General features: G+C 46.9%; 106 protein-coding genes, 2 pseudogenes and 1 riboswitch (2 of these 109 cut by a window edge). Of the genes and pseudogenes, 81 read left to right on the plus strand and 27 right to left on the minus strand.

Annotation, left to right across the window (positions count from 1 at the left end; translation table 11 throughout):
• From ACFQ3J_RS22105 to ACFQ3J_RS22115, 3 genes are all read left to right on the plus strand, one after another.
• Positions 1–375, plus strand: the 3' end of a protein-coding gene (locus ACFQ3J_RS22105; RefSeq protein ID WP_091161180.1) for a metal ABC transporter permease. 516 nt of this gene lie to the left of the window's left edge; 375 of the gene's 891 nt are visible here — the last part of the coding sequence; its start codon lies off the left edge, out of view; the stop codon is at positions 373–375.
• Between the two features lie 230 nt (positions 376–605).
• Positions 606–1,376: a Cof-type HAD-IIB family hydrolase gene (locus tag ACFQ3J_RS22110; protein WP_280142888.1), complete on the plus strand. Its 771-nt coding sequence runs from the start codon at positions 606–608 to the stop codon at positions 1,374–1,376.
• Between the two features lie 36 nt (positions 1,377–1,412).
• Complete coding sequence (locus ACFQ3J_RS22115) at positions 1,413–3,044, plus strand: putative polysaccharide biosynthesis protein (RefSeq protein WP_091161179.1); 1,632 nt, start codon at positions 1,413–1,415, stop codon at positions 3,042–3,044.
• An 83-nt stretch (positions 3,045–3,127) separates the two neighbouring features.
• On the opposite strand, the gene ACFQ3J_RS22120 is transcribed toward ACFQ3J_RS22115, so the two are convergent.
• On the minus strand, positions 3,128–4,414 hold the full coding sequence (locus tag ACFQ3J_RS22120) for a DUF2515 family protein (protein ID WP_251584124.1): 1,287 nt from the start codon (positions 4,412–4,414) through the stop codon (positions 3,128–3,130).
• Between the two features lie 124 nt (positions 4,415–4,538).
• Here ACFQ3J_RS22120 and ACFQ3J_RS22125 point away from each other — a divergent pair, with 124 nt between their 5' ends.
• From ACFQ3J_RS22125 to ACFQ3J_RS22155, 7 genes are all read left to right on the plus strand, one after another.
• The gene (locus ACFQ3J_RS22125; RefSeq protein WP_091161175.1) at positions 4,539–4,883 is read left to right on the plus strand and encodes a thioredoxin family protein; all 345 of its coding nucleotides are present in this window, start codon (positions 4,539–4,541) and stop codon (positions 4,881–4,883) included.
• Positions 4,884–5,169: 286 nt separating this feature from the next.
• On the plus strand, positions 5,170–6,063 hold the full coding sequence (locus ACFQ3J_RS22130; RefSeq protein WP_379294091.1) for a COX15/CtaA family protein: 894 nt from the start codon (positions 5,170–5,172) through the stop codon (positions 6,061–6,063).
• Between the two features lie 204 nt (positions 6,064–6,267).
• Positions 6,268–6,999, plus strand: coding sequence for a Cthe_2314 family HEPN domain-containing protein (locus ACFQ3J_RS22135; protein WP_091161172.1), 732 nt, complete (start codon positions 6,268–6,270; stop codon positions 6,997–6,999).
• Positions 7,000–7,130: 131 nt separating this feature from the next.
• Positions 7,131–7,276, plus strand: a riboswitch (SAM riboswitch).
• 187 nt (positions 7,277–7,463) lie between these two features.
• A complete protein-coding gene (locus tag ACFQ3J_RS22140; RefSeq protein ID WP_091161170.1) occupies positions 7,464–8,480 on the plus strand; it encodes a methionine ABC transporter ATP-binding protein in 1,017 nt (338 codons plus the stop codon).
• The gene (locus ACFQ3J_RS22145) at positions 8,477–9,145 is read left to right on the plus strand and encodes a methionine ABC transporter permease (protein WP_091161168.1); all 669 of its coding nucleotides are present in this window, start codon (positions 8,477–8,479) and stop codon (positions 9,143–9,145) included. The genes ACFQ3J_RS22140 and ACFQ3J_RS22145 overlap by 4 nt, the downstream gene beginning before the upstream one ends.
• A 118-nt stretch (positions 9,146–9,263) precedes the next feature.
• Entirely contained in the window at positions 9,264–10,100 is an 837-nt protein-coding gene (locus ACFQ3J_RS22150; RefSeq protein WP_091161167.1) for a MetQ/NlpA family ABC transporter substrate-binding protein, read from the plus strand.
• Between the two features lie 152 nt (positions 10,101–10,252).
• A complete protein-coding gene (locus ACFQ3J_RS22155) occupies positions 10,253–11,023 on the plus strand; it encodes an SDR family oxidoreductase (RefSeq protein WP_091161165.1) in 771 nt (256 codons plus the stop codon).
• A gap of 99 nt (positions 11,024–11,122) precedes the next feature.
• On the opposite strand, the pseudogene ACFQ3J_RS22160 reads toward ACFQ3J_RS22155, so the two are convergent.
• A pseudogene (locus tag ACFQ3J_RS22160) lies at positions 11,123–11,332 on the minus strand (NifU family protein); the annotation flags it as partial.
• Between the two features lie 120 nt (positions 11,333–11,452).
• On the opposite strand from ACFQ3J_RS22160, the gene ACFQ3J_RS22165 reads away from it, so the two are divergent.
• On the plus strand, positions 11,453–11,704 hold the full coding sequence (locus ACFQ3J_RS22165; protein WP_091161163.1) for a YuzB family protein: 252 nt from the start codon (positions 11,453–11,455) through the stop codon (positions 11,702–11,704).
• A 20-nt stretch (positions 11,705–11,724) separates the two neighbouring features.
• Here ACFQ3J_RS22165 and ACFQ3J_RS22170 read toward each other — a convergent pair whose 3' ends face one another.
• Positions 11,725–12,786: an NAD(P)/FAD-dependent oxidoreductase gene (locus ACFQ3J_RS22170; RefSeq protein ID WP_091161161.1), complete on the minus strand. Its 1,062-nt coding sequence runs from the start codon at positions 12,784–12,786 to the stop codon at positions 11,725–11,727.
• Between the two features lie 211 nt (positions 12,787–12,997).
• On the minus strand, positions 12,998–14,104 hold the full coding sequence (mqnE, locus tag ACFQ3J_RS22175; RefSeq protein ID WP_091161160.1) for an aminofutalosine synthase MqnE: 1,107 nt from the start codon (positions 14,102–14,104) through the stop codon (positions 12,998–13,000).
• 346 nt (positions 14,105–14,450) lie between these two features.
• Between mqnE and ACFQ3J_RS22180 the strand changes: the two genes are divergently transcribed.
• The 3 genes from ACFQ3J_RS22180 to ACFQ3J_RS22190 all read left to right on the plus strand — a co-directional run bounded on the left by ACFQ3J_RS22180 (position 14,451) and on the right by ACFQ3J_RS22190 (position 16,369).
• Positions 14,451–14,810, plus strand: a complete 360-nt coding sequence (locus ACFQ3J_RS22180; RefSeq protein ID WP_091161158.1) for a HesB/IscA family protein — start codon at positions 14,451–14,453, stop codon at positions 14,808–14,810.
• Between the two features lie 278 nt (positions 14,811–15,088).
• Entirely contained in the window at positions 15,089–15,877 is a 789-nt protein-coding gene (locus ACFQ3J_RS22185) for a hypothetical protein (protein ID WP_139237046.1), read from the plus strand.
• Between the two features lie 105 nt (positions 15,878–15,982).
• The gene (locus ACFQ3J_RS22190) at positions 15,983–16,369 is read left to right on the plus strand and encodes a VOC family protein (protein ID WP_091161154.1); all 387 of its coding nucleotides are present in this window, start codon (positions 15,983–15,985) and stop codon (positions 16,367–16,369) included.
• 180 nt (positions 16,370–16,549) lie between these two features.
• Here ACFQ3J_RS22190 and ACFQ3J_RS22195 read toward each other — a convergent pair whose 3' ends face one another.
• Positions 16,550–16,777: a hypothetical protein gene (locus ACFQ3J_RS22195; RefSeq protein WP_047913565.1), complete on the minus strand. Its 228-nt coding sequence runs from the start codon at positions 16,775–16,777 to the stop codon at positions 16,550–16,552.
• A 256-nt stretch (positions 16,778–17,033) separates the two neighbouring features.
• Between ACFQ3J_RS22195 and ppk1 the strand changes: the two genes are divergently transcribed.
• Positions 17,034–19,175: a polyphosphate kinase 1 gene (gene ppk1 / locus ACFQ3J_RS22200; RefSeq protein WP_091161153.1), complete on the plus strand. Its 2,142-nt coding sequence runs from the start codon at positions 17,034–17,036 to the stop codon at positions 19,173–19,175.
• Here ppk1 and ACFQ3J_RS22205 read toward each other — a convergent pair.
• Together ACFQ3J_RS22205 and ACFQ3J_RS22210 are read right to left on the minus strand one after the other, a co-directional pair.
• A complete protein-coding gene (locus ACFQ3J_RS22205; RefSeq protein WP_251584125.1) occupies positions 19,105–20,628 on the minus strand; it encodes a Ppx/GppA phosphatase family protein in 1,524 nt (507 codons plus the stop codon). The two genes, ppk1 and ACFQ3J_RS22205, sit on opposite strands and share 71 nt — an antisense overlap.
• 239 nt (positions 20,629–20,867) lie before the next feature.
• Entirely contained in the window at positions 20,868–21,071 is a 204-nt protein-coding gene (locus tag ACFQ3J_RS22210) for a hypothetical protein (RefSeq protein WP_091161149.1), read from the minus strand.
• A 181-nt stretch (positions 21,072–21,252) separates the two neighbouring features.
• Here ACFQ3J_RS22210 and ACFQ3J_RS22215 point away from each other — a divergent pair, with 181 nt between their 5' ends.
• Complete coding sequence (locus tag ACFQ3J_RS22215) at positions 21,253–21,912, plus strand: YheC/YheD family protein (RefSeq protein WP_091161148.1); 660 nt, start codon at positions 21,253–21,255, stop codon at positions 21,910–21,912.
• A 236-nt stretch (positions 21,913–22,148) separates the two neighbouring features.
• Entirely contained in the window at positions 22,149–22,292 is a 144-nt protein-coding gene (gene sda / locus ACFQ3J_RS22220) for a sporulation histidine kinase inhibitor Sda (protein WP_251584126.1), read from the plus strand.
• Positions 22,293–22,641: 349 nt separating this feature from the next.
• On the opposite strand, the gene ACFQ3J_RS22225 is transcribed toward sda, so the two are convergent.
• Positions 22,642–23,643: an NAD(P)/FAD-dependent oxidoreductase gene (locus tag ACFQ3J_RS22225; protein WP_091161145.1), complete on the minus strand. Its 1,002-nt coding sequence runs from the start codon at positions 23,641–23,643 to the stop codon at positions 22,642–22,644.
• Positions 23,644–24,339: 696 nt separating this feature from the next.
• Between ACFQ3J_RS22225 and ACFQ3J_RS22230 the strand changes: the two genes are divergently transcribed.
• Together ACFQ3J_RS22230 and ACFQ3J_RS22235 are read left to right on the plus strand one after the other, a co-directional pair.
• Positions 24,340–25,530, plus strand: a complete 1,191-nt coding sequence (locus tag ACFQ3J_RS22230) for an NAD(P)/FAD-dependent oxidoreductase (RefSeq protein ID WP_091161142.1) — start codon at positions 24,340–24,342, stop codon at positions 25,528–25,530.
• Positions 25,531–25,534: 4 nt separating this feature from the next.
• A complete protein-coding gene (locus ACFQ3J_RS22235) occupies positions 25,535–25,789 on the plus strand; it encodes a hypothetical protein (RefSeq protein ID WP_091161141.1) in 255 nt (84 codons plus the stop codon).
• Positions 25,790–25,857: 68 nt separating this feature from the next.
• On the opposite strand, the gene hemQ is transcribed toward ACFQ3J_RS22235, so the two are convergent.
• A complete protein-coding gene (hemQ, locus tag ACFQ3J_RS22240) occupies positions 25,858–26,601 on the minus strand; it encodes a hydrogen peroxide-dependent heme synthase (protein ID WP_091161139.1) in 744 nt (247 codons plus the stop codon).
• A 196-nt stretch (positions 26,602–26,797) separates the two neighbouring features.
• Between hemQ and ACFQ3J_RS22245 the strand changes: the two genes are divergently transcribed.
• From ACFQ3J_RS22245 to dnaI, 3 genes are all read left to right on the plus strand, one after another.
• Entirely contained in the window at positions 26,798–27,127 is a 330-nt protein-coding gene (locus tag ACFQ3J_RS22245; protein WP_379294034.1) for a YuiB family protein, read from the plus strand.
• A gap of 257 nt (positions 27,128–27,384) precedes the next feature.
• Positions 27,385–28,914: a DnaD domain protein gene (locus ACFQ3J_RS22250; protein WP_091161136.1), complete on the plus strand. Its 1,530-nt coding sequence runs from the start codon at positions 27,385–27,387 to the stop codon at positions 28,912–28,914.
• Positions 28,915–28,973: 59 nt separating this feature from the next.
• Positions 28,974–29,927, plus strand: a complete 954-nt coding sequence (dnaI, locus tag ACFQ3J_RS22255) for a primosomal protein DnaI (protein WP_091161134.1) — start codon at positions 28,974–28,976, stop codon at positions 29,925–29,927.
• 114 nt (positions 29,928–30,041) lie between these two features.
• Here dnaI and ACFQ3J_RS22260 read toward each other — a convergent pair whose 3' ends face one another.
• Positions 30,042–30,200, minus strand: coding sequence for a YqzM family protein (locus ACFQ3J_RS22260; protein WP_091161132.1), 159 nt, complete (start codon positions 30,198–30,200; stop codon positions 30,042–30,044).
• Positions 30,201–30,428: 228 nt separating this feature from the next.
• Between ACFQ3J_RS22260 and trxA the strand changes: the two genes are divergently transcribed.
• Positions 30,429–30,743 carry a thioredoxin gene (gene trxA / locus ACFQ3J_RS22265; RefSeq protein WP_047913576.1) on the plus strand — a complete coding sequence of 105 codons (315 nt, stop codon included), beginning with the start codon at positions 30,429–30,431 and terminating at the stop codon, positions 30,741–30,743.
• Positions 30,744–30,991: 248 nt separating this feature from the next.
• Positions 30,992–32,896, plus strand: coding sequence for an excinuclease ABC subunit UvrC (gene uvrC, locus ACFQ3J_RS22270; RefSeq protein ID WP_251584127.1), 1,905 nt, complete (start codon positions 30,992–30,994; stop codon positions 32,894–32,896).
• Here the strand turns inward: uvrC and ACFQ3J_RS22275 are convergent.
• A complete protein-coding gene (locus tag ACFQ3J_RS22275; RefSeq protein WP_251584128.1) occupies positions 32,865–34,565 on the minus strand; it encodes a CPBP family intramembrane glutamic endopeptidase in 1,701 nt (566 codons plus the stop codon). The genes uvrC and ACFQ3J_RS22275 overlap by 32 nt on opposite strands.
• A gap of 370 nt (positions 34,566–34,935) precedes the next feature.
• On the opposite strand from ACFQ3J_RS22275, the gene ACFQ3J_RS22280 reads away from it, so the two are divergent.
• A complete protein-coding gene (locus ACFQ3J_RS22280; protein WP_251584129.1) occupies positions 34,936–36,282 on the plus strand; it encodes a TrkH family potassium uptake protein in 1,347 nt (448 codons plus the stop codon).
• A gap of 23 nt (positions 36,283–36,305) precedes the next feature.
• Complete coding sequence (locus tag ACFQ3J_RS22285; protein WP_091161128.1) at positions 36,306–36,971, plus strand: potassium channel family protein; 666 nt, start codon at positions 36,306–36,308, stop codon at positions 36,969–36,971.
• Positions 36,972–36,984: 13 nt separating this feature from the next.
• On the opposite strand, the gene ACFQ3J_RS22290 is transcribed toward ACFQ3J_RS22285, so the two are convergent.
• Positions 36,985–37,881, minus strand: coding sequence for a LysR family transcriptional regulator (locus ACFQ3J_RS22290; RefSeq protein ID WP_251584133.1), 897 nt, complete (start codon positions 37,879–37,881; stop codon positions 36,985–36,987).
• Positions 37,882–38,225: 344 nt separating this feature from the next.
• Between ACFQ3J_RS22290 and ACFQ3J_RS22295 the strand changes: the two genes are divergently transcribed.
• The 7 genes from ACFQ3J_RS22295 to ACFQ3J_RS22325 all read left to right on the plus strand — a co-directional run bounded on the left by ACFQ3J_RS22295 (position 38,226) and on the right by ACFQ3J_RS22325 (position 45,306).
• Positions 38,226–38,888, plus strand: coding sequence for a succinate dehydrogenase cytochrome b558 subunit (locus tag ACFQ3J_RS22295; protein ID WP_091161125.1), 663 nt, complete (start codon positions 38,226–38,228; stop codon positions 38,886–38,888).
• A gap of 25 nt (positions 38,889–38,913) precedes the next feature.
• A complete protein-coding gene (sdhA, locus tag ACFQ3J_RS22300) occupies positions 38,914–40,659 on the plus strand; it encodes a succinate dehydrogenase flavoprotein subunit (protein WP_251584134.1) in 1,746 nt (581 codons plus the stop codon).
• Positions 40,660–40,700: 41 nt separating this feature from the next.
• Complete coding sequence (gene sdhB, locus ACFQ3J_RS22305) at positions 40,701–41,474, plus strand: succinate dehydrogenase iron-sulfur subunit (protein ID WP_091161121.1); 774 nt, start codon at positions 40,701–40,703, stop codon at positions 41,472–41,474.
• A 151-nt stretch (positions 41,475–41,625) separates the two neighbouring features.
• The gene (locus tag ACFQ3J_RS22310) at positions 41,626–42,438 is read left to right on the plus strand and encodes an aminoglycoside N(3)-acetyltransferase (protein WP_251584135.1); all 813 of its coding nucleotides are present in this window, start codon (positions 41,626–41,628) and stop codon (positions 42,436–42,438) included.
• A 28-nt stretch (positions 42,439–42,466) separates the two neighbouring features.
• Complete coding sequence (locus tag ACFQ3J_RS22315; RefSeq protein WP_251584136.1) at positions 42,467–43,417, plus strand: metallophosphoesterase; 951 nt, start codon at positions 42,467–42,469, stop codon at positions 43,415–43,417.
• A 262-nt stretch (positions 43,418–43,679) separates the two neighbouring features.
• Positions 43,680–44,237 (plus strand): GNAT family N-acetyltransferase, encoded by a 558-nt coding sequence (locus tag ACFQ3J_RS22320; RefSeq protein WP_251584137.1) that lies wholly within the window; start codon positions 43,680–43,682, stop codon positions 44,235–44,237.
• Positions 44,238–44,334: 97 nt separating this feature from the next.
• A complete protein-coding gene (locus ACFQ3J_RS22325) occupies positions 44,335–45,306 on the plus strand; it encodes a DMT family transporter (RefSeq protein WP_251584139.1) in 972 nt (323 codons plus the stop codon).
• Between the two features lie 208 nt (positions 45,307–45,514).
• On the opposite strand, the gene ACFQ3J_RS22330 is transcribed toward ACFQ3J_RS22325, so the two are convergent.
• Positions 45,515–46,324, minus strand: coding sequence for a histidinol-phosphatase (locus ACFQ3J_RS22330; RefSeq protein ID WP_091161114.1), 810 nt, complete (start codon positions 46,322–46,324; stop codon positions 45,515–45,517).
• 19 nt (positions 46,325–46,343) lie between these two features.
• A complete protein-coding gene (locus tag ACFQ3J_RS22335) occupies positions 46,344–47,246 on the minus strand; it encodes a LysR family transcriptional regulator (RefSeq protein WP_091161113.1) in 903 nt (300 codons plus the stop codon).
• Positions 47,247–47,495: 249 nt separating this feature from the next.
• Here ACFQ3J_RS22335 and ACFQ3J_RS22340 point away from each other — a divergent pair, with 249 nt between their 5' ends.
• From ACFQ3J_RS22340 to ACFQ3J_RS22365, 6 genes are all read left to right on the plus strand, one after another.
• Positions 47,496–48,821, plus strand: a complete 1,326-nt coding sequence (locus tag ACFQ3J_RS22340; RefSeq protein WP_091161111.1) for an MFS transporter — start codon at positions 47,496–47,498, stop codon at positions 48,819–48,821.
• A gap of 206 nt (positions 48,822–49,027) precedes the next feature.
• A complete protein-coding gene (locus ACFQ3J_RS22345) occupies positions 49,028–49,486 on the plus strand; it encodes a chemotaxis protein CheX (RefSeq protein WP_091161109.1) in 459 nt (152 codons plus the stop codon).
• A gap of 115 nt (positions 49,487–49,601) precedes the next feature.
• Positions 49,602–50,378 (plus strand): SDR family NAD(P)-dependent oxidoreductase, encoded by a 777-nt coding sequence (locus ACFQ3J_RS22350; protein WP_091161107.1) that lies wholly within the window; start codon positions 49,602–49,604, stop codon positions 50,376–50,378.
• A 197-nt stretch (positions 50,379–50,575) separates the two neighbouring features.
• Positions 50,576–51,940: a DEAD/DEAH box helicase gene (locus ACFQ3J_RS22355; RefSeq protein WP_091161106.1), complete on the plus strand. Its 1,365-nt coding sequence runs from the start codon at positions 50,576–50,578 to the stop codon at positions 51,938–51,940.
• A gap of 17 nt (positions 51,941–51,957) precedes the next feature.
• Positions 51,958–52,704, plus strand: a complete 747-nt coding sequence (locus tag ACFQ3J_RS22360; protein WP_091161104.1) for an ABC transporter ATP-binding protein — start codon at positions 51,958–51,960, stop codon at positions 52,702–52,704.
• Between the two features lie 3 nt (positions 52,705–52,707).
• Positions 52,708–53,925, plus strand: coding sequence for an ABC transporter permease (locus ACFQ3J_RS22365; RefSeq protein WP_091161102.1), 1,218 nt, complete (start codon positions 52,708–52,710; stop codon positions 53,923–53,925).
• A 131-nt stretch (positions 53,926–54,056) separates the two neighbouring features.
• On the opposite strand, the gene ACFQ3J_RS22370 is transcribed toward ACFQ3J_RS22365, so the two are convergent.
• The 3 genes from ACFQ3J_RS22370 to ACFQ3J_RS22380 all read right to left on the minus strand — a co-directional run bounded on the left by ACFQ3J_RS22370 (position 54,057) and on the right by ACFQ3J_RS22380 (position 56,512).
• Entirely contained in the window at positions 54,057–54,179 is a 123-nt protein-coding gene (locus ACFQ3J_RS22370) for a sporulation protein YjcZ (protein ID WP_091161100.1), read from the minus strand.
• Between the two features lie 201 nt (positions 54,180–54,380).
• Entirely contained in the window at positions 54,381–55,679 is a 1,299-nt protein-coding gene (locus ACFQ3J_RS22375; RefSeq protein ID WP_091161099.1) for an aminotransferase class I/II-fold pyridoxal phosphate-dependent enzyme, read from the minus strand.
• A 218-nt stretch (positions 55,680–55,897) separates the two neighbouring features.
• Complete coding sequence (locus ACFQ3J_RS22380; protein WP_091161097.1) at positions 55,898–56,512, minus strand: pyridoxamine 5'-phosphate oxidase family protein; 615 nt, start codon at positions 56,510–56,512, stop codon at positions 55,898–55,900.
• Between the two features lie 144 nt (positions 56,513–56,656).
• Between ACFQ3J_RS22380 and pdxR the strand changes: the two genes are divergently transcribed.
• From pdxR to ACFQ3J_RS22395, 3 genes are all read left to right on the plus strand, one after another.
• Complete coding sequence (gene pdxR / locus ACFQ3J_RS22385; RefSeq protein WP_244533632.1) at positions 56,657–58,186, plus strand: MocR-like pyridoxine biosynthesis transcription factor PdxR; 1,530 nt, start codon at positions 56,657–56,659, stop codon at positions 58,184–58,186.
• Positions 58,187–58,272: 86 nt separating this feature from the next.
• Positions 58,273–59,052, plus strand: a complete 780-nt coding sequence (locus ACFQ3J_RS22390) for a TIGR00266 family protein (protein ID WP_091161096.1) — start codon at positions 58,273–58,275, stop codon at positions 59,050–59,052.
• A gap of 96 nt (positions 59,053–59,148) precedes the next feature.
• Positions 59,149–59,937 (plus strand): helix-turn-helix domain-containing protein, encoded by a 789-nt coding sequence (locus ACFQ3J_RS22395; RefSeq protein ID WP_091161095.1) that lies wholly within the window; start codon positions 59,149–59,151, stop codon positions 59,935–59,937.
• A gap of 368 nt (positions 59,938–60,305) precedes the next feature.
• Here the strand turns inward: ACFQ3J_RS22395 and asd are convergent, their stop codons facing one another.
• Entirely contained in the window at positions 60,306–61,118 is an 813-nt protein-coding gene (asd, locus tag ACFQ3J_RS22400) for an archaetidylserine decarboxylase (RefSeq protein WP_091161093.1), read from the minus strand.
• Between the two features lie 89 nt (positions 61,119–61,207).
• Positions 61,208–62,335 (minus strand): YheC/YheD family endospore coat-associated protein, encoded by a 1,128-nt coding sequence (locus ACFQ3J_RS22405; RefSeq protein ID WP_091161092.1) that lies wholly within the window; start codon positions 62,333–62,335, stop codon positions 61,208–61,210.
• Between the two features lie 224 nt (positions 62,336–62,559).
• On the opposite strand from ACFQ3J_RS22405, the gene ACFQ3J_RS22410 reads away from it, so the two are divergent.
• From ACFQ3J_RS22410 to ACFQ3J_RS22520, 23 genes and pseudogenes are all read left to right on the plus strand, one after another.
• Complete coding sequence (locus ACFQ3J_RS22410; protein WP_091161090.1) at positions 62,560–65,979, plus strand: WIAG-tail domain; 3,420 nt, start codon at positions 62,560–62,562, stop codon at positions 65,977–65,979.
• Positions 65,980–66,179: 200 nt separating this feature from the next.
• Positions 66,180–67,175, plus strand: coding sequence for a glycosyltransferase family 2 protein (locus ACFQ3J_RS22415; protein WP_244533630.1), 996 nt, complete (start codon positions 66,180–66,182; stop codon positions 67,173–67,175).
• 42 nt (positions 67,176–67,217) lie between these two features.
• Positions 67,218–68,078, plus strand: a complete 861-nt coding sequence (locus ACFQ3J_RS22420; protein ID WP_170862579.1) for a glycosyltransferase family 2 protein — start codon at positions 67,218–67,220, stop codon at positions 68,076–68,078.
• On the plus strand, positions 68,075–68,821 hold the full coding sequence (locus ACFQ3J_RS22425) for a glycosyltransferase family 2 protein (RefSeq protein ID WP_091161087.1): 747 nt from the start codon (positions 68,075–68,077) through the stop codon (positions 68,819–68,821). The genes ACFQ3J_RS22420 and ACFQ3J_RS22425 overlap by 4 nt, the downstream gene beginning before the upstream one ends.
• 14 nt (positions 68,822–68,835) lie before the next feature.
• A complete protein-coding gene (locus ACFQ3J_RS22430; RefSeq protein ID WP_091161085.1) occupies positions 68,836–69,567 on the plus strand; it encodes a sugar phosphate nucleotidyltransferase in 732 nt (243 codons plus the stop codon).
• Between the two features lie 13 nt (positions 69,568–69,580).
• Positions 69,581–70,618 carry a GT-D fold domain-containing protein gene (locus ACFQ3J_RS22435; RefSeq protein ID WP_091161084.1) on the plus strand — a complete coding sequence of 346 codons (1,038 nt, stop codon included), beginning with the start codon at positions 69,581–69,583 and terminating at the stop codon, positions 70,616–70,618.
• 31 nt (positions 70,619–70,649) lie between these two features.
• Positions 70,650–72,026 carry a glycosyltransferase family 2 protein gene (locus tag ACFQ3J_RS22440; RefSeq protein WP_091161082.1) on the plus strand — a complete coding sequence of 459 codons (1,377 nt, stop codon included), beginning with the start codon at positions 70,650–70,652 and terminating at the stop codon, positions 72,024–72,026.
• Positions 72,027–72,249: 223 nt separating this feature from the next.
• Positions 72,250–72,876: a DedA family protein gene (locus tag ACFQ3J_RS22445; RefSeq protein WP_091161081.1), complete on the plus strand. Its 627-nt coding sequence runs from the start codon at positions 72,250–72,252 to the stop codon at positions 72,874–72,876.
• 253 nt (positions 72,877–73,129) lie between these two features.
• Positions 73,130–73,282, plus strand: a complete 153-nt coding sequence (locus ACFQ3J_RS22450; RefSeq protein WP_379294050.1) for a hypothetical protein — start codon at positions 73,130–73,132, stop codon at positions 73,280–73,282.
• A gap of 171 nt (positions 73,283–73,453) precedes the next feature.
• On the plus strand, positions 73,454–73,774 hold the full coding sequence (locus tag ACFQ3J_RS22455; protein WP_091161078.1) for a restriction endonuclease subunit S: 321 nt from the start codon (positions 73,454–73,456) through the stop codon (positions 73,772–73,774).
• A complete protein-coding gene (locus ACFQ3J_RS22460) occupies positions 73,774–74,040 on the plus strand; it encodes a hypothetical protein (protein ID WP_091161076.1) in 267 nt (88 codons plus the stop codon). The genes ACFQ3J_RS22455 and ACFQ3J_RS22460 overlap by 1 nt, the downstream gene beginning before the upstream one ends.
• A 20-nt stretch (positions 74,041–74,060) precedes the next feature.
• Entirely contained in the window at positions 74,061–74,369 is a 309-nt protein-coding gene (locus ACFQ3J_RS22465) for a hypothetical protein (protein ID WP_091161075.1), read from the plus strand.
• Between the two features lie 265 nt (positions 74,370–74,634).
• The gene (locus ACFQ3J_RS22470) at positions 74,635–75,705 is read left to right on the plus strand and encodes a CgeB family protein (RefSeq protein ID WP_091161073.1); all 1,071 of its coding nucleotides are present in this window, start codon (positions 74,635–74,637) and stop codon (positions 75,703–75,705) included.
• 68 nt (positions 75,706–75,773) lie between these two features.
• Entirely contained in the window at positions 75,774–76,910 is a 1,137-nt protein-coding gene (locus tag ACFQ3J_RS22475; protein WP_244533628.1) for a CgeB family protein, read from the plus strand.
• A gap of 163 nt (positions 76,911–77,073) precedes the next feature.
• A complete protein-coding gene (locus ACFQ3J_RS22480; RefSeq protein WP_091161069.1) occupies positions 77,074–78,504 on the plus strand; it encodes a glycosyltransferase family 4 protein in 1,431 nt (476 codons plus the stop codon).
• A gap of 12 nt (positions 78,505–78,516) precedes the next feature.
• Positions 78,517–79,608, plus strand: a complete 1,092-nt coding sequence (gene wecB / locus ACFQ3J_RS22485) for a non-hydrolyzing UDP-N-acetylglucosamine 2-epimerase (protein ID WP_091161068.1) — start codon at positions 78,517–78,519, stop codon at positions 79,606–79,608.
• Positions 79,601–80,567: pseudogene (locus ACFQ3J_RS22490) on the plus strand (polysaccharide biosynthesis protein). The gene wecB and the pseudogene ACFQ3J_RS22490 overlap by 8 nt, the downstream one beginning before the upstream one ends.
• The gene (locus ACFQ3J_RS22495; RefSeq protein WP_091161065.1) at positions 80,564–81,394 is read left to right on the plus strand and encodes an SDR family oxidoreductase; all 831 of its coding nucleotides are present in this window, start codon (positions 80,564–80,566) and stop codon (positions 81,392–81,394) included. Before ACFQ3J_RS22490 ends, ACFQ3J_RS22495 begins: the two are co-directional and overlap by 4 nt.
• Positions 81,376–82,317 carry an NAD-dependent epimerase/dehydratase family protein gene (locus tag ACFQ3J_RS22500; RefSeq protein WP_091161063.1) on the plus strand — a complete coding sequence of 314 codons (942 nt, stop codon included), beginning with the start codon at positions 81,376–81,378 and terminating at the stop codon, positions 82,315–82,317. The genes ACFQ3J_RS22495 and ACFQ3J_RS22500 overlap by 19 nt, the downstream gene beginning before the upstream one ends.
• Positions 82,318–83,025 carry a glycosyltransferase gene (locus tag ACFQ3J_RS22505; protein ID WP_091161061.1) on the plus strand — a complete coding sequence of 236 codons (708 nt, stop codon included), beginning with the start codon at positions 82,318–82,320 and terminating at the stop codon, positions 83,023–83,025.
• 54 nt (positions 83,026–83,079) lie between these two features.
• A complete protein-coding gene (locus tag ACFQ3J_RS22510) occupies positions 83,080–83,661 on the plus strand; it encodes a class I SAM-dependent methyltransferase (protein WP_091161059.1) in 582 nt (193 codons plus the stop codon).
• Between the two features lie 69 nt (positions 83,662–83,730).
• A complete protein-coding gene (locus tag ACFQ3J_RS22515; RefSeq protein WP_091161057.1) occupies positions 83,731–84,378 on the plus strand; it encodes a glycosyltransferase family 2 protein in 648 nt (215 codons plus the stop codon).
• 18 nt (positions 84,379–84,396) lie between these two features.
• Positions 84,397–85,443: a glycosyltransferase family 4 protein gene (locus ACFQ3J_RS22520; protein WP_091161055.1), complete on the plus strand. Its 1,047-nt coding sequence runs from the start codon at positions 84,397–84,399 to the stop codon at positions 85,441–85,443.
• A 25-nt stretch (positions 85,444–85,468) separates the two neighbouring features.
• On the opposite strand, the gene ACFQ3J_RS22525 is transcribed toward ACFQ3J_RS22520, so the two are convergent.
• The 4 genes from ACFQ3J_RS22525 to ACFQ3J_RS22540 all read right to left on the minus strand — a co-directional run bounded on the left by ACFQ3J_RS22525 (position 85,469) and on the right by ACFQ3J_RS22540 (position 89,642).
• A complete protein-coding gene (locus ACFQ3J_RS22525; protein WP_091161053.1) occupies positions 85,469–86,404 on the minus strand; it encodes a D-alanyl-D-alanine carboxypeptidase family protein in 936 nt (311 codons plus the stop codon).
• 146 nt (positions 86,405–86,550) lie between these two features.
• Positions 86,551–87,678: a vancomycin resistance histidine kinase VanS gene (gene vanS, locus ACFQ3J_RS22530; RefSeq protein ID WP_091161051.1), complete on the minus strand. Its 1,128-nt coding sequence runs from the start codon at positions 87,676–87,678 to the stop codon at positions 86,551–86,553.
• Entirely contained in the window at positions 87,668–88,366 is a 699-nt protein-coding gene (gene vanR, locus ACFQ3J_RS22535) for a VanR-ABDEGLN family response regulator transcription factor (protein WP_091161049.1), read from the minus strand. Before vanR ends, vanS begins: the two co-directional genes overlap by 11 nt.
• Before the next feature lie 205 nt (positions 88,367–88,571).
• Entirely contained in the window at positions 88,572–89,642 is a 1,071-nt protein-coding gene (locus ACFQ3J_RS22540) for a glycosyltransferase family 4 protein (protein WP_091161048.1), read from the minus strand.
• A 280-nt stretch (positions 89,643–89,922) separates the two neighbouring features.
• Here ACFQ3J_RS22540 and ACFQ3J_RS22545 point away from each other — a divergent pair, with 280 nt between their 5' ends.
• The 5 genes from ACFQ3J_RS22545 (at position 89,923) to ACFQ3J_RS22565 (ending at position 95,089) form a co-directional block, all read left to right on the plus strand.
• On the plus strand, positions 89,923–90,957 hold the full coding sequence (locus tag ACFQ3J_RS22545) for an ABC transporter ATP-binding protein (RefSeq protein ID WP_244533627.1): 1,035 nt from the start codon (positions 89,923–89,925) through the stop codon (positions 90,955–90,957).
• The gene (locus tag ACFQ3J_RS22550; RefSeq protein WP_091161044.1) at positions 90,954–91,664 is read left to right on the plus strand and encodes an ABC transporter permease; all 711 of its coding nucleotides are present in this window, start codon (positions 90,954–90,956) and stop codon (positions 91,662–91,664) included. The genes ACFQ3J_RS22545 and ACFQ3J_RS22550 overlap by 4 nt, the downstream gene beginning before the upstream one ends.
• 5 nt (positions 91,665–91,669) lie before the next feature.
• Positions 91,670–93,055 (plus strand): GldG family protein, encoded by a 1,386-nt coding sequence (locus ACFQ3J_RS22555; RefSeq protein ID WP_091161042.1) that lies wholly within the window; start codon positions 91,670–91,672, stop codon positions 93,053–93,055.
• Positions 93,055–93,999 (plus strand): DUF4340 domain-containing protein, encoded by a 945-nt coding sequence (locus ACFQ3J_RS22560; RefSeq protein ID WP_170862578.1) that lies wholly within the window; start codon positions 93,055–93,057, stop codon positions 93,997–93,999. The genes ACFQ3J_RS22555 and ACFQ3J_RS22560 overlap by 1 nt, the downstream gene beginning before the upstream one ends.
• Before the next feature lie 277 nt (positions 94,000–94,276).
• Positions 94,277–95,089 carry a YhcN/YlaJ family sporulation lipoprotein gene (locus ACFQ3J_RS22565; protein ID WP_170862577.1) on the plus strand — a complete coding sequence of 271 codons (813 nt, stop codon included), beginning with the start codon at positions 94,277–94,279 and terminating at the stop codon, positions 95,087–95,089.
• A gap of 108 nt (positions 95,090–95,197) precedes the next feature.
• Here the strand turns inward: ACFQ3J_RS22565 and nagA are convergent, their stop codons facing one another.
• From nagA to ACFQ3J_RS22580, 3 genes are read right to left on the minus strand one after another with little or no spacing between them, the layout of a single operon-like run.
• Entirely contained in the window at positions 95,198–96,376 is a 1,179-nt protein-coding gene (gene nagA / locus ACFQ3J_RS22570) for an N-acetylglucosamine-6-phosphate deacetylase (protein ID WP_091161037.1), read from the minus strand.
• Complete coding sequence (gene nagB / locus ACFQ3J_RS22575; RefSeq protein WP_091161036.1) at positions 96,377–97,102, minus strand: glucosamine-6-phosphate deaminase; 726 nt, start codon at positions 97,100–97,102, stop codon at positions 96,377–96,379.
• Between the two features lie 6 nt (positions 97,103–97,108).
• Positions 97,109–97,966 carry a MurR/RpiR family transcriptional regulator gene (locus ACFQ3J_RS22580; protein ID WP_091161034.1) on the minus strand — a complete coding sequence of 286 codons (858 nt, stop codon included), beginning with the start codon at positions 97,964–97,966 and terminating at the stop codon, positions 97,109–97,111.
• A 270-nt stretch (positions 97,967–98,236) separates the two neighbouring features.
• Here ACFQ3J_RS22580 and ACFQ3J_RS22585 point away from each other — a divergent pair, with 270 nt between their 5' ends.
• From ACFQ3J_RS22585 to ACFQ3J_RS22600, 4 genes are all read left to right on the plus strand, one after another.
• Positions 98,237–98,458 carry a helix-turn-helix domain-containing protein gene (locus ACFQ3J_RS22585; protein WP_047913631.1) on the plus strand — a complete coding sequence of 74 codons (222 nt, stop codon included), beginning with the start codon at positions 98,237–98,239 and terminating at the stop codon, positions 98,456–98,458.
• Between the two features lie 942 nt (positions 98,459–99,400).
• A complete protein-coding gene (locus ACFQ3J_RS22590; protein WP_379294061.1) occupies positions 99,401–99,628 on the plus strand; it encodes a hypothetical protein in 228 nt (75 codons plus the stop codon).
• Between the two features lie 323 nt (positions 99,629–99,951).
• Positions 99,952–100,557 (plus strand): hypothetical protein, encoded by a 606-nt coding sequence (locus ACFQ3J_RS22595; protein WP_091161032.1) that lies wholly within the window; start codon positions 99,952–99,954, stop codon positions 100,555–100,557.
• Between the two features lie 95 nt (positions 100,558–100,652).
• Positions 100,653–101,594 carry a hypothetical protein gene (locus ACFQ3J_RS22600; RefSeq protein ID WP_091161031.1) on the plus strand — a complete coding sequence of 314 codons (942 nt, stop codon included), beginning with the start codon at positions 100,653–100,655 and terminating at the stop codon, positions 101,592–101,594.
• A gap of 254 nt (positions 101,595–101,848) precedes the next feature.
• On the opposite strand, the gene ACFQ3J_RS22605 is transcribed toward ACFQ3J_RS22600, so the two are convergent.
• On the minus strand, positions 101,849–103,210 hold the full coding sequence (locus tag ACFQ3J_RS22605; protein ID WP_091161029.1) for a dipeptidase: 1,362 nt from the start codon (positions 103,208–103,210) through the stop codon (positions 101,849–101,851).
• Positions 103,211–103,541: 331 nt separating this feature from the next.
• Here ACFQ3J_RS22605 and ACFQ3J_RS22610 point away from each other — a divergent pair, with 331 nt between their 5' ends.
• The 7 genes from ACFQ3J_RS22610 to ACFQ3J_RS22640 form a co-directional block, all read left to right on the plus strand.
• On the plus strand, positions 103,542–105,950 hold the full coding sequence (locus ACFQ3J_RS22610; protein ID WP_091161026.1) for an AraC family transcriptional regulator: 2,409 nt from the start codon (positions 103,542–103,544) through the stop codon (positions 105,948–105,950).
• Positions 105,951–106,288: 338 nt separating this feature from the next.
• Positions 106,289–107,275, plus strand: a complete 987-nt coding sequence (locus ACFQ3J_RS22615) for an ABC transporter permease (RefSeq protein ID WP_091161024.1) — start codon at positions 106,289–106,291, stop codon at positions 107,273–107,275.
• Positions 107,276–107,322: 47 nt separating this feature from the next.
• Complete coding sequence (locus ACFQ3J_RS22620) at positions 107,323–108,207, plus strand: carbohydrate ABC transporter permease (RefSeq protein ID WP_047914474.1); 885 nt, start codon at positions 107,323–107,325, stop codon at positions 108,205–108,207.
• A gap of 32 nt (positions 108,208–108,239) precedes the next feature.
• Positions 108,240–109,778, plus strand: coding sequence for an extracellular solute-binding protein (locus tag ACFQ3J_RS22625; RefSeq protein ID WP_091161023.1), 1,539 nt, complete (start codon positions 108,240–108,242; stop codon positions 109,776–109,778).
• A gap of 113 nt (positions 109,779–109,891) precedes the next feature.
• A complete protein-coding gene (locus ACFQ3J_RS22630; RefSeq protein ID WP_091161021.1) occupies positions 109,892–113,161 on the plus strand; it encodes a glycosyl hydrolase in 3,270 nt (1,089 codons plus the stop codon).
• A 1-nt stretch (position 113,162) separates the two neighbouring features.
• A complete protein-coding gene (locus tag ACFQ3J_RS22635; RefSeq protein ID WP_091161019.1) occupies positions 113,163–114,455 on the plus strand; it encodes a Gfo/Idh/MocA family protein in 1,293 nt (430 codons plus the stop codon).
• Between the two features lie 54 nt (positions 114,456–114,509).
• Positions 114,510–115,343, plus strand: the beginning of a protein-coding gene (locus ACFQ3J_RS22640; protein WP_091161017.1) for a glycoside hydrolase family 88/105 protein. 1,389 nt of this gene lie beyond the right edge of the window; only the first 834 of its 2,223 coding nucleotides appear in the window; its start codon is at positions 114,510–114,512; its stop codon lies off the right edge, out of view.

A 115,343-nucleotide genomic window follows, 5' to 3' on the forward strand; every position in this document is an offset into this window, starting at 1 on the left:
GCGGCTACAGGAATTCCGGTAATGCTGTTCCACTATCTGCAAATGGGAATGGTGTCGATGACTTCGGTAGCTTCGTTTGACAGTGTCGGCGCCATTCTCGTTGTCGGCATGCTGATTGTACCGGCAGCAACGGCATATCTGCTCACAGATCGGCTATCACATATGCTGCTCATCAGTGTTCTTATTGGTGTAATCAGCTCATTTGCGGGGTATTATTCCGCCTTGATCATGGATTCGTCGATTGCCGGTTGCATGGTAGCTTCCGCAGGTGTTTTGTTTGTGCTTGCCTTCCTGTTCTCTCCACTCCATGGGGTTGTGGTTCGAAAATGGAAACAGAAACGAGGCAGCGTGACAAAAGATGCGCTGAAAGCATAAATATAATGGGCGTATGCGAGAGAAAACAGAATGATTATGATGATATGGCAGGCCGAGATAGAACTCGCCTGTCATTTTGTATTGTAATTTTTGTTGAACAATCCTGTTTTATGTTAAAATGTCGCTATGCCGAATCAATTTCATAACGGTATTATGAAATTGATGCTACCTTATAGAGAAAAAGGGAATTGGATAAGAGAGATGTATCATACAAAGGAGGTCAAACCTGCTTGAGTAATCATTATCAATATAAACTGCTTGCTTTGGATATGGATGGTACACTGCTGACTGACAATCATGAGATATCCCATGAGACATCCACCTGGATTCATAAAGCGATGGAGGCCGGTATTCATGTCTGCCTGTCCACCGGACGTGCCGCGCATCACGCGCTGCCTTACGGCCAAGAGCTGGGCCTTGAGACACCGATGGTTACGGTGAACGGAAGCGAAGTATGGAAATCGCCAAATGAGCTGCATATCCGTACACTGCTTGACCCCGAATTAATCAAGAAGATGCATGACATTGCTGTGAAGCATGACTGCTGGTTCTGGGCCTATTCTGTAGATCAGCTGTTTAATCGTGAACGCTGGGTGGATTCCATTATGGATCAGGAGTGGCTTAAATTTGGCTACACCACAGAGGATGATCAGGTGCGTCACGAGATTCTCATGGAGCTTCAGGATCTCGGCGGGCTTCAGATCACCAATTCCTCTCCGACCAACCTGGAAGTGAATCCGGCAGGAATATCGAAGGCGAGTGGTATTGGTGAAGTGTGCAAATTGCTAGGCATTACAATGGAAGAGGTTGTGGCTGTTGGTGACAGCTTGAACGATCTAGCGGTCATTCAGGCGGTCGGTCTTGGTGTGGCTATGGGCAATGCACAGGAGACCGTGAAGGAAGCAGCGGATCTTATCGTCGCTTCCAATAATGAAGATGGCATTGTGGAGGTCATTCGTGACCATATGTTAAAGGTAGATACGATTAAAATACAGCCTTAACGCTTCGCACGGGGAAGGAAGAAGGGAAAGAACGTTTTGTCTAAGAAAGAATCATTTATTAAGGGGACGCTGATTCTGGCTGCTGCGGCACTAGTCGCGCGCTTGCTGGGCCTTGTTCAGCGAGTTCCGCTTGAGCATCTGCTCGGACCTGTGGGGGACGCTTCATTCGGTGTCGCTAACAGCGTCTACCTTATGCTTCTTACAGTAGCCACAGCAGGAATTCCGAGCACGCTCAGTAAAATGGTATCTGAACGCTATGCGCTAGATAAGCCGCAGGATGCCAAAAGAGTATATCAAGCTGCGCTCATCTTCGCTGCTTTTGCCGGAATCGTCATGACCATTCTCTTATGGTCGCTCGCTCCATTCTACGCAACCTATATTGCTCAGGTCCCGGAGGCATCGACAGCAATTCGAGCGCTGGCTCCTGCATTGCTGCTGTTTCCGACCATTGCCATGATGCGAGGATACTTCCAGGGCCGTAACAATATGACGGCTGGGGGTATCTCGCAAATTGTGGAGCAATTCGCCCGAGTGGGAACGGCGATTCTGCTTGCATTCATTCTCTTGCGGCTTGGATATGCAGATGAAGAGGTAGCGGCAGGTGCTTCCTTTGGAGGAGTGCTTGGCAGTATCGGGGCTTTTGCAGTGATGATGTACTTTGCATTTAAGCAGTCCCGCAAGGACCAGTCGATGGGACTTGCACTGCATGCCAATACGCAGGTTCCATTATCACGCATCTACCGTGATATCTTTACGCTATCGATTCCTATCGTATTGTCATCCCTTGCGGTGCCTGTAGTGAATTTCATTGATTCCTCCATCATTAAACCGCTCATCAGCGGTGATGTCGGATCAGATGCGGCTACGAATCTGCTAGGGATCTTAACGAATCGGGCCCAGCCGGTGGCGGGGATTCCTCCGATTCTGGCCATTGCGCTTAGTCAGTCACTAATCCCTATTATTGCGGCTGCGTATGCCAGAAAAGATGAAAGTCATCTGCGCGGACAGGTTACCCTGGCGATGCGAATTGCTATCATGACAGGCATGCCGATGGTCATTGCACTTACCGTTGCTGCCTATTCCATTAATGGACTGCTGTTCAGTACTTTGGAAGGTGCCGGTGTGGTTGCTATGCTGACGTTCGGAACGATATTCCAGATTACGATGATGACATCGAATTCCATCCTGCTTGGAATCGGCAAACCCAAACTGACGATGGTTACCGTCTTTATCGGGATTGTGGTGAAGCTTGCCGCAAGCTTTGCGCTTGCGCCGTTCTTCGGCATCTATGGTATCATCGCCTCTACAGGTCTCGCATTCCTCATCATAACGGTACTAAATGTTCGTGTTCTGAAGAAAACAGTCAGCTTCTCCATCCTTGGCAAGAGGTGGGCAGGATTTGCTGCGACGGTCGTGCTCTCGGCAGGAATAGGATACGGGCTCCATCAATTAGGGCTGCCAATGGCTGAGCTGATGCCGTCTAGACTTGCTTACTTGATTAACTGCGGAATCGTTGGGCTGGCTGTTCTTATCAGCTACTTTGCTCTGCTCATACTTCTCGGCGTATTGCGAGAGGACGAGCTGAAGAGTTATCCGCGTATCGTTCAGAAGGTGCTCCGCCCGCTTATGAGATTGAAGCGTTCTGGTAATCAGGGAGCAAGAGGGTAACAGGGCGAGGATTTGAACATTTACTATATAGAAAAAAAGGCATCGTTTCCTCACCACGTGAGTGAAACGATGCTTTTTGCTATCTATATCAATCGATCCAGGTCGTGGATCATTGCCAGCTTGGATAGACTGCTCCTATGCTCATGGCTGATCTCGAACAGCTTGGGCCGTCTTGGAAGTGTGAGATGACCAAGACTATCGGTTTGAGTCAGCCAGTCTTCTCGTGATATTTTCTCATAAGGCAGATCATGCCAAACGTTCAATAACGTAGGGCTGTACAGCTTGTTCCCTGAAGGCAGTTCTTCATTTCGACTTAGCATAGGAGATACGAGAGTCTCATGTGTAGAGAGTCCTTTTTGATTTGTAAAGAATTTAGGCCAATATTCGCTTCTTGAGCCTTCATGAGGGACGGCAGAGGCATAAGCCGCAGCCCGGTCCAGCACTTGTTCGTGTCCGAATAGCAGAGCATACAGATTCTTGCCAAAATGAATCCGCTCATGCAACTTTCTGAAATTTGACAAGGTCAATCCAACGAGCTCCTGATTGAGGCCGAGCGGAATGACCATATGGTTGAGCCCGGCAATTTCATGAGAGCGGAAGGACAGAGTAGAAGTGACATGGTGCTGGTAGAACGGATTGCGAATGACACGGTACTCGATATAATTCTGTTCATTAATGATGAGTCCGACCGTCAGCAGTGCACTGTCCCTATTTAGCCAGAATTGCTCCCAGAAGGGTACCATAAAGGATGAAACGTGAAATTCCGATAGCAAATGAAAGTAGCTCCGGCCCTTTTCCTTACTTTTCATATATAGCAGCAGCTGAGGGTAGGCATCCTGAAAAATAAGGGCATTGCACCGTTCAAGCAGCAGGTATACCCTTTCTTTTTCTTGGTCATTCAGTATTGTTTTCAGCAATCCGCTGCGTAGATCTGTCATATTGTATCCACCGTTCCGGGATACGAAGTGGGCGAGCAGTGCCCAGTGCAGCTCCGGATAAGACTTATAGCAGGCGAGGTAGGCTGCTGTTCTGGAGACATTGCTTTGGTTGTGATATCTTGTCAGCTCTTTAATCTCTTGTACGAGCTCAAGCTCCTCTACACTGTATGGGTCAAGCTGGCTGCTCCGAAGGGAGGCCGTCTGAACGCCAGACGTTCTCATACTTGCCATCATATGCTCAAGCTGATGCTGAACCTGCACGGCAGAAGACGTCTGCCACGTCAGGGAGAGAAATGGATGACGCAGCTTCTTGGATGCTTCCCAGGCTGATTTTTTCCCAGTGATCATTTCTTTGACTGTGACCGGAATCGTTGTCATCAACTGCCAAATGGAAGGCTTCGGCTGCGCTTTATAATCTTGTTTGTCCATCATCAATATCTCCCTTTCGTCGAATCAACTCACTATGCTATAGTATGCACACAAAATTTGACTTCCACTCCATTGTTTGCTTCACTAAGGGTAATATAAAGATCCATAGCAGAAAGGAAGATAAACGATGAAACTAATGAATTCCAAAGCTGAGTTTGATGTGTCTATCCAATCCTCTAACCTGACTGTTGCTGTATTTAAGGCGGATTGGTGCGGTGACTGCACCTATATCAATCCATTCATGCCTGAGGTCGAGGAGAAATATGCCGATTCCTTATCGCTCATTCAAGTCGATGTCGATAAAGTGGAGGAGGTCAGCCAGGAGCAGAATATTCTGGGCATTCCCAGCTTTGTTGCTTACACCGATGGCCGGGAACTGATTCGTTTTGTTAATAAGAATCGCAAATCACGCGAAGAGATTGAGACCTTCCTGGAACGTGCGGTCGAAGTGTACAAGTCCATTCATAAATAAGAGGCTCGAAAAATTACACCGTTCTCCTTCTAACTAAGAGAACGGTGTTTTGCTGTGTCCTGATGGATATACTGAGATATACTCTGCCTTAAGAAACTTAGGGTGGTATGAAATGAATGTTAGGACGTTAACATTTTGTCACAATCGGTTTATGCCGGAGATTCTTTTATCCGTTATAATTGAACAAGAGCTGATGGATAGCTTCGCCATATTTCAAAACAGCAGGTGAATGAAGTTGAAACATATCAAATTGTTAAAATGGGTCAGTCTCGTGACGACCGTATTCATGTTCTTTGCCACGTTCGGCGGCGGTGTCGTTACCCGGACAGAATCCGGGCTTGGCTGCGGCAATGAGTGGCCGCTATGTCATGGTAAATTTGTACCGGCACACACGATTGCTTCGCTCATTGAGTACTCCCATCGAATTGTGAGTTCAACAGCTGGGCTGCTTGCGGTTGCGACCTTTGTACTATTCTGGTTGTACAGCAAGAAACGCCGCGATTTACAGATTTTTGCGCTATTGACGTTAATATTTGTCATTATTCAAGGAGCCATGGGCGCACTCGCCGTTGTCTTCTCCCAATCTCCACCCGTGATGGCTCTGCATCTTGGGTTTGCTTTTATCTCGCTAGCAGGTGCACTCATGACAACGCTTGGAGCCAGACAGGAAGAGAAATTCGGTGGTCTTGAGCGGTTTGACAGACTGCCCCGTGTCAGCAAGGGGTTCCGCAATCTCGTATGGATTACAGCTATCTATGCCTACGTTGTTGTGTATACGGGCGCTTTTGTAAGTCACACGAGCTCTGCAGGCGGATGCTCCGGCTTCCCACTATGTAATGGAGAAGTTGTGCCTGAGTTGTCTGGCGGAGTCGGCATAGCCTTTATGCACCGGGCTGCTGCGTTTCTGCTTGTTGCTGTCGTTGCCGTGCTCAGTCATTATGCTTATCGTCACCATAAGAATAATCGGGAAATGCAGGTGCTTGGCCTATCTGCGATCGGTCTAATTGTTCTTCAGGTACTCTCTGGTGTTGGATTAATGCTTACCATGAATCGTCCTGAAATCTACATGTTCGTCGTACTGGCACATATGACCATTATTGCCGTCTTGTTCGGCATGCTGTGTTATATGAGCTATGTCGTTTGGAGACTGGCGAAGCCAGCGGGCAGTAATAAGCTGTAACAGAACTAAGCCGGAAGAGAAGTTCATCGTTTCATATCATTTCGGGCAGTCATCTGCTGCCCGGCATACATAACTTTGGCGTTTGTACATATATTGCATGAACTCACTTCTATCCATCGTTTCATCCGTCAGGATAAAGTTATGGTTGTGAGATGCAGAGTTCGGGAAACATAAGCTTTACAGGATGCACAGGAGGACACGCATATGCTTCGAACCTTATTAGGGGAGCCCGCCCGAGTTAACACCGGAGAACTAAAAGAAGCCATGGATACCATGGCGAAGACACTGCAGCTGCTTGGAGCTGCCATAGATAGAGGCAACGACCCTTCGCACGATTATCGCAAGCTCGATATTTGGACCAGAGGTCTGATGACCTCGCTTGATGAACTGGAGCAGAGCACTTTTGCCGCCTCTTTCTTTGCCGGTAAAGTTCATTCCTCCTCTACAGAAGATATGGCACCTGATGAGAAGGCGGATTACGCACGTTATGTTTATTTTTACAAAGATGGCTTTATCCGCATGTTTGCCATCCTGGACAAGCTTGGGAACTTGCTGGATGACTGGTATGATCTTCATACTTCCAAAGTGAAAGTGCATTTCTCCTACTTTACAGTTCTTCGTCAATTTGAATATTTGAAGCAGCATATGCCGCTCGTTCAGGAGCTAAACGATCTTAAAGATCAATATTCAGACTCAATGAATCGTCTCAAAAAACGAAGAAATACAGAAATTCATCATATGAATGTTGAGATGGTGGATGATCTGTGGCAGAAGCATCAAACCCTCCACGGTAAAATTGAGCTGGAGGATCTGAGGTCATTTACACAGGACCTGGAGCTTGGACTTGAGCTTGTATCCAAGAGCGTGATTGCTGCATTTGATTATATTAATAACAACTGGCAGAGGAGCACATCCAAGATACCAACCTCATCATAAGAAATCCGATAAAAATAATGTAATATTTTCCTTTGACAAGTGGTGTGAATTATTCTATACTTTCACTTAGTTTCTGAAAAACGCTGAAATGAATAAGTGAGTTAAAAGTTAAACACACAATTGCATATATGTTCTTATCGAGAGTGGCGGAGGGACAGGCCCTATGAAGCCCGGCAACCGATTCTTTATTGCAGTCAATAAGACTGCTGTACAAGAATGACATGGTGCTAAATCCTTCAAGACCGTAAGGTTACTTACTGGTCTTGGCAGATGAGAAGGAATCGCTTAATTATAAAAAGCTCCTTTTTGTCTAGCAAAAAGGGGCTTTTTCTTTTTTATCTTTTCGGATATTCTTCCGGATGGGTTCGGGTAGAAAGCAAGGCATACGGGTAAAACAAGTGTAAAGAAATAGAAGCTCTGACATAGAGAAGAACGGATTGCAGCAAGTAAGGAGGTACCTAGTTTTGATTGAACTTAAAAATATTAAAAAGGACTACGGCAAAGGAAAACAGGTGACTACGGCCTTGTCCGGGCTTAATCTGTCCATCCAAAAAGGTGAAATCTTCGGCGTCATCGGTCATTCCGGTGCTGGAAAGAGTACGCTGATTCGCTTGATTAATCTGCTTGAGCGACCTACAGCCGGTGAGGTATGGGTCGGTGGTATGAACATGACGAGGCTTGGCAAACAGCAGCTGCAGGCGAAGCGCCGCAAGATCGGAATGATCTTTCAGCACTTCAATCTACTTAGTTCAGCTACTGTATTTGATAACATCGCGTTTCCTCTACGGCTGGCGAAGACAAGTCAGGCGGAAGTCGATCGTAAAGTGAAGGAGCTGCTAGAGCTGGTCGGCCTTACCGAGCATAGTAAAAAGTATCCTTCCCAGCTGTCGGGCGGTCAGAAGCAGCGCGTTGGCATCGCACGTGCGCTGGCTAGCGACCCGGAAGTGCTGCTATGTGATGAGGCAACCTCAGCACTGGACCCGCAGACAACGAATTCCATACTTAAGCTTCTGCTGGATATCAATAAACGCTTTAATCTGACGATTGTACTGATTACGCATGAAATGCATGTTATTCAATCGATCTGTGATCGTGTCGCCGTCATTCATCAGGGCGGTATCGTGGAAGAGGGCCCGGTAACGGAAGTATTCCTCAAGCCACAGCATCCTGTAACCCAGGACTTTATTTTACGCGAAACGGATTCGGGCGACCTGCTCGGAGAAGCCATTATGGCGACGCATTTGGAGTATTCCCAAACGGTCAAAATTACGTTCCTCGGGAGCAAGACTTATGACTCGATTCTGTCGCAGACGGCTAGAAGGCTTGGTATCGATTTTGCGATCCTTCAAGGTACAATCTCAACCATTAAGCAAGTGCCTTATGGACAGCTTACGGTGAGACTTGAAGGGCCACCTGAGCTGATTCGCAGTACAATAGATGAGCTTGTGTCACAGGGTCTTGAAGTGGAGGTGATGGCATGATGGGGCTTGATTTTTCCGTCATCAACTGGGATGAATTCCAGAAGGCCACGATGGATACACTCAAAATGCTGGGCGCCTCCGGAATATTCACTTTCATTATTGGTCTTCCGCTGGGCATTATTTTGTTCATGACTTCCCGTTCCACATCTGGATTCAGCCGAGCTGTTTACAGTGTGCTGTCTGTGATCGTGAACATTCTGCGCTCCGTTCCGTTCATCATTCTGATCGTGGCCATGATTCCGATTACGAAAGAAATCGTAGGAACAGCGATAGGTGTGCTCGGTACCATTCCCCCACTCGTCGTGGGTGCAGCGCCGTTCTTTGCCAGACTTGTTGAAACTTCACTTCGTGAAGTAGATCGAGGTGTCATTGAAGCTTCACAGGCGATGGGGGCATCCACCGGACAGATTATCTGGAAGGTGCTCATGCCGGAATCCCTGCCAGGCTTGCTTGCAGGGATGACAATCACCATCGTAACGCTTGTATCCTATACAGCCATGTCGGGTATGGTCGGTGGTGGAGGACTGGGCGCTCTTGCCGTCAACTATGGATATTTCCGCTATGAGAATGAAGTTATGATCGTTGCCGTTATTATCATGATCGTGCTCGTACAAGCGCTGCAGATGATTGGGGATCGCTTGGTGAAGCACTTTACTCGAAAATAATAGGGAAATAGCAAGTTATTTATTTGAAATAAGAGTTCTATTGGATTTAGGGCATGGACGTTGTATGGTTCATCCTTTATCACATATATCGAGATTATATATAGGAGGGTCATCTGTAATGAAAAAATGGTTCTTATCTGCATTAACTCTAACTCTGGTTCTGGTACTGGCAGCTTGCGGCAATGATTCCGCTCCCGATACAACAGGCAGTGAAGGCGCGGGAAGCACAGAAGAAACAGTAACCTTGAAAGTCGGTGCAACACCGGTTCCACATGCTGAAATTCTGGAGCAAGTTAAACCGATCCTTGAAGAGCAGGGCGTTAACTTGGAAATTGTCACTTTCAACGATTATGTACAGCCAAACGTACAGCTTGATGAAGGTCAGCTTGACGCGAACTTCTTCCAGCACAAGCCTTACCTGGATAACGAAATTGAGACTCGTGGTCTTAAGCTGACTGCTCTGAATCCGGTACATGTTGAGCCGCTTGGTGCATACTCGAATACGATTACTTCTGCAGATGAGCTGCAGGACGGTGCGAAGATTGCCATTCCGAACGATGCAACAAACGGCGGTCGTGCCCTTATTCTTCTGGACAAGAACGGCATCATCAAATTAACAGACAACACGAACATTGAATCCAAGATCAGCGATATTGCAGAGAATCCAAAAAACCTGGAAATTATCGAAATGGATGCAGCGATGCTTCCTCGTCAGCTGGGTGAAGTAGAGCTTGCCGTTATCAACGTCAACTATGCACTTGAAGCAGACTTGAACCCACTGGAAGATGCACTCTTCCTGGAAGATGCAAATTCACCATATGCGAACCTGCTCGTATCTCGTGAGGATAACAAAGACAATGAAGCGATTCAAAAACTGAACGATGCTCTTCAATCGGATGAGATTAAACAATTCATTGAAGATAATTATGCTGGAGCCATTGTACCTGCATTTTAATTAAATAATTGAAAATGATAAACAGTCCCGTCCGGTCCTTTGATAATAAAAAGTGCCGGACGGGACTGTTTCATATGGCCGTTCCTTTCCTTCTGTCCTTCCCTATATTATACTGAAATAGGTAACCGCTCTTGTTAGAAGGAGGAAGGGATTTGGACAATAAAGTCGCCCTTATTACGGGAAGTGCGAAGGGCCTTGGCAAGATGACAGCTCTTCGGCTGGCTGCTGAAGGCTTCGATATAGCATTAAACTATGTGCACAGTAAAAAGGAAGCGGAAGCTCTTCAAGCAGAGATCTTGCAGCTTGGTGTGCGTTGTATTGCAGTACAAGCGGATGTCTGTATAGCGGATGATACAGAGCGACTCGTCACCACGGTTGAACAGGAACTTGGAGATGTAGACATTTTGATTAACAATGCAGGACCGTTCATTCGTGAGCGGAGGCTGTTTGCTGAATATAAGCAAGAAGAGATCATGATGCTGATGCAGGGTAATTTAGTAGGTACGATGCTTCTTGATCATCGGGTGCTGCCTTCTATGCGGCGCAAGAAGTGGGGCCGGATCATTCACTTTGGATTCAGCCATGCAGGAGAGGCCAGATCCTGGCCGCAGCGAGCGGTGTATGCAGCTGCCAAGGTAGGGCTTGTTTCCTTCACGAAGACATTGGCCGTTGAGGAAGCACCATATGGGATTACAGTAAATATGATCTGTCCGGGGGATATTAGAGGAGATCATAAGGAAATGACGATTGAAGCGGTCAGCGGGCTCGTTGATGAAGAGACTCCCCGAGGCAGACCTGGCAGCGGAGAAGATGTTGCACGTGTCATTCATTTCTTATGTCTGGAGCAATCGGACTTTATCACAGGGAATATTATGGATATTTCCGGAGGGCTGGATCCGATAAGACCAACGATCAAGGATTGAAGACAGAGGCCAGAAGTCAGAAGTACCTCAAAAAAAAAGAGTCCCGGCTTCTGCACATGACAGAAGCTTCGGGACTCTCTTATATGACAGTATGGGATATTAGAATACTTGAACGACTTCTTCTACGCCTTCGACTTCTTCGACTAGCGCGCGCTCGATCCCTGCTTTTAGTGTGATGGTGGAGCTTGGGCAACTACCGCAAGCACCCATTAATTTCAGTTTCACAATGCCGTCTTCGACATCGACCAATTCCACGTCACCGCCATCGCGCTGAAGGAACGGACGAAGTTTATCGAGCACGTCAGAGACTTCATCATACATGGTGCTGCTTTGTACGTTTTCGCTCATGTTATCAACTCCTTTCCTTCCCTTTATTATAGTATAAAATACGCCAAAATAAAATGGTAAAAGCAAAAGCAGGTGAATAAAATGAGACCGATTATTGAATTTTGTACCAACAACATGCACTTTGGTACGGATGAGCTCTTTGAAGAGCTTGAAGAGAACATGGACTACGACGTCATCGAGTACGGCTGCCTCAGCAATTGCGGACAATGCAGTATTACCCCTTTTGCACTGGTAAATGGTGAGGTCATCACTGCAGCCAGCCCTAAAGAACTGCATGAAGCCATTTTGTCCAAAATCGCTGAAGCTGACGCATGGGATGACTTGGATATATGAGTGAGTCGGCTTGTCGACAACTAGCCAAGATGACGTTTGGACATCCAGAGGACACCACTCTTCAGAATACGCGGCACACGCCCCATCATGGAGGTCTTGCCCATGAGCCCAAATCCGGCTTTTTTGCCCAAAGCACCCAGTGTGCCTCTCAGGCGAAGAACCTCGACTTTGGGCTCTTCGTTTCTTAGAAGAGCAGAAATGACATGTGCAATTTGCTCGCCTTGCACCTCAGCCGCTTGGGCACTTGGGGCAAAGGGCAGGCTCGCACAGTCTCCGACGACATAGACTTCTCTGTATTCAGGGATTTGATAATATTCATTCAATTTCACACGTCCGCTTGGGTCTTTCTCAACAGGAAGATCCTGCACCAGCTGTACGGGCTGAATTCCTGCCGTCCACACAATGGCATCTGTCCTAATTTCCTCATCCCGGTTATAAATGGAGCCAGGTTCAACGCGGGACACAGAAATTTGATTCTTGATCTCTACCTGATGTTCACTGAACCATTCACCCACGTAAGCGGATAAACGTTGTGGAAACGCAGAGAGAACTCGTTCACCGCGATCGAGTATCGTCACGTTCAGATCAGCACGGCTTTCCCTTATTTCTGCTGCCACCTCAACTCCGCTTAAGCCACCGCCCACAATATGAACATTGGCGTAAGGCTTGAGCTCGCTTAGACGCATATAAGTATCGCGGGTACTCTTAAAGCTTTGAATAGTATTGCTATACTCCTCGGCACCTGGAGTGCCATGGAATCGATCTGTGCAGCCAAGGCCAATCACGAGCTGATCATATTCAATCATTTCCTCATTTCGAAGAGAGATGGATTTTGCATCCAGATCAATGCTCGTCACTTCACCGTATCGATATTCCAATTGATGATGAACCGGATACTGTACCCGAAGATCGTAATCGGACACGGTTCCCGCTGCAAGGGCATAGTATTCTGTCTTAAGACCTTGATAAGGCATGCGGTCGACCAGCGTGATTTTGACATCCTTCGGCAATGGACCTTCAATTAAATGTTTAGTGATAGTGAGACCGCCGTAGCCGCCTCCAAGTACAAGAATATTCTTCATAGCTAAATAACTTCCTTTCCTTCTGTGTTCCCACATAAAAAGAAGCTGTCTGGTAAATTAAAAAATATAAAATCGACAGTCCATTATAATGGGTAACGTCGTCTTTGTTGTTATAGCAAGGGCTGGCATTAGTGCATAAGTAAGGATCAGTCCCAGCGAGGAACTGATCCGTTAATGATATGAAGTGTGGAAATGGGAGAGTCAACTGATCTTATTCAAATACTTCAATTTCGTTATAGAACGTATCCCGTTCGACAGGAATGCGTCCTGCTCCTTTAACGAGCCAGATCAGCTCCTTGCGGGTGAGTCCCGCTGGAGTCAGAGCACCTGCTGCATGACTAATTTGTTCACGGACAATCGTACCATGAACGTCAGAGGCGCCGAAGCTTAAGGAGACCTGGGTCAGCTGAGGTCCAATATTAATAAAGTAGGCTTTGATGTGGTCAAAATTATCTAACATGAGTCTGGAGATCGCAATGGTCTTCAAGTCCTCATAAGCGGAATTGCGGCGCATGATGCCGGCGTTCTTGCTCTTCGGCTGCATGGACAGCGGGATGAATACCTGGAAACCCTTCGTCTCATCCTGCAGCTCGCGAATTTGCAGCATATGGTTAATCCGGTCTTCATAGGACTCCACAGATCCGTACAGCATCGTGGTATGTGTCCTCATGCCGAGCTGATGGGCGGTACGGTGAACCTCTAGGTAACGATCAACGTTTGCTTTGGTAACCTTCATCTTTTTACGATATTCATCGGAGAGGATTTCTGCCCCGCCCCCGGTAAGGGACTGGAGTCCAGCCTTCATCAGCTCCTGCAGTACTTCCTTGATGCTAAGGCCGCTGATGCGGGTGAAAAAATCAATCTCAGCAGCGGTATAGGCTTTCAGTGTTACATTCGGGTATTTCTCGTTTAAAGCAGCAAGGGAATCGACATAATATTGAAAAGGCACATGCTGATTATGTCCGCCGACAATGTGGAATTCCCGGACTCCCGGATGAATGTGCTGCTCCACATAATCAATCATTTCTTGCCCTGACAGCGTATAGGAGCCTTCCTCGCCCTGATCTTTGCGGAAGTTGCAGAAGGCGCAGCGGGCTTCACACACATTGGTGAAATAAAGGCTCATATTTTCGATAAAATAAACTTTCTTTCCGTTCTTGCGAAGATTGACTTCGTTAGCAAGCTGTCCAATCGTTAGCAGATCGTCGCTCTCATACAAGTAAACACCGTCCTCAAGTGTAAGACGCTGACCATTCTGTACCTTCTCTATGATGGCAGCCATCTTCGAGTCCGTTTGGGGTGTAATAAGGGTGGACATGCTTATTCCTCCTAGTCCGTACTTTTTTTTGTTTGTGCCGTGACCATTGATTCATGCTCTCATATAATTTTACCCGTAGGAGTCCCAAGATCAAACTTCAATATTGAATGGTTGTGAAAAAAGTTACAACTACATTTATGACAGCAACTGGAACCACTGTAATATCGACAGTTTGGCTTCAAATACCCTACCTATTATAAACCTCACATTTCATAGGTTCAATATCTGGAAATAAAAAGAGTATGATCTTAATAAAAAGCATACTGAAAATGCGGATAGGTAACTCTTGAGGTACGAAAGTGACTGGAGTATAATTTAGTTATCAGGAAAGAAGGAGGTAAGACTTATGATTACAATTAGTGAGACAGCGGCAGAGCATCTGAAAGACATGCTCGAACAGCAGGAAACACCGAACATGTTCCTCCGTCTTGGTGTGACACCGGGAGGCTGCACAGGTTTCTCCTATGCTATGGGGTTTGATGATAAGGAAACTGACGATGATGTATATATGACAATTCAAGATATGAAAGTAGTTGTGGAGAAGGACAACCTGCGTTTCCTCGACGGACTCGAAATCGACTTTGAAGAATCCGGTATGACGGGCGGGTTTACCATTCATAATCCGAACGCGATTGCCACTTGTGGCTGCGGTTCTTCCTTCCGTACGGCTACGGACGCGGGTAAACCGAACGAAGAGCCATGCTAAGAGAATGATCGAGAAACATGGAGAACGAAACCTTTCGACCTCTGGTATAATGCATACCGTGGGTCGGGAGGTTTTTTTTATGACAGAGGGCTGGCTGAAGCTGATAACCAAGGATGTGACTTCGTTATGGAGTTTTGAGATGACTTCATATTTCGTGCCGAACTTCCGATAGAAATTCTATATCAATGTTCTTTTTTGAACGGTATAAAGGGGAAATCATACTGATACATAAAATGATAAGGAACACGTTATTTTTACTTGTTGTGATGGCACTGCTGGTGATTGTAGTGAGGAAGGTATCCGAGCCCGTCTTCTCTGAGCTGATAACACAGTCGATTACCGATAAAATAGCCCGAGATGCACTGGAGGATCTGCCTCTTCCTCCTTCGCAGAAGGAACTGACCGAGTATACTCAGCAGCTGGCACAAGAGGGAACGGTGCAATATTCTACGGATCTGACCCTGCGATACGAGCAGGCAGCTGGTGATAGTAAGGGTGTCATGATGGCTGCTTACAAGGAAACACTGCTTGGATTTATTGATATGGAGTCTTCATCGCTGGCCGAGATTTCAAATCGTCCAATCTATGATGAAAATGTCATGATTTCAAGCTCTCCGAGTGCAGGCGTACAAGGCGAGCAATATGCTATGAGCCGTGCAGATCAGCAGGCTAGCATGAAGGACGTGCAGCAAGAGCCAGACATGGGGAAGCAAGAGGAAGAACTGAAGGATGAAGTGCATAAGGAAGAGAACAACGTACAAGATAAACTTATAACAACAGAAGCTTCGGTTCCTGTTGTTGAAGTAGGGGATGTGACGAAGAGTGATCAAGGCTCAAGCTCCGGAAGTTCTCCTACGGATTCGAAATCAACTGACGTCACAGCTGACAGCAAGGTCCCGGTTGCAGGTAATGAAGGTGTCGCCTTATATGTCAATGAAGTGTATTTTGACCGTTATCCAACGCTTGAGGAGGCGCTTCGGCTGGCGGCTTTGGTTGATCATGCAGCACTGATTGATCTACGGACAGAGCAAGTGGTCTGGGATAATTATGAGCACAGTACAGATTAGCCGATGCAATAACTGTATAAATCTGCCTTTGCATATGTTAGCATAGAGACATGGAATTCTCAGGTGACATTACATAATTAGATCATGAAGAGTGAGGTATACATTATGCTTGAAATGGAACGGATTCACCATGTCAGTCTTGCTGTTCGGGATATCGAGCGCGCACATGCCTTTTATTCGGAAAAATTGAAGTTTAAGCAGCTAGAGCGTCCGCCATTTAACTCCACCGGAGTATGGTATGCCATTGGGGAGCATCAGCAGCTGCATTTATTGGAGCATCCTGCAGGAGATACACTGAGAGAGCGTGGAATTGACACGACTGACGGTCATTTTGCCATATGGGTGAAGAGTCATAAGGCAACGATTGAGTGGCTGGAATCACAAAACATTCCGTATGAAGCAAGACCGGACAGTGTTGCAGGATTTGCCCAAATTTTTATTCTGGATCCAGACCACAATATTATTGAATTTGGAGCCCCGTATTCTTCGTAATATGCTGGCATCCAGCATTATAGCAGCAAGCTTTCTTCGATCTATATAAAAAACGACTACAGCTTATCCGTTAGAATTCGTCCCCTTTACTTATAGAATCGTACACACTGATGTGTTGTACCGATTCTAACGTAAAAGTAAGTGGATGAATTCTAACGAACACGTAGTCGTCCTCGTATATTAAACTTCCGTTTGAAAAATGACCGTGTCACGGGAATAATGATGCTCTCTGCCGTCTTCACTTCTTAATCGTACTTTATCATTGGAGAACATTTCTACATGACCACGGGCAATTTCACAATAGACACCAGCAGAATCCTCCTGCCAAACGGAAACGACGGTTTGAGATAAGGCCGCAGTAAAAAACTCGATGTTTTTTTGCAGCGTTCTGGATTTATTGGAATTCATCGTATCCTCCTTCATTCGTAAGGTGACAACTACGTTCACGTATAATAGCACTGACGTAAACACTTTACCCTACTCTATTCTCTATTGTAAAGCATCCCGTCAAATTTGGTAGAAACAATGTCATATTTTTGATATCTTCACATACAAGAATCGTAATATTCGTCAACCTTGCGGCAGATTTTACATTGCGTTTACACAATGAGATTACAATAAAAATGGACAACACGAGTCAATCCAGCTTCGAACAATACGCTTCATGAGTGAGGGAAGTATAGAAAAGGAGAATTATAAACGCGATATGAACCCATATTTAAATCGGGATTTAAGCTGGCTGGAATTCAACAGAAGAGTGCTCGAAGAAGCGCAGAGCCCAGATACACCCCTGCTGGAACGCGTCCGCTTCCTATCCATAGTAACAACCAACCTGGATGAGTTTATGAGTGTACGTGTGGCAGAGACCAGAGAGAAGATCAAGGCAGGCTTCACGAAAAAGGACTTTACTGGGTATACAGCAACAGGTCTATATCGAAGACTGATGAAACGAACGATGAAGATGGTCAGTGAACAGTACCGTTCATACCGCGATTTGCTGAGACAATTGAGCAAAAAGGGGATCGTATTTATGGAATATACGGACCTGAATGCGACGCAGCAAAAAGCGATGGAGCAATATTTTCACGATATTGTATTTCCGGTGCTGACACCCATGGCTGTAGACTCCAGCAGACCCTTTCCGCTCGTACACCATAAATATGTGTATTTGGCCGTAATCTTGCGCAAGGAAGAGAACCCGGAAGGAAATGATCACTATTTCGCCATTGTACAGGTTCCTTCCAATATTCCACGTGTCATCTCAGTTCCGCTGCGATCTAATAGTAAGAAGAAATCATTTATACGAATTGAAGAACTGATAAAACATCATATTCAATCTTTGTTCAGCGGGTACATCCCAGAAGCGGTTCATGGCTTTCGGCTGACGCGAAATTCGGACTTATACATCAATGAGGAAGAAGCAGAGGATTTGATGGAAGAAATTGAAAAAGAGCTGAGAAGACGCAGAAGAGGCGCGCCAGTACGTCTCGAGGTGGAACAGGGAATTCATCCGTATGCCCTTGAATATTTACAGGAAGAATTCTCATTAGGATCTGATGAAATCTTCGAAATTGAAGGACCCATGGATCTGGGATTTCTAAGTGGTTTTGTGGATCAGCTCGAAGGATATAACCATTTGAAGTATCCCAGTATCAAGCCTGTCTATCCGGATGTATTCAATACAGAGGAAAGCCTGTTCCGCATCTTACGAAGACAGGACATACTGCTGTACCATCCTTATGAGTCATTTGATGCAGTCACGGATTTTGTAGAAGAGGCTTCGGAAGATCCACAAGTCATGGCTATCAAGATGACCTTATATCGGGTCAATGGAGACTCTAGACTGATTGCGGCACTTGCTCATGCGGCTGAGCTGGGCAAGCAGGTGACCGTTGTTGTCGAGCTGAAGGCAAGATTTGATGAAGAGAGAAATATCGCCTGGGCGAGGGAGCTCGAGAAGGCAGGATGCCATGTTGTATACGGCCTTGTCGGCCTGAAGACACATGCCAAGATCATACTCGTCGTTCGAAAAGAGCAAAATATGCTTAAAAGGTATGTTCATGTAGGGACAGGCAACTATAATGCAAGCACAGCACGGGTGTATACCGATATCGGGCTTCTCACTTCAGATCCGCAGATAGGCGAAGACGCTTCTGAGGTATTTAACGAAATTACCGGGTATTCGGCAGCTCAAGGCTTGCAGCAGCTTCATATCGCACCGGCTGGACTGAAATCTAGACTGTTTGAGATGATTCGTAGAGAAGCTCAGAATGCTGAGCAGGGGAAACCGGCTCATATCATCGCCAAGATCAATTCCCTGTCCAACCAGGAGCTGATTGACGAGCTATACGCTGCCTCACAGGCAGGGGTAAAGATTCAGCTTATCGTTAGAGGTGTATGCTGTCTTCGTCCAGGTATAGAAGGCCTCAGCGAGAATATTCGGGTCATCAGTATCGTCGACCGGTTTCTTGAGCATTCACGTATCTTTTATTTCCAGAACCATAAAGACCCAGAGGTCTTCCTATCCAGTGCTGACTGGATGACTCGGAATTTAAATCGCCGGATTGAGCTGATGTGTCCTGTACATGATCCGCAGCTTAAGCAAACGATTGTAAATATACTGGATTTGTCGTTACAAGATAATGTGAAGGCCCGGCTCCTTCTATCGAACGGGAATTATATTCCTGTTACGAATGATGAGCCAAGCCTGAGAAGTCAATTTGAAGCACTAGAAATTAAAACGTGGAAGAAAGAGAAAGAGACCATTTCAAGCTCAGCTTCCATGCCTTTTCAACATCTTTCTTAGCTTCTGATAGTTCAAAAAGCTCCACAGACGGTTCCCTGCTGCAGTTTAACTGCAGATGAAGGGAGTCGTCTGTTTTTTTCATATCCACACTTAGAATCGCTTTTCCTCCACTGTGCAAAGCCCGGGCAAGCTTAAGGAGGGAGCCAACTTGGTGTATTTTCTCCACATCGCCTAGTGCCAAAATATCCGGATGATCTTCTATCTGCTTCGGTGTACGGTTCTTATGATAATCGATGATGAGAGCAGAGATGACCGTTTCTCTATGATTGAGTCCCCACATGCCCTTGTTCATGAGCCAGTATAGGGAATGGGAGCTTGCCCGGTGATGATGTACTCTCTCTCCTATTCTGTGAAGCATGGATACAGCATAAATCAATCGTTGATCCTGTGTCTGTCCTTGGCCTGCAAGCGTATTGTGAAGCTTCTTCATCAGACTATAGATGTAATCAAGATCCTCTTGTGGTGTAAACGAATCATAGGCAAGCACATTTTGGACACTCTTGGACAAGACATCCTGATTCATAAACTGAGGAAATTGCCGGTGAAGCGGTTCATAGAACAGCCCGTCGCGAAGTCCAGCTCCGCTCACAACATAATGGGTAGACCTCAGTAATTCGAAGATCGTCTGCAGCAGGATAACACCAGGTATAATCAGATCTGTTCGATCCTTGGATAAGCCAGGCGTCTTCTTGCGTTGATCATATGGAATATACGGAAGTGTGTCATAGAAGGACTGAATGTCGTCCTTGTCCATCCAGTAGCCGTGCATGAGCGGTAGGGAATAGGCTTGTCTCTTCTGAACCATTTTTGCCAAGGCGCGAACGGTCCCGCCAAGACCGACCAGTGGAAGATTCGGATGCGCATGCAGCCAATCCGCATCTTTAAGAGCCGCTAGGATCGAGTGTTTGAATCCTTGTACTGTTTCTGAGCGCCAGTAATCGGCTGCCCCATAACGTGCATGAGAATTTACTGCGCCATATGGGATTGATAAGCTTGCTCTATACTCGCGGTTTAGGAACAGCGTAATCTCTGTGCTTCCTCCTCCGATATCAATGATATATCCGTCATGAAGAGGGATCGATTCACGCACACCGAGAAATCCAAGACGGCCTTCGTCCTCTCCGGAAATAAGCTCAACGGTAAGTCCAGTTGCAGCTCTGATCCAGCCTGTAATTTCCTCGCTATTTGTGGCATTTCGAATGGCTGCTGTTGCAGCTGCACGAATATGTAAGACACCGTATTCTGAACAAATATCTTGATAGCTCAGCAGAACGGGAATGATCGTATCTATATTTTCTTTGGTGATGATACCGTCAGGACTCACTTTTTGACTGAGTCTGGCGGCATACTTTTTCTCATGGAGAACTCTATGTTCTCCCGAATGAAGCACTTCGTATATAACAAGTCGGATCGAGTTCGATCCAATATCAATGATGCCAATGCGATGATTCATATCAGCAAGCCACTCCTTTTTGTGAGTCTCCCAGATGATTTCATATTTAGATATTGCATATTACCATCCTATCGCTTCTCAGATGCATATATACTCGAATGGAATCAGTGCTAGGCTATGTAAAATCTCCATGTTTAAATATATGTACTATATTGTAACAGCTTAAACAGAGAGCTTAAACAAAAAACCGCCTCTCCGGGTAGGAGAAAGCGGATATTTTGCACATCACCGGTAACGCATCAGGAAGTAATGAAATCAATAACACTGATAAAAATGCCTGTAAAGATGAGTGAGAATACGATACAGCCGATGCCAAAACCGATGTGTTTCTTATCGCGAATAAATTTAATGCCTGTTACGAAAGTAAGAATCGTTACAGCAACAAGTACGAGAACGATGGCAAAATATGCGACCCCGTATAGACTTTCAATAAATTGTGCCACTTTAGTTAGTGCTCCCTTCCAGGGTTTATTCTGTTTTATTTGTTTCTATAAGTTTAATCAAAACAGGCTCTCCACAAAGGCATACATACAAGAGAAGCAAGACTTCCGCCAATATATTATATAAATATATACCTCGCTTAAGTTCATCCTGCAATCTTGAATAGAGGGGAGAGGGAAGAAAATGAGCTTGACGATCGGAAGTAAGTGGATAAAGACACAAGTACTCCTGAGCAATGCCTCTGTTGCTAATCATATCCCAGAAACCTGCTTGTTTACCAAGCAGCATCTGAAAAATATGTTACAAAAATACGGAATGGTGTTTGTTAAGCCCGTCCATGGAGGCGGAGGAGCTGGTGTGATCCGTGTCAAACGCGAGGAAGCAGGTTATTCGTTCACTAAATTGTCGCGAAGACTAACGTTTTCCGATTTTGATCATATGTACGCCTCACTCCTCAGAGCAAAGAAGAAGAGAAGCTACCTTATCCAGCGTGGAATTGTGCTGGCTCAGATCGGAGGCAGACCGATCGATTATCGGGTCAAATTTGTCAAAGAAGAGACAGGATGGAAGGTCACAGCAATGCTCGGAAGGCTGGCACGACCCGGTCTCCTCATAACGAATGTGTGCAAGGGCGGAACCCTAATTAAGGGGCGGCTGGCATTACAACAGTCACTTCCTCACATCAGCGCTCGGTCTAAACAGCAGGAGATGCGAAATTTAACACGTGTCTGTACGACCATTTTAGAAGAAAGGTTCCCGGGAATTGGACAATTGGGCTTTGATTATGGACTTGACCAATCAGGAAAAATCTGGATTCTGGAAGTAAACACAAGACCCCAGTAAATCTATCAAATCTATCTAGATAAAAAATTTTTTTTGAGAAAGTTTTCAGATTAAATGACCTGTGTATAAATATTATCCACATAATCCACTTGCCAAAAATATAGATTTATCATAATTATTAACAATTTATACACAGGATTTCCACAAGTGGGTGTGGATATCAGGAACGCTTGTTCTACTTTTTATTCTCTGATATGATAGTTTTGAGGAATAAATAGGAAAGGTTGTGCCAACACATGGCTATGCTCTCAGATGAGACGCTGCTCGATTCTTACCATATGGCAATCGAGCTTCAGCTTGATGTCGATTTCATAGCATTATTGTTAGAAGAAATCCACAAGCGTAGTTTGCATACCGACGTATCTGCCGTTCTGCACTAGAAATCCTCTCAGTTGTGAATGGTCAGATCCTGTCAGGCACATACCAGGTATCAACTGCATAAGAGAATTCCGTCAGACAATGGGGACAATGCATCAAGTGTAAACAATGATTGTCGGCGGCTGGTATCGTTTGATCGTGGGAAGATGCGACATAGGGACTGTAAGGTCCGGCATAATCTTCCTGCAGTCCGCAATCTACGGTTTCTTGATGGCAGTTAGGACAAAGTAACAATGGTGCGGAATCTAGACCGTTACATATTGGGCACACATATGACAAAGGGTATCCACTCCTGAGATTAGTTTCAGGAGTAAGATACCCTTTTTTGTTGCAAAATTATGCATTTATAGTTTACAGCTTCATGTTGCTGCTGTGGCCAGGAGACAGCTTCGCATTTGGGTCCACATAGACTTTGGCGTTATTAACTGCGGTTGGCGCTTCACCGAATCCGACAGCAATCAGCTTCAGTTTACCTTCATAGGTTGTAATATCACCGGCAGCAAAGATCCCCGGAATACTTGTCTCCATACGTGTATCAACCACGATGGAATTGCTGTTAATTTCAATTCCCCACTCCGCAATCGGACCTAAAGAAGAGATGAATCCAAAGTTTACAATCACATCGTCAACTTCAATCTCTTGTGTTTCTTTTGTCTTGACATGAGAGAGCGTTACCTTCGTAATGCGGTCTTCACCATGAAGCTCTGTAATCTCTACTGGAGTCACTACATTGACTTTGGATGCCACTAGATTCTCTACACTGTGTTCATGCGCACGGAATTTATCGCGGCGGTGAATCAGCGTGACTTGCTCCGCGATCGGCTCAAGCATAAGCGCCCAGTCGACTGCAGAATCTCCTCCTCCGCTGATGAGCACCTTCTTGCCGGCAAAACGCTGCAGGTCACTTACAAAATAGTGAAGGTTCGTTTGTTCGAACTTGCTTGCACCTTCAAGATCCAGTCTACGAGGTTCGAATGCGCCTACACCTGCGGTAATAATAACCGCTCTGGCATGATGAACGTCTTTATCTGTCGTTACGACAAAATGCCGCTCTTCTTTTTTCTCAACAGAAAGTACCTTCTCCTCAAGACGGATATCGGTATCGAACCGTTTCATTTGTTCCAGAAGATTGCTGACTAAATCGCCAGCTGTTATCTTTGGAAATCCGGCAACATCATAGATGTATTTCTCCGGATATAAGGCGGCAAGCTGTCCGCCCAGCTGGGGCATGCTCTCTACGATTTTTACCGAAGCTTGGCGCATACCTCCGTAAAATGCAGCAAACATCCCTGTGGGACCGCCGCCGATGATGAGCAAATCAGTTATATCTTGTGTGGATTCTAGGGTCGTCACCTGTAAAACACACCTTTCATATTATATTCACGAATTAATATCGTCTATTTGATAGTCATTATCAATTATAAACACTACTCTTGTTCGTTGCAAAGAACAATATACAACTTTCCCTATAATTTTCACCCAGAAAACGATTATATTTTCACTTGCTATTTTCGATTCGTATCGCTATCATTTTTGTTGCATGAAAAAATAACTTGATTTTTAAAGGGTTTAGGCTTATTTTAATAGTTTTGCAATCGCATCAATTGGATTCACTCTTTCGTTATATTATGAAATTGATGCAACCACATGACATAAGTTGTCGTTTTAATGAATAGGAATTGAATTACACCCTCTTTTAGAATGTATTTGAAGGTGGATGTGTACAGCTGGATTGATAAGGAGCCGAGCCCATAGTGAACTTGTACTTCAGGGAAAGGATGGGCCATAGATATAGAGCGGACTAAAGGAGAATTTTGAAGGTAGATAGACTGAACTAAAGAAACGAACAATAATGCTCGAAAGGCGTCGTTCTTAGGCATGGCCAATGAGCTCTATTGTTCATTCTATCTGGTTGAATCCATTTCTTGTCTCAATCAAGCTGAGGATGAAATCGATTCAGTTGTTATGAAGATTTACATAATTATAACCTGATAATACTGACTTTGGTTCCTTCTATAGAAGTTGAAACAATATCGGAGGGGTAAGCGCATGAGCAGCATTCCTAAGATTGTCATCCTTGGCGCAGGCTACGGGGGTCTATTAACCGCGCAGCGACTTCAAAAGGAACTGAATTATAACGAAGCAGATGTTACTCTCGTAAATCGGCATGACTACCATTATATAACCACGCATCTTCATATGCCGGCCGCTGGGACCGACTCGATTGAGCGCGCAAGAGTACCCATATCCAAATTGATTGATGAATTCAAGATTGATCTTGTGAAGTCCGCTGTTAAGGATATTAGGCCGCATGAGAAGAAAGTGATATTGGAAGATGGTACCTTGTCTTACGATGTCCTCGTTGTTGGTCTCGGAGGTGAACCGGAAACATTCGGAATCCCCGGGATGAGAGAACATGCTTTGACGATTCGCAGCATTAATTCAGTAAGGCTAATACGGGAACATATCGAATATCAATTTGCATGCTACAAAAATGACAGCAAGTCCAGCAGAATGAATTTTGTTGTTGGCGGTGCGGGCTTCAGCGGCGTAGAGTTCGTATCTGAGCTGGCCGACCGTCTTCCACGCCTATGCAAGGAGTTTGACGTCGATCCAGGGGTTGTACACCTTTACAATATTGAGGCAGCTCCGACGGCGCTTCCGGGCTTTGATAAGGAATTGGTCGATTATGCGATGAAGGTTCTGAAGAACAAGGGTGTATCACTGCGTATAGGTGTTCCTATTAAAGAATGCCTGCCCGAGGGAGTTATTATCGGGGATGGAGAGTACATTGAAGCTTCGACTGTCGTATGGACCGGAGGAATCAGAGGCAACAGGCTGGTGGAACAGGCAGGCTTTGAAGTGACACGTGGGCGCGTAGCCGTTGATGAATACCTGCGAGCGCCTGGCTTCGATAACATTTTCATTATTGGAGACAGCTCTCTCATTATGAGTGCAGAGGGACGGCCCTACCCGCCTACGGCGCAGATGGCGATACAGCAAGGGGTCAATTGCGCGAAAAATATTTCTCTGCTGATCCGGGGCAAATCGCTAGAGAAATTCAGATTTAATCATAAGGGGACAGTAGCTTCACTTGGCAAGGGAGAAGCAATCGCTGTAGTGAACGGGAAGAAGTGGAAGGGCTGGAAGGCTGCCCAGCTCAAAAAAGCAGTAGATATCAGGTATTTATATAAAATCGGCGGAATCCCGCTCGTCATTCAAAAAGGAAGGTTCTTTTAAAATTATGAGACATTGCAGTGTTCAAGTACGCGGGCTGCTCACAAGAGAGGAACTCAATCGGTATAATGCACTAATGGAAGTAGGCAGCTATTTGGAAGAACAAGACCGTTATGATCTATCTTATATTGTTCAGAAGGAAGTTGACATTCTTATTCTGCCGGCCATCGAGCGATTAAAGGAGAAGAGCAGGGATCGGGACCGTGCAACGGCGGAGTTCCTGGAATCACTGAAGAAGCTCGAAGAGGAAGATGAGGATTAAAGGGCGATGCTATCCAAAAAAGAGGATGTACTGCAGGTTAGTATGCAGTGCGTCCTCTTTCTGTAAGCTTACAGCTTAAGCATGGCTTCAAATGACTCCGGTGTCAGCAGGCTTCCTACATAGAAGGAACCAAATTCACCATAACGTGCGCTGACTTCATCAAAACGCATTTCATAGATCAGCTTCTTGAATTGAAGAGCATCGTCTGAGAACAGCGTTACTCCCCACTCCCAGTCATCGAAGCCGACAGACCCAGTAATGATTTGCTTCACTTTGCCCGCATAGCTGCGGCCGATCATACCGTGACTTCTCATCATTGTCTTGCGCTCGTCCATGGACAGCATGTACCAGTTGTCACCGAGATCCCGCTTTTTGTTCATAGGATAGAAGCAAATGTATTGATTCTTCGGAAGAACAGGCTTCAGACGGGCAACAATCTGTGGATTCTGCATTGGATCTTCATCTTTGCCTAGATAGTTGCTAAGCTCAACTACGCTGACATAAGAATAGGATTTCGTCGTAAATTGGGCAAATGTTGTTTTGTTAAAGGCATTCTCGATGGCATTAAGATCTTCTAGCGTTTCACGCAGATGCATCATGACGAAATCGGCTTTTTGGCCTACTACTGTATATACGGTAGAGCTTCCCTTGCCGGATTCCTCATCCGCTGCCCAGGCGCTTAGAAATTCCTGTAATTCATCGGTGGCAACCGCGCGGGTCTCATCGTCAGCCGCACGCCATGCCGCCCAGTTGATCGATCTGAAATCATGAAGGGCATACCAGCCCTCGAGAGTTAAAGCTGCTTCGCTCATCTGTTCATCACTCCTGATTGGAATATTTATTGTAAAAGAGTTTTCGTTTAGTGGTGCATGCAGCTATATTGTATCAAAGCGTAAAGCGGCTGGGCAAATGAAGATCTCATTAAGTGCGCTTTTTTTGAGGTTGAGCGCATTGCCTGTACCACGCATTTGAGTTAAACTAATTATTATCTATTATGGGCTTGCATACATGAATTGGCAGAAAGAGGGGGAAGGTGAACGGATGCAGATTTTACCTGTACTTGTTCTCATGGTTTTATTTTTTGTCATGATGTTTGGGATTGGTTTCATTTTGAATATGCTGATGAAGACAACGTGGTTTCCTTCCTATTTGTTTGTCATTGTGCTGATTCCTGTCGTTATATTTACCATGTGGGATCAGGAGAGTATGAGCCTTGGTGCACATCTCGGTACATATCGGCTTGTTGATTATTTAACAGGTATTGCTGGGCTTGTTGGAGCAATTATGAGCGGGTGGACAATTAAGAAGCTAAGGCTTGGTGGATATCGAATGTTTTAATCAATAATTATCGCAGGACGCCTCTTTCTGGATGAAGAAAGAGGCTCTTTTGTCATATAGGGGTTCACTTTTCATAGAATGATAGAGTACAATAGTAAACCGTAGCTTTCAAAATAGAAGAATGGTCGATTAATGTCGTATAAGATGAAATAGCGGAAAGATTAAGCGGGGAAATTGGCTATTTTTGAAGATTTAAGCTGCCGTCTTTTATGATAGAATAGAGAAACATTATTATTCGGAAGAAGGAGAAATGAGCGATGCGCATGAAGAACATGCTGCACTTTACCGAGAATCATCGATACTGCGTTTTCCGCGAGTTTGGACTTAGCAGCCTGGACGAACGGATGCTCAGCTCCGCATATCAGCCCATGGCGGGGGCCTTTGCTATTAGCTTGTACAGGCTGTTATTTCAGCATGTCAGAGCAGATCAAATCGGCTTCTCCACGATGGAGCAGCAGCGCAAGCTGTTCCTGGCACTGGGACTCGAGCCCAGTGATAAAGGACGCAAGTATTTGATGGAGCAAACCTCCAAGCTTGAAGCCGTAGGGCTGCTTCAGACTTCCCGAGTTTATATACCTGAGACAGATGAATATACCTATGAGTATGAGCTGTTTCCTCCCTTGTCTCCCGGTGAATTTTTTCGGACACAGCATCTGACGCTGCTGCTGAGAGATAAGATTGGCAAGTTTGCAGTCCTTGCACTGAGATCGCAGATTTGGACTGAAGATGCCGAGGAAGCAGGAACACCATCAGCGAACAAGGAGAATATCTCTGTCCCGTTTTACGATATATTTGAGCTGAATACCCATGTCATTGATTATGAGCTTGAGCAGGCATTATCCGAGATGTCGAGTGCTAGATCTGAGGCAAGTACGCCGGCTGTGCCTGAGAATGACCAGCTGAACTATGCGGATATTATTTTGCGCTTTCCACGAGAAGCTGCCAATCGGCGTTATGTTGAGCAGCTTAGATTCGAGCCGGATCAGCTTGGACTCGTGAATTATGTTGTACACAAATATGACCTTGGTATTCAGGATGTATGCAGACTACTTGATGAGGACGAAGTATTTAACACCCGTGGGGAGATTATACTGGATCGTCTGCAGGAGCTGGCTAGCAGCATGTTCAGGCAAGGGAAGAAGCGGAAGGAAGAGCGGTCCATCCACGCAGCCAAAGTGGTCAGCATGCGGCAGGCGCTCGACAGCAAGCAGGCAGACGAGCCTCCAGTCGAGCATGTGGTAGAGATGGAATATTATTTGGAAGTGCCGCCTCAATTCTCTTCTAAATGTGATATTCACCAGTACAACATGATGCTGCGTAATGAACCTTATTTGCGTTTGCTGCAAACCTTTTTCCCAGGTTCGGTACCCGACAATCTCATTGACATATTCGAAAAAGTAGACCTTAGCTACAAGCTTCCAGGCGAAGTCATTAATGTATTGATCCATTATCTGATGACCTTGCTGGTATCTGGAAGTGAACAGCGTATCAATCGTAATTTTGTGGAAGCCATTGCTTCCAATATGCTGCTCAAGCAGGTCAATACTTATGAAAAAGCGGTACAGTATATTCGTGACCAGTCGAAGTTCAAAGGCAGCAAGGATAAACCGAATGAGAAGGCTCAAAGACCGGGACGTGCGCGAGGCTATGCTTCTCAGCAGGCAAGGTCTAAGCCGGACATTCCTATTGTTCAAGATACGGGAGACGGTGCTTCGGTTACCGAAGAGGAACTCGAAGAGATGATTCGCTATGCAGAGGAAATGCAGGCGAAGAAGTCAACCCGCTAAAGAAGAATGAATTCTAGCAATATATATTTCAAGACAAGAAGGGAGGGCACAAACTAAGGATGGGACCGCTAGGACAAATATTACAGCAGATGAATCCGTCGTTTCGTCAACAGTCTCATGCCATTGCGGACAAGCTGAAGGCCGATCCTTCCGTTCGCCGGTTCTTGGAAGAGAACCCTGAGGTTGATGACACCCGGTTTATGCTCTCATTATCCAAGTTTTTTCAGTATGCCAAAGACAGCAGTAATTGTGCGAATTGTCCAGGTCTTGCGAATTGCCCGAATGATTTCGAAGGACATTATTCGAAATTGTCAGTTGAGCATTTTAATGGTGAGCCTGAAATTATAGATAAAAAAACACCCTGTAACCTGCAGCTCGCAGCAATGCACAAGAAAAAGGTTAAGGAGCGCATTCAGAGCTTCTATGTGGATGAACGCGCTTTGAGTGAAGGGTATAACGTTGCCGAAATTTTGAGAAAAGATCTGCAGCGGGCGCCTGCCGTAAATCAAGTATTCCGCTACGTCAATGAAGCGAAGCAGAACGGGTTGTCGCCGCATGGACTGTACCTTGAAGGCTCTTTTGGCACAGGCAAGACATTCCTTATGGGATATTTGCTGCATGAGCTGGCACTTGAAGGGTTCACTGGCGTGATTGTTTATATGCCTGACTTTGTAGAGGATCTGAAATCCATGTTCCAAGATGGACAGAAGCTGAAGGAAACGACAGAAATGCTAAAGAATTGCGATCTGCTCATATTTGATGACATCGGAGCAGAGAACCTAAGCCCTTGGGTACGGGATCATGTACTGGGCTCGATTCTGAACTATCGTATGAACCGCAAGCCGACGTTCTATACTTCGAACTATAATATGGAGAGCCTGGAGCAGCATCTGAGCTTTACGAGCAAAGACGGGGAAGAACGGCATAAGGGACAACGATTAATGGACCGGATTCGTCCTTTTGTCGATGTGGTGCCTGTACGTGGGGATAATCAGCGTGGTAAACATCGGTAGCTGAAGGCAGCTAATGAAATTAGAATTTGCGGGCACAATAAACAAAGTCTGATCATCCCGTAATAGCGGACGAATCAGACTTTGGCTTGGGTCATGCAGCTTTCTATAGAAAGCCTATGTCATCAGGAACTTAATGATAACCATACCGAAAAAGATAACGGTCATCAGCACGAACATGCCGACGAATCCGCCAATGAGATCGAAGAGATCGTTACGAGGTTCTTCGTTCACATGGGACCTTGGATCGTACGGTCTGACAATGTTTGGTTCCATGATGCTGCCCTCCTCCATTTACGTACTAAAACAATATAAGTATAACCACAACAGGAAACACTTGTAAAGATTTCGTGAAACCGGAAACATTTGTAAACAATTCGCAAAATATATGCATATGCATGTATTTCCTTACGGAAGTCGTTGTGCTATAATGAACTCATCGTTTACCAGAACGATATGAAGTTCAATGATAACTACGCAGTATATATAAGGAGGACATATTTCATGGCTATTGTTAATGTATCCGATCAATCCTTTAACACTGAGGTTGAAGGCACAGGTACGGTTCTTGTAGATTTCTGGGCGCCTTGGTGCGGTCCTTGTAAAATGCTTGCTCCTATTCTGGAAGAGCTTGCTGGTGAAGTAGGCGATGATGTCAAGATCGCAAAAGTGAATGTAGATGAGAACCCTGAATCGGCTTCCCGTTTCGGTGTAATGAGCATTCCAACGCTGATCCTGTTCAAAGACGGTCAACCAGTTGACAAAGTGGTTGGTCTGAACTCTAAGGAAAACCTGAAAAATCTGATTTCCAAGCACTAATTAGCTTAAGGAATTTAGATGGTAACGCCTCCGGCATGATAGCCTGGGGCGTTTTTTCATGGAACTTGCAGTTTGAGATGAAGACTACTGGATAGTACTTGATCGTACGAGGAAAGAAGTTATACTATAACATAGGGAACATGCATTCGTTATTTGGTCCCTTTTGCAGATGCACTTAAATATTCCAATTTAACGTTTATTATATAGATTTTATTGTACAGTTTTACAGGGAGGGAGAGCTGAGTAAGATGGAATCACATCTGAGCCATATCCAAGACCAGGAGAAGGCGTTAGAGCAGATTAGGCACAAGCTGGCGCTGCTGCCCGATCTGCCTGGCTGTTATCTGATGAAGAATGACCAGGGAACGATCATCTACGTCGGGAAAGCCAAGGTGCTGAAGAATCGGGTGCGCTCTTATTTTACAGGAAGCCATAACGGGAAGACGCAGCGGCTTGTTGCGGATATTCGGGATTTTGAATACATCGTAACAAGCAGTAACAAAGAGGCGCTTCTGCTGGAGCTGAATCTAATCAAGAAGCATCAGCCTCGTTACAATGTGCTGCTTAAGGATGACAAGACATTTCCATATTTGAAAATAACGAATGAGCGGCATCCAAAGCTGGAAGTCACACGCCGGGTGCTGAAGGACAAGGCAAAATATTTCGGTCCATATCCGAACTCCTACGCAGCACATCAGACGAAGAAGCTGCTTGACCGGATGTATCCGCTGCGTAAATGCGGAGTCATGCCGAAGGAAGTGTGCTTGTACTATCATATGGGACAATGCCTTGCGCCTTGTGTCAAAGAGATTGATAAAGAAACCTACGAAGGTATTAACACAGAGATCGCTTCCTTCCTAAGCGGGGGTCACGAGGAGATCAAGAAGGATCTCCAGAAGAAAATGGAGGAAGCGGCAGAGGATCTATACTTCGAACGGGCAAAGGAACTGCGCGATCAGATTATCGCGATTGATGCCCTGATGGAGAAGCAGAAGATCACGACGGCCGATACCAAGGACAGGGATGTGTTCGGTTTTGCGGTAGACAAAGGCTGGATGAGTGTACAGATTCTTTATATACGCCAGGGCAAAATGATCGAGCGCCATTCCACCTCTTTTCCTTTTTACGGAGATGCGTATGCGGACTTCATTTCTTTTGTGACCCAGTATTACAGCGACAATCCGGCATTGCCGAAGGAAATACTCCTTCCCTTGCTGCCTGAGGAGGAACAGGAGGAAGCCGTTGTAATTGCTGACGAGGCTGCCTTAGGAGATCAAGAGACGAGCGGAATCGACGATCCCGTCAGTGCGGCCGGACTACTTCAAGAATGGCTGGATATCAAGGTGCTCATCCCGAAGCGGGGATTGAAGCATCGAATGGTCTCGATGGCCACCGAGAATGCGAAGGTATCTCTCGATGAGAAATTCCGTTTGATCGAGCGGACAGAGGAGCGCACTTCAAAAGCCGCCCAGCGCTTGGGAGAAGCGCTTGGATTACCTACTCTCAGCCGTATTGAAGCGTTTGATAACTCCAATATTCAAGGAGCAAATCCGGTATCTGCAATGGTCGTCTTTATTGACGGCAAGGCAGAGAAAAAAGAGTATCGCAAATACAAGATTCGATCCGTTAAAGGACCGGATGATTATGAAACGATGCGTGAAGTTATCCGTCGCAGGTATGAGCGTGTACTCAAGGAGAATTTGACCCAGCCTGATCTGATCATTGTCGATGGCGGTCGTGGTCAGATATCCTCAGCGCTGGATGTCCTTCACAATGAACTGGGGTTATATATTCCAGTATGCGGGCTCGTCAAGGATGCGAAGCATAAAACATCGCAGCTTATGATCGGAGATACGTTCGAAGTCATTCAACTGCCGCGGGACAGTCAGGAGTTCTACCTGCTTCAGCGCATTCAGGAGGAGGTTCACCGCTTCGCCATCACATTCCACCGTGAGCAGCGCGGCAAATCGATGGTTGTTTCCCGTCTGGATGCCATACCGGGTATTGGCGAGAAACGACGCAAGATGCTGCTTAAGCATTTTGGATCTCTGCGCAAAATTAAAGAGGCCAGCATTGAAGACTTCCGGCCTCTATCTATTGGCGATAAGCTCGCCCAAACTATTATTGACTCTCTTCAGGATGAGGAGCCGTAAATATCGGCTTCTCTTTTTTGGTTCCCGAATGATAACGGTAAATGACATAACCCACGATGGCAGGAAGTATCATCCAGAATACTCCAGCAGCTATATTCACTGCATCCTGCATGGCGAGCAAGCTGATGCCCATCAAAATGCTGTTAAAGATGACATGGCTGAATACAGCAGTGATGAAGCCATATTTGATCATAATGAAGCTGAATACAAGGCCGATAATCGTGAGTTCGATCGGTCTTGTGATGACAGGGTAGATCGGATACAGCGTATGACCGAACGCCCAGATGAGAGACGTAATCATCGCGGCCAGCACGGTGCTTCGTACCATCTTCTTGAAGATTCGGATACCGAATAAACGGTAAACGGCTTCTTCCCCAATTCCGGCCATCCAGGCAAGAATGGGCATAAGCCACGGATAGACCATGTTATAAGGGGATTGGCTGGCATCTGTGGTAGACCATACGCCGAGCCCCTTTTCAAGCACGAAGAAGATGACGGACTGCAATCCAAGCAGTATAAATGCCCATAAGTAACCCGAATACATGCTGTGAAGCACATAATGGCCATATCCAGGCTCCCTGGCCCTTCCCCATAGATTGTAGCCGTCTTTTCGCCAGAGCCCGTTTCCTGCAACCAGAGAGAAGTATACAAGAGCGGTCATAGCTAGCGTAAACAAGGTTTGGATTCCAAACAAGATGACAAGCATAAGGGTAGAATAACCTTCCGCTTGGAATGTTGGAAGCAAGTTAATTGTACCGATCATGGAGAACAGGAAATACAGAATGGATAACCAGATTCCTCTTTTGAAGGAGGTATAGGCTCTCGTCAGTACACTGTACACGATGGCGAGCACACCGAGCAGCAAGGTGAATAAACCATAGCCTGCAAGCGTCATCAGGTTGGCTCTGGCCGTTTCCTTAGCCACATACGCTGTGTGATCGGCAGGTACAGAGAACTCGGGTTCAAATGAACGAATATCGCCATTCTCGTAAGTGAAATGAAGCTTCAGTGTGCTTTCACCCAGCTCCTTGCTGTGATCTGCGTAGACGAGACCCGGATCGGATTCTGTCGTTTCAAGCTCTAGTGCATTTACGTTATAGCCCAGTTCAGATAGAACGGGGACAGCGAGACTCACCTTATCTTCCAGTGAAATTCCGCCTTCGGATAACCGAAGCAGTGCGGCTCTTCCTTCTGATTCAGGAACTAGTTTGTTCGTCTGGTAGTCGGAATCAGGTGATTCCCGGATATAGGATACAGGCTTCGCGGTATTCATGTGAACATCTACGTTTAGGTATCCCCCTGAGTCTTGATCGGGGAGTCTTACCCGATATACATCATACGGATATTGTTCCTCAAACTCTTTGTCATACTGCTCAAGCAGCTTCTGATTAACCAGATAGCCGTATAATTCGGAACGTGACTGGTATGTAACTAATACATCCTCAAACAAAATCTTATCGTTTAGTCCGAGTTCACTCTCGGCATATTGAAAGGCGGCTTGGTATGCTTCTTTTTTGCTGATTACCTTCGCTGTCTGTTGTTCAGTTGACTGCATAGACGTTCCCGGCAATATCTGAAATATGAAAAACAAGATCAGGCCGATGGCCGCGAGCACCCCGAGCAAGCTATAGTTCGGTTTGAGCACTAAAGGCTGCCCTGGTCGATTCAATGTCATTCCTCCATTCTTACTTGAGATAGTTCAGCTTACATACAGTAAAGATAGCATATGCCGCTGTCTCAAAGCCAATGAATAGAGCAAATCCTTGAGAAAGCGGTTTACTGGCTTGAAAATGTCCAATAATGTTTCATAATATGTTGACTTTAAAGAAGTATATTCATTTTTGCACTTTTTTAGTGAAATTAAGGTGTTTTTTATTTTGTCTCACTTTCTTGAAAGTCTTATAATCGTGGTTGAACTTCATACGAGAGGCAATAAGCTGAATCCTAAAGTGAAAACAGGGGAACCAATACAATAGACCTCGACTTTAAGGGCTTGTTGGTTCTTTTTTATTGAAAGGAACATAGAACGAGGTGAATCTGTGCTTAACGAGCAGCACCGTATTTTCAAATTGAATCCACCGCAGATTTTGGTGCTTGGCTTTGCCGGCATTATCCTGATTGGCACCATTCTCTTGATGCTGCCCGTCTCGAGCGCGAACGGAGAAAGCGTAGGATTCGTTGATGCGCTGTTCACAGCGACATCTGCTACATGTGTAACCGGACTCGTCATACTGGACACCGGATATGATTATTCAATATTTGGTCAGGTCGTCATCATGTTTCTGATCCAAATCGGCGGTCTGGGATTCATGACAATGACCACTTTGATTGCCATCGTATTCAGGCGGAGGATTTCATTGAGGGAAAGGCTGATACTGCAGGAAGCGTTCAACCAGAATTCTATTGAAGGCATTGTTAAGCTGGTTCGTAAAGTATTGCTCTATTCCCTGACGATTGAAGCAGCAGGCGCTGTTGTGTTTGCACTCAGATGGTCTTTCGATATGAGCATAGGCAAGGCAGTATATTTTGGCATATTCCACTCGATATCATTGTTTAATAATGCGGGCTTTGATATCTTTGGCGACTATCGTAGTCTGACGATGTATGTAGATGACCCGTTTATCAACTTAACTGCGATGGCGCTGATCATTATGGGTGGACTTGGATTCGTCGTTCTCTCAGATGTGCTTGAGCTGCGAAAAAGAAAGAAGCGAACCCTGTCACTGCATTCAAAAGTAGTGCTGTCGATAACAGGCTTCCTGGTCGTCTTCGGTGCAATAGTTGTATTTATCTTGGAATTTAGCAACACGAAGACCTTGGGCGGACTGGATGCAGGCGGGAAGATTCTCGCTTCCTTCTTCCAATCGGTTACGGCGAGGACAGCCGGAGCAAATGCGCTTGATATCGCGGGCCTGCGTCAGGCAACCCAGTTTTTCATCATCGTGCTGATGTTTATCGGGGCTTCTCCGGGATCCACTGGAGGCGGGATCAAGACAACGACATTTGCCATCCTCGTCGGTGCAGTGTTATCCATGGTACGAGGCCAAGACGATGTGGTGATGTTCCGCTACCGTTTGGCTCAGGAGCGAATTACAAAGGCGCTGACAATCACGATGATATCGCTGCTTACGGTAGTGGGGGTAACGATGATTCTATCCACTACGGAAGATGCAAGGTTCCTTATGATCTTATTTGAGACGACATCGGCATTTGCTACGGTAGGGCTGTCTATGGGGCTTACACCCGAGCTGACAACCATTGGGAAGCTGCTGATCTGCCTGACGATGTTTGCGGGCCGTCTGGGTCCGGTGACGCTCGCTTATGCGCTCAATAGAAAGAGCAAAGAATTGTATAGACACCCAGAAGGCAAGATTATTATTGGCTAAAGAGGAGATTTGAGACTAACGTTATGAAAAATCAGCAATTTGTTGTTGTTGGACTCGGCCGCTTCGGTTCCAGTCTGGCAATGGAACTCGTAGAGAATGGTTATGAAGTCCTGGGTATTGACCGCAATGAGGAGATCGTCAATGACATGAGCGAGTTTCTGACCCATGCGGTCGTCGCGGATGCTTCGGATGAGGATACGCTCCGTTCACTGGGAATCCGTAATTTTGACTGCGGCATCGTGGCAATTGGAGATGATATTCAGATGAGTATTCTTTCCGCCATCCTGCTGAAGGAGCTTGGTGTGAAAAAGGTCATTGCCAAAGCGATCTCGCTGCTGCATGGCAGGGCGCTGGAGAAGCTGGGTGTGGACCGGATTATTTATCCGGAGAGAGACATGGGCAAACGGGTTGCTCATCAGCTTGTCACACCGAATCTGCTCGATTACATTGACCTGTCCGACAATTACAGCATTGTAGAAATGACGGTTCCGAAATGCCTGGATGGCAAAACACTCTCCGAGCTGAATTCAAGAGCCAGATACAACTGCAGCATCGTCGCACTTCAGAAGAATGAAGGTGTAATTATTGCACCGACTGCACTCGATCATGTGCACACGGGAGATATCATGATTATTATAGGGACCAATGACAACATTGATCGTTTTGACGAGGAAGTCATCAGCCAGTAAGAATATATCCGAGCTAACCGCGCCTAGCAGCAAAATATTCACGTATCTCGTGAATCCACTGCTTGGCTGTCGCGCTTAGCTCTTCTTTTTGTCCATAGATCATGCAGGTCGTACGTCTTGTTTGTCTAAGCTCAGGAATATGAACTGTTACCAAGTCGTTGTCTGCAAGCAGCTGTGGCCTTAAGTAGGATTTGGGGAGAAGGGCGGCAAGCTTGCAGGTTGGAAGCAGACGCACAATGGCTTCAAAGGAATCAATCTCCATCCGAATATCCGGCATGACTCCTGATCTATGGAACAGGTCATCCGTTAATTTACGATACCAGGTACCCTTTGAGAAGGTGATCATCGGCATTTTTTGCAGATCATCCATTTTGGATGCTTGTCCGCTAAGAGGATGTGTGCTTGCGACAACGAGCTCGAGATGGTCATCGAAGAGAGGAAGACAGTTCAGTCCCGGCTCGTTAATGGAGGAAGCGACGATGCCTACATCAGCCTGCTTGTCGCGCACACTCGATACAATCTCATGGGTCTTGCCTGTAACGAGCTTGATCTCCGCATGCTGATGATTGTCCATAAATGCCGTGATCAGCGGAGGGAGTGTCGTCTGCAGGGTCGTTAAGCTGGCACCCAGTGTGATGGCGCTGTCCGTGTCGTCCTTGAATTGGGCCAGCGCCTGCAGAAATTTCAGCTGCTGTTGCTGCTGTTCAATCGCAAAATCATAAGCAAGTCTTCCGATGGAAGTCAGCTCCAATCTTTTGCCAACACGATTAAAAAGGGTAACGCCCAGTTCATCCTCCAGTTTGGCGATCTTGCGGGACAGAGCAGGCTGCGACAAGTTTAACAGCTTGGAGGCTTGGTTAAGGCTGGATTGCTCAACAACAGCGGCAAATGCTTGCATTTCTTCATACATAGAAGCTTCATCCTCCTGTTCAGCGTTTATTAACGTATATACCTTATACCCTATAGTTATAACATTTAATAATTATATTGCAATTCCCTTATAAGAAAAAAAAGAGTAACATAAAAGCGACACAGGTTGTTCACAAGTTAAGCAAAAACTAGAAATTTGTCGAGCTTAGTGAACTGAAGGTCACTGTGTAGTCCAGATCATTTGAACCGGAGACATCATGAACTTTTCATGAGCCATTCCCTGTGCATTATATTTTTTCTAGACGGGGAGCAGGAGCTTTCGTTCATTTTATCTTCTAAATTCAAATATGAAAACGCTGTACATGGAAAGGGGAAAGTCAGTTTATGAAAGGTTACTACGCCCGAAAGATTCACTCGCTTCTAGGCCTCATCCCTCTGAGTGTGTTTTTCCTTATGCACATGTTCTCGAACTTTGCAGCCGTTGAAGGCGGGCCGGAGAGGTTCCAGTCGGCAGTAGACTTTATCAACAGCCTTCCGCTGGTGCTTCTCATGGAAATCTTCGTGATCTATGTGCCTATGCTGTATCACGGTGTGTATGGATTGTACATTGCGTATCAGGCCCAGCCGAACGTTGGCAGGTTCAACAATGAGCGCAACTGGAGATATACGCTGCAGCGTATATCCGGCGTCCTTACATTTGTATTCGTTATCTGGCACGTCTATCAGACACGCGTTCAGGTATTTCTGGGCGAGGTGAGCCACGATGAGCTTGGCGCACTGATGCACAGCATTGTAACGAATCCTGTATATTTCATTATTTATCTGATTAGTGTCGTGGCAGCTTCGTATCACTTTGCCAACGGACTATGGGCATTCCTTGTAAGCTGGGGAATTACGCGTGGTCCTCGTGCACAGCGAGTATCGTCATACGTATGCATGAGCTTGTTCGCAGTCTGCTCCATTATGTTCGTTGCATCCATATTTGCATTCCGCTCTGTGGAATTTGATGTATCTGCTGTAATCGAAGCGTTGAAAGTAACAGTCTAAGCTGTAAGAGGAGAGTGAACTAGAAATGGCTACATCCAACATTATCGTCGTGGGCGGCGGTCTTGCAGGACTTATGGCAACAATCAAGGCTGCAGAAGCAGGAGTCCACGTTCATCTATTTTCCATTGTACCTGTCAAAAGATCTCACTCCGTATGTGCTCAAGGTGGTATTAACGGCGCAGTTAACACCAAGGGGGAGGGCGACTCTCCGTGGGTTCACTTTGACGATACCGTATATGGCGGTGACTTCCTGGCTAATCAGCCGCCGGTTAAGGCAATGTGCGAAGCCGCACCAGGCATCATCCACCTGATGGACCGGATGGGCGTTATGTTTAACCGGACACCGGAAGGACTGCTCGATTTCCGCCGTTTCGGAGGCACTAAGCATCACCGTACCGCATTCGCAGGTGCGACAACAGGCCAGCAGCTGCTGTATGCGCTGGATGAGCAGGTACGCCGCTGGGAAACAGCAGGGCTCGTCACGAAGCATGAGCATTGGGAGTTCTTGCAGGCGGTTGTTGATGATGAGGGAGTATGCCGCGGGATTGTGGCTCAGGATCTGCGCAGTATGGAGGTTGTTACATTCGCGGCAGATGCGACAATTCTGGCGACGGGTGGTCCCGGTATTATATTTGGTAAGACGACGAACTCAGTTATTAATACAGGTACAGCGGCAAGTGCGGTGTATCAGCAAGGTGTGACTTATGCGAACGGAGAATTCATCCAGATTCACCCGACAGCGATACCGGGTGATGATAAGCTGAGACTGATGTCGGAATCGGCACGGGGTGAAGGTGGACGTATCTGGACTTACAAGGACGGTAAGCCTTGGTATTTCCTTGAAGAGAAATATCCGGCCTATGGTAACCTTGTACCGCGGGACATTGCCACACGTGAAATTTTTGATGTGTGTGTTAACCAGAAACTTGGTGTTAATGGCGAAAACATGGTTTATCTTGATTTGTCTCACAAAGATCCGAAGGAGCTCGACGTTAAGCTCGGCGGTATTATTGAGATCTATGAGAAATTCATGGGTGACGATCCGCGCAAAATTCCGATGAAGATCTTCCCTGCGGTTCACTACTCTATGGGCGGCATATGGGTCGACTACAACCAGATGACCAACATTCCGGGATTGTTTGCTGCAGGGGAGTGTGAATACCAGTACCACGGGGCCAATCGACTTGGCGCCAATTCTCTCGTATCTGCTATTTACGGAGGAATGGTTGCAGGTCCTAAGGCGGTTGAATATATCAAGGGACTTAAGAAATCGGCACAGGATGTTTCCTCTTCCGTGTTCGATAGACATCAGAAGCAGCAGGCTGACAAATACGACCGCATTACCAAAATGCAGGGCACAGAGAATGCCTATGTTATTCATAAAGAACTCGGCGACTGGATGAAGGACAATATGACGGTTGTCCGTTACAATGACCGTCTTGAAGCTACCATCGGCAAAATTAAGGAATTAAAAGAGCGTTACCGGAACATTAACGTGAACGATACATCGAGCTGGAACAATACGAGTGCATCCTTTACAAGACAGCTGTGGAATATGCTGGAGCTGGCTGAAGCGATGACATTGGGCGGATTGCTTCGTAATGAAAGCCGCGGGGCGCATTACAAGCCGGAGTTCCCGGATCGGGATGATGAGAACTTCCTGAAGACGAGTCTTGCAAAATGGACGCCGGACGGTCCGGAAATTTCGTATGAGCCTGTTGACGTATCTCTGATTCCGCCGCGTATCCGTGACTATTCGAAAGACAAATAAGAGCAACAAGATTTAATTATAAACAGTAAGGAGGAACCATCATGGCAGAAACCGCTGTTAATAAACAAACAGTGAAAAGTGTAAAGTTTGTAATTACCCGCCAGGATAAACCGGACTCTCCTTCCTATATTGAGGAATTTGAGATTCCGTACCGCCCCGGAATGAACGTCATCAGTGCGCTTATGGAAATCCAGCGCAATCCGGTGAATACTTCGGGCAAACAGATTGCTCCGGTATGCTGGGACTCCAATTGCCTTGAGGAAGTCTGTGGTGCATGCTCTATGGTTATTAACGGGAAACCGCGCCAGGCATGTGCTGCACTCGTGGACCAGCTGGAGCAGCCCATCCGGCTTGAGCCGATGAAGACCTTCCCGGTAGTACGAGATTTGGTTATTGATCGAGATCGCATGTTCAAGGCTCTTAAACGGGTCAAAGCATGGATTCCGATCGACGGAACCTATGACCTGGGACCGGGCCCGCGGATGGCGGAGAAGAAGCGCCAGTGGGCTTATGAGCTGTCCAAGTGCATGACCTGTGGTGTCTGCCTTGAAGCATGCCCTAACGTGAATGACAAGACAGACTTTATTGGTCCAGCAGCGATCTCACAAGTCCGCTTGTTCAATGCTCATCCAACAGGTGAGATGAACATGGAAGAGAGACTGGAGTCGCTCATGGAGGATGGAGGAATTGAAGGCTGCGGTAACTCGCAGAACTGTGTAAGAGCTTGTCCAAAAGGCATTCCGCTTACGACCTCGATCGCAGAGATGAACAAGGATACGACGAAGCATATGTTTAAACGTTGGCTGGGGGCATAAGGCCCCGCCTGACGATATGAATTGCAAGAACTCCGTCTTGAAGCTGAAGACGGAGTTCTTTATATTGGCAGAGCCATGCCCGCCAGACTCCATACAGAGACTCGGAGTGTGCTATAATCGGAACTAACTGAGGAAGGGATGTGCAATACATTTGACGGAACCGATAATAGACAGACCCGTGACCCGGACAGAAATTGGCGAAGGACTCTATGAGCTGGGGCTCAGAGCCGGGATGACGTTGATTGTGCATTCCTCCTTGAAGAGCTTCGGCGGATGGATTCCGGGGGGAGCTCCTTCTGTAGTCCTTGCTCTGCAGGATGTGCTGGGCCCGGAAGGCACGCTTGTCATGCCGACGCAGTCAATGGATCTAACGGACCCATCCACCTGGATGAACCCTCCTGCAGACCCGAAGTGGTGGGAGCTTATTCGTGCTGAAATGCCGGCTTATGACCCGGAAATGACAGAAACTTCTGGAATGGGTGCTATTGTTGATGCATTCAGGCAGAGCAAAGCTGCAATGCGTAGTTTGCATCCGCATGTATCTTTTGCGGCGTGGGGACGACTGGCACCCTATATTATAGAGAACCATGCTTATGATTATCCGCTGGGCGAGAGATCACCCCTTGCCCGGCTGTACGATGCGGATGCTTATGTATTGTTAATTGGATGCGGTCACGATCGGAATACTTCACTTCATTTGGCTGAGTACCGAACGGAATATAAAGGGAGGAAGGAAATTCAACAGCAGGCTCCTGTCCTTGTACAAGGCAGCAAGCAGTGGATCACCTATCGTGATTATAATATCAGCTCCGATGATTTTGATAAGCTGGGACATGATTATGAGCAGGCTGACGGCTCAGTATACGCGAGAGCTCATATCAGGAAGGCCCCCTGCTTCCTGGCACCACAGCGTACACTGGTCGATTATGCTGCGGAGTGGCTCAGGACACAGAGACGGCTATAGCATTTCATTAGAAAGGGGAAATTACGCCTTGGAATTTACACCACGCCCGAACAGGGATCCAGAGCATAAACCTGAACGTCCCAAGGATGGAAGTGAGACTGTTCCGGCCATTTTCCCTGGTAAAGCCAAGCAGCACAATCCTTCCCGCAGAAGCTTCTTGAAGAAGATCATGAAGCTGGGGCTTACCGCTGGTGCCGGTCTGTTTACGGGAGGATACGCGTGGCTGTGGGAGCCGCGGAATCTCGAAGTGGAGCATGTGAACCTTACACTCCCCCGATTGCCTCAGAGCTTTCGGGGTATGAGAATTGCCCATTTCAGCGATATGCATTTGGGGTTCCATATGGATAAATCGGATATGGAGCGATTGGCTAAGGCGGTTAGAGAGCAGTCTCCGGATATCATTTGCTTTACTGGAGATATGGTAGAGGCGAAGGCCGAACCTATGGCAGAGTGTGTTCCGCTGCTCAAATCCATGCAGGCCCCTCTGGGCAAATATGCCGTGCTCGGCAATCATGATTACCGGGGACGGGAGTATAAGAAGCTTGCAAAGCTGTATCATGATGCCGGCTTTACCTTACTTGTTAATGAGCATGTTACGGTAGAGAGAAATGGGGACATCATTGGCGTAGCGGGTCTGGATGATGCCTTGAACGGTGTGCCTGATCCGTCAGCCGCACTTGATGGTCTGGAGGCAGACACATTTACGCTTCTCCTGATGCATGAGCCGGATTACGCCGATATTTCGTCTGGATACGCCTATGATCTGCAATTGTCCGGACATAGTCACGGAGGTCAGGTGAGAGCTCCTATTGTCGGTGCTCTGACGACACCGCGCGGCTCGCACAAGTATATTCAAGGGCTTTACTACACCGGAGAAGAAGGGGCATCCATGCCCGTCTATGTAAATCGGGGTGTCGGTATGACCCAGCTGCCGATCCGTTTCCTATGCAAGCCTGAGCTGACGATTATACATCTGTAATATGAATCAATTGATCCTATATGCACATGAATAAGTGCAGCGGAACGAACAATAACAGAAAGGAAATGATAAGATGGAACGAATCGCCATTGTTTCCGAAGGAAGGAATCCATTTTGAGTGGCATGCGTGTCGGCTTGGTCATGAGCGCTTATCCTATTTATTCGGGTGCCCCGGATATGGATCTTCATATCAATGAAATTCGTACGGGTGTTTATCACGGTATACAAAAATAAAGATAATGGACGATAGGAGCTTACTGTCATGTTCACGAAGCTTGCGCTAGGACGAGGACTGCCGGTGCTGAGGACAGAGCGCTTGCTCTTCAGAGGCCTTACGCCGAGCGATGATGAAGCAATCTTTCGTTTCTTGAATGACACAGAGGTCATAAAGTATTTGAATCGTGTACATTTGCCGACAAAGCTTCGGGCTAGGCGCTTGCTTAAGGAAATATGGATATCCGGAGCGAGACTTGAATCGGTTCATTACGGCATATGTCTCCTTGAAAATAATGAGCTAATCGGGGTTATCTCATTTCAGCAGTGGAAGGAAGACAAGAAAGAAGCACAGATCGGATATATGTTTGACCGCAGATTTTGGGGTCAGGGGTACGGAACGGAGGCTGTTGCACGAATGATCCGTTTCGGCTTTGAGGAGCTCGGACTTCAGCGAATTGAAGGCAAATGCCAAGAACATAATCAGCGCTCCCAGAAGGTTCTCATCAAGAACGGAATGAAGCTTGTTCGGACACATAAGCATTTCTCTTTGTTTCAAAAAAATGGACAGGATGTACTCGTATATGTGAAAGAACAGTCACTTTGAAAAAGTAATTCAAACTCATAACTTATCCAAAAGATGAATTTGAAACTAAAAAGATAAAATCGAATGGCATTATAAAATGAATTCAAGTAGGTACATTATGAAAATCGAACAATGGTTTAGACATCCCGCAGGGATCGTAGTTAGTGCAGTTGTTGCTACCATGCTGTGGGGAAGTGCGATGCCGATTATAAAGATCGGCTATGAAGATTTGGGTATTGTTGCTGCGGATTACGGAGCCCAATGGTTGTTTGCGGGCTATAGGTTTACGTTGGCAGGTCTGCTGCTTATTATATTTCATTATTTGGTAACCCGAAGAAAAGGGAAAAAAGAGCAGCTAAATAAGCTTGGAAAAGGAAGGTTGTCTCGTCTGGCCCTCATTCAAACCTTTCTTCAATATTTACTGCTGTATGTAGGACTCAGCTACAGCACAGGGATACAAGGGTCCATCATAGTGGGATCTACCTCCTTGTTTCAAATGCTCTCCGTACGCTTCGTGAATTCAGCAGAACGCCTGACAGTAATGAAGATCACCGGATTGCTGCTGGGATTCTTAGGCATTGCTGCTGTTGGCATCGGAAAAGGGGATCTCAGTCTCTCCTTTGGCTGGGGAGAATTGTTACTGCTAGGCTCTGCTTTCTTTGGTGGTGTGGGGAATGTGCTGGCGAAGCAGGAGAGCAGACATGAGCCCGTGTTATCCTTAACGGGAAGACAGATGGCGCTTGGAGGGCTTCTGCTCATTGTGGTCTCTGTACCGATGGTCGGCGTAGCCCCTTTTCCAATTAACGGCACTCTATTGATGTATTTATTGTATCTATCCGTACTATCAGCTGTAGGGTTCGGAATCTGGAATACGATTATGAAATATAATGATGTCGGGCGTGTATCGATGTATTTATTCCTGATACCGGTATTTGGCGTAATATTATCTTCCATTCTGCTTGGGGAGCAGATGTCCGGCTGGGTTGGTATTTCACTGTCGCTGGTTGTCAGCGGAATACTAATTGTAAACAGGTCGGTCACTGTCAAAACCATGGTTTCACCACCCAAAGCGGATGCGCGGCAGTCGTAATGTAAATAGTGTACTTTGTTACACAAATGAAATATTACTGAAACTTAACTCTAACAGTGAGCGGGTAAACTTATTGACATGACCCCCTTTTTGATAATATAAATTTAATGCTGTTGGGACCCGTTTATTTGAGAAGCGGGTCCACTTTTTTTGCTCTTTTACATAAAAAAAGACCGCAGTATGCGGCCTGACAGTTTTTTTCGTGGTATTAAAGGGGAACAATCTGCATTTGCTTCTGTTTGTAATACACCCATTCGTTAAATCCGATCTCTATCAGTCTAGTGCGGACTTCCTCCCATTCGTCTCCAACACGAGACGGCTTATGCGCATCAGATCCGAACGTAACATATACACCGTAATAATGGGCTCTCTCCAGAATCTCATCAGCAGGATACCAGCCCCCGCATAATTTGGTCTTCCCTGAAGTGTTGATCTCAATCGCGATTTTTTCCTCAGCAATGACCTTTAAGGTCTCATCTATAGCCATGTTAGCAGGAATGTCGGCAAATGCAGGGTAATTTCCCTTCATGGCATCAATATGCCCAAGAATTTGAAACATGCCGCTTCTCGCGGATTGCCGGATCAGGTCATAATAAGCTTCTTTTACCTGAAGACTTTCCCGACTGTCCAGACCTTTCCATCTGTTTTTGTTAAAAATGCTCACACCGCCGGTGCTATGTACAGAACCGATGATATAATCGAAGGGGTACTTGCTGAGCGTCTCATGATAGATATGTGCAACTTCAGGAAAGAAATCGGATTCGATGCCGAGCAGGACATCAATTTTTCCTTCATACTCCTTCTTAATATCCAGAACTTCCTGTACATAATGACGAAGCTCTGCTTTGGCCATCGCGATCTTCGGGAAGGGTTGCTCCTCTTCGCTGCCGAAGTAGGGAGTATGATCGGATATGCCAATGGCGGCAAGTCCAGCCGATATACCAGCTTCTACGTAATCGCGTATATTTCCATCGGCGTGTCCACAGCGGAAATGATGCGTATGCAGGTCAAATTTCATTCATGTTCCTCCTTCTTCATTATTCCGAGCTCACAAACTGCGTTTCTGGCATTCCTTTGAGGTCACTCAGAAATTGCTGCATCGCTGAATTCAAATATCGGCTGGATTTATAAATGACCCCGACAGGGTGGCTGACCTCCAGCTCACTGAGCGGTATCATGACCAGCGTCCCGAGACGAAGCTCTGCAGCAATGGCTTGCTTGGAGATGACGGCTGCGCCGAGATCCAGCTCCACCATTCTTTTAACTTCTTCACTGCTGGACAATTCCATCACGATATTGGGCTCAATCCTGTGTTTATCCAAGATATTATCTACAAACCGGCGACCCACTGTATCCGGTGACAGCATGATGAGTGGCGTTGTACCCAGCGCATCAATCGTAGCGTGTTTTTTCTTTGCCAGGGGATGCTTAGGTGAGACTACCAATTCGAACGTGTCATAGTACAGGGTGGAGGTGCTTAAGTTAGGGTTCCGTTCAATAAGATAACCGATTCCGACGTCAATCATCCCGTTCTCCACTTGCTCATAGATCTGTGATGAAGGCATGGATTGAATGCTTGTCTTGATCCGTGGAAACTGATCTTGAAAATAGGACAGGATGCGGGGCAGGATTTGAATGGCAATGGATGTGGTTGTGCCCAGTAAAATATGTCCCTGTGGATTCTGATCAAGATCCAGCAGCTTCAGCTTCAGCTCATCCACAATCTCAAGAATCCGTTCGGCGTGGTTCAGAAATACCTTGCCGCGATCGGTTAGGGCAACCGGCTGTGATCTGTCCACAAGCACCGTTCGAAACTCATCTTCAAGGCTTTTGATCTGAGCTGAGACGGCAGGTTGTGTCAAATTAAGAAGTTCTCCGGCTTTACGGAAGCTCATCGTTTTGGAAATCGTTATCAGTGTCTCCAATTGACTGATGTTCATGACTAGCCTCCTGACTTCATAGGTTGCATAATAATTCGCTAATCGCGTTGTCTTCTCTTGAAAGTACTCTACTAAATTATAGGCGATTGGAACCGGCAGAGCAATGTAGATCCTGCCCGTGTCTTGTTCAGCAGTTTATGTAAAATGCAAATTTATTTAACATATCTCATGTAAAGTGATCATATGGAATCTAAAAAATATGCCTCAAATAATTATTAAAATAGAAAATGAATTATGGAGGGGTTACAAATGGATCCAAAACAGGCACGTGCATGGGTCATGTACGACTGGGCGAATTCCGCCTTCGCAACAACAATGATTGCGGCCGTACTTCCTATCTTCTATCAAAATGTTGCGGCAGCGGGACTGGATGATGCGATAGCGACCAGCTACTGGGCTTTCTCCCAAACCATCGCCATGATTCTTGTGGCCGTGCTCTCTCCCTTATTAGGAGCAGCAGCGGATGTGGGGGGACGCAAAGGCACCTATTTAATGATTGCAGCCATATTGGGAGCAGCCGCGAGCTCGGCTATGGCACTGACCGGGACAGGGGATTATATTTTTGTATCCATTCTTTTTATTATTGCCACACTGGGCTTTTCAGGCGGAAATACGTTCTATGATTCCATGCTGAGAGATATTGCCGCTCCTTCTGAACGGGATATGCTCTCCGCACGCGGCTACATGTTTGGCTACATTGGAGGAGGGCTGCTGCTTCTGGTTCATGTCGTTATGATCCAAGGTTGGGAAAGCATCGGCTTTACGTCGCAAATTCAAGCGATGCAGCTTGTATTTTTGACATCTGGATTATGGTGGCTGCTGTTTGCCATTCCGCTATTTCGAAGATTTCCTCTGCGTGATACGAGTGCTTCACGATCTGCGGGCCGTTCTGTGGGACAAACTGCGCTCCACAGTGTCAAAAGTGTGGCGAGCACACTTCTTCACGTGAAGAAGTATCCTGAATTGTTCAAATATCTAATTGCATTTTGGTTCTTTAATGATGGAATCAGCACGATCATCAGCATGGCTGCCATTTACGGAGCTGAAATCGGGATCGGTACAACGCACCTAATTACAGCACTTCTCATTACTCAATTTGTGGGTGTCCCCTTTACCTTTTTGTTCGGGAAGCTTGCGGGTAAGATTGGAGCCAAGCGTTCTCTGTATCTATCGCTCTGGTTTTACGTGGTCATTGTTATTTTCGGATACTTTATGGAAACGGCTCTCCATTTTTATATCTTGGCATTTATGGTAGGGGTGGTTCAAGGAGGATCTCAGTCTTTGGCAAGGTCCATTTACAGCCGCCTGGTGCCTGCCCATAAGACATCCGAATTCTTTGGGTTCATGAGTCTGTCCGGTAAAGTATCTGCTGCACTTGGACCTGCTGTCTTCGGCTTTACGGCAGCAGTCACGGGAACGAGCAGATTGGCTATTCTATCTGTGCTTATCTTTTTTGTTGCTGGCATATGGATGCTGACTCGGGTTAATTTGGCTAAAGGGGAAGCCGAGGCATTAGAGGATTTCGTGCCGCCGATTACAAGGAATCAAGGGAAACCTCCTGCTGCAACACTATAGTCTTATAGAACCATTTTTTTATATGTGGATCAACCGTGGATTAAATGCAATTTGGTATAAATATTCACTTCTTACTTGTCGATAACAATAATTATGGGCCTTTGGCTTGAATTCGTAATGAATTTTGGTGTGGCTTCAAGTATAATGTTGTTAAAATAATGGGACTTTTGATTCGTGACCATTAACCTAGTAAGGGGGCGCAATCGTTGAAAGCCGAAGTGATTAATCCTTTTTTGGAGTCCGCGCGGCTCGTATTTGAGCAATTGATTCAGATTTCACCTTCCGCTGGCAAGCTGGGTATTAAGCAAGTTGAATTTCTCGAGGATCACATCTGGATTCTAATCGGAATGACGGGACAATTGAACGGGAAGGTCGTGTTCGGAATACAGGAGCAGGTGGCACTGCGGATCGTCTCTGCGATGATGGGCGGATTTGTAATTTCGGAGATGGATGAAATGGGGCAAAGTGCGATTTCGGAGCTTGGAAATATGATCAGTGGAAACGCAAGCACGATTCTATACAATCAGGGCATTGCCGTTGATATTACTCCGCCGCAAGTGACGAAGTCCTCGCATCCAGCAATGGATGCGGTGACTCAGGCTCTAAGCATTCCGCTTATGATGGACGGCATCGGAGAGCTTGATATTCAGGTGATGATATCGTAAGGCAGAAAGATGCTTGAGCAGCTTACAGCCTAAATGAAACGTGTAATCTTGAAACCCGTTTGCAGGTACACTATGATCAGATAAATGAGTGAGCTGCATTCGGGAGGTGAGAAGTATGAAGTTAAAGGATAAGGTAGTACTCATTACAGGTGCTTCCAGCGGTATCGGCGCAATCTGTGCTCAGAAGCTAAGTGAGCAGGGGGCTCTGCCCTTGCTTCTGGCGAGGTCGGAGGACAAGCTGCAGAAGATAAGCGCCTCAATAGCCGGCACACCGGACTGGTATCCGCTGGACGTTACCGATAATGAACAGGTGGAAGCGCTGATTGCGAGGATCATCGACAGGTATGGACAGATCGACGTTGTGCTTAATAACGCAGGGTACGGTCAATTCGAGATGACGAAGGACATGTCAGTAGCGGCTTTTGAACAAATGATGGACGTAAATTATATGGGTACGGTACGAATGACGAAGGCTGTGCTGCCCCATATGCTTGCATCCGGACGGGGACATATCGTCAATGTCGCATCCATGGCGGGCAAGATTGGAACCGCAAAGTCCGCATCATATACGGCAACCAAGCATGCCGTTCTTGGCTTCAGCAATGCACTGCGTCAGGAGCTGAGAGAGACAGGGATCAAGGTAACGACGATTAATCCGGGGCCGATTGATACCCCTTTTTTCGAGACAGCAGATCCCGACGGTGGATACATTGGCAACTTGAAGGGCTTTATTATGCAGCCTGAATACGTAGCTGATAAGATGGTTCAAGCGATCATCAAACAGAAGGAGGAAGTTAATCTTCCCCATATCGCCGCTGCTGGAATTCGGCTGTATCAGTTGTTCCCGAGGCTGGCGGACAAGCTTACGTATGGCTTCTTAAATCGTAAATAGTATCAGAAAGCTCTTGAACATGAATGGTGTTCAAGAGCTTTTTTTGTGTGGTATTTGATTCGTTTTGCATCCATTTTTGCAAGACAGATGGAGACATCTGTATCGTTCATTTGTTTTTTTGACAACCGTAATTTGGTACGTGAACGTTTTTCGCATATAATGAACTGTAATGAATTTATAACAAAGGATGGACTTGAATGACGATGACATTTGATTCGCTCGGGCTGAGCTCGGGATTGATAGAACGACTTGGTGAACGGGGCATACAGACACCTTCTCCTGTGCAGGAGCAGACCATTCCCGTAATTAAGGAAGGCAAGGATGTGCTTGCACGCTCGCAGACAGGAACAGGAAAGACGCTGGCTTATTTGCTGCCGGTGCTGGAGACGGTAAATACAGATATTAAGGGTACTCAGAAGCTGATCCTCGCTCCAACACAGGAGCTGGCGATGCAGATTGTTCGTGAAGCCGAAACGTACGGAACTTACCGCGGCATTAAAACGCTGGGACTCATTGGCGGCGCGGCAATCAAGCGTCAAATTGAGAAGCTCAAGGAACATCCAGAGGTGGTAGTTGGTACACCAGGGCGAGTACGTGAACTTATTGAAATTCGCAAGCTGAAGATGCATCAGATTACGACGATTGTCATAGATGAAGTGGATCAAGTGTTCCAGCTCGGCGGAGCCGGAGATGTGGACCAAATTATGCATCGTTCACTTCGGGATCGTCAGCTTGTATTCATGTCCGCAACAGTGGATAAGGAGATGGAGCAGCTTGCCAAGCGCGAAATGAACGACATGATCACCATAGGCATTGAACCGGAGCAGATGACGGCGAGCGGCCTGACTCACCTCTATTTTGTAGCGAATGAACGGGAAAAGGTGGACATGCTGCGGAGAATTGTTCGTCATTTTGATCCGTCAAGAGCTATCGTGTTCGCGAATACGGCAGAAACCATTGCGGAAGTAGAAGGCAAGATCAACTTTATGGGTCTGTCTGCTGCGGCTTTGTATGGAGATGCCGATAAAATGACTCGGAGCAGAGTGCTTGCTAATTTCAGAGAAGGTAAAATCAAGCTGCTGGTAGCCAGTGATGTAGCGGCCCGCGGACTTGATATTCAGGATCTTCCTCTGGTCATCAACTTTGATCCGGCCTTTGATTCTGACCACTATGTTCACCGGGCAGGAAGAACGGGACGGATGGGGAAGACAGGAACCGTTATTTCCATTGTAGGCGAGAAGGAAACGTTCATTATGCGCAAATTCGCAAGAGAGCTCGGAATCGAGCTGATTGAGCGGGTGCTGTATGGGGGAGAAATACAGGAACGGAACGATCAAGCTGAGCGCAGTGCATTCCGCGAAGATTCAAGAGCAGGCGGACCAAGTAAAGAAACTGCTCCAAGAACGGCTTCTCCAAAAGCGAGCATCAGCCATGCCCCAGGCCGTCCGAAGGACAAGCCGGCTCCTGCCGGAAGGCGCAAGAATGAGAAGGCGCAAGATAAGAAAAACAAAGGGGCTCCTAAATGGCTCAAGAATAAGCGTAATGATAACAGCGAGTCCTAGAAGAAAGCGGGGATAAGATGGAACAGACACCAATCCTGCAAATTAACGGATTAAGCGGAGGATACAGTGCAAAGAAGCCGGTGCTGCATGATATTGATATTCGTGTGGCTCCTGGTGAAATGGTAGGCCTAATCGGTCTGAACGGTGCCGGGAAGAGCACCACGATGAAGCATATTTTAGGTCTGATGGTGCCTCATCAAGGAGAGGTTCTCATTGGAGGCAAACGCCGGGACGAGAATCCGGAAGCTTATCAGAGCGGCATGGCGTTTGTTCCGGAATCACCAGAGCTGTTCATGGAAATGACCGTTATGGAGCATTTGGAGTTTACCGCAAGGGCCTACAATGTTTCAAAAGCGGAGTTTGAAGAGAGGGCCGATCATCTCCTGGACATGTTCCGTATGCGGGACAAAAAAGACAGCCTGTCCGCCCATTTATCCAAAGGAATGCGTCAAAAGGTTATGATCATGAGCGCTTTTGTGGCTAGACCTCCACTTTACATTATTGATGAACCGTTTCTGGGCCTGGATCCGCTTGGTATCAGATCACTCCTGGATTTCATGATGCAAATTCGTGCATCGGGTTCTTCGATTCTGCTCAGCTCACATATCCTGTCAACGATAGAGAACTATTGCGATCGTTTCGTTATACTGCATGGCGGAAAGATTATATCACAGGGAACTTTGGAGGAGCTTCGCGCTCAATCTGGGATGAGACAGGCGCCGCTGGAGGAAATATTCTATAAGCTCGTACAAGGCGGGGATTAGAAGATGGATTTGCAGCAGCTATGGAAATCAAGACGAGGTGCATTCTGGAGCCAAATAACACCCTATCTAGGCTATGTATTGCAGAGCGGGGTGGCTGTCGTCCTTGGCTTTTCTCTGATCGCATTTTCCGCATGGTATACTTCGCTTGTGCAAGATGTTCCGAATGACTTTCCTATCCGGTGGGTCATGCTCGTTGTGCTCATTGCTCCGGTAATCTTCAGCAGCTATCGGACCTATCTTCGTCAGGCCGATATTGTTTTCTTAAGACCTCAGGAATATCGGATGCATCTGTATTTGCAAAACAGCTTTATTCGGGGAATCGTCTACAAAGCAGTTGGACTCATCCTGCTATTCATCCTATTGTGGCCGCTCTACATTCGGAGTGAGGGAGAACCTAAGCCCTTTTTGCTCTTTTTGATTGTGCTCGTGATTTTAAAATGTATTGCCAGCTTCGGAGGCTGGTGCGAGCAGCAAATGTTATCCAAGTCGTCACGGATGGGATACCGACTTCTGCGTTATGCCGTCATCACCTTGTCATTGTATGCATGGATATGGCATCAAGTCATACCCGGATTAATCTTCATCGCTATACTGACCGTGCTGTATGTCGTCTCTCTTCGTCTGCCTATACGATTGCCGGTTCATTGGGAGTATCTGATCGAAACCGAGCAGATCAGAGGGGCGAGAGTCATCAAGACATTAGGCTTCTTCGTAGAGGTCCCCGCGCTCAAGCAGCGCGTCCATTCCCGCCGTTTGCTTGCACCACTAGCTGAACGGATACCGTGGGGACAGGACAAGGCTTTTCAATACTTAATAGCCAAGACCTTCATCCGCAGTGATCTGCTGGGAATATGTATCCGGCTTGCCATTGTTGGCGGCTTGTTCGTGTTCTGGACGGGAGGCAGCTTGTGGGGAAGTGGAGCATACTTATTCTTCTTGTTCGTGCTGGGAATTCAGCTGTCCGGATTACTTCGATACCACCGTGATTCTTTCTGGATCTATATCTATCCGGTAACAGCAGAGAGCCGGAGATTACAGGTGCTGAAGTTTGTGTATACACTACAGGCTGCGTTAACATTCTTGTTGTGGATTCCACTGCTGATCGGAGGGTGGGGCAGATGGGTAGAGCTGGTATTCACATTTGCTCTTGGCCTACTCATCGCCCTCATGTTCCGAAGCTCGCAACTGAAGAAATGGACTAAAGAAGAGGAATCGGAATAAGCGTAAGGTGATTAGCGGAAAGGGGTCTATCCATGGATAGACCCCTTCCTATATGGCCTGGTGACTTATTCGCGAGGTTAGGTCAGGTATGAAATTTACCGTCCATCCACTGAGCTGCTTTTTACCTGCAATTAGTAGGAGGAGAAGGATTTAGCGATGATTACAAGCAAGATGAACAATACAAGGATTGCTCCGATGCCGTATCCACCGAAACCACCGCCGTAACCGTAACTTCTTTCTTCTGTTCCAGACATATTTTCATACCCCTTTCAGGTCTTATTCGTAAGCCTCTCTTGAAGAAGCGTACAACGTATCCTATGATGCAGATACCCCTCGTGTTTGGGCGGCTGCCTTTTCGTGTGGAAAAATAAAGCCCTGCCGATTTCATAATTTGAAACCGGCAGGGCTTGCTCTTTGGATGCTGTGAATTGCTTAATCGCAGTATTGAATGAAATTTAACCTTGCGTCAGATCCTGAACAGCTTGATAGATGGTGTCGAACAGTTCTTCAAGCTGATTCTCTTCCAGCGAAGAGAAGGCAATTCGCAAATCATGCTCGCCGAGCGCAATGGTACCAATCTCGTATTGGTTCAGGAGATGCACACGAAGCTCTTCAGCCTGTACCTTCGTAAACTTTAGACACATGAAGTACCCTGAATTGAAAGGATAGTATTCCCAGGCCCCATTGTATTTGCCACTGTCGAGCAGTGCTTTTACGGTATTTGCACGAGCCTTCATAATATGGAACTTCTCTTCTTTTTGAGCTGCAAATTCAGGTGATTTCAGAGCATCAAGCACAAAAGTCTGTGAAGGATGCGGACCGCTGGAAATGGTTGCGCGGATAATGCCCAGCGTCTTCTGTTCCAGTGCAGACAGGATGTCCTGGTTGTTATGGGCATACGTTATAAATCCTACACGGAATCCCCATACAAACTCTTCCTTCGTTGCCCCATCAATCTTGATCGGGAGAACTCGTGGGTGAATGCCGGTCAGGCTTCCAAACAAAGATTCGTGAATGGAATCTTCGAAGAACAGACCGAAATAGGCATCATCAGTCACAACAACGACGTTAATTCCTGCCTCTGCTGCTTCTTTGACAACAGCTACAATCTCCTTGCTTTCTTCAATGCCTGGAGTGTAGCCTGTTGGATTGTTCGGGAAATTCAAGACAACCACGGCCTTGCCCTGATCCTTCTGTGCAAGGAGAGCTTCCTTAAGTCCCTTGCTGTTAAATTTCATCTGTTCATTAAACAATGGATAATTGACCAAACGTGCATGTCTTCGAACTCCAAAGGTAAGCTCATAGTTCTCCCAGTTTTTATCTGGATATATAACAGCATCTCCGTCATCCACGAACAGGTCTGCCACAATGCTGAGGCCATGGGTCAGCGCGTTCGTTGCGATGGGATTGCCAAATATTTTACCTTGTAAGGATGGCGTCTCTTCAATCATTTTGTTCCGCCACGCTACCCGTAAATCCGGTTTACCAGCCGGAGGTGCGTAAGGATACAAATCCTGTGGCTTATAGGCAGATAGTTTCTCCTGAATGACTTGCAGATGCATCGGTTTACCGCCTTCGGTAGCAATTCCGATCGTTGCATTGTATTTCTTCGCGCGGCTTGAAGCTTCAGCCGATTGACTAAGAATACCTTCCTTCGGATAATAAAGCTCTTTGCCAAGCCTCGAGAGCATGTCGTACACATGATCGCTGCCCGCTTGAATACTTTCGTTCAGCTGTACAGCCAGTGGGTTCATCGTTTTCATCCTTCCAAGTCGTTGAATAAATTAGAGACCATTTACACTGCCTCATATTATAGCACCAAGCACAGCGGTCGTCACGGAAAAACAATACAAATGACCTTTACAGTACATTACCGCGTTACTTTGGTGATCTACAACCGTTCTGCAGCAAACATGAACAAGCTATAACGGTAGTATGAACGGCTCCTGGAAGGAGAAAACGTGGAATAAATTCAGGCGTGAAAAGGGCAATATTTTCGCATCATTTCTACGGTTGCGGCATCCTTTGCTTCACCTCGCTGCTCAAGCTGCTCCTGTAAATGCTCATGCCTGTCCTGCTTCAGGTTCTGCCCGAATTTGAACTTCGCACTCAGCGTTTCGGGAACGATCCGGACGACAGCGACAGCCTTTAACTCACCCGTATATCTTGGATCATCGGCATCAATTGGCAAGTAGCCTCCTTCCGGCTGGAGCTTTCCCATAAATCGGTTCAGTGCCCGGGCTTTTTCCTTCAGATCGATTACTTTTTCTGCATGACCACTGGCGGACACACTTTTGAAAAAGGCTGTGGCGGGACAGGCGAGCAAGGGATCTGAGAAATAAGAGGGAATCAAAGAATACTCTTCTGCGACGGTAAAGCTGACCGTGCTGTTTGCCTTGATATGCTTCATCTTCTCTCCGGCCAGACTGCCGTGAAAATAAAAACAACCCTCATCATAAACGAAATTGAGCGGTGTTACCCTTGGTTTGTTGTCCGGACTGACCGTGCCGAGGAATCCGAAGGTTTGTGTCGATAGAAATTCAGTGATCTCCTCTTCCTGCTCTATGGTAAATTCTTTTCTTCTCATGATCGTATGCCTCCTTGATATCGTGCTAATTAATGTTTTTCTACATAATAGTCCGCAGATTGTCATGAAAAAAGATCCAATTTCATTGTTTTTTTATAGTCCAATCAAATACAATACATGTAAATTCAAACAGGAAGCAGTTAGATGAGCGGAGGATCGAACAAAATGGAGTTTATGCTCTCTTGGGATCGTTATATCAAGGAATACCGTTATAAATACCATGCGCTGTATCATGCAATTCGGGACGCGATTCTGTCCGGAACGCTGCAGCGTGGGACTCAGTTGCCGGCTACTCGAATGTTAGCTGTCCAATACGGGCTATCCCGCGGTTCTGTTGCAACAGCCTATGACATGCTGCAGGCAGATGGGTATATTCATACGGAGACCGGGCGAGGGACTTATGTCGCCTTTGACGGCATACCTGGTGAATCGCCGGAAACATGGCACACTGACATCCGATTATCTGCATGGGGGACACGAGCAGCTGCTCAGTATCAATCGTTAACTGCGATGAGCTCACATCTTCTCCTGCCGGATGAGCAACCAGCACATGAGCAGATAGAAGAAATACATTTTGATAGGTCACTCCAGCCTGATGCCGATTTTCCATATACCGAATGGAAGAGCTTTCTGTCCAGAAGCAATCATCAGGGGAAGTATGAGAGTCTGTATGATCCCGCAGGAGACATCCGCTTAAGAGAGGCAATAGCCGCGCATCTGGGGGCGACCCGCGGGATTATGGTCAGCAGCAAGGAAATTGTCTTGTTCAACGGTTCAATGCAAGCTATAGCGTTACTTACACAAGTGATATTGGATGAGGGCGAGAAGGCGGTAGTCGAAAGTCCGGGATTTAAGGGATTTGCCCAGGCCGTTCAGGTGTGCGGAGGCGAAGTGATTCCTTCTCCCGTAGATCATCATGGAATTATTCCTGAGGATTGGGACGCGCGTCTCTTATTTGTTACGCCCAGCCGGCAGTTTCCGACCGGTGCTGTGCTCAATCTGGAGCGAAGGCTGGCTCTTCTTGCTTGGGCCAGGAAGAGGCAGGCGATTATCATCGAAGACAGCTATGACAGCGAGTTCCGCTTTCAGGGACGCCCGATTGAGCCGCTGAAAGTATTGGACCAGGAGCAAAGAGTCGTTCATATTGGTTCTTTCTCCAAAACGATGCCGGAAGGATTTCGTCTGGGCTATGCTGTTCTGCCTTCAGCACTTGTAGCGCCGGTCGTTGCAGCCAAAGCTTACTACGATCCGATATCTGCGGGTCTATATGAACAGCGGGCGCTGGCTGTTTGGATGTCTCGTGGCGGCTATGCGAAGCATATTCGAAAGCTGACCCGTCGGTATGGGGTCAAGCATCGGAAATTTGCGGATTGGATCCAGCAGTATGCAGGTCACATGTTCACTCTGTTCGTAGGAGATGCGGGGCTGGGCTTTTACGGATTATGGAGAGGCAGCAATGAGGATTATGTATCGTTTAAGAGGGCCTGCATGCGTCGAGGGGTATATTTCACTGACGGAGTCCGATTTCAGCTCATTTCGTCCAGACCTTCAGTCTTTTTTAAATACGCGCATCTATCCGAGGAGGAAATAAAGGACGGCATTCTACGGATGACACTGGCATTTGAAGATATCAAACATGAACAAGGTAATGGAAAATGTGTGCAAGAGAAATGAAACCAGTGAAGATAATGTCACGTAATCATAGTCGAAGTGAAATCAAATGATGAAAATCCAACAATTCAACGTATGGGGGAATTCAAATGGCAGCACATGAAATTGATTATTCCATTCTCGGCTCGGAGATGCAGTGTGTGGAAATTCAGCTCGATCCGGGTGAAAGTGTTGTTGCTGAGGCAGGCAGCTTCATGATGATGGATCAGGATATTCGAATGGAAACGATCTTCGGGGACGGCAGTTCCGGCGGAAGAGGCATGATGGGCAAATTGATGGGGGCAGGCAAACGACTCATAACAGGTGAAGGCTTATTCATGACGGTATTCACGAACGAAGGAACGTACCGACAAAGCGTAACCTTTGCTTCACCGTATCCGGGCAAGATTATTCCTCTGGACCTGGTCAGCTTGGGTGGTAAAGTGATCTGCCAGAAGGATGCCTTTCTGTGTGCGGCCAAGGGTGTATCGGTGGGTATTGAGTTCCGTCGGAAGCTGGGTGCAGGTTTCTTTGGCGGAGAAGGCTTCATTATGCAGAAAATTGAGGGGGATGGTCTTGCCTTCGTTCATTCCGGCGGTTTAGTGATCGAAAGAACGCTGCAGCCTGGTGAAACGCTTCGTTTAGATACAGGTTGTCTTGTCGCAATGACCTCAACCATTGATTATGATATCGAATTCGTTAAGGGAGTGAAGACCGCATTGTTCGGCGGGGAGGGACTGTTCTTTGCCACATTGCGTGGGCCGGGTAAGGTCTGGGTGCAGTCTCTTCCGTTCTCCAGATTGGCTGATAAGGTGCTGTCCGCAAGTATGGGCAAAAAAGAGGAAGGCAGCGTTCTTGGAGGACTTGGCAATTTGCTCGATGGGCGTTAATCGTTAACGCTATTGGCATGATGATCCGTTTTTCTTCCGCCTCGTTTCACGCTATAATAAGGGGTAATGATCCACTTAATAAGGAGGAAGGACGACATGTTACATGCGTCACCGTCGTCTTTTGTGATTTTGCCCGCCGTCGCCAAGATTGTCTGTGAGCCAGGCTGGAAATGGCAGAAACGCGAAAAACCGATGCAAAACTACGATTTATTTTATGTGTGGAGCGGAGAAGGTACGGTCATAGTGAATGATGAGCCTTATCATGCCCAGAAGGGAAGCTGCTTCTTGTTCCGTCCTGGTGACCATACAAGTGCAACTCATAATCCGCAGAAGCCGTTTGTTCTAACGTATATACATTTTGATGTCAAGGGGCCGCTTACAGAAGTACCTGGTACGTATAATCGGCTTAGAGAGACCATTGATTTCGAGCATATGCTTGCCAGATATGTGAGATTATTTTTATCCCAAGCCTATGGACGCGAAGAAGAGAATAAGCTTATTTTGAAACAGATGATGATTCATTTGCTGCGGCTGGAGTATGAGGAGCATCCTGCGGAGAAGAAGGTTAGTAACCAGCTTGCTGAAGCGATTCAGGAAATAGCGAATTACGTACGCCAGCATCCCGGTATTAACCATCGGGTAGAGGATCTTGCGGCGAGAGCAGGACTCTCGCCTCGTTATTTCTCCATTAAGTTTAAAGAACTGATCGGTTCATCCGTTCAGTCCTACATTATTAAGATGCGCATTGAACGTGCCGAGCACCTGCTGGTGCATGCAGGAATGAATGTAACAGAGGTTGCGGATGCCCTCGGGTATCGCGATATCTTCTTTTTCAGCAGGCAGTTCAAGCAATATACGGGAAAGAGTCCGTCGGAGATACGTTAATTCAAGCGGAGAAGGGATAAAGTTTCAAACTTTATGATGCCGGGTATATGATTATTGTATATCTTGCAGGAGTAAGGAGGGACTACTGTGAACGGAATTCGCAGAATACGTAATCGCGGCTGCTTTGGCAAAGGCTGTTCTCTGTTCCGTAACCGTTTGCGCCGTAAACCGGTGGAAAATGTCTGGTTCTAGAATCGATTTAATTTAGTTGGACTGAATCCCAATATACAGAGTACTATGCATAAATCCCAAATACCGAATTATGCAAAATCCTGAAATTATAAAAGCAGCAGCCTTTAGGAAAAGTAACCTCTTAGAGACTGCTGCTTTTTAATATTCAGATCCGCACTCTAATTCGATGCATTCTTCTATGAAGGTCTCCTTGCTACTGCAGCCTTCGAAACAATCATTCCAAGCGAATCACCCATCCGGATGGTGTCGCCTTCCGCCAGATCTTCTCTTGGTACAAAGGTGCCGTTCTCGCACAGCAGTACGACGGTAGAGCCGAATTCGAAGTATGCGAGCTCATCCCCGCGTTGCCAAGCCTTCACCTTATCATCAGCATATTGAATGCTGCTTACATTCATAGCACCGACTTTCACGAGGGCAATTTCGCCATGCTCATGCTTGATATATGTAATAAGCCGTTCATTGCGGCTTAGTACGGTTCTCATGTGACGCAGACCAAAATCATTAACCGGATACACTTTACCGCGAATATGCTCGCTCTCTACCTGTTTGCCGGTAACCGGAGCATGAATTCGATGATAATCCTTTGGACTCAAATACAGAATGATGGCCCATCCATTTTTATACTTCTCCATGTGAGGAGATTGATTCAGCAGATCAGCGAGGGTATAATCGTGACCCTTAATATTAAGAATGGTGCCCTTGGTTATCGGGCTCATCGCTGTAATTTTACCGTCCACCGGACTGAGAAGAGACTCTGGATGCTCATGCAGCGGCCTTGCATGGGGCTTCAGCCTTCGCGTAAAAAAAGCGTTCAGGGAAGGGTATTCGCCTGGTTCTAGTTCGGCCTCATTAGGATCTATCTCGTAGGTTTGGATAAACCACGGAATTAGCAGCCGGCTAGCACTGCTCTTGGAAAAAGTGCCGGTAAGCCGGGAGATCCATTTGCGTGAAGAAAGTTCTGTCATGAGGCGCAGCAACGGTTTCGACATGTATATCCCCCTTAGGAAACGAGCGTCTAGACCGGACAATCGAAAAGTCCGGTCACTCTGCATAATATTGACACAGAACTGCATTGAAATCAATAAGACGTTCTTGCACCCAGGATGAGATCATCCAGAGAAGCAGCAGTCGGTTTATGATCAAGGAGATAACGTGCATAAGCCATCGGTTCATGATAGCTCCGGGCCCATTCTTCCGGCATGCCTGCTTTGCGGAAGCCGTAGCGCTGATCTCTTCCATTACATTCAATCAAATAGATTTCGCCTGACGCTGTGACACCCAGATCGATTCCAAGATCAGCAATATGGGGCAGCTCAAGGGATAGCTGGTGAGCTGCAGTCAGAGCCAGATGATGAATGTCACCAAGGAGCTGATCTGCAGCAACATGTGGAAACGCTCCAGGAAATATTCGTTCCACGGTCATTGCAGATCCGCCGCGAGCCACATTGGTGACAAAGGCTTGCCTTGATGTAGCCAGCTTGGCGAACATCCCGGTAACTCCCCATTCCCCGTTTATCCCCCGCTGCACGGTTACACGCAGATCAAAAGGTCTGTCTTCATAGGTGGCTAGAGGTATCCTCTGCTGCACGAGGTGCTCTTTGCGGGCAATAAGCGCGGGCATAAAGGCCGGCAGTTGTCCTTGCTTCAACCTTACTTGTCTCCATTTGCCTGATTTCGATTGAAAGGAGAGCTGCCACATGGTGTTCCGCTGTGTAAGCCGCATAACTCCAGTTCCAATACTTCCATTGCTGGGCTTGATAATTAGATCGGGATGCTTCGCCATCATCTGTGCTATGGATTGCGTCGTAGCGAGCTCTGTCTCGGGCAAATGGGGTGCGATCTCCGAATTTCGGGATAGAAGTCTATGGATCTGATATTTCTTATATCGATTTCTAAGGTTATAGATAAGGATTCCCTGCTGAATCAGTCTGGCCATTTTATAATGACTGGCTGTAGTAAAGTACATAGCCCGATTATGGATAATATATGGAAGCCTGATGGTATGCAGCTTGTATCTGTCTCTCGAGTGGATATAGGCTCTGCATGTTCCTGTAGACAGATTTATGTCTTCAAGCCTCATGTAACATGGAATGAGGTCATAGGTAGCTGCCGCGAGCTCATATGATGCCAGCGATTCCTGTCCGGTTCTGCCTTGAGGAATTCCTCGGTACACAGAAGAGTCCAGGAGGATACCGACATGTTCCATCGCTTGATTCCTCCTTTCGTATACGTTAAAGAAAGGTTCAATTCTATTCTATGACTGCAGGGATCGTGCCCGATAGGGAGAACAGCCCGCATTCAGCCGTTGTATACAAGTCCAAAATAAGGGCCTGTTCCTTTATCAAAGTGTGTTCGGAGAGTGTCACATGCCCATGACTGTGCATAAGATGCAGGAAAAACAACTGTTTTGTCATAAAGGAGCGAGCGGTTTTGAAAAAAAGAGGGAAGATCAAAACGAGCCAGAATGCATCCAAACATCGTTTTGGGATAGACCCCGATACGAGTGAGCTTGCACTGCTGGACCGGTTAAATGCAGAGAGGGAGCGAGCTAAGGCCAGGCAGCAGAGTAAATTAAATGCTGAGGCTGAATTCACCGCCAAAGAGGAAGCTGCTTCCAAAGAGAGGGCTTCTATTGCGGTTGCGGAGACTGTATCTGTACCTGTACCTGTTGTACCTGTACCTGTTGTACCTCTACCTGTACCTGTTCAGGAAGAGGAAACAGCACAGGCAGCCCCTATGGTTGAGGCATCGCCCATTTCCAAGTTGGATCAAACGATGCGTCAAGAGACAGTCTCAAACCCGGAAATGGACACCAAACAAGACACCGGACACAGTCAAAGTCTGATCAAAGCGAAGAAAGAGCTGCTGGCGGAGAAAGAGATGCCGGGAGGAGAAGCTTTTATCTACGCCGAGGACATTAGCGAGCATGCCGTAACGGGTAAACAGCTGGCCCCGTATGCAATCAACAGCGGACATATTAAACGGGGAGCTGTAGGCAGCGAAGCTCTTCAAGAGTATGCGGTTACTGCCATTCATATTGCAGACCGAGCTATCGTTTCTTCTAAGCTGGCCGAAGCCTCTGTACTGGATGAGCACTTGGTTAACGGGGCGATTTCGGGAGAGAAAGTAAAGGACGCATCAATAACAGGCGGCAAGATCAAGGATGGCAGCATCACGTCCAGAAAATTAAGCGATCAGAGCATTGATGCAGACAAGATCGCTGATGGATCAATCAGTACACGGCACCTCGCCAGTCTGATTATTTCCAGTGAAATGCTTCAGGATGAATCCATCACGCAGGAGAAGATTGCAGGGAGTGCAGTAGGAACAAGACAGCTGGGCAATGGAGCAGTTCATAATTCCAAGCTGGCTGATGATGCTGTAACCTCTCGCAAGATAAGAGATGGAGCCGTAACCTCTGGAAAAATCGAGGATCGTGCCGTTCTTGCACAGCACGTGGTACAGGGTGGAATAACTTCTGAGCATCTTGCGGAGGGAGCCGTCAACAAGCAGCACTTGTCTGCCAAGATTATTGATGCCGATCTGATTGCAGAAGGGGCAGTCGGAGAATCGCACATTAAGAAACAAGCAGTTACAGGGATACATTTAGCTGATGAGACGGTTGGCGCGAAGCAGATTCAAAAAGGTGCCATCGGCAAAGAACAAATCGGACAGTCCGAAATCTCAGGCAATCACCTTGCTGATGGAATTATAAGCACCTCGAAGCTTAGTGATCAATCCGTGGGTACCGCCCAGCTAGTAGAGCAGGCAGTGACTTCTTCCAAGATTGCGGATCAGAGCATTCTCGCAGCCAAAATGGCGGACCAGGCGGTGCATACAAGACACATTGCAGGCGGTGCAGTAGGTTCTGCCCATCTGGCTGCGAGCTCTATATATGCTTGGCATTTGACCAAAGAAGCTATTGAATCAGACCATATAGGCAACAGTACGGTGCTGACTCAACATTTGGGTCCTGAATCCGTTACAAGTGCAGCCATCGCTCCTCGCAGCATTCAGCACCTGCACTTAAGTGATAATGCCGTGCATACAAAGAACCTGCAGATCTTATCGGTCACTGCGGATAAGCTTGCCGACAAGAGTGTAACGGAAGCTAAGCTTGCAGCCGGTTCTGTAGGTAGTGGAGTTATCGCAGAAGGTGCGGTTCGTAGTGAGCATCTAGCAGAGAAGTCTGTTCAGAATATTCATTTGACGCCAGGCAGTGTCAGCAGAGAGGCAATTCAAGAGCAGGCCATTCATACCGAGCATGTGGCTGCCGACTCCATTGACAGCATTCATCTGAAGAAAGGGTCGATCCTCTCCGCTGCAATAGCGGACAACAGCATTAACTCAAGGCATCTTGCTCAGGCAAGTATTACAGATCAGCTGATAAAAAACGGGGCTGTGCTTCCTCAGCACTTGTCAGACTATGCGGTTACATCGCTCAAGCTGTCCCCTGAAAGCGTCTCGACCGATAAGCTGGCTAATCTGGCAGTGACCGGAGCTAAACTCGCGGACAGCAGTGTGACGGCAACGAAGCTTGCAGCGCAAAGTGTACTGAACGGCCATTTATATCCAGGAGCCATTACTCATGAGTCCATCCAGGCGGGTGCAATTACGTCTGACAAAATTGCTCCTCAATCCATATTCGATACACATCTTGCGAATGAATCCGTGTTCGGCAAGCATGTGGCGGAGCGGAGCATCCAAGGGTATCATCTCAAGAAAAGCGCCATTACAGCCGAGCACCTGTCCAGCGACCTGCGCCAAGCGGAATGGATCAATGATGAGACAATCACAGGACGCAAGATTGCCCGGGCCAGCATTGGCGAGGCTCATCTGATGAGCGCATCCATTAATGAGGATGCACTTCAGGATCAGATTATCGATCGTCATCATATAAAGTCAGCTGCCATATCCTCTGAACATATAGAGCACAGCAGTATTCAAGGCTTGCATATCGAAGAAGCAGCGATTGGTTCAGGGCATATCCAGGACAGCTCTATTAGGGATCATCACATTAGTCCAGGTTCGATCTCTTCTTATCATATAAAGCCTGGAACGGTTGAAAGAGAACATATTCAGGCGTTATCCATTACGTCTGAACTTATTGAAGAAGGAGCAATCGGCAGCTCACATCTTGCCAGTGAAGCAGTTCAGTCTGTGCATCTCATGCCAGGTCTGCTTCAGCATGAGCATTACGGTATATCCTCAATCTCATGGGAGCATTTGATGCCGTTATCCATTAATAGTTCGCATCTGCAGGCCGAGATCATTAGCTCCAATCATTTACAGCAGTCGTCTATTCATTCGAGGCATATATTTGAAGGTGCCGTTCTTCCTTACCATATTCGTCTTCGCAGTGTCAGTGGAGCCCATATCGAAGAAGGAGCGATTGGAGCCGAACTGATCCGAGATAAGAGCATCACAGGCGATAAGCTGGTTGAAGAGAGCCTTCCGGCTACAGTTCTTGAACCAAGATCGATTACAGGAGAACAGCTGGCGGAACGAGCGATCGAAGGACAGCATATCGCAGAAGGAACACTGTATCCGGAACACTTGAGCTTTACTCCGGTACGCTCTGGCTCGAATCGCCCGGTTACACAGCAGTTTGGGCAATATATTATTGCTTTTGTAGACGAAGAAGCAACTGAGGAAGAAGTAGTGGTCTGCTTTGAAGAAGAGTTTGAATCAGCAGGCTATGTATTTGTAGCCATGTGCAATACGACAGATTTCCAAGTCTGCGTGATCGAGCAGCGAAAAGAATCCGTATTGCTCAAGATCAGACGTTTAAATGGGGACAGCAGTGATTACGGCACAGTATCATGGATTGCTCTTGGCTCACAGCCATAAACCCCATTTTAGTATATAAGCAGTGCAATCCCTGAACGATTGTTCAGCGGGAGAGCACTGCTTTTTTCTATATGCTCATGAGGTTCGGGTGAAGGTAGTAAGGACAGAAGCCGTTGCCCTCCTCATCTGTATGCATATGCTATACGTGAATACTCCTTGATAGAAGCGAGCCTGACAAGAAGGTAGAAGGAGGACATACGGTGGGAGACAACAATCAAAAATTTCAGCGAAGCTCAAAAGCTCCCAGCCGGTCCGGTAGCCAGAAACGGGTGCTTGACAAGGGAGGCCATATACAGCAAACCGGAAAAGCGAAGCCGCTGAAGAGGCGTCGATCAACCAAACGAATGATCAAAAATCGCCGATCAAAATCCACAAATTCGGTTGAATCAGGTCAGCTGGCTGCTGAGCAATCAAAAGGCACTCATCTGAGACACGAGGCGCAGGAATTTGTCGTACATGAGCCGGTTGTCTCTGTCATTATTCCTGCAATGAATGAAGAGGCCATGATTGCCCGCGTCATTCGGGAAGCAAAGAGGGTTCATCCATCGACTGAAGTGATCGTTGTTGTCAATGGTTCTACGGATCAGACAGAAGCCAGAGCAACAGCAGCCGGAGCCCGTATTATTTCTTACGATGAAGCTCTCGGTCATGATGTCGGAAGGCAGATCGGTGCTGAAACGGCTAGAGGAGAGGTGCTGCTCTTCATTGATGGGGATATGTTGATCCCTGGTCAGGAATTGAAGCCATTTGTAAGTGCTGTGTTGTCCGGAATTGATGTTGCACTGAATGATTATAATGGCCCCGTTCGTAAAAAGCCGGTTCATCCGGTCGTGGAAGCGAAGCACGCACTGAATATCATGCTCGGCCGATCAGATTTGAAGGGAGCCTCCATGACGGCAGTTCCGCATGCCATCAGCAGAACTGCATTTGACCTGCTTCGGGAGGGGGCACTCCAGGTACCTCCATTAGCTCAAGCTATGGCAATCAAGCAGGGTCTTGCTGTCAAAGCAGTACATCGCGTGCCTGTTGGGAGATTAAATCCGCTTAGAAGAAAGAATCGGGCCAATCAAGACCTATTGACCGGCATTGTCTTGAGAGATCATGAGAAAGCTGTTCGCTGGCTAACGCTGCATCAAGGGAGCCGCGGCGGATTTACGGATCTCCACAGGGCAAGGCACTTGGTTAGAGCGAGGTGAATAGAGCATTTGAAGTACCGAACCAGGACGAGAAGGACGACTGTGCGAAAGAACAATTCGCGAGGGACGAAGAAGCCGGGCAGCAGAAAGACGAAATCACCGAGCTCAAAGCGTAACCTGTCTGCTTCAGCGCAAGTACGCTTAACATTACAGAAATCGGCTTCTGCCGTAGTTTCCGCATCTGATGAGGCCGGAACACTCGGAGGAGTGCTCAAGGAGCTCAGTCGTTTGCCGCTGCAGGAAATTGTGGTTGTGTTAAATGGATGCAGAGACAACAGTTATGAGATTGCACGAAAGTTTCCGGCAGTCACTATTGTGCATGAACCAGATCGGGTGGGGCATGATGTCGGTCGAGCGATCGGAGCAGAGCTTACGACTTCTGATATTGTCCTGTTCACGGATGGAGACATCGTGATTAAGGCTGAGCAATTGGCTCCGTTTTTAACAGCCGTCGATCGAGGTGTTGATATGGCGTTAAATAACTTAACCTCTTATATCCCGGCATTTCCAGATCAAGATGACGTCACACGAATGAAAGCCTACTTGAATTCGGTGCTCAATCGGAGTGATCTTGCGGCAAACTCACTTGTTGCAGTACCTCATGCCTTATCCAGCCGCTGCATCAGAGAAATTGGTTATCAGAGCCTTATGGTACCTCCACTGGCACAGATGCTGGCTTGCACAAAGGGCATGAAGGTAGAAGCCGTAAGCAAAGTTAACGTTATAACGGGCAATCGCCTAAGAAAGGACAATACAGGCAAGGGCAACAATGTGGAACGCATGATTATTGGCGACCATATTGAAGCGTTATCGAAATATCTTGAAGCCGGCCCAGGGCTCGAAGAGTATTCTTCCGATTCTCAATATAGAGCGGCAGTCGCCAGTTGGAGAAATGCGCCATGAATGTCCAGGATATGACCAGTATTATTATACCTTCATACAATGGTCTTGAATTGCTGCGCAGCTGCATGGATTCCATACGGAAATGGACGGAGGAACCTTACGAAATCATAGTTGTAGACAATCGTTCTACTGACGGAACCTACGAGTACTGTGTATCTGAGCGAATTAAAGTGATCTCTCTTCCAGAGAATCGCGGATTTCCGAAGGCATGCAACAGCGGCTTGCGCCTTGCGAGGGGAGGCAGCCTGCTGCTGCTTAACAATGATGTGACCGTGACGCGAAACTGGCTTACCCAACTAAAACAGGGATTGTTCAGTGATCCCATGGTCGGTATTGTGGGTCCGGTCACTAACTATGCAAGTGGCATACAGCAGATAAATATTCCGTTTGACTCCAAAGCTCAGTTCTTAGATATTGCAGCTGCTCATAACCATTCTGACCCTTCACGCTGGATAGAGGTTCCCCGAATTGTTGGACTGTGCTTCATGTTCAAAAGGGAACTCATTGAAAAGATTGGGTATTTGGATGAACGGTTCAGTCCAGGTCATTACGAGGATGACGATTACTGCTATAGGGCAAGGCTTGCCGGATACAGATTGCTCGTCTGTGGAGACACGCTGGTGCATCATGAGGGGAGTGCGAGCTTCCGCAAGTCGGGTGAGGAGCGTTTAAGCGAGCTGGTGAAGCGGAATCGTGAACTCTTTATAGATAAATGGCAGATAGACCCGCTTCAATACGTCTAGAAGGAGGAATGAAATTGAGAGGAATTATTCTTGCAGGAGGCAAGGGCACGCGCCTTCGGCCGTTGACACAGCTGATGAATAAGCAATTGCTCCCTGTTGGGAAATACCCAATGATAGTGTATGGACTTGAGACGATGCGCAGAGCAGGTATTACGGACATTATGCTCATTATTAGCAAACAGTCTTCTGGACTGTACACTGATTTCCTCGGGAGCGGAGCCGAATATGGGGTAAGTCTGACATACCGTATCCAGGAAGAAGCGGGTGGTATTGCAGAGGCACTGGATTTAGCCAAAGGATTTATTTTGCCGCAGGAGAAGTTTGCTGTGCTGCTTGGTGATAACCTGTTTGCAGATGATCTCACTCCATACGTCGCTGCATTTATGCATCAGAAGCCGGGCACAGCCAGAGTGCTGTTGAAGGAGGTTGATGATCCGAGAAGGTACGGAGTGCCTGTATTTGACTTGGAGCATAGCAACCTTATTTCATATATTGAGGAGAAGCCGGAGCATCCCGTGACCAATTACAGCGTAACTGGGTTTTATTTATTTGATGCTGATGTATTCCATATTATTTCAGGCATATCTCCTTCTGCTCGCGGAGAGCTTGAAATTACGGATGTGAACAATGCTTATGCCAGAGCGAAGAAACTGGAATATGATATTCTCTCTGGTTATTGGAGCGATGCTGGAACCTTCGAATCTCTCCAGGATGCAGCCATTCAGATGAAGAAGATCTTACCCTAAGGGAGCAATGGATATGGAGCGAGGCAGGAAGAGGGATTATTTCGGGCAGGTCGTCATTCATGCCGCGAAGAAGAGAAGACAGAGATCTTCCGTCAAGAATAAGCGTTCGGTCAGGAGCAAAATATCCAAATTAAAGCCGCCCATGAGAAAAAGACCTACTTCCAAAAAATATCAACAGAAGCGTCATGACAAACCGCTGGCTCCGCTCCCGTCTTATCATCAGGGCACGCACCAGAAGGCTTATGCAGCAGGATACAGAGAAGGACTCTATCATGGCGGTGAGGCGATTGTAGAGCAGCTTATTCCATACGGAAGAATGCTGCCAGAGGTTACGGTCGAAGCTCTCATCCAGTCAGGTCTCATGCAGCATCAAGCCGATATGCTTGAGATTGCAAGCAGTGTACAGGTAGCGGGTGAGATTCGGTCGGCGATGGATGAACGCCGGTCTTTTTCGCTTGTACGGCTGGGAGACGGCGAGCTGCTGACCCTTGCTTATGGGACAGTGATCTCTAATACAGAAGCCCATGAGTTAGGGGCATTCCTGCCCTACGCAGGGGTGCCTTTACCTGATGTTTCTGTTCAGAGTCTCCTGCTGAACTCCATCATGAAGGCAGATTATGTGGGTGTTCCGATGTCCAGGCGGCCCGAATTCCAGATGCTGCTGTTTGCCGTAAGTAAACATTATGGCTGGAGTTTGGCACAGAGCCGGCTGACAACCTCACTCATTAATTACCAGCTTCATCAACATGGCCTGCTTCTGCCTATGCTCGCTAATCAGCGTGTCCTTCTTATAGGAAACAAAGCAGCGGAAGCAGCAGATATTATGAGGAAACAAGGTATAAACGTTGTGGGCAGTGTAAGCCCGGTACGGGGATTCGAAGATATCGAGCGAGTAATAGAGCAGTGCCGTATGTATAAGTTTGATATATGTTTAATCGCTGCGGGCGTTCCTGCAGTCGTTCTTTGTCAGCGCATAGCGAGTGAAGATAACAAAGTGGCGATTGATATCGGTCATTTGGCGGATCAAATGATACAGGAAAGTCAGCAGTGAAACAGCAGTTCTTGAAGGAGGTAATACAAATATGGCTCGAAAGACCATGAAGCAAATGCAGAAAACGCCGCGGGTGACTCCGTTTCAGGCGGGCTTTCAACAAGGATACGATCAAGGTGTACCTCATGGCATTCATTCATACGGGAAGTGGATTGACGGGCCAAGCATCGTCATTCCAACCTATAACCAGATTGATATGTTGAAGGGATGCATTGCCAGCATTCAGGCTCACACCTCTCAACCTTATGAAATTGTAGTCGTGGATAACGCCTCAACAGATGGTACAGCAGATTATCTCAGGTCTCTAGGCCTAGATGTCAGATACACCGTGCTGGAGAGCAACCTGGGGTTCGCAGGCGGTGTCAATCATGGCCTGATGATGGCCAGAGGACAATATATTGTCGTGTTGAACAACGACGTTGTGGTGACGCCGGGATGGCTCACGAATATGATGAGCTGTTTAAACAGTGATGCTGGTATTGCAGTGGTAGGACCTGTTACGAATTATATTGGAGGAGAACAGCAAATAGAGGTTCCATATACCGATGTGAAGGATATGCTTCCTTTTGCAGAAGGGTATAATAAGCCTGATCCCGGCAAATGGAAATATACAGATCGACTTGTCGGCTTCTGCTTATTATTCCGAAGAGAGCTGCTCAATGAGATTGGATATCTGGATGAAGGGTATCACATCGGCAATTACGAGGATGATGATTGGATGATTCGAATCAGGTTGTCAGGGAGAAAATTGTGTATTGCCGGAGACAGCTTTATTCATCATTTTGGCAGTGTAAGCATGAAGAGTATGGGGAATTCAAAGTTTCAAGAAACCAATGATCAAAATGCGAAGTATTATGAGGGAAAATGGGGGAATCCACATCTGCTGATTCAGGAAACGCTGCATACAAATGGTGCAGAATATGAGCAAGTTGGAATGCGTGGCATCCAAAGCTATCATTTTTATCCTGATCGTAGACTGGTCAAAACAAGCGGCGGTAAGCTCTACTGGCTAAATAATGGTCATAAGCATCCTCTAGAGCTGCAGGATTCACATCGAACACAGATATTCGATAAGGCTGTTCGGCTGTCTCGGTATGAACTGCAATCCATTCCGATGGGGGATATCCTCCAGCTCCATACACTGGAAGAGCTACAGCTGCGGCAAGCCGAGAAGATGACAATCGGGATTCCCGATGGAAGTATAGTGACCGCGAGCCGTCCAGAGGTTACACAGCTTGTATATCAATTGAAGGATGGAAAGCGAAGGTTATTCATTACGGCACATGCAGTTCAAAGCTGGGGCATTGACCCGCAAGACATTTATGAGGTTACCACAGAACAATTGCAATCCATTCCACAAGGGCTTCCTATTATTGCTCCACCTATACTGCTTAGCCCGGTATTATAGACGGAATGTGGGTGCAGGGGAGCATCGCTTAAGGCGATGTTCGTTATATTTTAAATAACCCGGGCCTTTGGGTTGATCTCCTAAGGTCCGGCTTGTAGTTCCATGAGATGGATCCAACTTGATTATAGTTTCCAATTTTAATAATATTTTCAGTGGAGAACGTTGCGGCTCTGCTCTTGTTTGTCTATCAAAAATAACATTAGGACCTGATCAAGGAGATTACATGAATTTAATTGACGTCGTTGAACGATTATTTGATCAATATGGCTATTATGTACTGTTAATTGGCCTGCCTCTAGACTTCATCGCGTTGCCGATTCCCCCTGGAAACAGCACGCTTACATATACGGGATACCTTGTTTATTTGGGACTACTGGAGTGGCTTCCCGCTTATCTGCTTGCACTGACAGGAGCTTGTCTCGGTGTAACGATTACCTACGCGATCGGGTACAGGTTTGGGTCTCCACTTGTGGATCGTTTTGGAAGGTGGCTGTTCATTCATCCGGAGTTTCTTGAAAAAACAAGAAAAAGGTACGACAGGTATGGGGACAAGCTTTTGCTTTTTGTTTTTTTTGTTCCGGGTGTCAGACAATTCATTGGGTATTTCATAGGCATTATTCGACTTCCGTATCGGACTGTAGCTACCTATGCATACGGTGGAACGGCCCTATGGGTGACCACGTTTTTCTTCATCGGCTTTATCTTTGGTGAGCAGTGGAAGCTGGTATTCAATATCGTAGAAAAATCGCTGACACGTACCCTTATTCTGATCGGAATTGTCTTCGTCTTGTACCAGCTGGCAAAATGGATCCTTCGAAGAATTCGAAAATCTCAGCAAAATCGAGAGTAATATTGCGTACCCCGCATGATTACGAAATAAGAAATTAAGAAGCATTGGATGACAGCATCCAGTGCTTTTTTTAGTTAATCTCGCTGTTCATTCTCCTTGTATATTGTCATAACTCTTCTTCTAAAATATCCGAAGCGGCAAGCGTGTCTAACAAGCACTGAGTTCTCAAGCCATGCATATGCTATGGAAGGCAAATGCTGATAAGGCCGGAATTTTTTCTTGAGTTACATTTTGAAGAGGGAGGTTGGGTCCAGTGCAGCAAAAACTCGATGAAGTGCTCGCTCATTTAGCTCATACTCATCATCAAGTAGCAAGGGTTCTTGAAGCGGAGCGGCATGTGAATGTGCGCATGGCAGAGATGATCAGTGTAATGCCGGACATGTTGCCGCATTTCACAGATATGTAGGGACTAATCGATGGGGCAGGGCAATTAAATACCGGAATTGTATCCTATTTGGGCAATCTGGCTGATTTGGAAGAGATGATTGCGGATTCCATTACGCATATCGTTAGGGAAATGGCCGCATCGGATGAAGAATAGAAGCATTTTTTAGGGAAAAAAGGCGGGTGAGAGTGGATGAGCAGAGAGGAATCCATGCTTCAAATTATGGACGCTGCCGTTAAGTTGCAGCATAATATATCCCTAATTCTGGAGGCTAAGGCACTGGAAGCGGAAAAAATAAGAAATTGGTCTATTAATCATTTAAGCGGAGCTGTGTTCGACAGCCATGAAGATCAGTTGAATATGTCTCTTAAGCTGCAGGAGCATCTGATCGAGCTTCTTGAAGGCGTTAATCGGATGGAAGCCGGATTGAACAGCAATCTAAAGGCTTTATTAAGCAGCCAGGGAGAGCAGGACGGCGGTTCGTTTGATATGGATCTTGATGTGGGTAAGTGATGAGCCTGTTAACGAGAGAGAGGGAGGCGAAGCTCGCCCTGCTGGAGTCGATTGCGAGAAGTCAGACTGCACTTTCTCGTATGCTGGAGACGATCGCAGATGGCTATGAACTGGCAGCCGTTCCTGCATCGCAGCTCATGAAGCATATTGACCTTATCGCCAAATGTCAGCAGGAGATGGCACAGAGCATCCATGGGATTTCACTGGAGCCAATCAAGAAGGGGAGTCCTGCTCCGCCTTGGTATCCTGCTGAGGATCATGATTAAGTCTACAGGAGGAATAAAATATGAAGAGAAAAAAAAAGAGGGTAACGGGTTCCGGCAAAAAGGCTGGTGCCCGCGCTACATCCGTCAGAAAGAAGAAAAAGGCTCTCGGGGTAAACAAGAAAAAGATATCAAAGATGAGCTCCAAGAAAAGGGGAAAGAAACGGGTGTCTCCAAGGGGGAAGAAGCGTCAGCTCCGCAAAAAACGTGTCCAGTCCCCGCGAGAAACTTTCGCCGCACCGGAGTACAAAGACGCATACAGCGAAGGGTTCAACGCCGGGTTCGCACAAGGATTCGAAGATGGACATAAACTGGCCTATGAGGCACAATAATTTCTTCATTTTTTGAATGTCATTAACTGTTTTCAAGCAGACGTCACTTCGGTCACTTGTAAAACAGTTTTTTCTTTTATTACACAGGGTACAAGCCCTTTTATTACCGGAAAATTGGTTAAGAGTGAGAACTCATGATATTTGTACTCGGGACAAAGGCCAAATTTATACCGGTGAGGACAACGGTCCATGATGCATTTGACACCCTGGCATATAGTTTAGAAGTGGTTACACTATACCATTTGGGCGAGGGTGAGAACGAGAGGTGAATAGGACCAAGCGAAGGCTGCAGGGATATCAGGCTGGATATGAGCAGGGTGTACGATATGGCGGATGCGAAGCGGTACTTGGCAGAACGGAGCCATTTTCTCCCGCGATTCGAGATCTGAAGGTCATGTATGTTCCTCAGGGATTTGATGCGATTGATGAAGGGATGATCGATGCACTGAACTCTTCTGTTCGTGAATGCGTGGTGGCAGATCGATCAGCAATGGCCAAGACCGCCATGGAGCATATCCCAGATCTGGTGCTCGTGTTGAATGGACTTCATATCTTTCCTGAAGATCATCTTGCACAAATACAAGAGATTCGATCACACGGAATCCGAACGGCAATATGGTTTGTCGATGATCCCTATTTTACAGAAGAAACAGCATTAATCTCTCAGCATTATGATCTGGTTTTTACTCATGAGCTGAATACAGTATCTTTCTACAAAAATCTGGGAGCCGAGCACGTGCATTATGTTCCGCTGGGAGTGAACACTTCGCTATTCAGGCCGCGGCAGATTGCACCTGAATATCGATACGATATCGTATTTATCGGCAGTGGATTCTGGAACCGGATCGCTTTGTTCGATGCGCTTGCTCCTTACTTGAAGAACAAACGTGTGATGATTGCAGGAGGGGAATGGGATCGGCTCAGCAATCTGGAGCTGCTCCGTCCATTTATTCGCTCAGGCTGGATTCCGCCTATTGAATCTGTAAATTATTATAATGGAGCCAAGATCGTTATAAATATGCACAGACCTTGTGAGATAGGATTGGATAATCGAAATACCCATCAAATTAGGGGTGGCTCTATCAATCCTCGCACCTATGAGATCAGTGCCTGCGGTACGCTCCAATTAACCGATGTACGAGATGATCTGACGTTGTATTATCGACCGGGATATGACATTGAAACCTTTCATACGACACAAGACCTTCAAGAGAAGATGGAATACTATCTTACACACGAACAAGAGCGTCTATCTATTGCTTGGCGAGGGCTCATGACGACGAATGTGCGTCACACCATGAAGCACCGGATCGAGATACTGTTAAATCATGTTTAAAATTTAGGGCATATCAAGCTGGCTGCATTTTCATGCCGCATCATATAAGTCGAAGGAGGACGATAGGCGTGGCTGTGAGACAGAAATCAAAGAAAAAAGCTTCTTCAACAAGAAGGTATGGCTACAATTCCGGATCTCTTGTGAACAGACAGCAATTTCAGAGAGGGTTCGATGACGGTTATTTAAGAGGGCGTGCCAATTTTATGATGAGCCGGGCTCAAGAGCCCCTGCCGGTTCGCCCAATTCAAGTCGTATATATATCCTCAGGTAAGGGTTTTCCCTACTCACCGATTGATCAAGCGATTATTGAAACTTTGCAAACGCTCTGCTCGGCTGTACACATTGTGAATCCCGATGAGTCTGCTCTTGAAACGGTACGTATGTTTATGCCGGATCTTGTGCTTGCGCTCGATGGAATGTTCCTTCCTGTAGAGGTGGTTGATCAGATTCGAAGCTTAGGGGTTCGAACTGCCGTATGGCTGACAGATGATCCTTATTATACCGATATGACCCTTAATATAGCTCCTCACTATGATTATATTTTTACACTCGAGCTGAATTGTGTTGAATTGTACCGCAATCATGGGTGTGCAGAGGTGCATTATCTGCCATTTGGTGCCTTCATTCATCACTATTATCCTAACATGACACCGACTGCTGCCCGCAGGGATGTCAGCTTCATCGGCTCTGGCTACTGGAATCGAGTGCAGTATTTCAATCCCGTGCTTCCGCAGATCATGTCTCATAATACCGTGTTTAACGGAATATGGTGGGACCGCCTTCCCGATTACGAACTGTACCGCCACCAAATTGAACTTAATCGTTGGATGAGTCCTGATGAGACAAGAGATGTGTACAACGGAACAAAAATCGTCCTGAACCTGCACCGTTCTCACGAGGATGATTCGATGAACAACAACAGCATCAAGATCCCTCCTCTATCCCCAAATCCCCGCACATTTGAAATATCCGCGTGTGCCACCTTGCAGCTTACAGATACCCGCTCCGACTTGATTCGGTTCTACACCCCGGGTGTAGAGATCGAAACATATGAATCACCGACCGAAATGATAGAGAAGATTGAATATTATATGGCAAACGAAGACAAGAGAAGAGAAATTGCGCTTCGGGGTTTTGAACGCACCTGGAATGAACATACCTACAGTCATCGTTTAAACAGTCTACTGCAGATTATATTCGGGTAAGCTTTCATTGCGATCTGGAAATTGTACAAATGATACGGTTCATTTGTCGTGCCGGTCATATTTAATAACAGAATATATTGTGGTTATAGTGTACCCGGAAAAAGGAGGTGAAGGCACCCTTTGATATCTGTAGTCCAGTGGAAACTAAAGGGTTGCACACTCTATGACACTTAAACCTAAATTGATGTTGTTCAGTCATATCAGCAGTACAGAGAGTATTACTGGAGCTGAGAAGCTGCTTCTCAGCTTCTGCAGACAAATGGAGTCCTATTTTGATTGTGTATTGGTTGTGCCTTGTGAAGGCATTATCGCACGAATGGCAAGCGAAGCTTCAATCCGGGTCATCATTCAGCCTTATGAGCTTCTCCACTATATGTATATTCCGTATGAGCAGCTGAGAGAGGACGCTGCCGGATTGATGCAACATCCTTCTTCACACGAAGTTGTGGGATTGCTTCGTGATGAAAATCCCCACATGATCGTCTCCAATACCTGTGTAAATGTGATTCCAGTTATGGCTGCTCGCATACTTGACATCCCTGTCATCTGGAAGCTCACCGAAATCATTCAAACGAATCCTTATACGGCTGAAGCTATTCAATTTATTGATGAGCATAGTGATTGGGTGATTGCCATCTCACATGCAGTAACGGAACCGCTCATACACAGCTCGATCCCATCTAAGCTAACGGTATTGCCCCCAACCTGGAATGAAACTCTTGCCGCACCAGATGCCTGGGAAGGTCTGCGTGAGACTCAGCGGAAGACACTTGGTCTGACCCCCGGACATTATTGTATCGGATATATTTCCTCATTTATATATGAAGCAAAAGGACTCAAGCCTTTTATACAATCCGCGCTCTTGTTATGCGAACGATTCCCGCACACCCGGTTCTGGATGATCGGTACCGCAGTGGATACGGTCTATTATGAGGAGTGCATATCTCTAATTCAGCAGTCAGGATATGTTCATCAATTTCTATTCACTGATTTCATTGAAGATGTGAGCTGCGCATACAGTGCCATGGATCTTGCGGTGATTCCCAGCCTGGTAAAAGAGGGGTTTGGAATGACGGCCCTTGAGAGCATGTACTTCGCCAAGCCTGTTATTGCCTTTCGACAGGGAGGGCTCGCAGAAATGATGGAATCTGTAGATAATGGACATTTGCTTGTCGCTCCGGGCAATACAGAGGAGCTTGCTGCCAAGATCATCCCATTCATCACAAATCGGAAGGAGTCTGCGCGGACGGGGCAACACAATCACTCCAAGGCTGAGCAAATTTATGGACCTGCAGCATACAAGAAGCGAACCGCGAGCATGGTGCAGCAGTGGATCACGCTGTTCCCTGATTGGTTCTCTGATCTGCATTCAGCAAGGAACATCATATCCCTGCAGGCTTACCAAGCCGCCAATCCCCCTTCTCCAATAAAAAGAAAACGAAGAAAAAAAACTAAACGGTCGCCATCTCCCCTCTTGAAATCAAAAAAGCGTGCAAAGGCCAAAAAACGCAGTACAGCCATCACTAGAAAGAAACGCCCTAGAACCAAGATTGTGGTACGAAAGCAGAGAAAGCGAGCTCGAAAAGCTCGATAAGGAGGGAAGTACATGAAGATACTGACAGTGCTCGGAACAAGACCGGAAATTATTCGTCTAAGTCTAATCATTCCCAAGCTGGATCGTTATGCCAGCAGACATATACTTGTGCACACCGGACAGAATTTCACGGAAAGTCTAAGCGGTCAATTCTTCAAAGAACTGGGCTTACGTACTCCTGATTATGTACTGCAGGATAAGGCAGCCTCTCTAGGACGCCAGCTCTCTGCAATGTTCGAGCAGCTGGAGTCCATTCTTGTGAAAGAGAAGCCGGACAAAATTCTGCTTCTGGGTGATACAAACAGTGCATTATCCGCCATTCTTGCCGAGCGTATGGGAATTCCGGTGGTGCATATGGAAGCCGGAAATCGCTGCTTCGATCTGGACGTACCCGAAGAGAAGAATCGGCGGGTCATTGATGCCATATCGACCATTAATATGCCATATACAGAGCAGAGCAAGAATCATCTTATACGCGAAGGTATTCCAAGTCAGCGAATCGTACTGACCGGCAACCCCATCTACGAAGTGATGAAGCTGTATGAAGCACAAACGATGGCCAGCGAAATTATGACTAAGCTGGGACTCAAGTCAGGACAATACTTTCTTGTCACGGCTCATCGGGCGGAAAATGTAGACGTACCATATAACCTTGAGCAAATTATGGAGGGACTAAACAAGGTTGCGGCAGTACACGGCCAGCGGATTATTTGCAGTATTCATCCCCGAACCAGAGCCAGAATTAAAGAGCATCTTAAGCTGGATATGCATCCACTTGTTGAATTTTATGAGCCCTTTGGATTCTTTGACTTTTTGATGCTTGAAATGAACGCCAGATGCGCATTGACGGACAGCGGCACAGTGCAGGAGGAATGCTGCATCATGGGAATTCCGACCGTTACGATGCGGAAGACAACCGAAAGACCGGAAACGGTAGATTGTGGAAGCAATGTTGTATCTGGAATAGACGCGGATCGGATTGCAGAATCCGTGACACTGATGGTGGAGCTGAAGTCCGACTGGGAATGCCCGAAGGGTTACCTGGTTCAGGATGTATCGGATAAAGTCGTCAAATTTCTACTTGGAGGGAAACTGCATGTTTGAAAATCAACGAATCCTTGTGACAGGCGGCACAGGATCATGGGGACACGAACTGATACGCCAGCTCTTAACCATGAATCCGAGAGAGGTCATTGTGTACTCACGGGGAGAATCAAGCCAGGTGGCCATGAGCCGTGAATTCGAAGATGAGCGTCTCAAATTTTGTATCGGCGATATTCGGGATAAGGATGCGCTGATCGCGGCTTGCCGCGGAATCGACTATGTATACCATTTGGCTGCACTGAAGCATGTGCCTGTGTGTGAGGATCAACCTTATGAAGCATTAAAAACAAACGTTATTGGCACGCAGCATGTTATTGAAGCGGCTGTTGAGAATCAAGTTAAAAAAGTGATATACATCTCCACAGATAAAGCGGCTAATCCATCCAATTTCTACGGCATGACGAAGGCAATCGGTGAAAAATTAATCGTTTATGCCAATTTGCTTCATAGCAGCACAGCCTTTGTTACCGTTCGGGGCGGCAATGTGCTCGGTACGAACGGAAGTGTTGTGCATCTGTTCAAGGATCAAATACGCAATAAAGGGATGGTGTCCATCACTGACATGCGTATGACACGCTTCTTCCTTACCCTAAGGGATGCCATTTCGCTCCTGTTCAAGGCTTCTATTGAAAGTGTTGGCGGAGAAATCTTTGTCATGACCATGCCGACCTGCAAAATTGTAGATCTGGCGGAGGTGCTCATTGAAGATGCGGGGGTTCGAGATGTGCAGATTGTCGAACGGGGAACTCGTCCGGGTGAGAATAGAATTCGAGAGCAGAAATACGGTTGTCTATGATGATCAATATCTCGTCATTTTACCGACATTAAAGCTGCCTGTTCTCAAAGAGAGATATAAGGACTCCGAGCCGGTTACCTTCTCCAGCTTCAGCTCCGAGTTTAATCTTATGACGAAAGAGGAAATCCGTGAAATCCTGCAGCGCGGGGGGTTTCTAGCATGAAATTACTCATCGTAGGCGGACATGGAATGGCAGGCCATATGCTGGTTGAGTATTTCAAGAAGCAAGGTCAGCATGCTGTCTTCTATACGTCACGTGACAAGAAGGACCCAAATAGTCTGATCCTTGATGTGAATGATATTCACAGCGTGGATTTGCTGGTCAAGGCTGTTCGCCCGGATATTATTATTAATGCGGTAGGTATTCTTAACCATCATGCGGATCGAGATATTATTCAGGCTTACCATGTGAATGGATTTTTGCCGCATCGGCTTGCAGCCCTTGCGGATCAAATTCATGCACGGTTGATCCACATCAGCACGGATTGTGTATTCAAGGGAGATGGCACAGGGCAGTATACAGAGGATGCAGTTACTGACGGCGATTCAGTCTATGCGATTACCAAAGCACTCGGAGAAGTTCGTTCTCCGAGTCATCTTACCATCCGCACCTCTATTATTGGTCCTGAAATACGAAAACACGGCATCGGGCTCATGCATTGGTTCTTGAATCAGAAAGGGGTCGTGCAAGGCTATACCCATGTAAGATGGAATGGAGTGACTACACTCGAGCTGGCTAAGGCAGTGGATTACTATATGCAATCTGACACTTCCGGTCTGATCCATCTCGCGCACAAAGAGCCGGTTTCGAAGTATGAGCTGCTTCTGCTGTTTAAGGAAATATGGCAGGCATCGGATACGGTCATTGTGCCGAGCGGAAAAATGGTTCAGGATCGGACTTTGGCGGTGACACGGCAAGACGCGCAGTGGTCGATGCCATCGTATTCCGACATGCTGAAGGAGCTGGCGGAATGGACGAAAATACATTAAAGGATAAAGTTGTGCTGGTAACAGGCGCATCAGGATTTACGGGCAGGCATGCGGTAGACCTGTTAACACGTCTCGGTGCTAAAGTGACGGCAGTCCTTCGCACAGCTTCAAGTATTGTCCTTCCTGATCACACGAATATCTATAGGTGTGATCTTGAAGATCGGCGCTCTGTTCATCAGCTGATACAGAGCACGAAACCTGACTTTGTGCTTCACTTGGCAGGACAGAATTCTGTACCATCCTCATGGTCAGACCCACTGACAACAATCCAGACCAATGTGATGTCCCCGCTATATTTGCTGGATGCTCTCCGGGAGATCCCTCACTGCCGAATCGTTATCATCGGTTCCCGTCTGAAATATACACCGGAGGCTGGCAGTCCACCTGCACCTCCTCATCCGTATAGTCTCAGTAAATATGTCGAAGAGATCGTTACATTGGCATGGACTCATTTATATCGACAGCAAATTATATATGCGGAGCCCGGAAATTTAATAGGTCCTGGCCCTTCCACAGGCATCTGTGCATTACTCGCACGGCATGTTGCTTCTGCGGAAGGCGGGAACAATCCTGATCCATTCCGGCTAGCTTCTCCGGAGGATCGACGTGATTTTCTCGATGTAAGAGATGCAGTATCAGCTTATGTCTTATTGCTGCAAAAAGGATTGCCGGGTGTCGTTTATCCCGTGGTGTCTGGCAAGGAGCGAACACTCGGTGAAGTGGCTGAGCTCATGCTGTCCCTTGCCACCAGAGAGGTACCTGTCGTATGGGGCTCACCAACGTCTGGGCCTGGAGGAACGACAAGCGAGTCTCACCCTTATCACTCTTCACCATCCGGTTTGGGATGGGCGCCTCAAATACCGTTTGAGAGGTCTATTCAGGATATCCTTAATGATGCCCGCCATAGAGAGAGGAGGAGCTAAATGAAGGATCAGCCATTGGTTACCATTGTAATCCCTTTCTTTAATTGTCCATATATTCCTCATGCCATTCAGAGCGCGCTTGAACAGACCTATCCTTCTACTGAAGTGATCGTCGTCGATGACGGCTCAACGGTACACGCCGATTTAATTCATCCTTATATGCCATATATTTATTATCTTGGCAAACAAAACGGAGGAACAGCGACAGCGCTGAATCATGGTATCCGGTATGCATCTGGCGAATATATCGTCTGGTTAAGCTCGGATGACATCATCTATCCAGAAAAGGTTGCTAGGCAAGTTCGCATCATGCAGAAGACGGGCGCTTCTATATCTCATACCAATTTTAATTTTATTGACGAGCAAGGGAGTGTGATTCAATATCGGGCCGGCACGTCATCCATGACCCGAGAGGAAATGCTTCGGATCTTTCTGGTGGGCAATCCGGTAAATGGTTGTACGGTAATGTTTCACAAATCTATTTTTCAGTCCGTCGGCTTGTTTGATGAGTCGTTACGGTATACCCACGATTATGACTTGTGGAACCGCGTATTGCTTGCAGGATACTCCATGCCCTATATTACAGAGCCGCTTACTGCATATCGCAGACATCAGGGAATGGGCACCTTGCGTCATGGTGATGCGATATCACAAGAAATAAGCATAATTAAAGCCAAGTACCAGGATCGTATAAGAGCGCAGAGCTAACCCACGGCAACTGCCTTCTTTCGGTCCTGCCAGAAAGGAGTGATCTCCTACAATATGTATCAGGAATTAGAGCATGCTGACTTTGTCCCCTTATTATGTGAACTGCTGAGGTTTTCAGATAGTGTGCTTGATATTGGAAGCGGTCCAGGGCATTTGCTTGAATATTATGAAAGCAGACTTATAGTTGCGCTTGAAATCCACCGGCCTTATCTTGAGCATCGAGCAAACCTGTCACCGCATATTATCCCGATCAACTCGGATGCAAGGAATATAGGCAGGTTGTTCGTTAACAATTCGTTCTCCACCATTACGATGATTGATTCTCTTGAACACTTTACTAAAAAGGATGGAATCAAACTGCTCCAGCTAGCGGAACAGATTGCAAAGCACCGCATTATCATCTTTACGCCAAGAGGATATTTTCCACAGTCAGGTGTGGATCATTATAAATTGAAGGGTGAAAGGTATCAGAAGCATCACAGCGGCTGGGATGAGCAAGAGCTGCTCTCGCTTGGGTATCATGTAATTGTCCTTAGGGGATTTCATGGTCAGGGTAATCCTTCGTTTGAGACTTCTTTCGACACTGAGCATAAAGCAATGGATGCGATTCTTGCCTGGAAAACACTCGACTCCTAGAGCTTAGGATGGGATTTGGCGCTTCCTTGTGATCCATGTGACTTGATTCAAACAGCGAGGTGATTCGTTATGAAGGCAAAACATCCTAAAGTATCTATTGTAATTCCCGTTTATAACTGCAGTTATGTTCATGAAGCGATTGAGAGTGCCTTGAACCAGACCTATCCTAATCATGAGGTGATTGTGGTCGATGATGGCTCTACAGAGCATAAGGAGCTCGTTACTCCATACATGGACCGGATTCGTTATATACCCAAGGTCAATGGAGGGACAGCAACCGCTCTGAACACGGGTATCGTTCACGCGACAGGAGATTATTTTGCCTGGTTGAGCAGTGATGATACCTTTGTACCTCAGAAGGTCGAACAACAGCTCGACTTCATGCGGAGGCGAAACCTGTCCTTCAGCCATTCAGCTTATAGCTATATTAACCATCTCAGTGAAGAGATCGGTGAAGTATATCCCGAACTTGGCACGAGAGCAGAAATGATTGAGACCCTCCTGATCGGCTGTCCAATCAATGGGTGCACGGTCATGCTGGATATGAAAGTGTTTGAGAGAATCCTTCCCCATTATGACCTCGATATCATTAACAAGCCTCTAGTCCGCTACCGTGTACACGACGATATGGGGACCTTCAAGCACCATCAGGCCATTCAGAATGAGAAGCAGATCATCCAAGCTCTGCACAGGACGACATTACGGTCCTTAATATGATCTATAGGAGGTGAAGCTGTGCGTTTTATTTTTCCTGTGTACACGTTATGCCGCGGGGGAGCTCAGCGTATGCTCACGGAGCTGGCTAATCGGCTGGCAACCATCGGCCATGAGGTCATTATAGTGATGCCAAGACAAGGCGTTGTTGAATATGAGCTGAAGGCTAAGCTGATTCAAACGGGAGTAGGTACGTTGCTGGCCCATCATATTCCAGCCGGTGATGTGATCCTATCCAATTTCTATACAACGGCATATCCTGCTCAGCAAGCAAGTGAGGAGGGGAAAGGCCTGCATATCCGCTTATCTCTATGTTATGAGCCGACCTTTCTCCAAGATAATCAGTATTCCTTTCCTTCTTACAACCTGACACCGAATCTGCTGGTCTTGTCTCGTTGGCAGCAGGATATCATATATTTAAACCATGGGGTCAAGGGTCGTATTATCCCTGTGGGTGTTAGCAGCTTTTTTCATAATATGAACATCCGCGAGCATTTGAATATGCCACTTAATATTACTTCCATTTACCGGAAGGAAGAGGGAGATTTCTCTTGGCATCGGGAACAGAAATATTTGCTTAGCCAGCTGGATATCGTGAAGGCCGTCTATCCAGATGTGGTCATTAACCTGGTTACACCGCCTGGCGAGTATGCAGATTCGAAGGATATACAGCAGCTGCAAGCATCCGGTAAATACCGGCTTTACACGCCGGTGAATGACGAAGAGCTTCGATACCACTACAACCAGACAGACATTTATGTAAGCTCTGGTTCATATGACAGTGGATCTTTGCCTGGACTTGAAGCCATGCGATGTGGTGCAGCGCTTGTCACTTCGTATTCAGGCGGCAATACCGAATATGCGGTTCATGAACGAAATTGCTTGATGTCCTACCGTTACGAGAACCGGCTTGCGCAGGATATCATTCGGCTCATTGAGGATCCGGCACTTCGTCACCGACTTGCGGTGCGAGGCGAACAGGATTCTTATGCTTTTACCTGGGAACGGAGTTACAGCGAGTTTGAGCGTGTTGTGAATGATATCGTCAGCCGTTCGCTGCTGAAATAACGATTGTATGGCAGAGGATATAAATTCATATCAGATTATAAATCTGAATTGCATCCAGAAGATGAAAGGGTTCGGAATTGGCATTGCCGTCGGCTCCCGCTGTAATTAGGATATACTCCTCTCCATCAATGTCAGCATAAGTCGCCAGACATAAGCCTGCCCGCTCGGTATATCCTGTTTTTCCACCCTTAATTTCTCCATTTGCCAACTCCATACTGTCTGACTGATCTGCAAGGGTACTGTATATCGTTATACCTTCGGGATGAAGCGAGCTTGCGCTTGTGCTGTAACGGGTGGTCGTAAATATCTCCTTGAATTGTTCATTGTGAAGAGCATATTTCAACAGAATGGTCAGGTCATCGATCGTAGAATAGTGTTCCTCATCATGCAGCCCTGTCGGATTTGTAAAATGCGTGTTTCGCATTCCGAGCTCGGCTGCTTTTTTGTTCATTTGAACGACAAACTGTTCCTCCGTGGAAGACACAAACTGCGCAAGAGCTACAGAAGCTTCGGCTCCCGATGGCAGCAAGGTGCCATAGAGCAAATCAATGGCCTTTACGTCTTCATGGGGCAGAAAACCGGCCATAGACGCACCTTCAGACACAAGAGGAGGAAACAGCTCGGCATCAAGTCGAACGGTCTGTTCTAGATTGGACAGGCTTTCTATGGCCAGGATGGCCGTCATAATCTTCGTAAGTGAAGCGGGGTATATTTTCTCTTCGGAATTAACGGCAAACAAGGCTTCGTCGTCGGCAAGACGTACCAGCTTGGCGTTCGAGCTGTACAGCTCATATGGCACGATCGGATCCGAAGTCTTTCTTGTATGCTGGAACCATCGATCCGAGGCACGATCTAATTGTTGTAACACATCTTCAAGATCCGCGAGGAGCAGGATGGTAATAAGCAGCAGGATCATTCCTTTGATCGAGAATCGTTTTTTCTTTTTCTTGGTGTTCGACATGCTTAAAAAAACAACTCCTTTACATGGCAGTGCTTCTCGAGTGCTCCTGAGTCTTAATGAATGTAGACTCAGGAGCACTCCTTCCATTCAATCATGTAAGCGGAAGTTGTTTTTTAATTTTTTCTGGTCAAGTTCTTAAGAGTTTCTTAAGATTGTCCCGGAAGCTGTACAATAAATTTGGTATGTGAGCTGTCACTGCTCGCAGTAATGGTTCCGCCATGCGCATTCACAATCTCCTTGGCGATCGCAAGTCCAAGTCCGGCTCCGCCGGTGGCAGAGGACCTGGCAGTATCCAGCCTGTAGAATTTCTCAAATATCGTGCTCAGCTTATGCGGAGGAATGGTCTCACCCACATTGGCGAATGTAATGATCATCGTATTATGCTGCTTCACCGCTGTTATATCCACATTCGTACCTGAATAACTGTAATGGATCGCATTCTTCATAATGTTGTTGAACACTCGCGCAAGCTTGTCCGGGTCACCATACAGAGTCAGATGCTCATCAATCTGGACGGATACGGTAAGCTCATGCTCTGTGAGCATCGGATGGAACTCATCAGCGATTTGCATGAGCATCATAGAGAGGTTAATATTCGTCTGCTCGAGTATAATCTTCTGCAGGTTAAAGCGTGTAATATCAAAGAATTCATTGATGAGCTGTTCCAGGCGGTATGCCTTTTCGAGTGTAATATTCATGTACTTGGCCTTCTGCTCAATCGGCATATCCTTAGCTTCATCCAGCAGACTGAGATATCCAATAATGGACGTAAGCGGTGTTTTAATATCATGTGCCAAATAGACAACCAGGTCATTCTTTCGCTGCTCCGCCTCTTGTGCATCCTTCATTCTTTTCTTAAGCGTGTCTTTTACCAGATTCATCTTTCGCTCAACCACTTCAAGCTCTGAAGATAGGGTTATGGGCTCGTCCGATTCCTCGACCAGCTTATCCATGCTCCGATTGATTTCGTTAAAATAATGGGTTGCTCTGCTCAGTGTCCAATAGAAGATCAGGAACAGCAGCAGGATAAAAAAGATCCCAAGTATCAAATCCTTATTCCGCTGAAAAATAAGGTAGTACAGCTGGGCTGCCGTTTTGTATTCAATGTTTAGAACGACCTCTGCAAATCGGATGAACGAGTCGGCAAAAGGAGCCTCCAGCACACCGTCAATCAGGATGTTCTTGGCTGCCAGCCCAATAATGGCCGTTATGACCGCAGTAAGAAGAATTTGAGCGATTATTTTGTTTTTGAGCTTTCGAAAGTCATCCTTCAACCTTATAACCTACTCCCCAGACCGTTTTAATATATTTGGGCTTGTCCATGTGATCATTCATTTTTTCACGAAGATGCCTGATATGAACCATTACGGTGTTGTTGTTTGTGTAATATTTTTCTCCCCACACTTCCTGGAAGATCTGTTCGGAGCTCAGCACCTGACCTCGGTTAGAGCATAACATCCAAAGGATAGAGAATTCAGTCGGCGTAAGTGAGATAAGCTTCTCGTTCAAGTAACATTCATGGGTGTTCTTATTCAGCAAAAGCCCGGAGAAGGCAATAATTTTATCATCTTCCGTATGCGGGCTCTCCAAATTGTACTTCGTAAATCGCCGAAGCTGGGCTTTGACCCGGGCAACGAGCTCGAGTGGTCGAAACGGCTTGGTTACATAATCATCAGCACCGAGTGTAAGCCCGGTTATTTTGTCGATTTCTTCTTCTTTAGCCGTAAGCATAATGATCGGAAAGTGGTGCTTCTCTCTAATTTGTTGGCAAATATCAAAGCCGCTCATATCTGGAAGCATAACATCGAGGATGGCCAGATTCAGCTTATTGTGCTGGATGCAGTCCAGAGCTTCCTTCCCACTGTAAAATTTATAAACCTCGTAGTTTTCCGCTTTCAAATATAATTCAACTAAATCAGCAATTTCTTTTTCATCGTCTACAACTAGAATCCTTGTGCTCATGGGGACCACCTTTACTTCTTGTCTGTCTTATCCAAGCATCTACATAACTTTATCTTCGATGCGGTTCAATAGATCAATCGGCTTGAACAATGTCTAAATCTTACACTATTCCTTGATCAGAAAGCGAGTCATACTCATAAAACGAACCAAAGCCCTGCAGTAATGAAGAAACAGGGCGTCGCTGCTTCGGCGCAGGTAGAGCAGATTAAAAAATGGAGAGTGCATTCATCATTTGTCTGAACGAGACGGCATATGCGCTGCCGGAAAAATGGTTAACGAGATGCTCCCTGCCTGCACGCCGAATATGTTCACGAAGAGCGTGGTTATCCATGAGCTCGATTGCTTCTGCAGCAGCCTGCTCAACATTGCCGAGTGCATAGAACTTACCCGTCTGATTGTGAGTAATGAAGGCTCTCACGCCATCCGAATCGGAGCTAAGTACAGGTACACCGCAGCTGATGGCTTCTGCAACGGCATAGCCGAATCCTTCCATAATGGAAGTAGACAGCATGATTCCGCCCGATCTGGCGGCCATAGAGTAGTAATGCGGCATCATACTATTAGGAATGTTGCTGAAAATACCAATCTTATCCTCAAGCTCAAGAGCCTTCAGTGTATCGTAAAATTGCTGCTCGTCGGTAGGCACTGCAAGCGTAGGATCATGAAATACCCATATCTTAGCATTAGGCTTGTGCTGAATAATACGGTGGCTGATATGAAGAAACTCCCGCCAGTTCTTATTGTGCTCAAGTCTTCCGATCCACATAATGGCCGGATAAGGTGGTATATCGGTATCGATTGGCGTAAATGTTGTTGTATCCAGCATGTTCGGAATGATAAAACGATGAATGAATGGACAAATCTCCGCAAATAACTGCTGAAGATGGGCTGTAGGGGGGATGAGTACAGCGTTGGCATGCGCTTGAAGATAAGGGATGGCTGTACATATCGTTTCAATCGCAGCTTCTCTTGTACCGAGACCTTGTGCTTCATAAATGATGCGTCCCCTGTAATCCAGAACAAGCCGGAGCCGTTCGATCATGTTGATGTCGGATGTGACGATAATCGCATCATACTGCTGCTGGTTTAACAGAGACTTGATTTCGTTATCATGATTGGTAATAAATACGGTACCGGTATTATTCTGCATACCTGTCCCTGGTTTAAGGTACAGCGTATGGGCTTCAATGCCATGCTGATTCAAAACAGAGCACCGCAAGCGGTTAAGTGTTTCAACGCCCCCGCTTGGAATAAAGAAAGTAAAGAGGACTTTCAAGGCAGATCCCTCCTGCAGTTTCTAATACGCCGGGTAGATAGAACTAAGGGGAAAATGGGCGGTGGTAGGTTATCGTATTTGTCCGTATCCATTTAGTTCGTCTATCTAAAGTACGTGGTAGAACGGAATAGAGTGTGGGCTTAGAGCTACGCATTCACAATTTGGACATATTTTTTTAAGGATTCTTTTAAATTCATTTAAGCCATGTTTATAGTTGGTTGGCTATGCTTAGTATGGATCATATTTAGGTCTGAATTGATATAGAAAGGAAGTAGCCAATGTGCTGAGGTTAGATCAGGTAAGCAAGACGTTCGACAGCCATAGGGGAGTACATCATATGGACTTTTCGATGGAGCGTGGAGAGATCGTCGGTTTTCTAGGTCCAAACGGAGCTGGTAAAACGACAACCATGCGCATGATCACCGGGTATTTGCGGCCGACTGAAGGCAAAGTGCTCCTCGATGGTGAATCCGTGCATGAGCAGGGTAAAAAAGTCCGGTCCCGAATTGGATATTTACCCGAAACGCCTCCCTTGTATCCAGATATGTCGATTCTTTCGTACTTGAGATTTGTTGCTAAACTGAGAGATGTGCCAGCCAGAGAACAAAAGCGCAGAGTTGACGAAATGTTGTCAAGACTTGGACTCACTGGGCGAGAGCGTCAGATCATTAGGACCTTGTCCAAAGGTTACAAGCAGAGAGTAGGGCTGGCTGGTGCAATTATACATAAGCCGGACTTGCTTGTGCTTGATGAACCGACATCAGGACTTGACCCTAATCAAATCATGGAAATCCGCAATCTCATAAGAGAGCTCGGCGATAATCATACCGTACTGCTTAGCACGCATATATTGCCTGAGGTGAGTACCCTTTGCAGCAGAGTGCTGATCATTAATGAAGGACAGCTGGTGATGGATGGGGCTCCTGCATCGATCGGCAGTACAATGAATCAATCATTCCACGTTTCTCTAACTGTAAAGGGAGAATCGGAGACCGTCGTCCCGCTGATTCGAGCCTGGGGAGAGGGATTGGAGGAGAAGGTTCAGCTGAGCACACATAAGGAAGAGGACGGTATCGTCCGCTTAGAACTGAATGCATCTGCTCATTATGATTATAGAGAAGATTTGTTCTATTTACTGGCGAGATCAGAGCTCCCTATACTCGAAATGAAGAAGCAGGACCAATCTCTTGAAGAGATATTCCAGAAGCTGACGACAGATGAAGCCGGAGAAGTGGATTCCGATAAAAAAATTTCACTCCCTATCTCTGCCCCTGAACAAGAACAGGCAGAGCAGAAGGGAAGTGAGAACAGATGAAACGAATGCTTGCTATATTTTACAAAGAGCTGCAAGCTTATTTTCTCGCTCCAACCACCTATTTTGCCTTTGCGGTATATGTCTTGTTGTCGAGTTTTTTGTTTTTCATGAGCTTTGTCTACTATCAGCCAAGTATCGTAGATTATCGCCTTGTTCTGGGAGATACGATATCACTGCTGCTCTATGTTATCCCGCTGCTGACCATGCGGCTGATCGCGGAAGAATTTCGACAAGGCACAGATGAACTCTTAATGACTTCGCCTTCAAGCGTGTTGGAGATTGTGTTCGGTAAGTTTCTGGCGAGTTTGGTCATCCTCATGGCTCTTATTCTGTGCAGCCTTACTTATCCGCTGTTCATGTCCTTCTATGGGGATATCAATGAGACGACGGTGTGGGTATCCGCACTTGGGCTCTTCCTGCTCGGTGCAGCGATGATGGCAATCGGCATGTTTGCCTCCTCTTTATCCCAGCACCAAATGGTTTCTGCCGTGGCAGGCTTTATCCTTCTGTTTGTATTATGGATGCTGGATTCTTTCGGCGGAAATGCTGCAATTACAGCATGGCTTGAACCCTTCTCCTTGTCGAGCCGGTTCATGAATTTCACAAAGGGTGTCATTAGAGGATCGGATGTCATCTTCTATCTTACTTTGACAGCCTTATTCCTCACGCTCAGCATTCAAGGCGTCGAGCGGAAAAGGTGGAGGTAAGAGAGATGAAAAAATGGTTGAATCATACGAACAGTGCCATTATATCCATTGCAGTGATCGGTATTTTTATATTGCTCACGTTATTCATGAACTCATTAGGCGGCTTCCAGCTTGACCTGACAGCGAACAAGCAGAATACATTGTCTGAGCAAACCTTGGAGGCGATTAAAAGTGTGGAAGAAGACGTTAGAGTGCTGGTCTTCACCGTAAATTCCTCCAGTGACGAGCTGCTGAACAGGGAAGTGCAGGATATTGTTGATGAATACAGTAAACGAAACAATAAATTAAAAGTAGAACATTATAATCTGGAGAACGAACCCATCTTGGCCCAGCAGTATGGTCTAACGGCAAGCTCTATTGTGCTTGTCCAAGGGGACAAGCAGCAGGTTATTCCTATGATTGATCTCTTTACTTCTGGTGAGACAGAAGGCTCTTATCTATTCTCCGGAGAAGAGAAGCTGACGCAGGCATTGAATTCGCTCTCTTCTGATGAAGTACACCGAGTGGCCCTTCTTACAGGGCATGGCGAGCTGGACTTGTCTCTCGCAACAAGCTTTCAATCATCCCTGAATCAGAGCAATGTCGAGACCGAAGAAATATCTCTTGCAGCTGGAGAGTCCGTGCCGGAAGGAACGGATGTACTGGCTATTCTGGGACCACAAAACGATCTGACGGATACAGAGATGAAGCAGATACAGTCGTATATGGACAATGGTGGGAAATTGCTGCTTACGATGGCTTTTCATGAAAATATGGATACCGCCTGGCCTAATGTTGACGCGCTCGCTGAGCAATATGGAGTCCATAACGAACACGTGGTAATGGTGGACCCGGAACAGTCGCTGACCATGGGACCGCTGTGGTCCATGCCGGTATTTCAGTCTCACACGATTACAGATAAGCTGATTGAGAATAACTTAACCCCGGTATTTTCACTCACTCTTGGGCTCAGCGCCACCGAGCAGGAGAAATGGACGGTCGCTCCGATTGTGAAGTCTTCAGATAGCAGCTATGGGGAAACGAATGTGGAAGGGCTGCTCGTAAACGAAACGGACAATGATGCAGATGCCGATCTGCAGGGACCTGTAGATGTGGGATATGCCATAAGCACAGCGGAAGGGAAGCCAAAGGCAGTTATACTGGGTGCAACCACTTTTATTCAGGATTCGGAATTTTCGACGGGCGGGAACCGTGATTTTATTCTAAACACGGTAAATTACTTGGCTGAGAAGGAGAACGGCGTTACGATCAGACCCAAAGAGCAGGCGGGCTATGAATTGGCTTATTTGACACCGTCTCAAGGCTCTGGAATTTTTGTTATCTCCGTCATTTTATTCCCGCTGCTGTTTGTTATTGCAGGTATTCTATTATGGTGGAGGCGGAGAAGATAATGAAGAAATTCATTCCTACTCTGTTGCTGCTGGTGATTCTGGCAGGCGGCTGGATCTACGCTCACTCCCAGAACTACTTCAAGGAAGAACCGGAAACGGCTCGCAAGCTCATGGATACCAGCACCATTGATCCTGGTGAAATCGAGAAATTCAGTGTTATTACCGGAGGGGAAGAAGTCCAGTTGACCAAAGAGCAGGATGGCTGGGTCATGACGAAACCCGAGGCTTATCCCGTGAACAGCTATGCAGTAGGCAACTGGCTAGAAGCACTCCGTACAGCTGAAATTACGAAGGTAATCGTGGATAACCCAACGGATGTCGAGAAATACGGCCTTGATCTTGCTGGAGACGGCATCGTCATGACAGCTCAGAATGGCACTGAATTAACCTTGGCCGTTGGTCATATGTTGCCTACAGGAGAAGATAATTATGTGCAGATTGACGGAAGTCAGGTGGCAGCTGTGAGCGAAGCTCAGGTTTCAAGCCTGATGCTCAGTCCGCTTCAATTCATGGATACAACGCCATTCGAATGGGACAATGACCAGCTAGAATCGCTGGAATGGGAAGGTGAAGATTCGACTTGGGTGCTGAGACGTACACCAGAGGAAGAGAACAGCTGGACCATGAATGGTAAGGATGTTGAGCTCGCTGAAGCGGATTCCTTAATGAATCTGACAAAGAATATTGCTACAGATCAAGTACTCAAGCCGCTTGATGCCGATCAGGCTCAGATTGCTTTTACATTGACCGCAGCATTGGAAGACGGTACGAACAGAGTATATCAAGGCTGGATGAATTCATCAGAGCCCGGAGTGATCTTCGTCAAGACAGCAGATGATTCACTCAGCTATGTTCTTGCGGCAGATTCCATTCAAGAAATTAAGGACAAAGCAGAAGAGCTGCTAATCAGCGATGCGGAAGTGAATGATGCAGATACTGAGTGAAGCAGATACTAAATAAAACTTAAATATAACAAGGAAAATCGCCATTTGGAATGAACGATAGAATTGAATGAGATCCTTCGTTCAGATCTTAGTTGAATCTATCTCTGATGGCGGTTTTTCTTTTTTTACAATATCAGTCGATTCGGATGAAGCAAGATACGTAGTTGAAGGCATACAGATTCATCAGTTGGTTCCAAATCCTTTCAGCATATAGGTTAGCAGATTGGTGCACCTTAATGGAGTACCCTAACCTACACTTGAAATGGAGGATGAACGAATGCCAGGAATGAACAAAACGAAAGCGATCACTTTATCTTTATCTACCGCCTTACTTGTCATGTCTGGATTAACAGGCTGTGGAACAAACACGGATCATAATTTGAACACTAATCAAGTGCGTAACAACAAAGCCAGTAATAACAAGCAGTTCGGTTTAAATGCGAACAGTGTTCATCGTACCAATAATCTCAGAAACAGCGATGATCTGTCTAAGGTTGTATCTGATATGGATGGAGTGGGAAATGCTTATGTTCTCCTTACTGATAATAATGCTTATGTTGCGGTATCGCTCAAAGACGGAGTTCAGCCGCAAAGCACCCGCCATCACAATCAACGTAATATGAAGAGCAAGAACCTCAGCAGCATGGGTGTAAAGACTGGGACACGAGCTCCTTATACAACAAGCGGGATCGCTCCTGGGCTCACCAATGACTACTCCCAGAGCAACATGCTTGGAGACAACGCGAACGGTCCTCGAGGAGCAGGTGGGATATTTAATCCTAACAATGTTCGAATGAATGAGACAAAAGGTCCGACTACGTATACAAAAATGAATGATCATGACGTGGCCGAAGAAGATGTATCCGATCTAATGAAGAAAGAGATCACAGGGAAGATCAAAGAATTGGCTCCAAATGTGAAAAATGTCTACATCTCGGCGAATCCAGACTTTGTAGGTCGCGCTCAAGGTTATGTCAATGATGTTGCCGAAGGTAGACCAATCAGCGGATTTATTGATGAATTTCAAACCATGATGGATCGTTTGTTCCCGACGAATGGAACAATGATGGACAACAATAAAAATCGTTAATCCAGAATAGAAGAGCTTATGGGGAATGAATATAAAAAGGCGTTGTTCTTAGAGAGATAATCTAAGGGGACAACGCCTTGTCTTACTTTAATTTAGTTTGTACCGTGGTTAGTTGCTATCCGTACTTAGTGCACGTCCTTTAATCCAAACCTGTTTAAGTTCGAGGGAGGCATCCAACAGCAGTAGGTCCGCTTGCTTCCCTTGCTCAATGGTTCCTGTGGCATCCAAGATGCCCAGAAGCTCGGCCGGATTATGACTAGCTGCCTGCGAAGCTTCTATTATACTGAGCCCGGCCTCCTGCATGAGGAAGCGGAAGCCGCGAATCATCGTGAGTGTGCTGCCTGCAAGAGTAACACCATCCTGTAAACGAGCCACACCTTCCTTGACGATAACCGGCAGGTCACCGAGCGTGTAATTCCCGTCCTCAAGCCCAGTCGCTGATATGGCATCCGTAATGAGTACCAGCTTCTGCAGCTTGCTTTTTAACTGAGCAAGAAGAGACACCGCAGCAGGATGGACATGAATTCCGTCTGCAATCACTTCAGCGCTGATTCGTTCATCACTGAGCACAGCCCCGGCTACACCTGGTTTACGGTGATGAAGAGGCGTCATCGCGTTAAAGGTATGAACAGCATGATGGAGTCCCGCTTCAACAGCGGCTTCTACTTCTTCATAAGTTGCATCTGTATGACCTAATGCGGCGATGATTCCTTTTTCTCTGAGCCATGCGATCACCTCATGCGCACCTTGTTGCTCAGGTGCAAGAGTTACTTGCTGAATGAGTTCAGGATATTGCTGTTCCCAAGAGATCAGCCAGTTTACATCCGGCAGCGAGATATGATCTGGATTTTGTGCTCCAGGCCATTTGGGACTAATAAAGGGTCCTTCCAAATGAACCCCTGCAAGCTGTGCGTAAGGCATCTCTTTGGAACGGTATTTGTTCACTTCGCTGAGTACCTTGTCAATCCAATCTTTAGGTGCGGTCATAGTCGTAGCGAGCATCGTCGTCGTTCCTTGAGAAGCATGGTAAGACGTTATCGTATCGAGTACGCTCTGATCTGAGTTCATGAAGTCCTCACCACCGCCGCCATGGACGTGGATATCAATGAAGCCGGGAAGAATATATCCATCCTCGCTTGTGAACGTTTCAATGTCCCCTTCGTTCCATCGATGGGGTAAGCCCGCATTCGTCCCTGCGTATACGATGGTTTCATTCTCAATGACAACAACGCCATCCTCAATCAGGCTGTCTTTGGTTACTACATTTCCGTATATTTTAGTAAGCAACTACATCAGCCTCCCTGCACCACGGTCTAACAGTACAATAACGTTTGGATGGCACTGAAGCAAGGAAGCAGGGCACTCAGTTGTAATGGGACCGGTCAGGGCTGTACGAATAATTTCTGCCTTGTCTTCACCACGGGCAACGAGAAGAATTTGTTTCGCTTTTAGAATAGAGCCGACGCCCATCGTCATGGCCTGCTTAGGCACATCGGATGGAGAATCAAAGAATCGTGCGTTCGCCTTGCGGGTTTCCTCTTTGAGATCAACGACATGAGTTCCGCTCGTTAGGCTTGACCCAGGCTCATTGAAGCCGATATGCCCGTTATGTCCTATGCCTAGCAGCTGGATGTCGACAGGGCCGTGATCATTGACAAGCTGCTCATAATGAGTACATTCCACTGCTAGATCAGATGCATTCCCATTCGGTACATGGTTGTGGTTCATATTCATATCAATGTGATTAAACAATTGCTCATTCATAAAGCTCCGGTAGCTCTGTGGATGATCTTCAGGAAGTCCTACATACTCATCAAGATTGAAGGAGGAGGCTTGGGCAAAGCTGACGAGCCCTTTGCTATACATTTGAATAAGTTCCTTATATATGCCGACAGGGGAACTTCCTGTTGCGAGACCCAATACGGCCTTACGCTTGGATTGCAGAAGAGCGGCAATGATTCCGGCCCCGGTTGCATTCAAGTCCTGTTCATGTTCAAAAGTCCAAATATTCATATTATCTCACCCTTCATTTCTTAGTTTGGTACGCTGCACTTGCTCATAGGACACATTCAATCTAGGGACAAACCGATCAAAGTCGTGACTAACCATGCCGGTAAATATAATATCGATCACATGAAGGAGTGCGATACGAGAGGCCATGTCTCCTCTTCGCATGCCCTGTTCCAGGGAAGATGTGAATAAGGGAATATCCGCAATGGATGCCAGTGTACTGTGTCCATAAGAGGTTAGAGAGATGGTACGGGCTCCGTTTTCTTTCGCACAGAGGAGTGCATCAATCGTATCCTGTGTTTCACCCGAATAGGACACGGCAACAGCAACGTCCTCTTCTTCTAATGAAGAAGCTGAAGTGACCTGCATATGCCCGTCCGAAAAAGCAGTACAGGAAACGCCGATACGGATCAGCTTCTGATAAAAGTCCTGCGTCACAATGGAGGAGGTAGCTACCCCGTACAGATCGATGCGTCTAGCGCTGCACAAGAGCTTAATCGCATCCTCCAGGCGTTCATGATCAAGTAAACGGGTGGTATCTGTAATGGAAGCGAGATGGTTCGCTTCAATAGCTTCTATAATGGTAGTAAGTGAATTTCCTGCGACAATATCCTGATAAGCTGTGACTCCCGTAGGCTGGGAAATTTCTGCTGCCAGCTTCATCTTAAAGTCAGGAAAACCTCTGAAATGACGAGATTTGCAAAAACGGGTTACCGTTGCAGGACTCGTACCGCTGTTCTCAGCTAGTTCCTTAATCGATAACCCGGTCACCTCAGCGGGAGATGCCAAAATAACTTCTGCAATCCGGCGTTCCTGGGAAGGAAGCTGATCGAGCTCTCTGGAGAGAGCATTAAGTATTGTCGTCATAACTCATCCGCCTTGTTAGAAAATTAATTTCACAAATATATTGATTTTAATGAAAATTATTTTTGTATAATTTCATCTTAATCAAAATGCCTTGCAAAATCAACCGTCAGCGACACATTTCCTTAACCCTACTAGCATGTACGTGAAGGCGGATCTTTAGCCCAATTTTTTCCGCGCATTGAACCAATATAGGTGATTTTACATAAGATGATTTGACTGTATCCCTTAACCTTGTTACACCATACAAACCCGGGCAAGGAGGGGTAAACATTGAAGGGTGACCACAAGAGCAAATTTTTGTTGACCCACCGTGAACGCGAAGTATTCGAGCTTCTGGTGCAGGACAAAACGACACGAGACATTGCAGGACTTCTCTTTATCAGCGAGAAAACCGTCCGAAATCACATTTCTAATGTCATGCAAAAACTCAATGTTAAGGGTCGTTCACAAGCGGTAGTGGAATTGATCAAATTAGGAGAATTAAAAATCTGACGAAGACACGGGGTTCATTCGTTTTCGTCATGGCCCTCTTCGCTCATCTAATTGGATGAGAGAGGAGGGCTTCCGTTTGTGTGAGGAGAAGAGAAATGGGCTGACTGGAGGTATACATAGGTGGAGGGGAATGAAGCTACTGGGTGGAATATGCTGCTTTGGAGGAAGGGGAAAGGGCTGTTTTGTTGCGATTGTTGCGTACTGTGGTGGAAGGGGAAACGCTGTTTTTGTGCTGTTCACTCCGGTTGTTTTTGCTTGGACGCAGGTATGTCGAGGGAGCAATGGTCCAAGCAAAAGCCAAAAGTCGTTCCCATCTCAAAAACAGCTTATTCCCTGGAGCGGCAGCGTCAGAAATCCTCATCTCCTCTGGGTGTGGAGGAGGGGGACGTGGTTGCTCTCATGGGTGAGCAACTAGTCTGAGTAAAAGAGCGGGCTGCTGCGAGTGATGCATACTTTTGGCGGAGGGGAAACGCTGTTTTGTGCTGTTCACTCCGGTTGTTTTTGCTTGGACGTAGCAGATTCGGAGGAGTAATGGTCCAAGCAAAAGCCAAAAGTCGTTCCCATCTCAAAACCAGCTTATTCCCGGGAGCGGCAGCGTCAGAAATCCTCATCTCCTCTGGGTGTGGAGGAGGGGGACGTGGTTACTCTCATGGATGAGCAACTAGTCTGAGTAAAAGAGCGGGCTGCTGCGAGTGATGCATACTTTTGGCGGAGGGGAAACGCTGTTTTGTGCTGTTCACTCCGGTTGTTTTTGCTTGGACGTAGCAGATTCGGAGGAGTAATGGTCCAAGCAAAAGCCAAAAGTCGTTCCCATCTCAAAAACAGCTTATTCCCGGGAGTGGCAGCGTCAGAAATCCTCATCTCCTCTGGGTGTGGAGGAGGGGGACGTGGTTGCTCTCATGGTTGAGCAACTAGTCTGAGTAAAAGAGCGGGCTGCTGCGAGTGATGCATACTTTTGGCGGAGGGGAAACGCTGTTTTGTGCTGTTCACTCCGGTTGTTTTTGCTTGGACGTAGCAGATTCGGAGGAGTGGTGGTCCAAGCAAAAGCCAAAAGTCGTTCCCATCTCAAAAACAGCTTATTCCCTGGGGCGGCAGCGTCAGAAATCCTCATCTCCTCTGGGTGTGGAGGAGGGGGACGTGGTTGCTCTCATGGGTGAGCAACTAGTCTGAGTAAAAGAGCGGGCTGCTGCGAGTGATGCATACTTTTGGCGGAGGGGGAAACGCTGTTTTTGTGCTGTTCACTCCGGTTGTTTTTGCTTGGACGTAGCAGATTCGGAGGAGTAATGGTCCAAGCAAAATTCGGCAATATCCTGATGTAAGTGAATCAGACACACGATCTTAAGGCTACGGAGTAACGAATAAGGCAGAAGATTTTAGATTTAGATGTTTGACGTTGAAAGGGACTATGATGCAGACTCCCCTTATAAGGATCTATTGTTTTTATCACAGCGTCTAATCTACCAAGATGAAGAATAGACCGTGAGGTGATAAGAATGAGAAACAAAGTAATAATAATGTACCTTCTGAGTTTTTTTCTCCTGCTTGATATTGTTCGTATCGTAGTACCTTCAACAGCTCATGCTTGTTCTTGTGCTGAACCTATCAGCATGGAAGAACAGATGATTCGGAAAACGGCTATTTTTACAGGAAAGCTAATCAGCCTTAGTCAACCGAACCGAGGAATAATTTCGTCTTCCGCAGATCCGGTCGCAGCACAATTTGAAGTCATTAATGTGTGGAAAGGGGATCTTGGTGCAGAAACCACGGTATACACTGCAATAAGTTCAGAAAGCTGCGGGTATGAAGGATTCGAAGTTGATGAGGAATTTATCGTTTTTGCTTCTGGACCGTATGATCAGCTCAAGACCGGTCTGTGCGAAGGGACAAAACAGCTAGGTTCTGCACAGGAAGAACTGGCCGCACTTGAGGCAGGCTATAAGCCAGTGGCAGTTACAAGTCATGAAAAAAATGCGCCGGAGATCTCCATCGTATATAAGGACACAAGATCAAGCCAAGTTTGGATTGTGCCGTCGGTGATTGCTGTTGCCATGTTAGCTGTCACTCTGCTGGTTGTATTATATAAGCGGTGGAAAAACTGATTACAGCCATGTAAGACCAGCGACATCAGCACACAAAAAAGGCGGGCTGTAATGCAGCCAGCCCGCCCAAAGAGCCCCATCCTCCATGCAGAGGAATGGGGATTTGTGAAGTTGCACTTGAACATCAAGGCGAAGCAGAAGAGCGAAGAGGACGGAATTGGAGTGAAGAAGCGGAGCGTTCGTCATTGCCGGCAGACTTCAACTGTATAATCATAGTAAGATCAAGAAGTCTGCCGGCAACAACGATCGGAACCCAATCCGTCTACGGAGCGAGCCAAGCGAGCCCTTCATCTACGGAGCAACGCATCCAATACGCCCTCCTCCGCAGCAACACCAACACAAAAAGAGCGGGCTTTAATGCAGCCAGTGCCCAAAGAGCCCCATCCTCCATGCAGAGGATTGGGGCCCTGAGGCATTTTAAGGTGTTGTGCTTTGAGCCATTGAGGCGAGCCGAAGAGCGAAGAGGACGGAATTGGAGTGAAGAAGCGGAGCGTTCGTCATTGCCGGCAGACTTTAACCGTGTAATCACAGTAAGATCAAGAAGTCTGCCGGCAACAACGATCGGAACCCAATCCGTCTACGGAGCGCCCAAGCGAGCCCTCCATCTACGGAGCAACACATCCAATACGCCCTCCTCCGCAGCAACACCAACACAAAAAGAGCGGGCTGTACAAACTGCCAGCCCGCCCAAAGAGCCCCATCCCCCATGCAGAGGAATGGGGATTTGTGAAGTTGCACTTGAACATCAAGGCGAAGCAGAAGAGCGAAGGGGACGGAATTGGAGTGAAGAAGCGGAGCGTTCGTCTTTGCCGGCAGACTTCAACCGTGTAATCACAGTAAGATCAAGAAGTCTGCCGGCAACAACGATCGGAACCCAATCCGTCTACGGAGCGAGCCAAGCGAGCCCTTCATCTACGGAACAACGCATCCAATACGCCCTCCTCCGCAGCAACACCAACACAAAAAGAGCGGGCTGTACAAACAGCCAGCCCGCCCAAAGAGCCCCATCCCCCATGCAGAGGAATGGGGATTTGTGAAGTTGCACTTGAACATCAAGGCGAAGCAGAAGAGCGAAGGGGACGGAATTGGAGTGAAGAAGCGGAGCGTTCGTCTTTGCCGGCAGACTTCAACCGTGTAATCACAGTAAGATCAAGAAGTCTGCCGGCAACAACGATCGGAACCCAATCCGTCTACGGAGCGAGCCAATCGAGCCATTCTATCTACGAAGCAACGCATCCAATACGCCCTTCCATCTCCACAGCAACACTCTCAATTCCCTATGTAACTCCGCTTATACCTGCTTCAAATAATCCACAATCGTCAGCAAGCCTTTGTCAAAGTTCTCCAGATTAAAATGCTCATTCGGTGCATGGAGGTTCTCATCCGGCAGGCCGAAGCCCATCATAACTGCGGGAGCGTTGAGTGTACGGGACAGCTTTTCTACGATCGGAATGGAGCCGCCGTCTTTTGTGAATAGAGCGCGTGTACCATACACGTTCTCGAAGGCATCCGCTGCTTTTTGCAGGAAAGGATGGCTTGGATCAATGTTAAAGGCAAATGCTTTTTCCTTGGGAGTGAAGGAGAGCTGTGCTCCAACAGGTGTATGTGCCTTGAGGTGAGCTTCGATCGCATTTAGCACCTTCTGAGGGTCTTGGTCTGCGACGAGTCTGCACGTGATCTTGGCATGGGCTTCCTTCGGAATAACTGTCTTGCTGCCTTCACCTTGGAAGCCGCCCCATACACCGTTCAGCTCCAAGGTTGGACGTGCGCCTACGCGTTCTACGAAGGAGAAGCCCTCTTCGCCAAACAGAGTATCAAGCCCCAGATCCTTTTTCAGCTGATCCTCATCAAAATTCTGCTTGGCAAATTCTTCGCGCATTTCAGAGCTTAACTCTTGTACGCCCTCATAGAACCCATCCACAGAGACACGGCCTTGTGCATCATGCAGAGAAGCAAGCAGTGACACCATGGCATGGAGTGCATTGGGAACGCCCCCGCCATATGATCCTGAATGCAAATCGGTATTCGCCGTATGAAGTGACAATTCCATGGAGCAAAGACCGCGCAGTCCTGTAGAGATTGCAGGTTTGCCTGGAGCCAGCAGCGAAGTGTCAGAGATCAGGATCGCATCAGCAGCAAGCTTGTCTGTATGGTCTGCCAGGTATAGCGGGAGATTCGGACTCGAAATTTCTTCTTCGCCTTCAATACAGAATTTAATGTTTACAGGCAGTTCCTTTTCCTGCTTCAAAATCGCCTCTACAGCCTTCACATGCAGGAATAATTGACCTTTGTCATCTGTAGCTCCGCGAGCATATAGTTTACCGTCCCGAATATCTGGTTCAAACGGCGGTGTCTGCCACAGATGGAGCGGATCTACCGGCTGCACATCGTAATGGCCATAGATCAATAGTGTTGGCTTCCCTTCTGCATGAAGATAGTCTGCAGTAACAATAGGATGACCCTCCGTAGAGTGAATCTCTACATGCTCAAGACCCGCTGCCTTCAGCTTGTCAGCTACCCATTCGGCAGCCTTCAGGACATCTCCTTTATGCTCGGACAGAGCAGAAATACTTGGAATCGTAAGCCATTCCTTTAATTCGTTCAGATGTGTCTCACGATGTTCAGCAAAATAAGCTTTATAATCAATGCCCATTCTGAATTCATCCTCCTTGATTTTAATCCTAAACAGCAGCAATGATATTGCTTTGCCCTATTATTTTACACTCTTTTCGGCAGAATACGAAATTGTACCCGGAAGAAACATGGAATTCAGCCGCGCTAGCAGGAAATGAATGGGGGATAGCGAATGCAAACAGAGAATATTCAAAAAAATTTATAAAACTATAAATCAATTTATAAAATAGTAGAATCAATTTCATAATACCTTTCGCTGCTTTAATCAAAAGTATATATAGCTTCAAATTCACCTTTTTAATGAGTTATGAAATTGTAAACTTCATAGGAAACGGGCAGGTGAGCGATTCATGAATCCGCAGCAAGTGTTGTCGAGAGAGAAAGAATACGATCCACTACCTAGTGAGAAGAAGCGGCCTTTCAAAGGCAGGTACTATCGGAAGAACCTTATCACGATTCTGCTCATCGCGAGCATACCGGGATTGATAACAGGAATCGTGATCTACTGGCTGGTTGTCTCTCAGATGGAGGAGGAGTTCGGCCGTCTGCATCAGAATCAGATTAACAATCGTGCGTTGAATATGGCCGATCAATTCTCGTATATGGAGCTTGGACTATCCCACTGGGCATTTGAGCCTCGATTCGGCGAAGAGCTGAGGAATATGGATTACGTCTATCATTTTGATCAGACAGAGGATATCGTTACAACCTTGAATGTACTGCAAGGGTCGCATCCGCTGATCGATAAGGTACAGCTCTATTTGAATGAGCCGCAGTCAATTTTGTTTAACCGCTCATATGGAGAGCTGGCTGATGAACGCATGATTCGTTCTTATCACCAATATTTAACTGACGGCAATCAGGTGTACTGGACAGACAGGCTTCCAGGGCAGCTGCTGCCGGACGGTGAGGTGAACACCGCAGAAGAACTCTTGCATACAGACTCAAGCGAAGCGCTCGTACTGGTGCATAAAATTCCTGGCAGCAGTACTGCACCGTTCGGAGCCCTCATCGTAACACTCGACAATGACAAAGTTAGAAATCTAATGAAAACGCTTACTCCATATGATCAGGGCTCGACCTTTTTGCTGGATAAGAGCGGAGAGGTGCTGGTGTCCAGTGGTGATCACAATGGGGCCTCCTCCGGTGAGCTGAACGAGCAGATTAGGCAGCAGGTTGATCTGGAGCGAAATAACGGTTCTTTTTTGTATACATTTGAGAATACAACGTATTCGGTGTCCTATGGAAAGCTGAGTCGCATTGACTCTGACTGGGTATATGTATCGGCTGCTCCGATAACGGATATTACAGCACCTTTATTGTCGGTATCCAAATTCATTGTAATGGTCAGTGCGGCAGGTTTACTTATTGCCATCCTATTATCCTGGCTGGCCTCAAGGCGCATTTATTCACCTATTGAGCGTCTGCTTGGGGTACTCGGAACGAACGAAAAAGATCCCCTTCAAGGAACTTTGCTGCATCATGACGAGTTCGAATTACTTGAAACCTACTGGAACGATCTTCTCACGGAAAGAAGCAGAGCAAGACGTAAGCTGGATGATCGGCTGCCCATGCTCCGCGGAAGCTTCGTTATGCAGCTGATTCAAGGGCATCTATCATCCCACTCGGAAGCATATCTCATCGAGCAGATGTCGGATCTCGGATTTAAGGTGGAGGACCGTCAATTCTTGCTGGTGAAGCTGAGGCTGACAGGCTATTCAAATCTAAACGGTCGTTTTAACGAGCAGGACACAGGACTTGTTACTTTTGCAGCTGTGAATATTATCGAAGAGTTTGCCGCACAGCGGTTTGAACAGGCAGCAGTCCTGAATTTTCATGATCTATCGGCCGCTGTGCTCCTGACGGGTACAGACGGGGAGTCCCTGAAGTCCGCGGCTCTCGTGTGGGGAGAAGAGCTGATGCTGGTGATCAACCGAATCATGAAGATGAACGTAACGATCTTGATCAGCAGGCCAGCGGGCCCGGTATCCGAGCTTCCGGCACTATTTCTGGAACTCGAGCAGGCAGAAGCGTTCAGAAGCATTGAGGATTTGAATCAGCTTCTGGATCTGGATGAAGAAATGCAGTTCCGAAAAATAGAAGAGGCAAGCTATCCATTCCTCCTTGAACGCGATATCGTCCAGGCAGTGCGTACAGGCAAGACGGAAGAGGCGGATCGTTTATTGTCACAATTTATGGAGGAGGCCATTAAGCAGCATACGACCGAGTACCAATTACAGCAAACGATGCTTCAGCTGCTGGCGAGCCTGCTGCACATGATGCTTCAATCCGGAGTCCCCTCTCATCAGCTGTTCAAGGGAAGAAACCTGTATGAAGAGATTGCATCCCTGAAGGAACGGGTTCAGATCGGGAAGTGGATGAGACAAGAAGTATTTCTACCTTATATCCGTTACATGGAAGAGAGATCTCATGCCGGGCTTAAGCCCGTAATTGACCGGACGATGCAGCGTATCGACGAGCAGTACATGACAGACATATCGCTGGAGAGCTGTGCAGATCAAGAAGGAATGACTCCTTATGCGCTCAGCAAAGCTTTCAAACAGGTAGCAGGAATCAATTTTATAGATTACGTGACCTACAAACGGATAGAGGCAGCGAAGGAATTGCTGAGAGAAACGGATTTGAAAATGAATGATATCGCGGATCGAGTTGGTTATCAGCACAGCTACTTTAACCGGATATTTAAGAAGCAGGAAGGAATGACGCCGGGTCAATATCGCGATCAATGGCATCAATAGCATTGTGCTGAAGAAAAGACAGCCTCTACTTGTCCTCATGGAATATTCGGTGGATTAAGTAGAGCTTTTTTATGGAGGTGAATCAATTCTAAATGAATGGATGCACAAGCTTTCACCTTATTTACAAAAAAAGTAATTCAGGCAAAAAAGTTCAATAGCACAGAAATACCCTATTTTATAAGCATCTCAAAACGCTGTAATGACGTTCATTTCTGCCGAAGTTGAGGAACGGAACAAAAAATGAATGTTGGCGGAAACGCAAAACGTTGGATAAAGTAAGGAGCATACACTTTGACAACGCTTTCAAAATGAGCGAAGAAAATGGAAAGGAGACGTCTATGAACAATGATTCGCAGATCCCGGGAATCGTCGGTTACGGCTCTCAGATCCCTAGCAAGGCGGACATTAAAAAGAATGCAAGAAAACGATGGTTGTCCCAGCTAAAACGCAACAAATGGTTGTACCTGCTGGTCACGCCTGGACTTCTTTACTTCTTAGTATTCAAATATGCGCCAATGTGGGGAATCGTCATTGCCTTCCAGGACTATCAGCCTTTTCTCGGTATCCGGGAAAGTGAATGGGTCGGCTTCGAAAATTTCACGACATTTTTCCAAAATCCTGATTTCTACAGGCTGCTGCGCAACACACTGATTCTGGCCGTGTATGATCTCGTATTTTTCTTCCCGGCTCCAATTCTTGTGGCCTTACTTCTCAATGAAATTTCAAAATCGTGGTTTAAACGAACCGTACAAACACTAGTCTATGTTCCGCATTTTGTATCCATGGTTATTATCGCAAGTATTACGTATGTATTTCTTACACCGGACGGCGGGGTTCTGTATGAGCTGATCGCCTGGATCACGGGCACACCCATTGATGTTCTATCTGATCCGGATGCCTTCAGACCGCTCATTATCATTCAGATGCTGTGGAAGGAGGTCGGCTGGGGAACGATTATTTTCTTAGCTGCGCTCGCAGGCGTAGACACCGAACAGTACGAGGCTGCTATTGTGGATGGTGCTGGACGCTTTCGTAGAATGTGGCATATTACGCTTCCAGCGATTCGAAATGTCATTATTATTCTGCTCATTCTTCGTCTGGGCAACTTCCTGGATACCGGATTTGAGCAAATCTTCCTCATGACGAACTCACTTAACCGCGATGTTGCCGATGTGTTTGATACATATGTATACCAGGTCGGTATTACTCAGGGTGCATTCAGTTATAGTACAGCGGTTGGATTATTCAAGTCGGTCGTAGGGATTATCCTCATTCTTGGAGCGAATAAACTTGCCAAGAAATTCGGTCACTCTGGCATCTACTAGACAAAATATCTGCCAATAACATGACTCTTGCAAAGGAGGGACAGTAGATGGACAAAAGGTTTAATACGCCGGGCGGACGAGTCTTTGACGTATTCAATTACCTGATTCTCAGCATCTTCGGGATCGTCACCGTGCTTCCGTTTCTATATATCATCGGCAACTCGTTTGCTACGGAAGCCGAAATCACGGCGCGAAACTTCTTTCTCATTCCACATGATATTTCCTTCAGTGCGTATCAGTACATCTTTTCATCCTCTACGATTTTTAAGAGCATTGGTAACTCGGTATATATTACGGTTGTGGGCACACTCGTTAATCTGCTGTTCACACTAACGATGGCGTATCCACTCTCCCGCAAGGATTTTTGGGGAAGGAATGTCATCATGAATCTTGTCATCTTCTCCATGCTGTTCGGGGGAGGGATGATCCCGACCTATCTGGTCATTCGAGAACTGGGGCTCCTGGATACCTACTGGTCCTTGATTCTGCCGGGCGCCATTGGCGCTTTTAACCTGATTGTCGTCAAGAACTTCTTCCAAGAGCTTCCTGCAGGACTGGAAGAGGCGGCACGAATTGACGGTTGTACAGATCTCGGTGTATTTTGGCGCATTGTTCTTCCCCTATCCAAGCCGGTCATTGCTACTTTTGCGTTGTTTTATGCGGTGGGGCATTGGAATAACTTCTTCTCGGCGCTCTTATATCTCTCAGACAGTGCCATGTGGCCGCTGCAGGTCATGCTCAGGCAGATCGTGCTGCTCTCGCAGGGCACGGCCGGAGATATGGCGAACATGGATCCTAATTTTGTTCAGCCTCCGGAGCAATCCATTAAGATGGCGGTCATCGTCGTAGGCACGATCCCAATTCTGCTGGTTTATCCGTTCCTTCAAAAGCACTTTGCCAAAGGCATGCTGCTTGGTTCAATCAAAGGTTAATCCAAATCAACGATTAAATGGGGGTACTGTTTATGAAACAAGCCAAGAAGTCGGTTAAGCAATCCATCAAAGTTCTAAGCACTTCGTTCCTTGTGGCGGCTATCCTTGCCGGTTGCTCGTCCTCGCCAGACGGTAATGGTGAACAGGCGCAATCAGGTGCATCGGGAGGAGAGGCGGCAGGCAAACTGCAGCTTGGTATTATGGTACCGAACTTTGAAGCGGAAACGCCGGCTGCCAATAATCCCGTCATTCAGAAGCTGGAGGAGCTGACGAATACGGAGCTGGAATTTCAGTGGGTGCCCAGCAGCTCATACGAAGACAAGTTCAACATTACACTTGCTTCCGGCAAGCTGCCGGATGTCATGGTCGTTCTCGGTAAATCGCCAAGCTTCATCAATGCTGCACGCAACGGTGCCTTCTGGGAACTGAGTCCTTATCTGAAGGATTATCCGAACTTGTCCCAAGCGAATGAGATTATTCTGAACAACGCCTCGATTGATGGGAAGACTTATGGAATATATCGTGCACGTGTATTGGGACGTAACGGGGTCACCATCCGCAAGGATTGGCTGGATAATCTCGGCCTCAGCGTGCCGACGACCATTGATGAATTCTACAACGTAATGAAGGCCTTCACGGAAAATGATCCGGATGGCAATGGGAAGAAGGATACGTACGGGCTGATCGCAAGTAAATTCAACGGTCCTTGGGATATCATGTCGGTGTGGTTTGGTGCACCGAATCGCTGGGGTGAGGATGAGAACGGCCAGCTCGTTCCTGCTCACAAGACACCACAATATTTGGAAGCGCTCAAATTTTTCCGCAAGCTATATGAAGAAGGACTCGTCAACAAAGATTTTGCGGTCATGGATGCATTGAAGATGCCTGATCTTATGGTCAATGGAAAAGGGGGTGTCATGGTTGACGTAGCCGACAACGCCCAGCGGATCGATCAGAAGGTGCTCGAGAAGGATCCGAATGCAACGGGAGCCATCGACGTGCTGCCTGCCATGGTTGGACCTGAAGGGCACCGTGATTTGCCGACATCCGGATACTCGGGAATGATCGCTATTTCGAAGAGCGGCGTGAAGACAGAAGAGGAATTGAAGGAAGTGCTCACCTTCCTAGACAAGCTGAACGAGGAAGAACTGCAGATGCTGATGAGTTTAGGCATTGAGGGTACGCACTATGAGAAAAAAGAGGATTATATCGTACCGAGTACGGATAAACAGATTTTGCGCGATTTGAACGGTACGAATCAGATCTTGATGTTCATTCCGGAAACGCGGGGTCTCAGCGTAGAGCAGACGCCTGTCCGCAAGAAGGTCGCTGAAATTCAGAAGGCAAATGAAGAGATTGTCATCCCTAACCCGGGCGAGCCTCTGATCTCGGATGTGTATGCGCAAAAAGGACCTCAGCTAGACAACATCATAAATGATGCCCGTACCAAGTTTATAGTCGGTCAGATTGATGAACAAGGCCTGCAGGAAGCATTCGAGCTATGGGAGACAAACGGAGGCACGGAATATATCGAGGAAATAAACAAGCTGTACGCTGAGGTTAAACAGTAAGAGCTCTTCATTAACAAGCAGCATCCATAGATGAGGAGAGCGGGATGTCCCCTCTCCTTTTCCGTTGATGAACCATTTGAACGAAAATAGATCCTTACTGAGGAGGTGGCTTTATGTTGGCGTCGCAAACGTTCCAGAATCCGGGTAACGAATTCAGAGTGCAGCCCTTTTGGTTCTGGAATGGGGAGATGGATGAAGAGCAAATCGCATTCCAGATTGCCGAAATGGCGAAGCAAGGCGTTGGCGGTTTTTTTATCTGCGCAAGACAGGGGCTGACCATTCCTTATCTATCACAGGCTTGGTTTGACAAGGTAAAGGTTGCAGTGAGTGAGGCGAAGAAATATGGACTTCATGTGTGGCTATACGATGAGTATCCTTATCCCAGCGGAATGGCGGGAGGCGAGGTCACTCTCGAAATGCCGGAGGCGAAGCAGCGTACGCTGGAGCATTACACAAAACAGGTCTCTAGCGGGTCAAAAGTGTCTTGGACGCTGCCTTGGGCTGTTATTTTGTATGCGAAGGCCATTCGGCTGGGAGAGAAGGGGAATCGGTTATGGGAAGAAACGATCGATCTTCGCAAATCCATCGGAAATGTTCAGCTTGAACAGGTTTACCAGGAGACGGGGCTTACCTCCTATAATCGCAAGCGATTCTTCACCTATGAAACGGCATTTCAGCTCGAATGGGACCCTCCTGCGGGAGAATGGGAAATTCTCATCTTCATGGAAGAGGAAATAAGAGATTTTAAATATTACGGCAATTATGTAGATCCCATGAATGAAAAAGCGATGAAACGATTCATTGAGCTGACACATGAACGGTATGAGGCGGAATTGGGAGAAGAGTTCGGGGGCGTCATCAAAGGGATATTCACCGACGAAATTGCGCCGCTGGGCCGCATACCTTGGTCATCGCAGCTGCCTGCTTTTTTTAAATCACAGAACGGATATGATCTGTTGGAGCACTTACCGGCACTGATTTGCAGAGATGCAAGGGATGCTGCCCGAATCCGCTACGATTACTTTCAATCTGTCCATCTGCTGCTCAGACAATCCGTGCATAAGCAGGCCCATGATTTCTGTGAAAGGACGGGTATACAGTATGCCGCAGAGGTTCCGTCTGTCCGAATGACGACACAGCTGTACAGTCATCTCCCTGGCGGAGACTCGGCGCACGAGAAGATCGGAAGGTCGCTGTCCTATATCCTTGACAGGTATGGACTCAAGATGCGGGATAATCCGAAGATGGTCAGCTCTCTCGCAAGACAGCTGGGGAGAAAACGAAATATGATTGAGTGCTTTCACAGTGTGGGCTGGTCGATGACATTGCAGGATGCCAAGTGGATGATCGACCGAATGGCGGCGCTGGGTACGAATTTTTATAATTTTCATGCCTTTTTCTATACCATTGGCGGTCTTGCGAAGCATGATGCTCCTCCATCGCAGTTCGTACAGAACCCGTATTGGCCTTATTTTCGAGAGCTGGGTGATTATGTGGGGCGAATCAGCTATCTGATGTCTGAGGGATATGCAGATATTCGAATTGCCGTGCTGGATCCGACAACCTCCTTCTGGACCTTAATGGGCAATCCACTGCATGGATTCAGCTATGCAGGTGTCGACGAGGAGGAGAAGGAGGAGCTTGAACTGCTTAAGCAGGAATGGCTTACCTTGTCCACGCTTCTGCTTAAGCACCGCCGGGATTATGATCATCTCGATCCAGAGCTGCTCGCTAGCAGCACAGTGGACGATGGCAAAATCCGTATTGGCGAAGCCTGTTACGATGTGCTGATACTGCCGCCGCTTAACAATCTGGAGGCAGAACCATGGCAGAAGCTATCCTCTTATGTCCAGGCTGGCGGCAAAGTGATATCCATCGGTAGACTTCCGAATGAAATTATACAGGATGCAAGTCCTGCGAAGGAACAGATAGCAGCACTGCTGAATGGCGAGAACGCCCGATTTATCCGTACAGATGAGAGCTTGGAGAAGGCTTTTACCAGAGAGGTGCTGCCACTGCTTGATCGATGGGTCCCTGAAGCCGTCGCTTTAGAAATTAAGGAGGACCCCTTAGCTGTGCTGCAGCAGATTCGGTGGATTTCTAATCATCAGGCGCTTCTGTTTGTAACGAATCAGGAAGGAGAGCCGATAAGCGCAAACCTGAGGATCGATGCGGAGGAATTCAGGACGAGAATGGGTAAAGGCGATGACTCACAAGGCCAGCTCTATATAACGATGAATCAAATATCACTGGAGACGGGAAGTGAAAATGCAGCAGCTGCACTTACGCCGCTCTACTCTGAAACAAACAGTTTGACCGGGTATGAACGGTCTATCGAACTGGCGCCTTACGAAGCCCGGGCTTATCTAATCGATTGCAAGCCTGAGGCTATTCAGACAGCAGAGACCGTAACGGTATCTAATCGATGCTGTCAGGAAGTATTGATCCCCTTATCTGGGACCTGGGAGCTTACGGCCGCCGAGGAGAATAAATTGAGGCTTGGCGAGTTCTCTTTGACCGTCATGGATGCGGATGGCAAGGTGCATATCCGTGGCGCCGAAGTTACGGCCAAACCCTTCATTGACCAGGTTGCCAAATGGGGCAGCGAAGGTCTTCCCATAAGGTTCAATCAAGTGTTCGGTACGCCGAAGCAGGCTCAGCTGGCTTATCCTTTGTATGCAAGATATGTTGCTGAATTCGATTGCCGTACCAAGTTGAGCCACGGTCTTCTCTTCTTTGACCGGCATGCAATTTCGGGGGAATACACCCTTGATGTGAATGGAAGACGGCTTACAGGGGACGAGTTTATGTCTGTCAACATTACTGATCACAATAACATCGCTGCAAACATAGGCGCTTACCTCTACGAAGGCATCAATAAGATTGTGGTTGAGGTTCGAATCGAGAAAGACGATGACGGACTTCTAGATCCTTTAATGCTCTCAGGCAGCTTTGGTGTTTATTACGTGGGTGAACAGCTTGTGCTTGATCTGCCGGAGCAGACCGGAATTCTCCAGCCGGAGCCTGTGGAGGGCTATCCGTATTATGCGGGCACAATGCGTTATCGCCGTACCTTTATGTATTCAGCACCAGCCATTCAGAATACGGATAAATTCGAGCTTACCTTTGACGATTTCCGGATTCAGGATGTTGTCGAGCTCCGTGTAAACGGTCATTCACTTGGTGTCAGAGCGTGGTCGCCCTACCAGTGGACAGGAAGCACCAACATCCTGAAGGATGGAGAGAATGAAATCGAAGTGAGTGTAACGGGAACGCTGATCGGGCTGCTCGAAGGAACTTATTTCGATCAGGAAGAGCATGGTCTCAGGAATGTGAAGGAATGTTATCGCAAGCCAATATCGCTGTTTAAGGAGAGAACCTGATATGAGCAAAAAAACGTATGTACTTGTCGGCACGGGTGGAAGAGCTGGATTTTTCTATACGGCACTGGCCAAAGATTTTCGGGAGCAGTCGGAGCTGCTGGCATTTTGTGATACGAATCAGACACGGATGAATTATGCAAATCAAATATTGTCCGAGCAATGCGGATATCATGAGGTTCCGACCTACAAGGATCATCAGTTTGATGAAATGATTGAGGTGCACAAGCCGGATTATGTCATCGTCACAAGTATTGACCGGACACATCATCGTTACATTATTCGCGCCATGGAGCTTGGCTGTGACGTCATTACGGAGAAGCCGATGACCGTTGACGAAGAGAAATGCCAGGAGATACTCGATACTGTGGAGCAGACGGGACGAAACGTCAGAGTGACCTTCAACTACCGCTATGCTCCTCATCACACGAAAGCTCGCGAGCTTATTATGAACGGAACGATCGGTGATGTGCATTCTGTGCATTTTGAATGGCTGCTTAACACTCAGCATGGGGCTGACTACTTCCGCCGGTGGCACCGGGATAAGCGAAACAGCGGGGGGCTGCTGGTACATAAATCAACACACCACTTTGACCTCGTTAATTTCTGGATTGGCTCCCAGCCGGAGACCGTGTTCGCTTTTGGAGACCTGCTCTTTTATGGTAAGGAAAATGCCGAGAAACGCGGTGAGCGTCATGACTACCCGAGGGCGACAGGTCACGCGAATGCCAAGGGAGATCCGTTTGCGCTGCACCTGGATCAAAGTGAGGGATTAAAGGCCATGTATTTCGATGCGGAGCACGAGGATGGCTATCAGCGTGATCAGAATGTGTTCGGAGATGGAATCAGTATTGAAGACACGATGGGAGTTCTCGTCAAATACAAGAACCGTGCTGTGCTTACGTATTCCTTGAATGCCTATATGCCGTGGGAAGGCTACCGAATTGCCTTTAATGGAAGCAAAGGCCGGATTGAGATGAACATTGTGGAGCAGTCTTATGTGAATGCCGGTGGTGACAGAGCCATCGAAGGCGCCCTGCAGGGACACAACATCACTGTATATCCCATGTTTGATGCTCCTTACCGTGTCGAGGTGGAGGAAGGCGAAGGAGGGCATGGCGGTGGAGATCCGGTGCTGCTTAATGATCTGTTCGGGGAACCTGTAGAAGATCCGTTCCATCGTGCAGCCAATCATGTGGACGGTGCCAGATCCATTCTGACAGGCATTGCAGCGAATAGAGCCATACGCACAGGACTACCTGTTCAAATTAATGATCTCGTCAAGTTCTATAACTGATCCCTGCATTTATCTAATACAGCTACTCTATTTCAGTATAAAGGAGCGGATAAGATGCGTTATTTTCACGAAAATGAGTCCATTGCAAGTCGCACTCACGATGCTATAGAGGATGTGTTGTCCACCATTGCGCAGCGCTATATCGGTGATAATCCGAAGCAGTCCTTCTTGTTCAGGGCGTATAATGAAGCAGGCTTTCGCCGCCTGCCTGATTACAGATATGAGATGAATTTGAATGAACGTCTGCCGGATGCACCGTCAGGAAGCTATGCCTTTATTTGGGGGAAGCTGTGGAGTCAGAATCCGAATGAAACCAAGCTGAATATGAACCTGAGCTGCTATAGCCCGGTAACGATATACGTGAATGGGGAGCAGTTCTTCAAATCCGATCTTCATCAGGAGCTGTTTCCCGACAGACGCTGGCCGCTTGCAGTTCCGGTTCAGTATGGCTGGAATGATATTGTGCTCCAGTTCGTGAAGACCGATGTCGGCTTTGGCGGTGTGTTTGGTACGGGATCCTTTAAAAATTTCCCGCTGCACTTCATTAATCCGAGCGCTGATCGAGACAATCAGGAGGGATGGCTGTACTCGGAGGTTTTTACGAATCCAGAGCAGGAGCTCCCTAGACTTGGAATGAAGGAGAAGGACACGGATCTCATCTGGTATCCTCGCCAAAGCTGGACGAAGGAGGAGCGCGATCAGGGGGTGTTTGGCAGAATTTACGGGCTGGAGCAATCGCAGACGGCTTATGCATGGAGCACCTTCTACGTCAAACAACCGGAGGGCAAGCCGGTTCGGATTAAGGGGCGTCATGATGGAGCACTATCGCTGTATGTCGATGGTGAAGAAGTCTATGCTTCAAGTACTTCTGGTGAGATTGATCTGAGG

Source organism: Paenibacillus provencensis (genome assembly GCF_042678545.1).
Classification (GTDB): Bacteria; Bacillota; Bacilli; order Paenibacillales; family Paenibacillaceae; genus Paenibacillus; species Paenibacillus provencensis.

What these genes read in the sequence shown, in the direction of transcription:
- ACFQ3J_RS22245 (WP_379294034.1), top strand. Translation starts at nt 26,798, where the DNA reads ATGAATTGGCAGAAAGAGGGGGAAGGTGAACGGATGCAGATTTTACCT.
- asd (WP_091161093.1), bottom strand. Translation starts at nt 61,118, where the DNA reads ATGTCGAAACCGTTGCTGCGCCTCATGACAGAACTTTCTTCACGCAAA.
- ACFQ3J_RS22285 (WP_091161128.1), top strand. Translation starts at nt 36,306, where the DNA reads ATGAAAAATCAGCAATTTGTTGTTGTTGGACTCGGCCGCTTCGGTTCC.
- ACFQ3J_RS22500 (WP_091161063.1), top strand. Translation starts at nt 81,376, where the DNA reads ATGGACGAAAATACATTAAAGGATAAAGTTGTGCTGGTAACAGGCGCA.
- ACFQ3J_RS22145 (WP_091161168.1), top strand. Translation starts at nt 8,477, where the DNA reads ATGATGGGGCTTGATTTTTCCGTCATCAACTGGGATGAATTCCAGAAG.
- ACFQ3J_RS22325 (WP_251584139.1), top strand. Translation starts at nt 44,335, where the DNA reads ATGAAAATCGAACAATGGTTTAGACATCCCGCAGGGATCGTAGTTAGT.
- sda (WP_251584126.1), top strand. Translation starts at nt 22,149, where the DNA reads ATGGCTATGCTCTCAGATGAGACGCTGCTCGATTCTTACCATATGGCA.
- ACFQ3J_RS22620 (WP_047914474.1), top strand. Translation starts at nt 107,323, where the DNA reads ATGGACAAAAGGTTTAATACGCCGGGCGGACGAGTCTTTGACGTATTC.
- ACFQ3J_RS22135 (WP_091161172.1), top strand. Translation starts at nt 6,268, where the DNA reads ATGCTTCGAACCTTATTAGGGGAGCCCGCCCGAGTTAACACCGGAGAA.
- ACFQ3J_RS22320 (WP_251584137.1), top strand. Translation starts at nt 43,680, where the DNA reads ATGTTCACGAAGCTTGCGCTAGGACGAGGACTGCCGGTGCTGAGGACA.
- ACFQ3J_RS22630 (WP_091161021.1), top strand. Translation starts at nt 109,892, where the DNA reads ATGTTGGCGTCGCAAACGTTCCAGAATCCGGGTAACGAATTCAGAGTG.
- ACFQ3J_RS22550 (WP_091161044.1), top strand. Translation starts at nt 90,954, where the DNA reads ATGAAACGAATGCTTGCTATATTTTACAAAGAGCTGCAAGCTTATTTT.
- mqnE (WP_091161160.1), bottom strand. Translation starts at nt 14,104, where the DNA reads ATGTCCACCCTTATTACACCCCAAACGGACTCGAAGATGGCTGCCATC.
- ACFQ3J_RS22525 (WP_091161053.1), bottom strand. Translation starts at nt 86,404, where the DNA reads ATGTCGAACACCAAGAAAAAGAAAAAACGATTCTCGATCAAAGGAATG.
- ACFQ3J_RS22565 (WP_170862577.1), top strand. Translation starts at nt 94,277, where the DNA reads ATGCCAGGAATGAACAAAACGAAAGCGATCACTTTATCTTTATCTACC.
- ACFQ3J_RS22460 (WP_091161076.1), top strand. Translation starts at nt 73,774, where the DNA reads ATGAGCCTGTTAACGAGAGAGAGGGAGGCGAAGCTCGCCCTGCTGGAG.
- ACFQ3J_RS22580 (WP_091161034.1), bottom strand. Translation starts at nt 97,966, where the DNA reads ATGACGACAATACTTAATGCTCTCTCCAGAGAGCTCGATCAGCTTCCT.
- ACFQ3J_RS22595 (WP_091161032.1), top strand. Translation starts at nt 99,952, where the DNA reads ATGAGAAACAAAGTAATAATAATGTACCTTCTGAGTTTTTTTCTCCTG.
- ACFQ3J_RS22465 (WP_091161075.1), top strand. Translation starts at nt 74,061, where the DNA reads ATGAAGAGAAAAAAAAAGAGGGTAACGGGTTCCGGCAAAAAGGCTGGT.
- ACFQ3J_RS22455 (WP_091161078.1), top strand. Translation starts at nt 73,454, where the DNA reads ATGAGCAGAGAGGAATCCATGCTTCAAATTATGGACGCTGCCGTTAAG.
- sdhB (WP_091161121.1), top strand. Translation starts at nt 40,701, where the DNA reads ATGGCAGAAACCGCTGTTAATAAACAAACAGTGAAAAGTGTAAAGTTT.
- ACFQ3J_RS22505 (WP_091161061.1), top strand. Translation starts at nt 82,318, where the DNA reads ATGAAGGATCAGCCATTGGTTACCATTGTAATCCCTTTCTTTAATTGT.
- ACFQ3J_RS22440 (WP_091161082.1), top strand. Translation starts at nt 70,650, where the DNA reads ATGGCTCGAAAGACCATGAAGCAAATGCAGAAAACGCCGCGGGTGACT.
- ACFQ3J_RS22515 (WP_091161057.1), top strand. Translation starts at nt 83,731, where the DNA reads ATGAAGGCAAAACATCCTAAAGTATCTATTGTAATTCCCGTTTATAAC.
- ACFQ3J_RS22350 (WP_091161107.1), top strand. Translation starts at nt 49,602, where the DNA reads ATGAAGTTAAAGGATAAGGTAGTACTCATTACAGGTGCTTCCAGCGGT.
- ACFQ3J_RS22250 (WP_091161136.1), top strand. Translation starts at nt 27,385, where the DNA reads ATGCGCATGAAGAACATGCTGCACTTTACCGAGAATCATCGATACTGC.
- ACFQ3J_RS22340 (WP_091161111.1), top strand. Translation starts at nt 47,496, where the DNA reads ATGGATCCAAAACAGGCACGTGCATGGGTCATGTACGACTGGGCGAAT.
- nagB (WP_091161036.1), bottom strand. Translation starts at nt 97,102, where the DNA reads ATGAATATTTGGACTTTTGAACATGAACAGGACTTGAATGCAACCGGG.
- ACFQ3J_RS22380 (WP_091161097.1), bottom strand. Translation starts at nt 56,512, where the DNA reads ATGAGAAGAAAAGAATTTACCATAGAGCAGGAAGAGGAGATCACTGAA.
- ACFQ3J_RS22600 (WP_091161031.1), top strand. Translation starts at nt 100,653, where the DNA reads ATGGGGATTTGTGAAGTTGCACTTGAACATCAAGGCGAAGCAGAAGAG.
- uvrC (WP_251584127.1), top strand. Translation starts at nt 30,992, where the DNA reads ATGGAATCACATCTGAGCCATATCCAAGACCAGGAGAAGGCGTTAGAG.
- dnaI (WP_091161134.1), top strand. Translation starts at nt 28,974, where the DNA reads ATGGGACCGCTAGGACAAATATTACAGCAGATGAATCCGTCGTTTCGT.
- ACFQ3J_RS22335 (WP_091161113.1), bottom strand. Translation starts at nt 47,246, where the DNA reads ATGAACATCAGTCAATTGGAGACACTGATAACGATTTCCAAAACGATG.
- ACFQ3J_RS22365 (WP_091161102.1), top strand. Translation starts at nt 52,708, where the DNA reads ATGGATTTGCAGCAGCTATGGAAATCAAGACGAGGTGCATTCTGGAGC.
- ACFQ3J_RS22130 (WP_379294091.1), top strand. Translation starts at nt 5,170, where the DNA reads ATGTTCTTTGCCACGTTCGGCGGCGGTGTCGTTACCCGGACAGAATCC.
- ACFQ3J_RS22330 (WP_091161114.1), bottom strand. Translation starts at nt 46,324, where the DNA reads ATGAAATTTGACCTGCATACGCATCATTTCCGCTGTGGACACGCCGAT.
- ACFQ3J_RS22150 (WP_091161167.1), top strand. Translation starts at nt 9,264, where the DNA reads ATGAAAAAATGGTTCTTATCTGCATTAACTCTAACTCTGGTTCTGGTA.
- ACFQ3J_RS22205 (WP_251584125.1), bottom strand. Translation starts at nt 20,628, where the DNA reads ATGAATCATCGCATTGGCATCATTGATATTGGATCGAACTCGATCCGA.
- ACFQ3J_RS22295 (WP_091161125.1), top strand. Translation starts at nt 38,226, where the DNA reads ATGAAAGGTTACTACGCCCGAAAGATTCACTCGCTTCTAGGCCTCATC.
- ACFQ3J_RS22560 (WP_170862578.1), top strand. Translation starts at nt 93,055, where the DNA reads ATGAAGAAATTCATTCCTACTCTGTTGCTGCTGGTGATTCTGGCAGGC.
- trxA (WP_047913576.1), top strand. Translation starts at nt 30,429, where the DNA reads ATGGCTATTGTTAATGTATCCGATCAATCCTTTAACACTGAGGTTGAA.
- ACFQ3J_RS22375 (WP_091161099.1), bottom strand. Translation starts at nt 55,679, where the DNA reads ATGAACCCACTGGCTGTACAGCTGAACGAAAGTATTCAAGCGGGCAGC.
- ACFQ3J_RS22165 (WP_091161163.1), top strand. Translation starts at nt 11,453, where the DNA reads ATGAGACCGATTATTGAATTTTGTACCAACAACATGCACTTTGGTACG.
- ACFQ3J_RS22495 (WP_091161065.1), top strand. Translation starts at nt 80,564, where the DNA reads ATGAAATTACTCATCGTAGGCGGACATGGAATGGCAGGCCATATGCTG.
- ACFQ3J_RS22190 (WP_091161154.1), top strand. Translation starts at nt 15,983, where the DNA reads ATGCTTGAAATGGAACGGATTCACCATGTCAGTCTTGCTGTTCGGGAT.
- ACFQ3J_RS22615 (WP_091161024.1), top strand. Translation starts at nt 106,289, where the DNA reads ATGAACAATGATTCGCAGATCCCGGGAATCGTCGGTTACGGCTCTCAG.
- ACFQ3J_RS22625 (WP_091161023.1), top strand. Translation starts at nt 108,240, where the DNA reads ATGAAACAAGCCAAGAAGTCGGTTAAGCAATCCATCAAAGTTCTAAGC.
- ACFQ3J_RS22435 (WP_091161084.1), top strand. Translation starts at nt 69,581, where the DNA reads ATGGAGCGAGGCAGGAAGAGGGATTATTTCGGGCAGGTCGTCATTCAT.
- ACFQ3J_RS22290 (WP_251584133.1), bottom strand. Translation starts at nt 37,881, where the DNA reads ATGTATGAAGAAATGCAAGCATTTGCCGCTGTTGTTGAGCAATCCAGC.
- wecB (WP_091161068.1), top strand. Translation starts at nt 78,517, where the DNA reads ATGAAGATACTGACAGTGCTCGGAACAAGACCGGAAATTATTCGTCTA.
- ACFQ3J_RS22260 (WP_091161132.1), bottom strand. Translation starts at nt 30,200, where the DNA reads ATGGAACCAAACATTGTCAGACCGTACGATCCAAGGTCCCATGTGAAC.
- vanR (WP_091161049.1), bottom strand. Translation starts at nt 88,366, where the DNA reads ATGAGCACAAGGATTCTAGTTGTAGACGATGAAAAAGAAATTGCTGAT.
- ACFQ3J_RS22120 (WP_251584124.1), bottom strand. Translation starts at nt 4,414, where the DNA reads ATGATGGACAAACAAGATTATAAAGCGCAGCCGAAGCCTTCCATTTGG.
- ACFQ3J_RS22425 (WP_091161087.1), top strand. Translation starts at nt 68,075, where the DNA reads ATGAATGTCCAGGATATGACCAGTATTATTATACCTTCATACAATGGT.
- ACFQ3J_RS22125 (WP_091161175.1), top strand. Translation starts at nt 4,539, where the DNA reads ATGAAACTAATGAATTCCAAAGCTGAGTTTGATGTGTCTATCCAATCC.
- ACFQ3J_RS22215 (WP_091161148.1), top strand. Translation starts at nt 21,253, where the DNA reads ATGAGCTTGACGATCGGAAGTAAGTGGATAAAGACACAAGTACTCCTG.
- ACFQ3J_RS22180 (WP_091161158.1), top strand. Translation starts at nt 14,451, where the DNA reads ATGATTACAATTAGTGAGACAGCGGCAGAGCATCTGAAAGACATGCTC.
- sdhA (WP_251584134.1), top strand. Translation starts at nt 38,914, where the DNA reads ATGGCTACATCCAACATTATCGTCGTGGGCGGCGGTCTTGCAGGACTT.
- ACFQ3J_RS22370 (WP_091161100.1), bottom strand. Translation starts at nt 54,179, where the DNA reads ATGTCTGGAACAGAAGAAAGAAGTTACGGTTACGGCGGTGGTTTCGGT.
- ACFQ3J_RS22355 (WP_091161106.1), top strand. Translation starts at nt 50,576, where the DNA reads ATGACGATGACATTTGATTCGCTCGGGCTGAGCTCGGGATTGATAGAA.
- ACFQ3J_RS22360 (WP_091161104.1), top strand. Translation starts at nt 51,958, where the DNA reads ATGGAACAGACACCAATCCTGCAAATTAACGGATTAAGCGGAGGATAC.
- pdxR (WP_244533632.1), top strand. Translation starts at nt 56,657, where the DNA reads ATGAGCGGAGGATCGAACAAAATGGAGTTTATGCTCTCTTGGGATCGT.
- ACFQ3J_RS22230 (WP_091161142.1), top strand. Translation starts at nt 24,340, where the DNA reads ATGAGCAGCATTCCTAAGATTGTCATCCTTGGCGCAGGCTACGGGGGT.
- ACFQ3J_RS22605 (WP_091161029.1), bottom strand. Translation starts at nt 103,210, where the DNA reads ATGGGCATTGATTATAAAGCTTATTTTGCTGAACATCGTGAGACACAT.
- ACFQ3J_RS22170 (WP_091161161.1), bottom strand. Translation starts at nt 12,786, where the DNA reads ATGAAGAATATTCTTGTACTTGGAGGCGGCTACGGCGGTCTCACTATC.
- hemQ (WP_091161139.1), bottom strand. Translation starts at nt 26,601, where the DNA reads ATGAGCGAAGCAGCTTTAACTCTCGAGGGCTGGTATGCCCTTCATGAT.
- ppk1 (WP_091161153.1), top strand. Translation starts at nt 17,034, where the DNA reads ATGAGTGAGGGAAGTATAGAAAAGGAGAATTATAAACGCGATATGAAC.
- ACFQ3J_RS22390 (WP_091161096.1), top strand. Translation starts at nt 58,273, where the DNA reads ATGGCAGCACATGAAATTGATTATTCCATTCTCGGCTCGGAGATGCAG.
- ACFQ3J_RS22445 (WP_091161081.1), top strand. Translation starts at nt 72,250, where the DNA reads ATGAATTTAATTGACGTCGTTGAACGATTATTTGATCAATATGGCTAT.
- ACFQ3J_RS22555 (WP_091161042.1), top strand. Translation starts at nt 91,670, where the DNA reads ATGAAAAAATGGTTGAATCATACGAACAGTGCCATTATATCCATTGCA.
- ACFQ3J_RS22510 (WP_091161059.1), top strand. Translation starts at nt 83,080, where the DNA reads ATGTATCAGGAATTAGAGCATGCTGACTTTGTCCCCTTATTATGTGAA.
- ACFQ3J_RS22405 (WP_091161092.1), bottom strand. Translation starts at nt 62,335, where the DNA reads ATGGAACATGTCGGTATCCTCCTGGACTCTTCTGTGTACCGAGGAATT.
- ACFQ3J_RS22235 (WP_091161141.1), top strand. Translation starts at nt 25,535, where the DNA reads ATGAGACATTGCAGTGTTCAAGTACGCGGGCTGCTCACAAGAGAGGAA.
- ACFQ3J_RS22635 (WP_091161019.1), top strand. Translation starts at nt 113,163, where the DNA reads ATGAGCAAAAAAACGTATGTACTTGTCGGCACGGGTGGAAGAGCTGGA.
- ACFQ3J_RS22480 (WP_091161069.1), top strand. Translation starts at nt 77,074, where the DNA reads ATGACACTTAAACCTAAATTGATGTTGTTCAGTCATATCAGCAGTACA.
- ACFQ3J_RS22195 (WP_047913565.1), bottom strand. Translation starts at nt 16,777, where the DNA reads ATGAATTCCAATAAATCCAGAACGCTGCAAAAAAACATCGAGTTTTTT.
- ACFQ3J_RS22395 (WP_091161095.1), top strand. Translation starts at nt 59,149, where the DNA reads ATGTTACATGCGTCACCGTCGTCTTTTGTGATTTTGCCCGCCGTCGCC.
- ACFQ3J_RS22610 (WP_091161026.1), top strand. Translation starts at nt 103,542, where the DNA reads ATGAATCCGCAGCAAGTGTTGTCGAGAGAGAAAGAATACGATCCACTA.